At 64.3% G+C, this 115343-nt stretch carries 83 protein-coding genes, 1 riboswitch and 1 other annotated feature (1 of these 85 cut by a window edge); of the genes, 44 read left to right on the top strand and 39 right to left on the bottom strand.

Going from position 1 to position 115343, the window contains the following annotated elements; translation table 11 throughout:
* Together HPY44_00870 and HPY44_00865 are read left to right on the top strand one after the other, a co-directional pair.
* Positions 1-189 carry the final stretch of a hypothetical protein gene (locus HPY44_00870; GenBank protein NSW54537.1) on the top strand. It extends 324 nt beyond the left edge of the window, so 189 of the gene's 513 nt are visible here — the last part of the coding sequence; its start codon lies off the left edge, out of view; the stop codon is at positions 187-189.
* Positions 190-291: 102 nt separating this feature from the next.
* Positions 292-1731 (top strand): alkaline phosphatase, encoded by a 1440-nt coding sequence (locus HPY44_00865; protein ID NSW54536.1) that lies wholly within the window; start codon positions 292-294, stop codon positions 1729-1731.
* A 144-nt stretch (positions 1732-1875) separates the two neighbouring features.
* Here HPY44_00865 and HPY44_00860 read toward each other — a convergent pair whose 3' ends face one another.
* From HPY44_00860 to HPY44_00835, 6 genes are all read right to left on the bottom strand, one after another.
* Complete coding sequence (locus HPY44_00860) at positions 1876-4632, bottom strand: NPCBM/NEW2 domain-containing protein (GenBank protein ID NSW54535.1); 2757 nt, start codon at positions 4630-4632, stop codon at positions 1876-1878.
* 146 nt (positions 4633-4778) lie between these two features.
* The gene (locus tag HPY44_00855; GenBank protein NSW54534.1) at positions 4779-5762 is read right to left on the bottom strand and encodes a class II fructose-bisphosphate aldolase; all 984 of its coding nucleotides are present in this window, start codon (positions 5760-5762) and stop codon (positions 4779-4781) included.
* 159 nt (positions 5763-5921) lie between these two features.
* Positions 5922-6905, bottom strand: coding sequence for a hypothetical protein (locus HPY44_00850; GenBank protein ID NSW54533.1), 984 nt, complete (start codon positions 6903-6905; stop codon positions 5922-5924).
* A gap of 47 nt (positions 6906-6952) precedes the next feature.
* Complete coding sequence (locus tag HPY44_00845) at positions 6953-8806, bottom strand: glycoside hydrolase family 127 protein (protein ID NSW54532.1); 1854 nt, start codon at positions 8804-8806, stop codon at positions 6953-6955.
* Between the two features lie 66 nt (positions 8807-8872).
* Complete coding sequence (locus HPY44_00840) at positions 8873-9820, bottom strand: hypothetical protein (GenBank protein NSW54531.1); 948 nt, start codon at positions 9818-9820, stop codon at positions 8873-8875.
* Between the two features lie 29 nt (positions 9821-9849).
* Positions 9850-10899, bottom strand: coding sequence for a Gfo/Idh/MocA family oxidoreductase (locus tag HPY44_00835; protein NSW54530.1), 1050 nt, complete (start codon positions 10897-10899; stop codon positions 9850-9852).
* Positions 10900-11154: 255 nt separating this feature from the next.
* Between HPY44_00835 and HPY44_00830 the strand changes: the two genes are divergently transcribed.
* Positions 11155-13101 (top strand): SH3 domain-containing protein, encoded by a 1947-nt coding sequence (locus HPY44_00830; GenBank protein ID NSW54529.1) that lies wholly within the window; start codon positions 11155-11157, stop codon positions 13099-13101.
* A 295-nt stretch (positions 13102-13396) separates the two neighbouring features.
* Here HPY44_00830 and HPY44_00825 read toward each other — a convergent pair whose 3' ends face one another.
* Positions 13397-15739 (bottom strand): hypothetical protein, encoded by a 2343-nt coding sequence (locus tag HPY44_00825; GenBank protein NSW54528.1) that lies wholly within the window; start codon positions 15737-15739, stop codon positions 13397-13399.
* A gap of 201 nt (positions 15740-15940) precedes the next feature.
* Here HPY44_00825 and HPY44_00820 point away from each other — a divergent pair, with 201 nt between their 5' ends.
* The 4 genes from HPY44_00820 to HPY44_00805 all read left to right on the top strand — a co-directional run bounded on the left by HPY44_00820 (position 15941) and on the right by HPY44_00805 (position 20582).
* Complete coding sequence (locus HPY44_00820) at positions 15941-16180, top strand: TM0996/MTH895 family glutaredoxin-like protein (GenBank protein NSW54527.1); 240 nt, start codon at positions 15941-15943, stop codon at positions 16178-16180.
* Between the two features lie 83 nt (positions 16181-16263).
* Entirely contained in the window at positions 16264-18924 is a 2661-nt protein-coding gene (locus tag HPY44_00815) for a carbohydrate binding domain-containing protein (GenBank protein ID NSW54526.1), read from the top strand.
* The gene (locus HPY44_00810; protein ID NSW54525.1) at positions 18921-19427 is read left to right on the top strand and encodes a methyltransferase domain-containing protein; all 507 of its coding nucleotides are present in this window, start codon (positions 18921-18923) and stop codon (positions 19425-19427) included. The genes HPY44_00815 and HPY44_00810 overlap by 4 nt, the downstream gene beginning before the upstream one ends.
* A 129-nt stretch (positions 19428-19556) precedes the next feature.
* The gene (locus tag HPY44_00805; GenBank protein ID NSW54524.1) at positions 19557-20582 is read left to right on the top strand and encodes a DUF362 domain-containing protein; all 1026 of its coding nucleotides are present in this window, start codon (positions 19557-19559) and stop codon (positions 20580-20582) included.
* A gap of 271 nt (positions 20583-20853) precedes the next feature.
* Here the strand turns inward: HPY44_00805 and tsaD are convergent, their stop codons facing one another.
* From tsaD to HPY44_00775, 6 genes are all read right to left on the bottom strand, one after another.
* Positions 20854-22017 carry a tRNA (adenosine(37)-N6)-threonylcarbamoyltransferase complex transferase subunit TsaD gene (tsaD, locus tag HPY44_00800; protein NSW54523.1) on the bottom strand — a complete coding sequence of 388 codons (1164 nt, stop codon included), beginning with the start codon at positions 22015-22017 and terminating at the stop codon, positions 20854-20856.
* Positions 21902-22465, bottom strand: a complete 564-nt coding sequence (gene rimI / locus HPY44_00795; GenBank protein ID NSW54522.1) for a ribosomal protein S18-alanine N-acetyltransferase — start codon at positions 22463-22465, stop codon at positions 21902-21904. Before rimI ends, tsaD begins: the two co-directional genes overlap by 116 nt.
* 23 nt (positions 22466-22488) lie before the next feature.
* Positions 22489-23760 carry a hypothetical protein gene (locus HPY44_00790; GenBank protein NSW54521.1) on the bottom strand — a complete coding sequence of 424 codons (1272 nt, stop codon included), beginning with the start codon at positions 23758-23760 and terminating at the stop codon, positions 22489-22491.
* Positions 23757-24449 (bottom strand): histidinol phosphate phosphatase domain-containing protein, encoded by a 693-nt coding sequence (locus tag HPY44_00785; GenBank protein ID NSW54520.1) that lies wholly within the window; start codon positions 24447-24449, stop codon positions 23757-23759. The genes HPY44_00790 and HPY44_00785 overlap by 4 nt, the downstream gene beginning before the upstream one ends.
* A gap of 262 nt (positions 24450-24711) precedes the next feature.
* Positions 24712-26676 carry a M48 family metalloprotease gene (locus HPY44_00780; GenBank protein ID NSW54519.1) on the bottom strand — a complete coding sequence of 655 codons (1965 nt, stop codon included), beginning with the start codon at positions 26674-26676 and terminating at the stop codon, positions 24712-24714.
* 100 nt (positions 26677-26776) lie between these two features.
* Positions 26777-28444 (bottom strand): NAD-dependent malic enzyme, encoded by a 1668-nt coding sequence (locus HPY44_00775; GenBank protein NSW54518.1) that lies wholly within the window; start codon positions 28442-28444, stop codon positions 26777-26779.
* 315 nt (positions 28445-28759) lie between these two features.
* Between HPY44_00775 and HPY44_00770 the strand changes: the two genes are divergently transcribed.
* The 10 genes from HPY44_00770 to HPY44_00725 all read left to right on the top strand — a co-directional run bounded on the left by HPY44_00770 (position 28760) and on the right by HPY44_00725 (position 45429).
* On the top strand, positions 28760-29041 hold the full coding sequence (locus HPY44_00770) for a hypothetical protein (GenBank protein NSW54517.1): 282 nt from the start codon (positions 28760-28762) through the stop codon (positions 29039-29041).
* A 57-nt stretch (positions 29042-29098) separates the two neighbouring features.
* Positions 29099-32098 carry a DUF4091 domain-containing protein gene (locus tag HPY44_00765; GenBank protein NSW54516.1) on the top strand — a complete coding sequence of 1000 codons (3000 nt, stop codon included), beginning with the start codon at positions 29099-29101 and terminating at the stop codon, positions 32096-32098.
* Between the two features lie 106 nt (positions 32099-32204).
* On the top strand, positions 32205-32735 hold the full coding sequence (locus HPY44_00760; GenBank protein NSW54515.1) for a hypothetical protein: 531 nt from the start codon (positions 32205-32207) through the stop codon (positions 32733-32735).
* A gap of 37 nt (positions 32736-32772) precedes the next feature.
* Positions 32773-33759, top strand: coding sequence for an SPFH domain-containing protein (locus tag HPY44_00755; protein ID NSW54514.1), 987 nt, complete (start codon positions 32773-32775; stop codon positions 33757-33759).
* A gap of 115 nt (positions 33760-33874) precedes the next feature.
* A complete protein-coding gene (locus HPY44_00750; GenBank protein NSW54513.1) occupies positions 33875-34243 on the top strand; it encodes a reactive intermediate/imine deaminase in 369 nt (122 codons plus the stop codon).
* A 33-nt stretch (positions 34244-34276) separates the two neighbouring features.
* Positions 34277-34840 (top strand): flavodoxin family protein, encoded by a 564-nt coding sequence (locus tag HPY44_00745; protein NSW54512.1) that lies wholly within the window; start codon positions 34277-34279, stop codon positions 34838-34840.
* Positions 34841-34878: 38 nt separating this feature from the next.
* Positions 34879-35703, top strand: coding sequence for a sugar phosphate isomerase/epimerase (locus HPY44_00740; protein ID NSW54511.1), 825 nt, complete (start codon positions 34879-34881; stop codon positions 35701-35703).
* A 54-nt stretch (positions 35704-35757) separates the two neighbouring features.
* Positions 35758-37158 carry a sugar transferase gene (locus HPY44_00735; protein ID NSW54510.1) on the top strand — a complete coding sequence of 467 codons (1401 nt, stop codon included), beginning with the start codon at positions 35758-35760 and terminating at the stop codon, positions 37156-37158.
* A 131-nt stretch (positions 37159-37289) separates the two neighbouring features.
* Positions 37290-38549, top strand: coding sequence for a hypothetical protein (locus tag HPY44_00730; GenBank protein NSW54509.1), 1260 nt, complete (start codon positions 37290-37292; stop codon positions 38547-38549).
* 211 nt (positions 38550-38760) lie between these two features.
* A complete protein-coding gene (locus tag HPY44_00725) occupies positions 38761-45429 on the top strand; it encodes a hypothetical protein (GenBank protein NSW54508.1) in 6669 nt (2222 codons plus the stop codon).
* Positions 45430-45572: 143 nt separating this feature from the next.
* Here HPY44_00725 and HPY44_00720 read toward each other — a convergent pair whose 3' ends face one another.
* The 4 genes from HPY44_00720 to HPY44_00705 all read right to left on the bottom strand — a co-directional run bounded on the left by HPY44_00720 (position 45573) and on the right by HPY44_00705 (position 49651).
* A complete protein-coding gene (locus HPY44_00720) occupies positions 45573-46595 on the bottom strand; it encodes a hypothetical protein (protein NSW54507.1) in 1023 nt (340 codons plus the stop codon).
* A 77-nt stretch (positions 46596-46672) separates the two neighbouring features.
* On the bottom strand, positions 46673-47707 hold the full coding sequence (locus HPY44_00715; protein NSW54506.1) for a dienelactone hydrolase family protein: 1035 nt from the start codon (positions 47705-47707) through the stop codon (positions 46673-46675).
* Positions 47704-48321 carry a cob(I)yrinic acid a,c-diamide adenosyltransferase gene (gene cobO / locus HPY44_00710; GenBank protein NSW54505.1) on the bottom strand — a complete coding sequence of 206 codons (618 nt, stop codon included), beginning with the start codon at positions 48319-48321 and terminating at the stop codon, positions 47704-47706. Before cobO ends, HPY44_00715 begins: the two co-directional genes overlap by 4 nt.
* Positions 48272-49651 carry an FAD-dependent oxidoreductase gene (locus tag HPY44_00705; protein NSW54504.1) on the bottom strand — a complete coding sequence of 460 codons (1380 nt, stop codon included), beginning with the start codon at positions 49649-49651 and terminating at the stop codon, positions 48272-48274. Before HPY44_00705 ends, cobO begins: the two co-directional genes overlap by 50 nt.
* 140 nt (positions 49652-49791) lie before the next feature.
* Between HPY44_00705 and HPY44_00700 the strand changes: the two genes are divergently transcribed.
* Entirely contained in the window at positions 49792-50685 is an 894-nt protein-coding gene (locus HPY44_00700) for a DUF1848 domain-containing protein (GenBank protein NSW54503.1), read from the top strand.
* 7 nt (positions 50686-50692) lie between these two features.
* Here HPY44_00700 and HPY44_00695 read toward each other — a convergent pair whose 3' ends face one another.
* The 4 genes from HPY44_00695 to HPY44_00680 form a co-directional block, all read right to left on the bottom strand.
* Positions 50693-51823 (bottom strand): hypothetical protein, encoded by a 1131-nt coding sequence (locus HPY44_00695; protein ID NSW54502.1) that lies wholly within the window; start codon positions 51821-51823, stop codon positions 50693-50695.
* 107 nt (positions 51824-51930) lie between these two features.
* Positions 51931-53127, bottom strand: a complete 1197-nt coding sequence (locus HPY44_00690) for a hypothetical protein (protein ID NSW54501.1) — start codon at positions 53125-53127, stop codon at positions 51931-51933.
* Positions 53128-53194: 67 nt separating this feature from the next.
* Positions 53195-54001: a TIGR00159 family protein gene (locus tag HPY44_00685; protein NSW54500.1), complete on the bottom strand. Its 807-nt coding sequence runs from the start codon at positions 53999-54001 to the stop codon at positions 53195-53197.
* Positions 54002-54085: 84 nt separating this feature from the next.
* Positions 54086-54985: a DMT family transporter gene (locus HPY44_00680; protein NSW54499.1), complete on the bottom strand. Its 900-nt coding sequence runs from the start codon at positions 54983-54985 to the stop codon at positions 54086-54088.
* A gap of 195 nt (positions 54986-55180) precedes the next feature.
* On the opposite strand from HPY44_00680, the gene rpe reads away from it, so the two are divergent.
* On the top strand, positions 55181-55840 hold the full coding sequence (gene rpe, locus HPY44_00675; protein ID NSW54498.1) for a ribulose-phosphate 3-epimerase: 660 nt from the start codon (positions 55181-55183) through the stop codon (positions 55838-55840).
* A 254-nt stretch (positions 55841-56094) separates the two neighbouring features.
* Here rpe and HPY44_00670 read toward each other — a convergent pair whose 3' ends face one another.
* Positions 56095-58575, bottom strand: coding sequence for a hypothetical protein (locus HPY44_00670; GenBank protein NSW54497.1), 2481 nt, complete (start codon positions 58573-58575; stop codon positions 56095-56097).
* 492 nt (positions 58576-59067) lie between these two features.
* On the opposite strand from HPY44_00670, the gene HPY44_00665 reads away from it, so the two are divergent.
* From HPY44_00665 to HPY44_00645, 5 genes are all read left to right on the top strand, one after another.
* Complete coding sequence (locus HPY44_00665) at positions 59068-59562, top strand: tetratricopeptide repeat protein (protein NSW54496.1); 495 nt, start codon at positions 59068-59070, stop codon at positions 59560-59562.
* A 96-nt stretch (positions 59563-59658) separates the two neighbouring features.
* Positions 59659-60252, top strand: a complete 594-nt coding sequence (locus HPY44_00660; protein ID NSW54495.1) for a type II secretion system F family protein — start codon at positions 59659-59661, stop codon at positions 60250-60252.
* A 178-nt stretch (positions 60253-60430) separates the two neighbouring features.
* Positions 60431-61276, top strand: coding sequence for a hypothetical protein (locus HPY44_00655; protein NSW54494.1), 846 nt, complete (start codon positions 60431-60433; stop codon positions 61274-61276).
* A 39-nt stretch (positions 61277-61315) separates the two neighbouring features.
* Complete coding sequence (locus HPY44_00650) at positions 61316-62320, top strand: asparaginase (GenBank protein NSW54493.1); 1005 nt, start codon at positions 61316-61318, stop codon at positions 62318-62320.
* A 21-nt stretch (positions 62321-62341) separates the two neighbouring features.
* Positions 62342-63367: a Gfo/Idh/MocA family oxidoreductase gene (locus HPY44_00645; GenBank protein ID NSW54492.1), complete on the top strand. Its 1026-nt coding sequence runs from the start codon at positions 62342-62344 to the stop codon at positions 63365-63367.
* A gap of 11 nt (positions 63368-63378) precedes the next feature.
* On the opposite strand, the gene HPY44_00640 is transcribed toward HPY44_00645, so the two are convergent.
* Positions 63379-63906: a hypothetical protein gene (locus HPY44_00640; protein NSW54491.1), complete on the bottom strand. Its 528-nt coding sequence runs from the start codon at positions 63904-63906 to the stop codon at positions 63379-63381.
* A gap of 101 nt (positions 63907-64007) precedes the next feature.
* On the opposite strand from HPY44_00640, the gene larA reads away from it, so the two are divergent.
* On the top strand, positions 64008-65288 hold the full coding sequence (gene larA, locus HPY44_00635; protein ID NSW54490.1) for a nickel-dependent lactate racemase: 1281 nt from the start codon (positions 64008-64010) through the stop codon (positions 65286-65288).
* A gap of 57 nt (positions 65289-65345) precedes the next feature.
* A riboswitch (cobalamin riboswitch) is annotated at positions 65346-65541 on the top strand.
* Between the two features lie 128 nt (positions 65542-65669).
* A complete protein-coding gene (locus HPY44_00630) occupies positions 65670-66368 on the top strand; it encodes a DUF1559 domain-containing protein (GenBank protein NSW54489.1) in 699 nt (232 codons plus the stop codon).
* A gap of 101 nt (positions 66369-66469) precedes the next feature.
* Here HPY44_00630 and HPY44_00625 read toward each other — a convergent pair whose 3' ends face one another.
* The 10 genes from HPY44_00625 to HPY44_00580 all read right to left on the bottom strand — a co-directional run bounded on the left by HPY44_00625 (position 66470) and on the right by HPY44_00580 (position 78674).
* On the bottom strand, positions 66470-67894 hold the full coding sequence (locus HPY44_00625; protein ID NSW54488.1) for a glycogen synthase: 1425 nt from the start codon (positions 67892-67894) through the stop codon (positions 66470-66472).
* A 54-nt stretch (positions 67895-67948) separates the two neighbouring features.
* Positions 67949-69184 carry a glucose-1-phosphate adenylyltransferase gene (gene glgC, locus HPY44_00620; GenBank protein NSW54487.1) on the bottom strand — a complete coding sequence of 412 codons (1236 nt, stop codon included), beginning with the start codon at positions 69182-69184 and terminating at the stop codon, positions 67949-67951.
* Positions 69185-69189: 5 nt separating this feature from the next.
* The gene (locus HPY44_00615; protein ID NSW54486.1) at positions 69190-69579 is read right to left on the bottom strand and encodes a response regulator; all 390 of its coding nucleotides are present in this window, start codon (positions 69577-69579) and stop codon (positions 69190-69192) included.
* 172 nt (positions 69580-69751) lie between these two features.
* Entirely contained in the window at positions 69752-72385 is a 2634-nt protein-coding gene (locus HPY44_00610; GenBank protein NSW54485.1) for a PAS domain-containing protein, read from the bottom strand.
* 53 nt (positions 72386-72438) lie between these two features.
* Complete coding sequence (gene galT, locus HPY44_00605; protein ID NSW54484.1) at positions 72439-73464, bottom strand: galactose-1-phosphate uridylyltransferase; 1026 nt, start codon at positions 73462-73464, stop codon at positions 72439-72441.
* 166 nt (positions 73465-73630) lie between these two features.
* Entirely contained in the window at positions 73631-74485 is an 855-nt protein-coding gene (locus tag HPY44_00600) for a glycosyltransferase family 2 protein (GenBank protein ID NSW54483.1), read from the bottom strand.
* The gene (locus HPY44_00595; protein NSW54482.1) at positions 74482-75525 is read right to left on the bottom strand and encodes a hydroxyacid dehydrogenase; all 1044 of its coding nucleotides are present in this window, start codon (positions 75523-75525) and stop codon (positions 74482-74484) included. The genes HPY44_00600 and HPY44_00595 overlap by 4 nt, the downstream gene beginning before the upstream one ends.
* 64 nt (positions 75526-75589) lie before the next feature.
* Positions 75590-76642 (bottom strand): hypothetical protein, encoded by a 1053-nt coding sequence (locus HPY44_00590; GenBank protein NSW54481.1) that lies wholly within the window; start codon positions 76640-76642, stop codon positions 75590-75592.
* A 7-nt stretch (positions 76643-76649) separates the two neighbouring features.
* Entirely contained in the window at positions 76650-77573 is a 924-nt protein-coding gene (locus HPY44_00585) for a hypothetical protein (GenBank protein NSW54480.1), read from the bottom strand.
* An 81-nt stretch (positions 77574-77654) separates the two neighbouring features.
* Positions 77655-78674: an exo-alpha-sialidase gene (locus HPY44_00580; GenBank protein ID NSW54479.1), complete on the bottom strand. Its 1020-nt coding sequence runs from the start codon at positions 78672-78674 to the stop codon at positions 77655-77657.
* Positions 78675-78978: 304 nt separating this feature from the next.
* Between HPY44_00580 and HPY44_00575 the strand changes: the two genes are divergently transcribed.
* The 8 genes from HPY44_00575 (at position 78979) to HPY44_00540 (ending at position 92735) form a co-directional block, all read left to right on the top strand.
* Entirely contained in the window at positions 78979-79866 is an 888-nt protein-coding gene (locus HPY44_00575; GenBank protein ID NSW54478.1) for an NAD(P)-dependent oxidoreductase, read from the top strand.
* A 20-nt stretch (positions 79867-79886) separates the two neighbouring features.
* Complete coding sequence (locus HPY44_00570) at positions 79887-81023, top strand: DUF362 domain-containing protein (protein ID NSW54477.1); 1137 nt, start codon at positions 79887-79889, stop codon at positions 81021-81023.
* Between the two features lie 268 nt (positions 81024-81291).
* On the top strand, positions 81292-84780 hold the full coding sequence (locus HPY44_00565; GenBank protein ID NSW54476.1) for a DUF4838 domain-containing protein: 3489 nt from the start codon (positions 81292-81294) through the stop codon (positions 84778-84780).
* Between the two features lie 145 nt (positions 84781-84925).
* A complete protein-coding gene (nth, locus tag HPY44_00560; protein NSW54475.1) occupies positions 84926-85600 on the top strand; it encodes an endonuclease III in 675 nt (224 codons plus the stop codon).
* 35 nt (positions 85601-85635) lie between these two features.
* Positions 85636-88014, top strand: coding sequence for a heparinase II/III family protein (locus HPY44_00555; protein NSW54474.1), 2379 nt, complete (start codon positions 85636-85638; stop codon positions 88012-88014).
* A gap of 1070 nt (positions 88015-89084) precedes the next feature.
* Positions 89085-90101, top strand: a complete 1017-nt coding sequence (locus HPY44_00550; protein ID NSW54473.1) for a hypothetical protein — start codon at positions 89085-89087, stop codon at positions 90099-90101.
* A gap of 33 nt (positions 90102-90134) precedes the next feature.
* On the top strand, positions 90135-90836 hold the full coding sequence (locus HPY44_00545) for an acylneuraminate cytidylyltransferase family protein (protein ID NSW54472.1): 702 nt from the start codon (positions 90135-90137) through the stop codon (positions 90834-90836).
* Between the two features lie 3 nt (positions 90837-90839).
* Positions 90840-92735 carry an N-acetylneuraminate synthase family protein gene (locus HPY44_00540; GenBank protein NSW54471.1) on the top strand — a complete coding sequence of 632 codons (1896 nt, stop codon included), beginning with the start codon at positions 90840-90842 and terminating at the stop codon, positions 92733-92735.
* Between the two features lie 100 nt (positions 92736-92835).
* Here HPY44_00540 and HPY44_00535 read toward each other — a convergent pair whose 3' ends face one another.
* Genes HPY44_00535 through HPY44_00520 form a run of 4 tightly spaced genes read right to left on the bottom strand, consistent with a single transcriptional unit; the run spans position 92836 to position 99006 of the window.
* On the bottom strand, positions 92836-94686 hold the full coding sequence (locus HPY44_00535) for a hypothetical protein (GenBank protein NSW54470.1): 1851 nt from the start codon (positions 94684-94686) through the stop codon (positions 92836-92838).
* A gap of 34 nt (positions 94687-94720) precedes the next feature.
* Positions 94721-95512, bottom strand: coding sequence for a class I SAM-dependent methyltransferase (locus HPY44_00530; GenBank protein NSW54469.1), 792 nt, complete (start codon positions 95510-95512; stop codon positions 94721-94723).
* Positions 95513-95530: 18 nt separating this feature from the next.
* Positions 95531-97714 carry a hypothetical protein gene (locus HPY44_00525; protein NSW54468.1) on the bottom strand — a complete coding sequence of 728 codons (2184 nt, stop codon included), beginning with the start codon at positions 97712-97714 and terminating at the stop codon, positions 95531-95533.
* 8 nt (positions 97715-97722) lie between these two features.
* On the bottom strand, positions 97723-99006 hold the full coding sequence (locus HPY44_00520) for a type II secretion system F family protein (GenBank protein NSW54467.1): 1284 nt from the start codon (positions 99004-99006) through the stop codon (positions 97723-97725).
* Positions 99007-99412: 406 nt separating this feature from the next.
* On the opposite strand from HPY44_00520, the gene HPY44_00515 reads away from it, so the two are divergent.
* The 6 genes from HPY44_00515 (at position 99413) to HPY44_00490 (ending at position 106350) form a co-directional block, all read left to right on the top strand.
* Positions 99413-101047: a hypothetical protein gene (locus HPY44_00515; GenBank protein ID NSW54466.1), complete on the top strand. Its 1635-nt coding sequence runs from the start codon at positions 99413-99415 to the stop codon at positions 101045-101047.
* A 20-nt stretch (positions 101048-101067) separates the two neighbouring features.
* Positions 101068-102033 (top strand): DNA-protecting protein DprA, encoded by a 966-nt coding sequence (locus HPY44_00510; GenBank protein ID NSW54465.1) that lies wholly within the window; start codon positions 101068-101070, stop codon positions 102031-102033.
* A gap of 359 nt (positions 102034-102392) precedes the next feature.
* Complete coding sequence (gene gap, locus HPY44_00505) at positions 102393-103415, top strand: type I glyceraldehyde-3-phosphate dehydrogenase (GenBank protein NSW54464.1); 1023 nt, start codon at positions 102393-102395, stop codon at positions 103413-103415.
* A gap of 115 nt (positions 103416-103530) precedes the next feature.
* Positions 103531-104718: a phosphoglycerate kinase gene (locus tag HPY44_00500; protein ID NSW54463.1), complete on the top strand. Its 1188-nt coding sequence runs from the start codon at positions 103531-103533 to the stop codon at positions 104716-104718.
* Between the two features lie 110 nt (positions 104719-104828).
* The gene (locus HPY44_00495; protein ID NSW54462.1) at positions 104829-105434 is read left to right on the top strand and encodes a DUF1559 domain-containing protein; all 606 of its coding nucleotides are present in this window, start codon (positions 104829-104831) and stop codon (positions 105432-105434) included.
* Between the two features lie 85 nt (positions 105435-105519).
* Positions 105520-106350, top strand: a complete 831-nt coding sequence (locus tag HPY44_00490; GenBank protein NSW54461.1) for a triose-phosphate isomerase — start codon at positions 105520-105522, stop codon at positions 106348-106350.
* Positions 106351-106418: 68 nt separating this feature from the next.
* Here the strand turns inward: HPY44_00490 and HPY44_00485 are convergent, their stop codons facing one another.
* The gene (locus HPY44_00485; GenBank protein NSW54460.1) at positions 106419-106829 is read right to left on the bottom strand and encodes a helix-turn-helix transcriptional regulator; all 411 of its coding nucleotides are present in this window, start codon (positions 106827-106829) and stop codon (positions 106419-106421) included.
* Between the two features lie 235 nt (positions 106830-107064).
* On the opposite strand from HPY44_00485, the gene HPY44_00480 reads away from it, so the two are divergent.
* The gene (locus tag HPY44_00480) at positions 107065-108651 is read left to right on the top strand and encodes an FMN-binding glutamate synthase family protein (protein NSW54459.1); all 1587 of its coding nucleotides are present in this window, start codon (positions 107065-107067) and stop codon (positions 108649-108651) included.
* A gap of 81 nt (positions 108652-108732) precedes the next feature.
* Here the strand turns inward: HPY44_00480 and ftsZ are convergent, their stop codons facing one another.
* On the bottom strand, positions 108733-109920 hold the full coding sequence (gene ftsZ / locus HPY44_00475) for a cell division protein FtsZ (protein ID NSW54458.1): 1188 nt from the start codon (positions 109918-109920) through the stop codon (positions 108733-108735).
* 505 nt (positions 109921-110425) lie between these two features.
* Positions 110426-110660, top strand: a binding site (T-box leader).
* Positions 110661-110743: 83 nt separating this feature from the next.
* Here ftsZ and ilvD point away from each other — a divergent pair.
* The 3 genes from ilvD (at position 110744) to ilvN (ending at position 115207) form a co-directional block, all read left to right on the top strand.
* Positions 110744-112402, top strand: a complete 1659-nt coding sequence (gene ilvD, locus HPY44_00470; protein ID NSW54457.1) for a dihydroxy-acid dehydratase — start codon at positions 110744-110746, stop codon at positions 112400-112402.
* A gap of 546 nt (positions 112403-112948) precedes the next feature.
* Entirely contained in the window at positions 112949-114658 is a 1710-nt protein-coding gene (gene ilvB, locus HPY44_00465; GenBank protein NSW54456.1) for a biosynthetic-type acetolactate synthase large subunit, read from the top strand.
* Between the two features lie 48 nt (positions 114659-114706).
* Positions 114707-115207, top strand: a complete 501-nt coding sequence (gene ilvN / locus HPY44_00460; GenBank protein NSW54455.1) for an acetolactate synthase small subunit — start codon at positions 114707-114709, stop codon at positions 115205-115207.
* Positions 115208-115343: the final 136 nt, after the last annotated feature.

The raw sequence follows: 115343 nt of genomic DNA, 5'->3' as shown, positions 1-115343 counted from the left end.
CTCGTCCTCGCGGTGGGTGATGCCGCGCAGATCTGGGAGCCCCGACGTCTGGCACAACGGCTCGATCTAGCTAAGGAGGAACTTCGCGCTCTTGATGCCCATCTCCTGCGCGAGCAACTGCCGCTGGTGGTGGATACTCGAGACTGGGACCGGCATGGCCGCCCGCATGCTCTCCGCCGCAAGCCCTGAGTTGTCTCCAGGAACGCACGAATATCACGGAGTGTTAACTCCAAGGTAATCTGGCCATGTTATGCTTCTGCTGCTGAATCATTGCAGAATCGGAGGAGAACAGTGAAAAACACTTTGCGACTTCGCCAATGGGTTGTCGGTTGCCTCGCGGCATCCATGGTATTGACCGCGGTCTGGGTCAGTGCCCAGCCGGCGCCCGTAGCAACCGAACCCGCGCCTGGCACCGGGGCGACGACAGCGCCGTCGAGTGTTGTCACAGCACCCAAGAACGTGATCTTCATGGTTGCGGACGGCTGCGGATTCAACCAGTTCCTGGCAGGATCGTACTACGAGCACGGGGTCGACGGTGCCCAGGTCTACCATCGGTTCCCGGTCAACATTGCGATGAGCACCTATTCGATCGCCGGTGAGTACGCTCCGGCCGCCGCAGCCGCTGATCCGAAGTACGTGGCCAAGGGCGCGACCGATTCTGCCGCCGCTGCAACGGCGATGTCCACGGGAAGAAAGGCCGCCAATGGGGCGATAGGAGTGATCCCCGGTGAAGACGGACCCGTTCCCGTGGAGCACATGTCCGAACGGGCTGAAAAGCTGGGCAAGTCCTCGGGCGTCATCACCTCGGTGCCGTTCAGCCACGCCACGCCGGCCGGGTTTCTCGTCCATGAGGGCTCGCGCGGCAGCTATGTGGAGATCGCGCGCCAGATGATTCACGACAGCGCGGCGGACGTTGTCATGGGTGCGGGGCACCCCTGGTTTGACGGTAACGGGCGGTTCGTGGACCTGCCCTTCGACGCGCAGCAGCGCGCCAAGCGCTTCGCATACATCGGCGAAGAGAACTGGCTGGCGCTTGAGGCAGGTAAGGCCGGCGGGGACGCCGATGGGGATGGCGACCCTGACCCGTGGGCGCTCATCCAGACGCGTCAGAGCTTTCAGGACCTGGCGAAAGGCGACACGCCGCCGCGGGTTTTCGGCTTGGCGACTGTTGCATCAACGCTTCAGCAAGGACGTGCGGGGGACAGCAAGGCCGGCCCGTACGAGGTTCCCCTCACCGAGACTGTGCCCACTCTCGCAGAGATGACCCGGGCAGCACTGAACGTGCTGGACAACGATGGGGATGGCTTGTTCCTGATGATCGAGGGTGGGGCAATCGACTGGTGCGGCCATGGCAATCAGTCAGGGCGGCTGTTGGAGGAGGTGGCGGACTTCAATCGCGCGGTTGAAGCCGTTGTCGAGTGGGTGGAAGCGAACAGCAGTTGGGATGAGACGCTGGTCATCGTGACGGCTGACCATGAGACCGGATTCCTGTCCGGGCCGTCGGAGGATGGCACTCCTCGTCCTCTGGCGTCTGCGGGGAAGGGCGTGCAGCCCGCCATGACGTGGCTTTCGACGAGTCACACCAACTCATTGGTGCCCTTTTTTGCGAAGGGCCCGGCCAGCGATCTTCTCCTGATGAAGGCCAATCAGGAGGACCCGGTGCGCGGACGGTACATCGACAATACGGTGCCCGCGCAGGTAATCCTGGAGCTCTGGAAGGCTCGTGAGTAGGGGCGAGCCCAGTCTGAGACACAGCGGGGCACGGCCATCGGGTCGTGCCCCGCTCTTGCTGTCGGTAGAGGCGCCGCGGACCTGCGTGGGACACTGTGCGCGGAAGGGTGCGCACACCCACGGGTACAGCTTGACCGCTCGGTTCTATTGCAGCACTGCCCCCGCGAAAACTGCGTGATCAGCGTGTATGTCGTCCCCCGCGTCGGTTGTGGAGAGCCGCAGCATGGTCGCTCCCGTGATGTCAACCTCCACCGCCTCCTGCTGCCCGCCTTTGAGCACCCCGCTTTCGAAGAGCGTCTCCCACTCTCCTTTGCGGTACACCTCAACTTTGAAGGTCGCCGATCCCCTTGAGCCCATGGCCGCGTCGATGCCGATCATCGCCCGGAAGGTGGTGGCTTTCGCCAGGCCGCCGGTCAGATCGTAGGTAACGTGGCCGCGATTGCCTCCTTCTGCGCTCTCCGGGCAGAGCATGATCGACTTCTCAAACTCTTTGCCCGCGAGGGTGACGGGCCCGTTGCCGGCGTAATTGACGTCGCGCTTCAGGCCGGCGTGGGCCAGGATGTCACGGCCTGGCAGGTCGCTCAAATAGACACCGGCCTGCGGCCCGAGATGCTGCACGGTGAAGGTCTCGCGCACCACTCCGGACCGCCCCTGTTCGGAACCGTTCGCCGGGTAAGCCACGGCGGTGACGGTCGTGGTTTCGGTCAGCCGTATCGGCTCGGTGTAGATGAGCGAACCCGGCCCGGGAAGGCTGCCGTCCAGAGTGTAGCGGATCACCGGGTTCTCGTCCTGACTGAGAATGGTAACCTGGGTCTCGCCCACGAAAGCCTGGCCCTGAGGCTGGATCACCGGCGTGCGCATTGGCAGGACAGTGCGGTACTCATCGAGGTACAGGCCGATCTTGTCGAAGGGGATCGGCTCAAACCCGGGCACTTGTTGGAAAACCTCGGAATCCTGCTTCAGCGCGAAGTTCATCCGGCCTTCGTCCACGAAGCCGGGATCATGATCGACCTGCATGTTGTTTTCGATGGTCCCGTGCTGCCGGGCCTCCGCGGCGATGTTCATCGCCCCGCAGCGCACCATGACATTACGCGTCACCCGGTTGCGCTTGGGCATGCCCGGCTCGTCTTCGAGAATGTTGGCGAGGGTGGGGAACCGGGCCGCCCAGATACCCTCCTTATAAGGGACCGAGTTGAGTCGGTTCATGAGCGTGGCCCCGTTCTCGGATGACGGTCCCGACCAGCTCAGCCCGCGGTTGTCGATGTGCATCGGGATCTTGCAGTCGATGATGAGGTTGTTGTCCGCCACGTTGTCTCGCCCGCCGCCAATGAGGAAAGCGCGGTAAACCCGGTAGATCACGTTCCCATACGAGGTCACACCGCAAGCGGTGTCATCCAGGTAGATTGCCTGGTTCCCTACATGCAGGCTCCCGCCCACGTTGTGCCAGAAGTTGTACCGGATCATGTTGCCGTATGTGGTCCAGTCACGGCCGGTGTAGATGGCTCCCGCATCGTCCGTTTCGGTGCAGACATCGTGGATATCGTTGAACTCCACGAGCTGGTAGTTGCCGCCGAAATCGATGGCATGGTGCGGGGCGTCGTGGATCAGATTGTGCCTGGCCTTGCAACCTACGCCATTGAGCGCCACGGCGTCCTTGTGGGTGCGGAACAGCCGACCGAAGTGGTGGATATGGTTGTTCTCGGCGAAGTTCCCGCAGGGAGTGAGGGTGGCCCGGTCGCCGCCATTGAGGGATAAGCCCGCGCCGCCCAGGTTGTACAGGTCGCAGGACTGAAAGCCGTTGTTGGTGCCGCCGTCGATGCGTCCCGCGTCGGTGGCGAGATTGCGGATGGTGCATCCGGCCACGAGATTGTTCGCGCCGCCGCTGATGGTCACCGCCTGGCCGCAGGTGAACTCGAACACGAACCCGCGAAGCGTCACGTTGGAGACATCGGCCATGGTGACCAGCGGCCTGTCCATGATGGACAGGCCGATCTCCTTGCCCTCCACCGGCGCGGGTGGCCAGAAGTAGAGCAGACCCGCCTTGCGGTCCAGGTAGTATTCACCCGGGCGGTCAAGCTCCTCCAACAGGTTCAGGGCGAAGAAGTCGCCGCCGGATGCGCCTCCGATTCCGTAGACGTGGGGCGCGGCGAAAGTAATGCTCTTGTTCTCAGGGTCGATCTTCGCCACCCGGATCACTTCGTTGTACCACTTGAAGCACCAGTAGCCGTTGAGATAGACCTCGTCCGCCTTCAGCCAGCGCTCGGGTCGGTCGCCCTCATACTGGAAGCTCCCGGGACGATCGGGTTTCTCGTTCCAGCGCGGCCGGGAGCCCTGGTCCAGCACCTTCCCCATTCGCGCGAAGCCCTCGTTGGGCCATCGGGCGATCTCCAGCGGCCGCCCGTCGAAGAACAACTCCGGCCATCCCGCATAGCCGCGGAAAGTGACCGGCCACTCTTTGTCTGCGCCCTTCGCACCGAGTTCGGTGAGACTGACCTGCACCACTTTGCCCCGAGCGCCCTCGTCCATGCGGTCGAGAATCTCCGCGTCGGTCACCTCGCGGATGGCCTCGGGCGGTATGGCCACACCGCCGATGATCCGCACGGTCTCCCCCTCCACCGCGCGATATACGATGGGCGTCTCCGCGCTGCCCGAGTCCTCGGCGGTGAGGGCGAAGGTGGTCTCGCGCGGGTAGACGCCGCCATGCACCCATACGGTGACCGGCTCGGGCAAGACGCCGTCGGCTTTGAGTTCGCGAATTGTATCCCGGGCACGCTCAAGACTTGCGAAGGGCCTTGCCTCGGTGCCGGGGTTGGCGTCATCGCCATCCACCGCCACGTGCAGTTCGGCCGCCAGGACGCTGAGGGTCATCGCGAGCAGCAGGGTTACCATGTAAGGGGCCATTGAGGTCCTCCTCGCATCGAGTTGCATCGCACGGGTGACTGTCTGCGTCCCCTCAAGTTCGCCCCCGCAATTCGTCGGACCTGCACAAGTAAAACGGGCAGGGATCGCTCCCTGCCCGTGGTGTGTCCGGTGGTTCGAGGGGTCGCCTACTCGGGCGACTCCTTGGTGATCTTCGGGGTGCGGTCCGGACCGAGGGTCCAGCCCGAGCCGGCCTTTCCCGCGCAGCCGAACAGGTCGATGTACTCGTACACGACTTCCTTGATCTTCTCCATGCCGCGGTCGAAGACCTTGCGGAAGTCCTTCTGGTTGGGGTCTTCGGCCAGACGCTCAGCGGTCCCCTCGATCAGCGCCATGCTCAGGCGGGTGGCGACGTTGACTTTGCAGACGCCCATCTGGCAGGCCTTCTTCATCTGGTCCAGTGGAATGCCGGATGCCGCGTGCAGGACGAAGGGCAGGCCGACCTTGTCCATGAGGCGCTGGAGCAGGTCGAAGTCGAGGCGGGAGCCGCGGCCGGTCATGCCGTGGATCGCGCCGATGGCGACTGCCATGGAATCGCAGCCGGTGCGCTCCTTGAACTCAAGAGCCATGTCGGGGTCAGTGCTATGCTCGTACAGCTTCTTGACCTCTTCCTCGCTCAGCAGGTCCAAGACGCATTCAACCTCGCCACTGCGGCAGGGGGCCATCTGCTCTTCGGTCAGGTAGTCCTCGATCTTGGGGATCAGGCCAAGCTCGCACTCGACCGGCAGACCGCAGGCATGCGCCATGCGGCAGATCTCTTCGGAGACCCGAATGTTCTCCTCAAAGGGCTCTTTCGAGCCGTCGTACATGAGACTGGTGAAACCGGCGCGCAGGCACTGCACGTTCTGTTCATAGCTGGTGCCGTGGTCGAGGTGAAGAGCCACGGGGATATTGACCTTGGCGGCGGCGGCGCTGACGAGAGCCGTGGCCTCCTCAAGACCGGCGTACTTGATCGCGCCCTGGCTGACCTGCAGGAACACCGGGGCTTCTTTGTCCGCGCAGGCCTCGATGACGGCTTTGACAGACTCCAGATTGTTGGCGTTGAACGCCCCAACGGCATAACCGCCCTCGAGGGCGGGCTCCAGGAGATCGAACCCTGTTGCGAGAGGCATACCCGACACACTCCTTGCTCAGTATCGTTACGTTCGCACCGACGACAAACCGGCGGCGGCCACCGAGGGCCCGCCGCCGACAGTTCCCAGCGGAGTCGTCCCAAACCGCATGTTATTATATCGACTGCTGAGCGTCAATAAGCAATGGCGCGAAAGCCGCTACCCTTCTCGCGGCCAATCCATACGCCAGGGCTTGCGCTGGCGGAAGGGCTTCTCGAACTTGTTCGACAGCTTTCCCTGCTCCTCGAGATGGATCATGCACGCCCGGATGCAGCCCTTCGCACCCTCCAGCGCCCGGCCGTAGTCATAGGTCGGTCCAACTTTGTACTGCTGTGACTGACCGACGGGTTTCTGGAAGCCCTCCCGATCAGCCTCGGTGACCATGAAAGGGTTGTACTCCTCGGATGCCCCGCAGAAGTACCGGCTGCAGACGGTGTAGTCGATGTCCGCCCACTCCACTTCCCTGCCAGCGATAGTCACTTTCACCGACTTCTCCGGGTCCGTTGGGATGCACCCGCCAGTGCACTCCCGCGCACAGGCCATACAGCGGTCACAGAGCGGCGGGCCGTCGTACAGCGGGTCTGGTTCCAATTCGGCGTCGGTGAGGATCACCGCAAGCCTCTGCCGGGGTCCGAACTTCGGCGAAATGAACATCTTCGACCAGCCGATCTCGCCCATGCCGGCCATGAATGCTGCCAGGCGCAGGTGGATGAACACGTCCGGCGCAGGCCGGCCCTGGGCGACGGGCAGGCTGCGGGCGGGGTTGAGCTGCCCGGTCTTTTCGGGATTCTGCCCGCTGCTGTCCGAGTTGGTCCACGGGAAGTTGTTGGCGATCGGCACAGCCTCGAAGCCTTCGTCCTCCAGCATGGCCGTGATGCGCCAGATGACCATGGGCTGCAGGACGTGGTTGATCGCGGCATAGCCCATGGAGGCGTAGGAGACGTAGAAGGTGCCCTCCTCAATGCCCCGCAGGGTGCCGCGCGGGATTCGGAAGCCCAGGACGATCATGCTCTTGGCGTCCGGGGCGATCTGCCGTGCATCACACTGCAGCGGCGCGCCCTCCCAGCGATCCATGGAGGAAATCCCCACCAGGTCGGCCCCGGCATCGAGTGCGAACGCCTTCACCATCTCGGAAGTCAGCACAGATCTCGCCTCTCTTTCATTGGTGCGTCTGTGGAACCGAACTCAGTTCAACAACGCCGCAGCCAGACTCGCATCGGGCCGGGCTCGCGATTGTCCCAGACGCAGTACGGGATGGCGGTGATGGTCAGCGGCTTCGTGGACACCGGGACGGGGGCATAGAGAACGTCCTGCCAGCCGGCGTCTTCATCCAGCAGACCCACCGCGCGCAGCACGACCACCCCACCCAGCAGGTCCTCGACGAACTCCACCTCGAACTGCGCATCATCCGGCAGGCTCAGCCGGTGTACCTCCGCCGGGTTGTCCGCGCGCTCAACGCAGAAGAGAACCGGCCCGCGCTGCAAGGCCACCAGCCCCGCATCGTGGCGCACTGCCGGGTTGGCGCGCAGGCGCAGGACCGGCATGGGCAGCATGAGCGTCACCGTCTCATTGCCCGTCCATTCCCGCTCGATGCAGGCGTAGCCTTTGTTCATGCAGTCGCCGAGAACCACCGGCGCTCCGTCCACATGGAGAGTGGCCGCGCCCTCGCACCAGTCCGGGATGCGCAGATGCAAGGCGAAGAGCGCGGGGCTATCGGGCTTGACGCGGAGGGTGATCTTTCCGTCCCAGGGGTAGTCGCTCTCTTGCTCCACGGTCACAGCGTGGCCGCCGATCTCCATCTGGCCTGAGCCCGCGACATACAGGTGCACCCAAAGCGCATTTCCGGAAATGCTGTACACATAGCCGCCCAGGGAGGCCACCATACGCGCGATGTTCGGCGGACAGCAGGCGCAGCCGAACCAGTCCTGGCGATGATGCCCGCCTGCGCTTTCCAGGGGATTCACGTAGAAGAACTTCGTGCCATCCAACGACAACCCGCTCACAGTTCCGTTGTAAAGGGCGCGCTCCATGACGTCCGCATAGCGGCTGTCTCCGCTGAGCTGGAGCATCCTGTGGGCCCAGAAAACCAGCCCGATTGCCGCGCAGGTTTCCGCGTACGCGGTCTCGTTGGGAAGGTCGTAGTCATCGGTGAACCGTTCGCCGTGAGCGCTGGAGCCCACGCCGCCGGTGACGTACATGCGCCGCGAGGTCACGTTCTGCCAGAGGGTCTCGCAGGCCTTGAGCAGCCCGGCATCCCCGGTTTCCGCTGCCACGTCGGCCATGGCCGAGTACAGATACATTGCGCGCACAGCATGGCCTTCGGCAGTGGTCTGCTCGCGCACGGGCAGATGGTCCTGGTGATAGCCAAGCTCCGGCCGGTACTCCTCGCCGGGCCTCTCCATCTGGAACACCGAAGGCTTCAGACCCCGCTGATTCAGGAAGAACTCGGCCAGCCTCAGGTAGCGCTCCTGCCCGGTCACGTGGTAGAGCTTGACCAGTGCAAGCTCGATCTCCTCATGTCCGGGGGCGCCGTAACGCTTGCCGGGGCCCTCACCAAACACCGAGTCGATATAATCCGCATACCGGATCATCACATCCAGCAGAGTGCGCTTGCCGGTGGCCCGGAAGTGCGCCACGGCCGCTTCCATCAGATGCCCGGCACAGTATAACTCGTGCATGTCCCGCAGATTCTTCCAGCGGTTCTCGGGCTCCACGAGAGTGAAGTAAGTATTGAGGTACCCGTCCGGCTGCTGTGCGCCGGCGATGAGTTCAATGGTCTCGTCCAGGAGCCGCTCGAGTTCCGGGTCGGGGTGGGTGGCCAGGGAATACGAGGCGGCTTCGACCCACTTGGCAACATCCGAATCCCAGAACTGGTGGGGCCGTGGCTCCTTGCCCTCGGTCCAGTCCAGACGGAAGACATCAATGCGCCCGGTGTCTTTCATTTGCCGGTATTCCAGGGCAAGGGTAGTGGTGCGGTTGATCTCCATGCGCGGCGCCCAGAAGGGATCGCGCACGGTGACTTTGTCGAAGGACACGGGCTCCATCAGCCTGCGGGGTGTGGTTTCGGACACGGTCGGTTCTCGCTCTCTGAAGATTGGGCCGGGCTCACATCATAGCTCCGACAACACCGACAACTGATCCAGGAACGCCCCGGGGATCAGTCCGTTCTTCTGGATCGGCACGTCCCAGGACACGACCCCTTCGCGGCCGGTGACGTACTTGGTGTAGCCGTACACGAACTCATCCGGAAACCGCGGGTCGCCTTGGCCCCAGGTTTTCCCCAGATAGCTTAGGATGTGATACTGCGCGCCGTCCAGGAACCTTCCCGGGGTCGTCGGGAAGGCCTCGGCGATCTCGCCGGCGGTGTAGTCCTCATGTTCCGTGTGGCAGATTACCGGCACTTTCACGCCGGGATTGAAGGCCACGAGGCTGTCCGGGTTGCCGGCTTTCAGCGCGCCGGCGAAGCTCTCGAAGTTGGGCGGTTCCGGGTGACGGTACATCTCATCCGCGAAGTAGCAGCCGTCGATCCACCAGCCCGCAACTTTGCTGCCCCAGCGCAGGGACCACTCTCGGATCACGGCTTCCCATTTCTCCTGAAACTCCGCGAGGCGCTTGCCGGTGCGCACCTGCCAGCCTCCCGGCCAGCCGCCTTCGAAACCCCATTCCCAGCCGAATCGCTCCACCGCCACGGGGTCGGCCGCCGGGGCTCCCGCGGGCAGATAGACCAGAAGCTTGATGTCCCGGGGCGCGAGTTCCGCGTAGAGGTCCTCCACGAGGTCCCGCCGCGAGCACTTGCTGGGGCTGATCTGGGCGATGGCGTCATAGGTGGCGTTGGGCGCGCAGTAATGCCCCGAGTTCTGCCCCAGGGTGATGAACAGGTAGGGCGCCCTGATCGCAGCGAGTTGTTCCGCCAGGCCCTGGGCATCAAAGGCGTCCACCTGCGCGTTCCACATTTCGGCAGTGATCTCCGCGCCGCCGGCGCTGCTGGCCGGGGCAGCGAGATAATGACAGAAGACGCCCCATTTTCTGTCTCTGAACCAGTCGGTGTTGGCTCGCACTTGGCTATTCCCCCGACGAAGACTGCGCTTCAGTATGGTTCCACGTCTACCGGCTTGCCGGTTCGGGCAGACTCGAAGGCCGCGTCGATGACCTGCAGAACGCGCACCCCATCGGCACCGGTGACCGGGGGCTCCGTGTTGTTTTCGATGGCGTCGATGAACTGCGCGAACTCATTCATCCAGAAGCGCACGTAGGCGAATCCGCTGACCCTCGCTTCGGCATCGGGCGGCACGGGCGGCATGTAGTCCAGTTGGGTCAGGTGCAGGGTGGTCAGGTGGCGGTACTCCGGACGCACGGTGCTCTGGATTGTGAGATCATGGCGCTCCCATTCCGCTCGCATGCGTCCCGCAGAACCCATGACGTCTACCCAGCCATACCGGCCACCCAGCTTCTGCGAGGTGCAGACCTGCCCCATCACCCCGCCCGGGAAACGCAGGACCATCTGCACTCCCGCCTCCACATCGCTGCCCTCTTTCCAGTCGATCTCGGCATAGACGCGCTCCGGCCCGCAACCCGCAAGCCAAAGCACGGTGTCGATGATATGCGCGCCAATGTAGTACAGCGGCCCTCCGCCGTGGGCCTTCTCGCCCAGCCAGCCGCCCATGCCCCCGATGAGTTGCCCGCCGCCGAGATGGGCGACGGTGCCGATGGCGCCTTCATCCAGCAGGCGCTTCATCAGGACACGGTCGGGCATGAACCGCAGCGTGTAGCCCACCATGAGCTTCACCCGGGCATCCTGCGCGGTATTCACCAGCGTCATCCCGTCCTCCGCGTTGAGCGCCATGGGCTTCTCTACGAACACATGCTTGCCGGACTTTGCCGCGGCCATGGCGCACGGAAACAGCTGGTCATGGGTGGTGGCGACGATCACCGCATCCAGCGGCGCGATCGATAGCATCTCCAGGTAGTCGCTATAAGCTTTCTCATAGCCGCACCGCATGCGAGCATTCTCGGCAGCGTCCGCACGCACATCCGCGCAGGCCATCAACTGCGCCCGGCCAGTCATCCTCAATGCTTCTGACAGATACCGCCCCTGCGATCCACAACCGATCAGACCAAAGCGTAGCACGTCCGGCATCCTTTCAGCCCCCTCGCGAAGTAGTACGCCAGGGCTTACACTTCCACACCTTTCCCGGGAGACCTTCACCGTTTCTTCCCAGTGAACCCGAGGGGATCAGCGAACGTCCACAGGCCCGTTGACCTGCCTGTCGGGGGCGAGTGGAAGATCATTCGTTCGACAGAACAAGAGCGAGGTCTATTGACCCAGCCGGAATCGCCCCTTTATAATCCCCGCGCATGAATACGCGACCAGTGTACGAGAGGTAACTGCAGCGTGCATCGCCGCCTGACTTCACTGACCATTCTTCTGGCGATCACCTGCGCCACGGCCGCCTTCGCAGGCAGGCCGGCGTGGGTGATTCCGGACGTGCTCAACGTGCGCGAGAAGCCCGGCACGGACTCCGCGAAGGTGGGGACGGTCCAGCGTGGCGATCAGGTGATCGTCACTGCATTCCGCGAGGATCGCTGGTGCAGGGCGCTCCTGCCCAACGGCCGCTCTGGCTGGGTCAAGGAAGAGTATCTGATGTTCTCGGCCGACAAGGGCCGGGAGCTGGCGAAGTCCGCGGGCAAGACCCCGATGGCCCTTCCCGCGTGGGTGAAGGAACCCGTCATCAACATGCGAGGCGGCCCGGACATCGGCGCGAAGGTTGTCTGCCAGGCATCCCGCGGCGAAAAGGTCTACATCGTCGAGACGCGTGGTGAGTGGCGCAAGGTGAAACGCTCTTCAGGCCAGTACGGCTGGGTGCGCTCGGACCTGCTGGAGTACAACCTGGATGCGGGCCGTAAACTCGCGGGCAGTTCGCCGGCATCGGCTCCCAAGCCCGCGCCGAAGGCTGGTCCAAAGCCCGCGTGGGTCACCGCAAATGTTGCGAATGTGCGCAAGGGGCCGTCTCTGGGCTACACCCGAACCGGCCAGTTCACGCGAGGAACAAAGGTTTATATCATCGAGCAGCGGGGTGACTGGGCAAACGTCAGCGGCCCCGGCGGCAAGGGCTGGATGCACACCGACCTGCTGGAAACCAATCTCAACAAGGGTCGCTCCCTGGCTTCCGAGACCGGGGGCAAGGACCGGGACAAGGCGTACTGCATCGGCAATAACGTTGCGCTTCGCACTGGCCCGGGCACTGAGTACAAGGAACTGGAGCGCCTCAGCCAGGGCACAACGCTCTGGATCGAGGACGAAGAGGACAACTGGTGCGAGGTCGAGGTGGAAGGCGGCGATTCCGGTTGGATTGCGGGCTGGTACGTGCGGCGACATGGCGCGAAAAGCCCGGTGGCTCCCGAACCGGGCGCGAATACTCCGAAGCCCCCTGCGGACGATTTCCCCTCGCCAAATAGGGAGCCGGAAGAGGGCAAGCTGCAGCCATTCTCCGCCTGGATCGCAGAAGACAACACGAACGTCCGCTCGGGCCCCGGCACCGAGCATCCCATCAAGTTCCAGCTCAACAAGCATCAGCGGGTGCAGGTGTCAGACTGCGAGGGCCAGTGGTGCAAGATCACCACGGAGAGCGGATCAGTGGGCTGGGCCGCCGGTTGGGTGCTGGACTTCCAGCCGCCCGGTCGCCCGGAGGCTGCGAAGGTCGTGGACGGCCGCAGGATCGAGGTCAAGGCCGGCTGGGTCGACGGGGACGTGGTCAACGTACGCGCCGGCAAGGGCACCGATTCCGCCATCGTCGGCACGGCGAAACAGGGCGAAGAGGTCGTGATCGTCGCTCGCGAGGAGGGCTGGCTCAAGGTGCTTCTCAGCAACGGCACGGTGGGCTGGATCGCCGAGGATCTCATCGAGAGCCGCGAGGAGAGGCAGCTTGCCGAGAACGGCGGATCGGATTGGGGGGAGCCCGGCGGGTCTGACATAGGCAACAAGATCGCGCAGGTAGCGATGCGCTATCTCGGGCGTCCTTACGTGCGGGGCGCCGAAGGCCCCGGATCATTTGACTGCTCCGGGTTCACTCAGTACGTACACTCGCAATTCGGGATCCCGCTCAAGCGCACCGCCGGCGGCCAGTACCGTCAAGGCACCCCGGTGGACCGCGACAGCCTGCGCCCCGGCGACGTGGTGGTATTCAGCAATACATACAAGGCCGGCATTTCCCACGTGGGGATCTATATCGGGAACGGGAACTTCATCCACGCTGCCAACAGCCGCACCGGCGTGCGAATCAGCGCCCTGGACTCTTCCTACTACGCATCACGCTACAGTGGCGCCCGCAGAATGTACTGAGCGTGCTTACACGGTCGGCCATCCCAACGGCGTCCCGATGATGGGGCGCCGTTGCGCTTTGCTCCGGTTGTCGAACGGACGTACAGTCCGCGCAGGGCAGGCGTCTCGACGCCGCCTTCGGCCCGGGGGCCCCATCCGGCCCGGCCGTCCTTGCGAACGGACAGCGGCAAACGTCCTGCCGGGCGAGACGCCCGACCCACGCGACAGGACGCCGCCGTCTTCCGTTGAGCCCCGGAGGGGCGATAGCTCTTTGCCACCAGCGTGAGCTGGTGGGAACGGCCCGTCCTCTCCTCCCCTACCTCACCTCGTACACATGCACGTCCAGCGGGCCAATGGTTCCCGACAGCTTCCCGTTTTCCAGGGTCATCCCGCCCGGTCGTTCGGGGAACAGGTTGCGCAGCCGACCTTTCACACCCTCGGGCAGGCTTATACTCACCTTGCGCGATTCCGAGTTCGCCGTGCTGGCAACGCAGATCAGGTGGCGCCCCCCGCGGACCCAGGAGGTGGCGTAGATGTCATCTTCGCCTTCTGCGAGAACTGTCCGTGTGCCCTCCAGCAGGTAAGGCTCCATCGCTTTGATCTCGGGGGGGAGAGTCTTGAAGTTAGCCCACAAGTCCGGGTGCTCGCGCATGTTGAAGCCGTTGTCGCGGTAGGTGTAGTAGATGATCCCTTTGGCCCCGGCCATCAGCGCGAGGTAGGTCATATTCCGCTCTTCGGGCCATGTCGGGACGCGCCACCCAGTTTCTTGTTCGTAACCGAAGGCCTGGATGATCGCCCAGATCGGGTGTCGATACTTCCACGCCTCTTTCTGGGCGCTTGCCACGGTCTGGAAGACCGGAGCGGTGGAGCACGGTCCGCGCCGGATCGGGTACGGATCGGGCGCGATCACATCCGCCGCATGCACATATCGCGAGAACAGCGGAGGCACGCAGAGGGTCATAAAGGTGGGCACCTGGGCGTCCTGATCCTTCATCAGGTTGTGGCGCTCCGACATCTCCGCCGGGTCCACGCCGCCGCCGTCCGGCTCGTCTCCGGGGTTCCAGGCGAGCACCGCCTTGCGATCTCGGTAGCGCGCGATGGCCTGCTCCCTGGGGACGCCGAACTCGGTGATAACTTTCATGTTCAGCCGCTCCGCCTCGGCCAGGAACTCGTCCCACTCGTCCATCTGCTTCAGGCTGGCATGGACGGTGTTGAACCCCGCTTCAGCCACCTCGCGCAAGAACTGCAGGCGATCTTCGGCGGGGAAAGCCCATGACACGTGATACCAGCCGAAGGGGAAGAAGGGCTGCCCTTCCACCATCGCCGTGCCATCCTCGTAGCGCGTGTAGACGCGCGGCATACCATGCTTGGTAAATGCTGCCTGCGCGGTACCCAGCACCTCTTCCCCACACTTGAGGGCAAGCACAACCCGATGCTGCCCGGGCTCCAGATCGGCGCAGGGGGCGTTGACCGTCATTCGTCTGTCAATCGCTGCCAGCTCCACCGCAAGCCGGTCATTCACGAGAATGCTGGCCGAGCAGTCCGCGAGTTTGACCGAGTTCTCCGGCGCGAAAGCCAGGTTGAGGGCCACCTCCTGATGCCACGGATACACGTGCCGGTTCGGGACCTTCACGGAAAGCAACGGTGGGATATCCTGCCTGTTCCGCAGCGACAGCGTCTCGCCGCCCCGGGGCGCAAAGACGATATCGAACACGGCTTCTCCCCGTGCCGGCAGGGTGTACGGCAGGCGCACCACGGCTTCGGCTCCGGCGGGGATGGTCACGGAGGCCTCCTGCGACGACTCACCTCCGGCCGCCTCGCCGCTCAGGTCAAGGCGCACGTCGCATGTAACCGGTGTCGCGGTGGCGTTGGAGACCCCCAGGCTCGCCCGGTGTTTCCCCGGCAGCGCGTCGCCCAGGCTGAGTTCCGTGAGCGCGATCCCCGCCCGCAATCCCTGCACGTGGGTCCACAGGTTGGTCAGAATACCAGCAACCAGGGGTGTGTTCACCTTCCCGCGAAAGGAGAAGTAGCTGGTCACCACCACACAGCCCTTGCCTGTGTCGCGCACCAGGAAGAGGCTCTTGCCATCGGCACAGGTGACCAGATTGCGCCATTCCGGGCCCCAGGAATCCAGGTGCGCCCAGATATTGGTCTTCGCAGCCAGCAGGGGCACGAGATCCACGGGCACCCTGAGGAAGGGGTCGGTGGCGTTGAACTCCCGGCGGTCGGGGTCGGGGATGTCTCGGCGGTGCGAGGCGCAGGTGGTGGTGGTCAGCGCGAAATCCGGCCCGAGCCGGTTCACCCACAGGTCCAGCACCGAACCGTAGCTCGCGTCGGTGATCCAAAGCCCCCCGCCGCCTTCCAGGAACGCAAGCCATTCGTCTGCATATTGCGCCATGTCCACCGGGTTCTCGTAGTTGCCCACGCCGTTGGAGATAACGATATCAAACTCGCCCAAGCGCGGAATCAGCGTGGCTATGGCGGTATTCTCGAAGGCCTCGAACTCCCAGCCCAGATGCTGCAGGTGCTCGTCCATTTCGGACTTGAAGGAGTACCCGCCATTGGGCCAAGCGGAGTAAACCACCGCGACCCTGGGGGCCGCCGAGACAATCGTGGATACCAGCAATGCCGTCACCACCAGCGCCATTCTCGCCATCATGCCAGCATTCACCCTTTCCGGATCATGCCTCACGCGTGGCAATCGCCGCAGCACGCACCATCCCAAGGGCTGGCGCGCTACACCATATTTTGCCGGATGCCCAGGAGGGACCTTCAGTCTGCGGCGGGAATCCTGCCCGTGCGAGGTGCGTTACCCGCAACAAGGTATTTCGCGCGATCAACGTACAGGACGGTGATACGGATGAAAATCCAGGTGCTGGGCCCCGGCTGCGCCAAATGCAATACGCTTGCGGAGAACGCGAAGAAGGCGGTGGCAATGGCGGGTGTGGACGCCGAAGTGATCAAGGTCACCGCGATGGAGGACATCGAGAGCTTCGGGGTGCTTCTTACCCCCGGCCTGGCGATTGATGGTGTGGTGAAATCCGCGGGGAAAGTGGTTGCCCCGGAACAGATCGCGCGGTGGCTCAAGGAGGAAGACTGACCTCACGGGCCGGCAGGAAGCCGCTGCTCTGCGGCGTAATATAACCCCGAAGGGTTCCTACTCGCCGTGCTGTGAGGTGCGCCATGAATGCATTGCTGCTCCTCCTGTGTGCCCTGCCTGTCTCCCTTGTCTTCTCACAGGATGCCCCGGGGCTGGTGAACGGGGCCTTCGTGGGCGATGCGGACGGCAACGGCATCGCCGACGGCTGGAGCTATTCGGCAGGAGCCTCCAATGACAAGCTGGACGTGACTTTCGGCCTCGAGCAACTTCCCGACGGCACTATGGCTCAGCGCATGTCGTGCACCCGCTACGAGGGTGGCCACGCGATGCTCTGCCAGGTGGGGACCGTGAGCGTCAAGGCCGGGCGCTGGTACGAGGTGCGCCTGCGGGCTCGCGGCCAGGACCTGCGGTCGGTGAACATCGGCTTGCACGATACCAATGGCTGGCAGCAGCTCGGCCTGTGGACATCCATCACCCTCACGCGACAGTGGAAGGATTACTCCTTGCGCTTCCAGGCCTCGCGGGACGGGCACGAGACCAGCCGTTTCCAGATCTGGTTCACGCGTCCCGGCACCCTGTGGCTTGCCAATGTCTCTCTCGAACCGTCCGAACCGCCTGTCCCAGGAAACATCATCCCGACCAGCGGCAGCCGCAATCTCCTGCCCAACGGCGGCTTCGAGATCCCCGGTGGGTGGGGCATGCAGAATGCCTGGACGTACAATTGGCAGGTCGCCGAGGGCAAGGGAATCGGCGGGACCAACTGCGCGGCAGTGGCCTGGGAGCCGGATGATCCCGAACTCGGCTACTACTTCGACTACTTCGAGATGGTGCGCAGGCCGCTGACCCGTCCGTGGCTCCAGGCCCTGGGACAACTGAAACTGGAGCCGGGTGAGACCTACAGTCTGTCGGCTTCGATGCGGGTGGACCCGGGCTTCGAGGGCGCCCCCGCGATGCTCGGTTTCGTGGGCCCCGGTGCCCGCGCGGAGAAGACGATCAGCCTGAGCACCGAGTGGCAGCGGGTAACCGTCACCGCGAAAGCTACCGGGCAGACCACTCTCGTGCAGGTCGGTCCGGCATTCGAGGAGACCGACCGGGAGCGCTTCAACCACTGCATCGTGTACATCGACAATGTGCAAGCCGAGAAGGCGACGGAACCCTCCGATTTCGAGCCCCGGGCACTGGACATCTTCCTGCCACATCGCTGTGAAACGGCAGTGACGGACGGTCACCGGAACTGGCCTGTTACCGTACATCTCTTCGCGCAGGAAGCGGGAGAAGCGGAGCTCTCCCTGGCGGCAACGGACTTCAGCGACACGACCGTGGCAACGGAGACGCGCGCCGTCTCCCTGAAGCAGGGCGCGAACACCGTGGACCTGGCCCTGAACCTGCCCGGTCCCGGCTTCTACCGCATCAATGCAAAGGCCAAAGCGGGAACGCAGGACGTTGACACGTCCGCACGCTGGGCGCTGTATCCGGCCTTCGAACCGGCCGACGACACCGCCTTCGGGATCAACCACGCTTATGCATACAATGGCTTCGTCAGACTCGCGCGGGAGATCGGGATCCAGTGGGTGCGCGACTGGTCCCTCAAGTGGGAGCATGTGGAAACCCGGAAGGGAGAGTTCAGCTTCGGCGAGACCGACTTCCAGATCAACCGGCCGCTTGCTCTGGGGATGAAGGTCCTGTGTATGTTCCCCTTCCCCTCGGCGGAATGGTCTTCCACCGCGCCCGAGGAGCTTCGCAAGACGGGTTACCCGGGGAACCGCATCCGACAGGCATTCGCGCCCGCCGACAACGCCGACCTGGAGCGGTACATGGAGGCGTGCGTAGACCGATATAAGGATCGCATTCGTGTCTGGGAAGTGTTCAACGAGTCGATCTTCACCAATTATTCGCTGCCGAAGGACCATGGCTACAAGCCGGAGGACTATGTGCCCCTGCTGAAGTCCGCTTACGCCGCCTGCAAGCGCGCGGACCCCAACTGCCAGGTGATGGGCGGTTACAGCGCTCCGCCGGATCGCGTGGAACTTTACGGCCCCATGTTCGAACAGGGCGGGCTTGAGGCCTGCGACCTGGTGAGCATCCACACCTATCCCGGCGGTCCGCCGGAAAGCATGGAAGGCGACCTGGAGCGCCTCAACCGCATGATGGACGACGCCGGCACCCGCAAGGACATGTGGATGACCGAGTTCGCCTACTACGCCGACGATGACTGCGACGTGACCTCCTCCGCCGCCTGGCCGCGCCGGCTGGAGAGTGAGTGGATTCAGGCCTGCTACAATACTCGGGCTTGCGTGATCATGCTGGGCAACGGGGTGCGCAAGGTCTTCTACCATATCTGGCCCACGCGGATGAACCAGGATATCGGCAGCCGCATCTTCTTCGAATACGCCGGGGCGCCGCGGAAGATCGCCGTGACCCAGGCAGCTATGCTCGCCATGCTGGGGGCCGAACCGCGGTTCCTCGGCAAGCGCACCTGGCCGGACGCCGAGGCCTTCGCGTACACCTTCGCCGCGCCCGAGCGTCTTGGCGGCGGAACAGTGACCGTCTGCTGGACGGGCTACGATTCCGCACCGTTGCAGCGGCTGCCCGGTCTGCGCTATTACGACACCTGCGGCCGGCTCATTTCTGACGGACCGGTAACCCTCAGCGAGGCGCCGGTCTACGCCGTCTCGGCGGATGACAACCAGGACGCAGTCTTCGCCTCCATCGAGCAGGCGCTGAAGGACGAGGGCCTGTTGTGAGCGCGATTCGCCCGGTACCCGGCAGCCTGAGTATCCGAACCTGCGCCCGCGTCGCGACCTATCGGCAGTTGGCCCGGGAGCTTCCCGAACCCGGTGATACGGTGATCGAGATCGGGTCCGCGGAGGGGCACACCACCCACTGCCTGGCCCGCAGAGCCGGCCGGGTGATAGCCGTCGAGAAGAGCGCGGCCTGCCTGGACATCGCAAGAGAGCGCTGCGCCCGTCACGGGAATATCACCTGGGTCCATGCGGACGCCTTCGACCTGGGCGACGTGCAGTCCCACACAGGGCGTGCGGACCTCGTGTTCATCGACATCGGCGGCTCAAGCTGGGCCTGGCTCGCGCTGAAACTGGCGGGCATGTACCGCCAGATGTTCCAGCCGCGTGTCATGGTGATTCGCAATGTAGGGCTGAACGATTTCGTGTGTGCGGTGGACGGTAGCGAGCCCCAGGCCCCGCCGGGTCACTGGAGGATGCCGAGAAGGCCTCGCGAAGGAGAGTAGCCGGGAGCGGGTGTCACTGCTTTCGACGAAGCCGAAGCAGTGCTCACGGCACACCATGCCGGACGTTGTGCGTCGTTCGCCCGACGTGATTAGCCTTGCTGCAGCTTTACGCGCGGGAGCGTGATCGATATGGACCGCCGAATGTTCATCACTTCCGGAACACTCGCCGCCGGGGCAATGGGCGCGGTGGCTGTCGCCGGATGCGGCCGGAGTCAGGGCGCCCGGGCAGGCGCTGCCGTTCCCGCGACCGATCCGCCGACCGAGTCCGCCGTCCATGCCGCGACACCTGACAGGCCCGCCAGGGCAGGCAAGCACCGGGTCCTCGAGGCCCCGCCGGCGGATGTTCACGCCGCCATCGCCACGAAGGGCGAACCCGCCGAACGGGTGAAGGCCGCCGTGGATGCTTTCGGCGGCATTGAGGCCATCATCAACCCCGGTGACCGCGTGGTGATCAAGCCCAATCTCGCCTGGGGTCGGACGCCCGATGTGGGCGCGAACACCACTCCCGCAATCCTGGCGGCTGTGATCAAGCTGGTCATGGATGCAGGCGCGAGGAAAGTCACGGTGGTGGAGCACTCCTGTGACAAGAGCACCATCACCTTTGAGATGAGCGGCGCGCAGCGGGTCTGCGACGAGCTCGGGGTAGCGCTCATCGGCCTGGACAACCCGGCCATGTACGTGGAGTGTGAGGTCGGCGGCGCCAATATCTCGCGGGACCTGCTGGCACGGGAGATCCTGGAGTCCGATGTCTACATCAATCTTCCTTGTCTGAAGCACCACGGGGCGACCATCGTATCTCTGTCCCTGAAGAACCAGATGGGCGCCAATTGGGACCGCCAGAGCTACCACAGCAAGGGCGCCGGGGCAGGCGGCAGCGAGAACCTGCACCGGAACATCGCCGATCTTGCGGGGGTGCTCAGGCCCACGCTGGTGGTCATCGATGCCACCGTGGCCCTCAAGAGTAATGGCCCCAAAGGTCCCGGGGACCTGGAGGAGACCGGAGCAGTGATCGTCAGTCACGACATGGTGGCGGCGGATGCTCTGGGAACGGAAATGCTGGGGTTCAAGCCGGCAGATGTGCCCCATCTTGCCATGGCCCAGGAACTTGGCGTGGGCCGGATGGACATCGAGAGTCTGCCTATCGTCCGTGTCTGAGGGCAGTGAACCAATTGTGTCCAAATTATGAGATATTGGGCATCAGGTCCCGGTGCCGAGGGCATTTGGGGGGCCTCAGTAACACCGTTCTCCCTCATGATAGCTTAATCTTGCCTTAAGCTTCCCCCGCTTTTCCACCGTTTCGATGCCGCAGGAATGGGTTTCCCACCTGGTTTTCCACATTTCCCACACCCCACCATGTTAGCACGCTTCGCGCTGGGAGAACCTGTAGTCGACCTGAAATTTGTGAACACTCTGGGCTGGAAACGCATCAGGAGGCCGTCGATGGCTGGTCCAGCGGCATGGAGGAGTATACGTCGATGTCGAGCCCATCCCAGCCGTTGCGGGACGCCTGGAAGAAGCCGGCGGCGGCCACCATGACAGCATTGTCGGTGCAGAGCCGCAGGGGCGGATAGGCCACAGGGATGCCGGACTCGCCCGACCATGCCGCGATCTTTTCGCGCAAACGAGAGTTCGCAGCCACGCCGCCTGCCAGCAAGACCTGCCGCGCACCCGTCTGCAGCGCCGCCATTGTCACATTGCGCACCAGGGTATCCGCCACGGCCTCCTGAAAGCTCGCCGCGAGATCGGCCACGCGCTTCTCGTGGAGGTCTGCCGCGGGCCCGTTGAGCGCGCCGACTTCTCGCACCATCGCGGTTTTCAGGCCGCTGAAACTGAAGTCCAGGCTGCCGGGGATGTTCGGGCGCGGGAACGGGACTGCGTTGGGATCCCCCTGTTTCGCTGCCCGGTCGATGGCCGGCCCGCCAGGGTAGCCGAGATTCAGCACCCGCGCTGCCTTGTCCAGAGCTTCTCCGGCCGCATCATCCCGGGTGCGCCCGAGGATCGTGTACCGGCCCGGCTCCTGGACGAAGACAATGTCGCTGTGTCCTCCCGAAGCCACCAGGCAGATGGTGGGCATCAGGCTCAAATCTCCCACGGACGGCGCCTCGGGCTCGTGGACGAAGTTGGCAAACAGGTGAGCCTCGATGTGGTTGACGCCCACCAGCGGCAAGCCGGTGGCGAGACAGTAGCCTTTCGCGGCGGACACCCCGACCAGCAGCGAGCCAATGAGGCCCGGGCAGTTGGTGACGGCTATCCCCACGAGGTCGCCCCAGGTGACTCCGGCGCGCTCCAAAGCCTCGGCCACCACTGCGGTGATGATCTCCGAGTGCCGGCGCGAGGCCACTTCCGGGACCACTCCGCCGAACTGCGCGTGAAGTTCATCCTGGGAGGCCACCACGCTGGACAGGATTTCGCGCCCACCACGAAGCACCGCGGCGGCTGTCTCGTCGCAGGAGGTCTCGATCCCGAGAATCAGGTCAGTCGCACTCAACAATGCAGGCACCGTAGCGTTGCTCCCATTTCTCGCGCAGTCCAGCCAGTCGCGCCGCACATTCGCAGCCCTGCAGGTCCTCCAGGATCGCCTCGACCGCATCCTCGCCGGTATCCTGGTAATAGCCCCAGCGGATCCTGTTATGACGAAAACCCAATTGCCCATAGAGATTAGCGGCCGCGAGGTTGCTCACGCGGTACTCCAGCAGAACAAGAGCTGCTTTCTCGCGCCGCGCGATGTCCAGGAGAGCCAGCATCAGCGCCATGCCGATGCCTCTGCGACGCGACCGGGCATCCACGGCGATGGTCCCCACGTGGGCCTCATCCACGTACAGCCACATTCCTGCGTACCCCACGGTTTCCCCATCAATCTGCGCCACGAGGAACACAGAGTCGTCCCGCATCATCTCCTCGCGCAGGCTCCATTCGGGCCAGGGCGAGGTGAAACTCGCGTTTTCGATGCGGACGATGTCGGGCAGATCGGGGAGCAGGGCGTGGCGGATCACCAGCGTTCCCCCGGACAACGCCGGATTGGGTCCCTGACTCGGCATGGATGCATGGCCTGCGCGGGGAATCAGCGCAAGCGCTTCACCTCCACCTGCCAGTCTGTTATATCCACCGCGCGTCGCTGGTCGGGCGTGGCCGGACTGCGCAGCGTGGTGTCATCGGCGCCTTCGGGCATGAACGCCGTCGCATTGCTGTAGACGCGGTACTCGCGGGCATTGAAGGTGATCGCGTCATTGCCCAGGCGCCCGAAACCGTCGAAGCAGTGCAGGTCTGGGTCGGTCACATTCGGATCAAAGATCAGTTCGGTGGTGGAAATGACGTTCAGGCTGATGTCCGTCAGGTTCGTCCCCAGGTCCGCCAAATCGATCTGGGCCCGAAGGGTGTTCCCGCCACTGGGGACCGTGTACGAGAAAGGCGGCCCGATCAGGACGGGTTGCTGAGAGATCTCCACGTCGATCCTCGCAAGATGCCCGGTGGTGAGCTCGCCTGTGCTGATGATCGCTCCGGGTATAGGTGGGTTTGCGGTGGGAATGCTGGAGTTGGCGGTGATCGTCGCGGCGCGCGTGAAGGCCACTCCGGCAGAGGCAGGGACGAACTGTGCCGAGACCGCGGCAACTGTGGGGGCGATCACCAGCGATTGTGTTCCCGCCGCTGCTGCACCAAGGGTCAGCGTGAGCCCGAAAGCCGACAACGATCCGGGCTGCAGCGCGACGCCTCCGGCGTTGAGCGCGTCAATCTGGGACTGCTGGGCAGCGGTGGGCGCTTTCCCACCGTTCGTGGCAGGCGTGAAAGACACGCTGCCGGCCACTGTCTCTCCGGCGGCGTTGGTGGACAGGGCGATAGTCCCCGCATTCTGCCCACTTGCATTGGTGGCGGAGGTCACCATGCCGGTCCCGCTCACGCTCACGGAGCCGATGGTCAGCGCGCCGATGGTCACTTCGTACCGGCCTGCATCGCCGCCGACGGGGGTGCCGGAAACAGCGGTGATGCTCCCCGCGGTCTCGCGCAGAACCGGGGCCAGGTTGGCCCGGTACAGCTCGTAGCGCCCCAGGTGGTATTCGAGAAAGTGGGTGATCGACCCCGTGCCCCAGCCATTGCCCCAGAAGGGGCCGTTTGCGATGGGGACCGGGTAGTCGTCGCCGAAGTCCCCGTCCACATCGAGGGCGATGAAGTAGTACGCGCTGTCATCGACGGGCCCTGCGAACCGCACGGAGACATCAAGCACCGCGTTGGGGATATTCCCTGCGGCGTTCTCCTCGCCACGGGCGCAACCGCCCAAAATCGCGAGACCTGCCGCGAGGAGGATCAATGCGCAGGCCGAAGCGCAGCGGGTGCTCACCATGAGTCACCCCGAGAGTTCGTCCGCGCGCGTTCCAGGAGCTCCAGCGGGCCCTCCACGAGCACCGCTTCCATCAGGCCTTCAGGCACGCCGGCGCAGCGGGCCACGTGCTCGGCCCACGCGGGGGTGAGGATGTTGTCGGGGGTATGCCCGTCGCTGTCCACCACAAGCCGCGCCCCGCTCTCCAGAGCAACGCGCACCACGTGACCGTTTGCCATGTCGTGCCCTTTGCGGGCGCTGATCTCGATAAAGACGCCATTATCCCGGGCCGCCTGCGCCTCTTCAGCCGTGAGCAGGCCGGGATGGGCGAGAATATCCACGTCCGGGCAGCGTGCCGCCGCGAGGTTGGTCCCCGGCTCTACGGGCTCTACCGGCGATTCCCCGTGCACCACAACCAGCGCGGCCCCGAGTTCCTTGGCGCGCCTGGCGAGGGTCGCAATGGATGCGGCAGGAACGTGGGTCAGTTCAACGCCGGCGAAGGCCTCGATATCCCAGAACTCCCGGGCCACGGCACAGTCCGCGCCGTTCTCCCGGATAAACCGGTCCAGTGTGCCCGGACCGCTGTGGTCGGCAATGACCATTCCCGCGCAGCCTTTGACCGAGCACCGACGGATCAGCTCCACCGCGCTCAAGACGCCGTCGCTCAGGATGGTGTGCATGTGGAAGTCATAGTAGACGTCGCGTGCCATTCTCTTCTCCGAATCCGTCTTTCATGGTCGTGGGTGCCGCACCATTGGGTGCTACAACACGCCCCGCGCGGTGTGCTTTGTTGCAAGAGCATTGCTTCGGCTTCGCCGGAAGCGGTGGCACCCGCCTTTGGCAGCAAGCAGCGGCACGCGGGTGGTTGGCCTGCCAACCTGCCGACCGGAATGGTCGGCCTGCGCGAAGGGATGCCTCCTGCCCGTGTCATCCCCAGCCGCGTGGGTCGAGCCTCTCGCTCGACAGCATCAGCTACTCTTCGGTCTCATATTCCAGCACGTTTGCCATGTACTTCATCAGGTACAGTGCGCCGTCGGAGCGCGCGCCGATGTTGTTGACGTGGTCCACGATGCTATTCGCTCGAACCGCGGAGGAGGCAAGGGAAACAGGTTCCCTGGACAGCTTGCGGGATGCCGCGACCAGCAAGGCCACGTCACCGTATCCCAGGCCCTGAACCCGCATCTGCCGCACCGCACGGGGCTCACCCAGCATCAGGTGCGCGACGAGCCCGTCCAGGTTCTCGCGCACATTCGCCGGGGCACCCACTGCCGCGGTGTTGATCCGCGCCACCAGCGCTCGGAGTGCCGCTTGTTCCGATGTGTGCTTTGCCTTGCTGGTGGCAGCCAACGCCGTGAGGGCTTTGCTCTGAGACACCTGCGCAGACGTCTCCACCGCCTGCGTAAGGGCGGTACTGGTGTCGCCCCGCATCACGCGCTCAATCAACCCTGTAGTCTCACGGGCCGATTTCTCCGCTTCAATCACCGCCGGTCTCGCGGCTTCCAACTGGTCCAGCGCCGTAGATATGTCCGCGAGCAACCGGTTGTTCTCGTTCAGCGTGCGCTCCAGCACCGGGATATCCTCCGCCGGAATCCGTCCCGCTTTCGCTAGGTTGAGCTTAGCCACGAGCTGAGCGGAACAGTCACGGGCATCCTGGGCACTCTGCCGCAACTTCTCCCGTTGGCGTTCCAGGGAGTACACCGGCTCGATGGCCTGATTCACCGCGGCATTGGCGTACGTGACCGCCTTCTGAGCGAGATCGGGCAGGTCGGGGGAGGTCTCGGCCAACCCGAACAGGCTGTCGATGATGGAGTGGGTGCCGGTGACTGTTGGCGCGAGACTGGTGGCGATGGTGTCGTCGCGCTGTGCGGTGCGGGTGACCACAATCCCGGCCTGGCTTGATGAGCCGGTCGCCACGGGCACCAGTGCGGCGGCCTGAGCCTGCGCCGATGCGGAAGCCATCGCCAGCGCGGGAGGGCCACCTGCCTGAGCAAGCTGCAGCCCGTGTTGTGCGAACTGGGTTGGTCGCAGGCTGCCGGCGGCGGCGTAAGTCTGTGCGGCCTGATCGTACTTGCCCCGGGCATACTGGACTTCGGCCAGTGCCAGGAGGCTCGTGGGGTCATTCGGGCTCAGCTCGGCGGCCCTGGCGAGGAGGCCCTCGGCCCTGCGCACCTGGTGGCGCCGGGCGTACCCGCGACCGATCAGGAGCAGGGATTCCGCGTTGCTTCCGGACAACTCCGGCATAGCATTCTGCCGGGCGATCCGGCGTTCAGTGGGCGGGTGGGTGCGGAACATGACCTCGATGCTCGAGGGCCGGCGCTTCTCGTACTTGTCCATGAGTTTGGCGAAAAACGCTGTGTTCCCTGCCGGGTCATAACCCGCGCTGAAAGAGAGCTTGCGGCCCATATCGTCGGCTTCATATTCATTCTCACGACTGTAGCGCAGGGAAAGCAGCCCCAGGCCCATCCCGGCGATGTCGGCCAGGGTCTGGTTGGAGTTTCCCAGGATCGCCAGCCCGATGTTATACAGGAAGCTCTTCTTCGCCTGGCTTATGCCGTGCCGATGGACCACGTGGCCGATTTCGTGCCCCACCACGCCCCAGATTTCGTCTTCGGTATCCGCGAAATCCAGCAGGCCCGTGGTCACGTAGATGTACCCGTACGGCGCAGCGAAGGCATTGACCATGTCGGTGTCGATCACCTTGAACCTGTAAGGGATCGACTGGCGCATGGAATGGCCCACCATGGTCTGCCCTGCGGTCTCGAGCCAGTCGGACAGCAGCGGATCGCCCACTACCGCGTACTGTTTCTCCACAGAGGAAGCCGTGAGGCTTCCGATCTGCTTCTCGACCTTGTCGTCACAACCCGAAATCAGCGCCAGGGCAATGCAAAGGCAGGCCCATGGGACCAGGATGGCGCCAACCGCCGACCTTCTCATCATGTGCATCACTCCGGGGCGACGCGATTTCCGGCGACAACACCCTTGTTTCCTATTGTACCCGCGGGAATGCGAACGCGGCAAGGTTTGGCGCACATGCGCCTTACGCCGGTTCGTACTCTGCGTACTCCGGCACGTACATGCCCTCCGAAAGCTTCGACGCATCCAGCGACGAAGCTCCCGGCCGCGCGTGGCCCTCGCGCACCGCCTGGGCCACGACAGCCGCCGCAATCTCGGCGGCGATCATGCGCAGGTCGGTGATGGGCGGCAGCACCAGCCCTTTCTCGTAGTCTTCAGTCTCCACCAGTGCATGAACTCTTCCGGAAGCAGCGGCGAGCATGGCGTCGCTGATCATGCGGGCGCCCGAAGCGTACGCGCCGAGCCCCACGCCGGGGAAAATGTACACGTTATTCGCCTGGCTGAAGTGGTACGTGCGACTTTTGTACTCCACCGGATCGAAGGGGCTGCCTGTCGCCACGATCGCCTGTCCGTCGGTCCAGGCGATGAGATCTGCCGGACGCGCTTCCGCCTTGCTGGTTGGGTTACTCATGGGAAAGATCGCGGGCCGTCTGGTGACCCGCGTCATCATCTCCGCCGCCTTCTGGTCGATGGCCCCCGGCTGACCCGAAAGGCCCACCAAAGCCGTGGGGCGGGCGTTCTCGATGACGTCGTACACGGATCGCCCGGGCCAGTCCCGTACCAGGTTGGCCGAGACAGCAACCGGGCGCTTGTAGTCCGCAAGATCCGCGCGGTCATCCACCAGCAGCCCGCGGCTGTCTACCACGAAGACCCGCTGTCTGGCCTGGTCTTCGGGCACTCCCTCGGCCTGGAGAGCGGCCATGATCCCCTGCGCCACGCCCACCCCCGCTCCGCCGGCGCCGATAATGCAGATGACTTCGTCCTCGAAGTTTCGTTCCGCCAGCTTCGCAGCTCCCATGAGCGCTGCGACTGTCACCTGCGCCGTACCCTGAATGTCATCATTGAAGGAGGGCAGGCGGTCGCGGTACATCGCGAGGTTGTCGAAGGCGTTGGCGCGGCTGAAATCCTCCCACTGCAGCACGGCTCCCGGCATGCACGCGCGCACGCCCTCGACGAATGCGCCGATGAACTCGTGGTACGCGTCTCCCCGCAGGCGGTGTTCCTTCACACCCAGGTACAGTGGGTCGTCGAGCAGCTCCTGGTTCTCAGTGCCCACATCCAGGCACACAGGCAGGCACTGGGATGGCCTGAATCCCGCCGCCGCCACGTACAGGGCGAGTTTCCCGATGGGAATCGCCATTCCACCGGTTCCCTGGTCGCCAATGCCCAGGATGCCCTCGTTATCCGTGCAGACAATCATCGCCACATCATCGTGCGGCGCGTTGCGGATCACCTGCTCCATGCGCCCCAGGTCTTCGGGAGTCACATACAAGCCTCGGGCAGACCGGAAGATATGAGAGAACTCCTCGACCGCTTCCGCCACCGTGGGCGTGTAAACCACGGGCATCATCTCGTTCAGGTGCCTGATCAGCGCGGCGTAGAAGAGGGTCTCGTTGCGGTCCTGCAGGGCGCGCAGGTAGATGTAGCGCTCAAGGGGGGAGGGTTTCGCGCGATAATTGGTGAGCACCCTCTGCACCTGCTCGTCCAGAGTGGCGACATGGTGAGGCAGCAGACCCTCCAGGCCCAGTTCAACGCGCTCCCGTTCGGTGAACGCCGTGCCCTTGTTCAGCGCAGGGTCGTGGAGGAGTTCCTGTCCGCGCTTCGTTACCTTGATCCGGTTCGTTGTGCCCACTTGTCTTCAGCCTCCCGTAATCCACTTGGGTCGCGTAGGGCGGGTGTTCACTCGCTGTTCGTTTCTTGCACGGCCCATCCAAGCGGCAACGCCATCGGCCACCGCGGTACAAGCCCGCGCCTGCGAAACGGCAGGGCCTCCGCGTCCATCAGGACGATTGGCCGAAGTCCCCTGGACCCGGGCTCCAACCCGAGCCACGGACTGTGTACTCGCGGCCATACATCCTGCACAAGCGCTGCGTTCTGTGATAAACTCGCAGCCAAAGGATGTACGCCATACCGCATCGCGCGGCAACAGGAGGTCTCTCGGTCCGGCATGAAGGAACTCAAGAACATGTTGTGGATGATGCTGGGCGTTGTAGTCGGGCTTGCGCTGGCAGCCCTCGCGCTCATCAAGATCTTCGAACTCAAACCCGACATCGCCGACAGCCCAACGCTGTCTCTGGTAGTGGCCGTTCCTCTACTCGCCCTGGGGCTCGGCGGAGGCGGTTGGGTCGCCCAGCGCATCCTGGAGAAGTTTGACAAGGCCAGGCGCCGCAAGGTGCAAGCCCAGAAGGAGCAGGACCCTTTCCGCAAGAGCCGCAAGAAGAAGAAGTAGCCCCGGCATCCCGGGGGCCCGGCTTCGACGGGATCCCCTGCCCACAGGTGGTTTCCCATGGGTTCGCTCTTGGCTCTCGTGTGTATCTGCGCCACCGCCGGGTTCGCCCAGGCGGATATTCCCTTTGCCAACACTGACTTTGAGAGTGACGTCGACGCCGACAACCTGCCGGACAACTGGAACCGTCGCGCCGACGAGACCGGTTCCGTCTCCGTCGACCGCACCGTCGCCCACTCCGGCCAGGCCTCGCTGCGCATTCGCCACGAAAGCTCCACCAGCTACTCGTATGTATACCAGGGCGTGGACAACGCCTGGCCGGGACAGCGTCTCGTGGCTTCCGTCTGGGTGCGTTGCCAGAGTATCACGGCGCGGGGTTTTGGCCCACGCCTTTATTGTGGGTATGAGGGTGGGCTGTCTCACCATGCCGCCGGCCCGGTGCTCGACCAGAGCGGCAATTGTGATTGGCAGAAGATCACCGTGCCCTTCAACACCCGGGACAAGAGCCGGGTGGAGATCTACCTGTATCTGCACGAGAGCACCGGCACTGTATGGTTTGACGACCTCGTGGTGGAGCCGGTTCCCGTCGATTTCGCGGCCGTCTCGGCGGATCCAGCTCCCAGTATCGACGGTCTAGGCGACGAAGCCCTCTGGCGGTCCTCCCCTGCCCACCCCCTGGTGAACGGGGAGACCCAGGCGCCCGTGGAAGACGCGAGCCTCCGCATTGCCCACGACGCCAACTCGCTCTACTTCCTGCTGTCAGCGCCTGTCCCCGCCGATCTGCCCCCCGATTCCCGGCTCTGCGTGGCCCTGGACCCCGAGGGCCTGGGGCAGCGAATCCTGCTCTTCCAGCTGGCTGCCACCGGGGAGCGGTCGGCGCGCACCCGGGACGCCCCGATCGCCCCAAGCGCCTGGTCCGCTGCCGGACAGGTGCGCGGAGGACTGTGGACCGCGGAGTTCGCGATTCCTCTTGCTGCCGTGAGCCCGGGGCTTGAGACGGGCCACAACTGGCGCATCAACGTGTTCGCCGAGGTTCCCGGGCAGCCCACAATCGAGCTTGCCTACACCGCGGGAAAGCCCGAATTGGCCACGGTCGCGGCCAGCGTCAGACTGCCGGAACTGTTGCTCGCCCGGCACCGAGGCGCCGAAGTGCGTGCCAGGCTGGACGCCATTATCGATAGCTACCGCGACTGGGCAAAGCACCTGCCCACCGCCAAGGTGCCTCGTGAATACGGTGATGCCGAGGAGATGGCGCGCGTCCTGCAGGACAGCGGCGCAGCCATCGAGGAACTATCGCGCAGGGCCTCCACTCTCGCCGAGGCGGACGATCCCGGCTGGCGAGAGATGGGCCGCGCTCTGACCGAAGCCCATTCGAATCTGCTTCAAGCCCGTGCGAAGGCCTTGCCTCTGGAACTGTACAGTCTGGGGCGGAAGTTCGCTGGGAAACCCACGTGGTCTGTGGCCATTGCGGACAGCACAGAAAAGGTCTTCCGGGATCCAGCGCTGTTTCGGGGCCGCGTCACGGACACGGTGAAGCTCTCTGCAGCACGGGGTGAGGCGGAATCCTTCCAGATCGTCCTGTGGCCTCTGACGGCGGACATCACCGGTTGTACGGTGCACCTGCCGGCCAACCTGGTAGGCCCAAAGGGCGCGCGCGTGCCCGGGGCGGCATTCGACGTGCGCGCAGTGGGCTACGTGAAGGCCGAGAAGCCCGCCTACGCGCGCACGCCCGATCAGCAGTGGTGGCCCGATCCGCTCTTGCCCTTCGCGCCGGCAGACGTGGCGCAGGGGACTGTGCAGCCACTCTGGATCACAGTGACCGTGCCGCGAGACGCCGTTGCCGGGCTGTACAGGGGCAGATTGACCCTCAAAGCCGAGAAGACCCACGCAATTGCGCTGAACCTGGAGCTGCAGGTGCGGGATTTCACCTTGCCGCAGCGCCCGGCGCTGGCGACCTCCTTCGGCATGTCCGCTTCCTGGATCTCCCGCTACTACCTGGGCCGGCGTGATCCGCAGCCCTTGGTGGACGGCGCGGTCTATCGGCGCTGGTGCGACGAACTCCTGCGCCACCGGGTCTCGCCGTACCTGGGCACCGAATACCGTCCGCAACCTGGTGCGGAGGGCAAGTACCAGCTTCAGCCCTGGCTGGACAATGCGAAGCACTGCGCCGCCAATGGTCTGACCAGCATGATGCTCGCGATCATGCCCGCCATTCCCGGCACGGCCAATGACTACGACGATGCATTCAAGCAGCAATTCCGGGCGGACCTCGCGGCGATGACCGAGGCCCTGCATGCCGAGGGCCTCCTGGGCCTCGCGTACGTCTGCGCGTGGGACGAGCCCCGCGAGGCGAGCTACGAGGGTGTGCGCGCGGGGCACCGGTTGATCCGAGAGATCAGGCCGGACCTGCGTATTCTGCAGACCGTCTGCTATGACGACGAACCGTCTGAACTCGTGGGCAATGTGGACATCTGGTGCCCCATCACCTCGCGCTGGAACCCCGAGTTCTACAGCAGCCGGCAAAAGGCGGGTGAGGAAATCTGGTGGTATGTCTGTTGCGGCCCCGGGCCACCCTACGCCAACTTCTTCATTGACCAGCCAGCCCTGGACCACCGGGTGCTTTTCTGGCAGACCTGGCAGCGCGGAGTCACTGGCCTGCTCTACTGGCAGACGACCTGGTGGGAGGGCAACATCCCCCAAGGCGGCAGCGATGCGGCCGCGAACCCGGACTCGTGGGTTACCGCCAGCCACAAGGTATTCAAAGTGAATGGAGACGGGCATCTCCTGTACCCCGGCGCGGAGAAAGAGCCCGTGCCATCCATTCGGCTCGCGGTCATCAGAGACGGGATCGAGGATTACGACTACCTCGCGCTCTTGCAGGCGAAACTGGGCGAGGCACGGGTCCCTCAGCTCTCGAAGGACCGCTACGAGGCGCTCCTCGAGGTTGGCCCGGAAATATCGCGGAGCCTCACATCATTCGCATCCGATGCGACTGTCATCCGGCAGAGGCGCGACGCGATCGCGCTTGCCCTGGAGGCTCTCGCTGGACCCAAGGACTAGCGCTTGACTTCGGTAGCGGAGCGTGCAGGAATTCATCCCCGGGTCGCGAATGTACCCCCAGAACAACCCTATGGGTTACCGATTTCGCCAAACGGGAGTGGTTCAGATGTCAGATCTGGAGGGGCGGATCAGGCGTGATGAGAACGCACTCCAGCGGCTAATGCAGGATATACCCGGCTTCGACGGGTATCGGGAGCGGGAAATCAGGCGCACGGCGGACAAGCTCCTGCGGGAGCAGCTCGTGGCGGAGATGGATGTGGTCCGGGGCGCCATCAACGCCGTCATGCGACGCGACGCCCGGGAAGGGCGTCTTGAGGGCCTCAACGATCTGGACCGTCTCGCACGCCACATGGGCAAGGTACGCGACAACATCCGCTTCGCGGACTACGGCTATACGGGGTTCTTTGACGCGGTAAAGATCGACGAAGATGACCTGGACCGGATCTACCAGCATGATGCGTCTCTGCGCGACCAGATCGAGCAGTGTGCGCTCTCGGTTGAGGCCTTGTCCAGGGCTCCCCGCGACGAGATGGGGGCGGCGGCGGACAAGACCGAACAGGCCATCGCAAGACTGCAGGAGATGGTGGACACCCGCGAGCGGGTTGCGGCTTCGGCGGTACCCCGCCAGGATTCTTGACCGGCGCGGCATCCCGCGCTGACAACGGAGGGCAACAATGGCGCTACTCGACGTGATCGAATGGCGAGACTTTACCGGCGACGAGATCGTGCATCGCTGGCCTGAATCGGGTCCCGGCACTATCAAGTGGGGAGCCCAGCTCACGGTCCGCGAGAGCCAGGTGGCCGTGTTCTTCCGCGACGGCAAGGCGCTGGATGTCTTCCAACCCGGCCGCCACACGCTGGAGACCAACAATATCCCGCTCCTGGGCGCCCTGATCAACCTGCCCTTCGGCGGGCAGACCCCTTTCCAGGCCGAAGTCTACTTCGTCAACATGAAGACTTTCGCCGACATGAAATGGGGCACGCCGGCGCCCATTATCTTCCGTGACAGTGAACTGCACACCGTGAGCCTGCGCTCCTTCGGCTCATACACGATGCGAGTCCGCGAGCCCCAGTTGTTTGTCAACACCATCGTGGGCACCGAGCATGTCTACGACTCAGACGCCTGCCAGGCGTGGCTGCGCAATTTCATCGCATCCCGTTTCACCGACACCCTTGGGGAGGTCATGGACACCGTCCTGGATCTGCCCAAGCTTTACGATGAGATCGGCGTTGCGGTGAAGGCCCGGGTCGGCGAGGACTTCGAGCGCTACGGCCTGGAACTCATCGACTTCGTCATCGGCGCAATCACTCCGCCCGACGAAGTCATGGAGATGATCAACGAGCGCGCCCGTATGGAAGCGGTAGGCGATATGAACCGCTTCACCCAGTTCCGCACCGCCCAGGCCATCGGCGACCTGCCCAAGGCAGGCGGCGACAGCATGGCCGCGGCAGGCATGGGGATGGGTGCGGGAGTGGGCATGGGCGCGGCAATGGCCGAGGCCCTGCGTGGAGCAATGTCCGGCAACCAAGAGCAGACCCCGCCGCCGCAGGGCGCCGCACCCGTGTCACCCGCAGGCGCGAAGTTCTGCGCCAACTGCGGCAAGCCTTTGGCTGCCGGCGCGAAGTTCTGTTCCGAGTGCGGGGCGAAAGTAGGCGAGTAGTCCGCGGGGCTGCTGTTGATCTCGTTACAAGCACCTGGGTCCGACGCGAGACGGTCGGACCCCTGTGTGTGCGTCGCTGAACACGGAGGTGCCGCAAGTGTCTGGTCGCCAGGTCATGTCATCGCCGCGCATTCCCGCGGCCGTTGGCCCGTATTCCCAGGCCGTACGCTCCGGAAACTTGCTCTTTTGCTCCGGGATCGTGCCCCTTGACCCGGCCACGGGCAAGATGGTCGAAGGAGGCATCCGCGAGCAGGTCACGCGCGTGCTTGAGAACATCAAGCTCTTGCTCGAGGACTGTGGCGCAAGCCTCGGAGACGTTGTGAAGACCACGGTTTTCATGGCGAATCTGGGAGATTTCGCGGAGATGAACGCGGTCTACGCCACGTACTTCCCCCACGATCCGCCGGCGCGCAGTACCTTCCAGGCAGGCGCATTGCCGCTGGGCGCGCAGGTGGAGATCGAAGTCATTGCGGCCTTGGACTGATGTCTCGGAAGAGCCGCTGACTGGAGGTCGGAAATGCGAGTCATCGCGCTCAATGGCAGCCCGCGCAAGGGCGGCAACACGGACATTCTTATCGACGAGTTTCTGCGCGGTGCCGAAGAAGTTGGCGCGCAGTGTGAGAAGCTATACCTTTATGATTACAACATAAACCCGCCCGGGGAGCTGGCCGACCTGCATTCGGAACGCGTGGACATCCATGCAGGAGACGACCACCGCCTCGTTCTGAACCGGGTCATGGACGCCGACGTCCTGGTCCTCGGCAGCCCTGTCTTCTGGCAGGGCGTCACATCCCAGATGAAATGCTTCGTAGATCGGTTCTCGTGCCATTACACGAAGGACTGGTTCAATAAGGGTATGAGCGGCAAGATCTGGGCAGTGATCGTGCCTTTCGCGTCGCCGGACCCCAACGAGTTCCGGTGGGTGACGGAGCCGGTCAAGGTGTGGGTGAGGCACTTCAAAGGGACGTATCTCGGCGAGGTTGCGGTGTCCGTTTTCGCCAAAGGCGCTGTGCGCGACAAACCGTCCGCATTGCAGGCGGCATACGAACTGGGCAAGAAGGCCGCGGAGTTTCGGGGCTGACTCCGACGCGGCACACGCTCTCTAAGGGAGAAACCACCATGAAGCTGTCGCTGCATCCTGTCATTCTCGGCGGATCATTGTCCTTCGAGGACATGCTGGGCCTTGCGGCCAAACTCGGCTATGAGGGCATCGATACCGGGTTCGAACTGGCCCGCGAGATGGGCGCGGAGGAGTTCCTCGGCCTGTGCGACGAGTACAATGTGGAACTCAGCGTCTGGCCGATGGGGGTGGAATGGCGCCAGGACGAAGACACTTTTCAGCGCCACCTCACCGCGCTTCCCGATCAGGCCGCATTCGCCGCCGAGATCAACTGCACCCGCACCTGCACGTGGATCCCGCCTGCCGTCGACGGTGATGCCGACGAGACCCGCAAGACATGGATGCGGCGCTGGGGCGAGATCGCGAAGGTCATCGCCGAGCATGGCCACAGCTTCGGGCTGGAATGGGTTGCGCCGTACCACACCCGCGCCGGGAAGAATGCGGTTGTGTGGCGCATGACCGAACTGCTCGAGATCGAAGATGAGATCGGCGAACCCAATCTGGGCCTGCTGGTGGACAGCTATCACTGGTTCAACGCCGGCCAGACCGCAGCCGAACTGGCGGCTGTGCCTGTGGAGAAAGTGGTGCACGTGCACCTCAATGACGCGCCCGACCGACCTCTGGAAGAGCAGCAAGACATGGAGCGCCTCACGCCTGGCGAGGGGATCATCGACCTGCACGGTTTCCTGGGCGCCCTGAAAAAGATCGGCTACCGAGACTTTCTGGGTGTTGAGATATTCAATGCCGAACTGAAGCAGTTGCCCGCGGAGATTTCCGCGACCCGTGTCAAGAAGGCGTGCGACAAGCTGCTCTCGGAGATCTGATCCGGCAGCGCAATGTCTTCCGACAAGCGGCCGCGCAACCGGGTTGCGTGATGCATGTTGGACTTCCAGCCGTCGCCGCGAATGGCCTTTGATCATCGCTTTCGCCTGCTGCTCCTGGGTAGCGACGTGCTCGTGTGCTGCCTTTCGGTGATACTGGCCTACGAGATCAGGTCTATCGTCCCCACGTCCGTGCTGGCGCCGATCCGGCACGACGTGTGGATGTATGTTTCGGCATTGCCTGTGATCGCCGGCCTGTGGTTCATTGCCTTCAACAGCTTCGGACTGTACGAGGTGCGCCGGTTCGTCTCGCCTTTCAGCGAGGTGACCGCGGTGTTCCGGGCCGTCAGCACCGCCGTTCTGCTGGTGGCGGCGGCCTCATTCCTGAGCCACAAGGACTACTCGCGGGCTACGCTGCTGATCTTCTGGACAGTGGGCCTGACGCTGAACCTGGTGTCACGCGCGCTCCTGCGGGCTTACGCCGAAGCCGTGGGCTCGCGCGAAGAGACGCGCGCACGCGCCATCGTGTTGGGTTGCGGCGACCTTGGCGCCCTGGTGGCAAGACGTATCCGGGAATACCATCTCCTGGGATACGAACTGGTGGGGTTCGTCGCTGTGGCCGATCCACCGCCGGAGGTGGAGGGCTATCCAGTCCTGGGCTGCATTGACGATCTTGCCCGGATCGTGCGCGAGAACGATGTCGATGAGGTGTTGGTTGCGCGGCCGGATATCGATCCGGGCCTGCTGATGAGCGCGGTGCAGAGCTGCGAGGGCCTGCGGGTGGTCTTCCACCTGGTGGCAGGCCCCCTGCATGTGCTCACCCGGCATACCGAGATCTCCGGCCTGGCGGACCTGCCGGTGATCGAGCTGCCGCAGCCAAGCTTCCCGGCCTGGCAGTGCGCCATCAAGCGCGGAATGGATGTGTTCGCGGGGGCCATCCTGCTGGTTGTGCTTTCACCCGTCATGCTGCTGGCGGCTGTCGCTGTGCACTGGGAGACAGGCGGCAGCGTGATTTTCCGCCAGCAGCGCGTGGGCTACCGGGGGCGACCGTTCACGATATACAAGCTGCGCACTATGAAATGCGACGCCGACCCGTACGCGGAGGCGCCTGACAGCGCAGATGACCCCCGTGTCGGCCCGGTGGGACGCTGGCTGCGGCGGTTCAGCATCGATGAACTGCCGCAGTTGTTCAACGTTCTGCGCGGGGAGATGAGCCTGGTCGGCCCCAGGCCCGAAATGCCCCAGATCGTCGCGGAATACGAGCCCTGGCAGCGCCGCCGGCTCGATGTGAAGCCCGGCCTGACTGGATTGTGGCAAATACTCGGCCGCAAGGACGTGCCCTTGCGGGATAATATCGAAGTCGACTTCTACTACATCCGAAACTGGTCGATCTGGCTCGATCTGACCATTCTGCTGAAAACGGTCCCTGCGGTGCTCGGCGGCCGGGGAGCATACTGACTGTATCTGGGAAGGGAAACATGGGTGCCGAGCTCCGCCGCTGCTGGACAGTTGATGCGATTACTGCTATTCTTTCAACATGATTCATTGGCGAACCCAGCCCCTGAGCGGCTGCTTCGGGAGGCCCTGCTATGAGGTCCGTGCTTCTTGTTCTGTTGACCGCCTTCTGCCTCGGCATTGCAGCCGGCCAGGACGCGGAAAAGAAGGAAGAGAACAAGCCTGAACCCCCGAAGGTCGGGGTCCAGTTCTTCCCGGCGGACGCCAACGACCCGTTGGACATCAACCACCCTGGCCTGCAGGATCGGATGATCGACCTCGGGCTGTCCGCATCGCCGGCGGGCGGCAATCTCCTGGACCAAGTCCTGAAGCTGAGCCGTGAGGAAACTGTGGAGGCCCGGGCCTACGTGGTCAAATTGACGAATCGCGAGGATGCCGCGATCCCCGTCAATGCCGAAACAGTGCGCCTCATGCTCTCCACCAACGACAAGAAGGGCCTCGCCGCGTCCCCCATCACCGCATGGGCCGGCAAGCGCTCTCTGTTCGTGCGGGCCAGCGAACTCGCGGCGGGCAAGAGCGTCGTCGGCGTGGTCTACTACGAGATCCCCCAGAAGGACCTTGCAGGTCCTGATGTAAACCCCCAGGTCCACTATGTGCTCAAGGAAGGCGCGGTGCCCGTGCGAGCCTACATCGGGGAAGGCCTGCTGGAAGAGGTCGGTCTCGAGTGGAAGAAACCAGTCACGTCTTCCCGCGTCGCACCCAGTGGCAAGCCGCGCATCTTTCCGACAATGGGCAACACTAATGATGAAACGCCTTTGACCCTCGGCGAGCCCGGCAAGATCGAGGCCGCTCCCGGGAAGGCCGTGGTCGCTCACAAGAACATCGTCGGCGAACAGGTCCAGCAGGCCCAGATGCAGGGCATGGGGATGCCGGGGATGGGAATGCCAGGAATGGGAATGCCGGGGATGATGGGCCCCGAGGCAGGAATGGGCATGCCGGGAATGGGCATGCCGGGGATGGGAATGCCGGGGATGGGAATGCCGGGAATGGGAATGCCGGGGATGATGGGCCCTGAGGCAGGCATGGGAATGCCAGGAATGCCCGGTGGAATGCCCGGTGGAATGCCCGGGATGGGGATGCCGGGAATGATGCCCGGCGGAATGCCCGGTGAGGTGCCGGGGATGCCCGGAATGCCGGGCGCGATGCCCGGTGGAATGCCCGGGATGCCCGGAATGCCGGGCGGCGTGCAGGCGGGACCGCCTGGCGAGATCCCCGGAATGCCGGGAGTAGCACCGGGCGCCGCAGGTCAGACGCCCCCGGCATCAGGTGGGCGACAGCGGCGCACGCCCAGGCGCCCCGGTGCCGGTGCGGCGGAGGGTGGAGGAGCCGGATAGCCGCAGGGGCAACATTCTTGCTGTCCCATCAAGGCAGTCAGTAACGCAGCGTTTCGTACTGAGGGGAGGCCGCAAGATCAGCGGCTATCCCGCCAGTCAGTTCAAGTTGTCGCAGTCGCGCCCGATGCACCCGTGGGGGTACGGTCGGGCCGTTTGACCGTGCCCGACAGCGAAGCGATAGCAGCTATTCGCGCACTGGGAGAGCAGACAGATGGTACGTCACAGCGCTCGGTTGGCAGGCCTCGTACTGATGGTCCTCGTGGCCGCTTCCACCCAGGCCCAAATGATGCCTGGAATGCCCGGCGGTATGGGTATGCCTGGGATGGGCATGCCCGGCGGCATGGGTATGCCCGGAATGGACATGGGCATGGGTATGGGCGGGATGCCCGGCATGGGGGGCATGGGCGTCAGCGCTACCCCGAAGTGGGTGTCCCCGCTGGTGCCTCTGTGCTGGTCCGTGGGACGTTCATCCTACCCGGGCATTGCCTGTCTTTATGCCACTCCCCAGCAGGAAGCCCAATTGCGCGCGTTGATCAACAGCGTCAAGGATGACATCGAGGGGCGCTTCTGGATCAAGTTCGCCGACGTGACGGTGGACACAGCCCCGCCGAGTTTCATCCGCGAGATCCTCGATGAGGACCTCCGCGCCGCCAAAGCAGCGGGGGGAGCGGCCCCCGGCGGCATGATGGGCGGCGAAATGGGCGGCGGGATGATGGGTGGCGGCATGCCCGGCATGGGGATGGGCATGGGCGCCGGAATGCCCGGCGGGATGGACATGGGCGGCGGCATGGGCGCCCAGCAGACCACCGATGTTGAGACATCCCTCGCGGCACAGAAAGCCTGCCCGGCAATCGTCATCTTCGGCAAGGACCTCTTCAGCCAATGGACGCCCGGTGGTGGCGCCCAGGCCGGCGGGGCAGCCGGTGGTGGAATGATGGGCGGGATGCCCGGCGGCATGGATATGGGCATGGGTGGTATGCCCGGCGGAATGGGTATGGATATGGGCATGGGTGGTATGGGCGGCATGGGCGGAATGGGTGGCGCTGCCGCCGCCAGCATGTGGTCCCAGATGGACCACAACTTCATGGTCTATTGGTCCTTCGTGGGGCGCAAGGAGTTGCCCCCCGCGAACGTTCTCAAGCAGGTTCTCGACTCCATCGGTGACCGCGAGAATGGTGTGAACCGTTGGGCCCTGCGTCTCAAGCTCAATAAGGAAAACGCCCAGACCACTTTCGAGCTTGGGAAGGCGTACACCGAGGCCTTGGTCAGGGGCCGCGGACTGCTTGACGGACTCGGGCTGGATCAGGACCCCGAGAGAGCCCGTATCGCCCAGCAGAATCAGCTTCTCGCCGACTATCTCCTGGCCCGCGCCGAGAGCCTCGGATACCCGGCCAATGAAGTGCGCGCGCAGCAGGTCCGCCTCGCGCCCTCCTTCAGGTACCAATTCCCGGTGACCTCCCACGTCCCGCTGCTCGCCGAGCACCTTCCGGGAGCCGTGGGTTACTTCGCCAATAGCGCTGAACGCTCCAAGATCAGCGAACTCCTGGATCAGCCCCGGGTGCGCGCACGCATGGAGGCTCTCGGGTACTGGTTCAAGATGGCCGATGTCACCGACGAAGACGTGGTTGGGCCCGATAACCCGCTTGACAAGATCAAGGATGAGGCCGGCGTGGCCGAGGGGCAGACTCCGGCGCTAGTCTTCGTCGGGCAGGACATGTTTGTTGAGGACGCGATCGTCCTGGCTGCAGGGGCAACCGGTGGTATGGGCGCGGGCATGGGTATGGGAATGGGCGCCGAGATGGGCGGCATGCTTGGCGGAATGATGGGCGCCGGTATGCCCGGCGGTATGGGCATGATGGGTGGAGCTGCCGGGGGAGCAGCACCCGCGGCGGCCGGGAAGACGACGGATTGGCTGCCCAGCGGCGGCTCCGGCGGTGCGGGGGCCGCCGGCGGTGCGATGGGACCGGGCATGGGTATGGCTGGAGACATGGGAATGGCCGGCGGAATGCCCGGAATGGGTGGCGGAATGCCCGGCATGGGCATGGGTGGCGAGATGGGCGGCATGGGCGGTATGGCCGGCGGCGGACTGACTATGGGGGACATCTACTGGTCAGACTACGACTACCGCATGCCCGAACGCCTTGGTCATCTCATGATCCACTGGGCCTTCCTCGGCACTCGTGAACTCCCGTCCGAAGCGGTCCTGCTCTCCGTTGTGGAGAGCGTCGGCGACAGCGCCAACGGCACAAACGCCATGGCCAAGCGCCTCAAGGCCGACAAGGAAAACGCGAACCTTACCCTCGAGACGGCAAAGGCTTTCGTCCGCGCCCTGGAGCGCGGCAGAGCATTGCTGTCCGGGCTGAACCTTAGCGCCGACCCCACACTGGCCCGGGCTTTGCAGCAGAATCAGTACCTGGCCGACTACCTACTTGCCCGCGCCGAGACCCTTCCCGGCGGCGGCGCGCTGGTGCCGCAGATCCGCGAGCAGCAGAGGAGCCTCGCCCAGTCCTTCCGGTACGAGAGCCCCACCGACCTCGTGCCGCTTCTGGCCGCGCATTTCCCGGGCATGTTTGTCTACTACAACAACATGGGGCAGCGGCTGCGGGTGGAACAGCAGCTCAACGTCCAGTCAGTCAAAGATCCGATGGCCGCGGCCGGTTTCTGGGTCAAGATGATGGACCTGAACAACGAGGACGTCATCACCGACAAGGAACTGCTGAAGAAGCTCCAGGAAGAGGTCGGAAGCGCCGCTGCGGATGCTCCGGCAATCGTCCTGTGCGGCCAGGACCTGTTCCAGGAGGACGTCATCGCTCTGGCAAGCCAGGTCAGCGGCGCGGCTGCCGGCATGGGCATGGGTGCTGAGATGGGCGGTATGCCCGGAGGAATGATGGGTGGCGGCATGCCCGGCGGTATGGGCATGGGTGCCGGGATGCCCGGAATGATGGGCCCTGGAGGCGCGATGGGTGGAGCAGCCGCCGGAGCGGCCGGTATGAAAGAGCCCACGGACTGGCTGCCCGGTCTGTCTCTGACTCCCGCCGGAGCAGCCCCGGCAACAACCCAAACCGGCGTCGGCATGGGCATGGCCGGAGGCATGGACATGGGCGGCATGCCCGGAATGACGGGCGGCATGGGTGCTGAAGGCGGCATGGGCATGACCGCAGCCGCGGCTCCCAGCGGCGGAATGGCGATTGCCGGTTACGACTTCCGGATGCCCTCGCGCCTGGCGCGCCTCATGATCCACTGGTCCTTCGTCGGGCCGCAGGAGACCGCGCCCGATGCGGTCATGAGCTTCGCGGTGGCCGCAGTGGGTGACCCGGCAGCGGGTATCGTGCCACGGGCGGCGGCTCTCAAGCGCGACCGGGACAATGCGGGCCTCAACCTGGCGCTGGCGCGATCCTATGTGGATGCGCTGGAGAAGGGACGGACCCTCCTGCCCAGCCTCGGCCTCAACGTGGACCCGCGCCGCGCCCGGATGGTCCAGCAGAACCAGTATATGGCCGATTACCTTCTGGCGCGCGTCGTCGAGCTTCAGGGCAGTTCCGGGCAGGCGGTCCGGACCGAGCGAGAGCGCCTGATCCCGTCCTTCCGCTACGAGAGCGCGTCGGATCTCGTGCCCGTGCTCTGCACCGAGTTCCCCGGTCTCGTGGGCTTCTACCAGGACATGCGCCAGCGCATGCAGCTCGAGCAACTCCTGGACGCCCAGTCGGTTTCCGAAGCCGTGAGCAGCAACCGGTACTGGGTCAAACTTATCCAGGTTGCGGACTCGGAACGGGCTGCCGACATTGAGCCCTTCGCGGCGGTCACCAGCCCCGAACTGGATGCGGAGATCAAGAGCTTCCCGTCCTTCGTGCTCTGCGGCCGGGACCCCTTCGTTGACGAACAGCAGCAGCAGTTCCCCATCGCCCTGGCAGGCACGGTCTCGGGCCAGGCTGCCGGCAGTATGGGCATGGGAATGGGCATGGGCGCTGAAGCCGGAATGGGCGGCATGCCCGGAATGATGCCCGGCGGAATGCCCGGCGCACCCGGCGGCATGATGGGCGCCGGGGGTGGCGCGGCTGCGGGTGCCCAGCAGGGCATGGAGAAGATCACTGACTGGCTGCCCGGCGCGGCCCTCACTCCGCGGGGCGCGAAGCCCACGGCGACAGCTCAGGGCGGCGAAATGGGCGGCATGATGGGCGCGGGAATGCCCGGCGGAATGATGGGTGGAATGCCCGGAATGATGGGCCCTGGGATGCCCGGCGGCGAAGCGGGCGGAATGATGGGCGCTGAAGGCGGCATGGGTGCGCAAGCCCAGGTTGCTGGAGCCATCAATTTCGCGGGTTACGACTACCGCATGCCCGCGCGGGTTGCGCGACTCATGCAGTACTGGAGCTTCCAGGGCGGCCGGCGGCTCAGCCCCCTGCCTTCCGCCGCTCAGCCGGAGATCATGGTGGAGAAACTGAACCGCGCGAAACTCGCGGACGACGCAGTCCGCGCCATCGCGGCCGATCCGAAGCACGACGACATCGAGCTGCTCCTGGACGCGGCCCAGGCCTTCAGCGACCTGCGCAAGCATTACGAGGCCGACTACTTCGCGGCGCGTGCCGAGAAGTTCATCGACGAGTTGCGCAGCCGCATCGATGACGCCGAGAATCGGCTGGCCAATTCCGCATGGGCCGAGCCCGACGAGGTGAGCCGCCGCGAGACCCAGTTCTCCAACATGCGCAGCGGCCTGGAGCGGTACGAGCCGCGCATCCACAAGATTCGCTCCGAGATCCTGCAGAATTTCGCGACCGAAGAAGCCACCAACCAGATCCCGGTGCTTCTCACCGCGTACCCGGGGATCGTGGTCTTCTATGAGGGCGATGAGTCTTTCGACATCGACGCGCCTCCGGGCGACCCCAATGCGCGCCCGAACCCGGATGCACCAAGCCGACAGAAGGCCTTCGTGCAGCGCATTCTCGAGCAATCCCACATCGCCGACTACCTGAAGGGCCGCTACTGGGTGAAGTATGTGCGCGTGGAGCCCGGCCTGGAAGAGATGCAGCAGGGGCTTGACGATGTCCCTGAGCAGTTCCTGAAAGAGCTCCCGGCCATTCTTGTCATGGGTGCCGACGTTTTCGCCGAGCCCCAGGTTGAGGGCGGCAAAGGAAGCGACCCCGAAGCCGGCGCCCCTGCGACTCGGGCTGGCGCGGGCGCTCCGCCTGGCGGCATGCCCGGAGGGATGATCGGTCCCGGCATGCCCGGAGGGATGATCGGTCCCGGCATGCCCGGAGGGATGATGGGTCCCGGCATGCCCGGAATGGCTGGCGGCGACATGGGCGGTGCGGGGATGGGAGCCGCCTCCTCCGCTGGTGGAGATCCGGCCGGATGGTTGCCGGCGGCGCCGCTTGCGGGCGGTGCGGCGGCTGGAGCAGGCATGGGCGGAGGCATGGAAATGCCCGGCGGCATGCCCGGTGGAATGCCCGGCGGCATGCCCGGGATGCCGAGTGGGATGGCCGGTGGCATGGGCGGCGCCGCGCCTGCGGGTGACGAACGGCCGCCGATTCCGAACGGGATCATTCGCGGAGTTGCGCCGCAGGGCCACGTCTTCGCCCAGCTGACCGACTACGGGCACATCAACCAGATGGGCCGCCGAGTGGGCCACGCGATGGTGCACGTGCCCTACGTCGGCCGCGAGGACCTGCCCAAGCGCTGGGCCGACCTGCGCTACACCAGCGGCAAGCAGCCCGAGGACTTCGACCCCTTCCTCATGCAGCTGAAGAAGGTCTACAGCATCGACCAGCTTGCACGGTCTGCGCATGACGAATACCAGCGCTTCATCGACAAGGAATCCGACCCGGACTTCCGGCCGCAGGTGCAGTACGTGCTGGATCTCGCGGTGGTCTACACCGCGCTCCCGGCTCCCGCGATGTCCGAGTACATGCTGGCCCGGGCGGAGAAGATCATGGCGGACGGCTGGAAGCCCAACGCTGAGCGGATCAAGGAAGTCGTCAATGAGATCGCCCGCCAGCAGGCGAAGGGTCCGCAGTACAGCGGCGGCGACCTCATGCCCAACCTGGTCAACTACCTGAAAGAGGACCCGGACGGGGAACTTCCGCTTGGTACCTGGATGAGCTCCCCATCGCCCGAGGTCTGGCTCGCAGCCCTGTCCATCCTGCACCGCGAAGGCTCGCTGCCGGTCATCTACGAGCCCCAGTACCTGAGCACCAACACCATCACCCAGGACGCTCTTGCGGGCGGCGTCGCTCTCGCGAGCACCAACCCCCTGGGGACGAGCAGCGAGTTTGGTCGCGGTGTGCCCACGTACTTCCAGCAGGATCCGAAGCAACTCTCCGTCGAGCAACTGCAGACGGTGCGCCGCAGCATGATCCAGGCCATTGAAGGTGGCGCACAGGGCGTGATGGCCCGCGTGGCCTGGTCCCGCCTGTTCCTGGTGGAAATGGAGCTGCGCGACCGCACCGGGGCGCGCGGGGTGAACACATCCTGGCGCGAGGTCATGTCCCTGTGGCGGCGCCGCGAAACAGTGGGCTCCGGAGGCTACGCCGACACAGCCCTCGCCGCCGCGACCAAGGCCGCCAAGCTCGAGATCCGGGCCCTGCGCGCCGCGAACATCGTGGACATCGACATCCAGCGCGCGCTTCGTGAGAACGAGGACCTGACTTTGCCGGGCAGCGTGGACCAGCTTGCGGAACTGCGTGAGTACGTGAAGAAGCGACCCGCCGGCCGATCCGCGGACCACATCCGGTACCTGCTGGGGATCGTTCTAGCGGCAAGCATGGATGACCCGGCCGGCGACGAGCAGCTCTCGGTCCTCAAGGATCTACAGATCCCACCGGAATGGTGGCGCTGGGGCCTCGAGGGTTGGGAGTCCTTCAAGATGAGGTCGCGGCGCGGATAGTCTGCGAGCTCCAATCGAACGCGCAAAGAAAGAGGGCCGCTCCCGATGTCGGGAACGGCCCTCTGCGATTGTGCCGGGCGTTCTCCAAGCGGCTACCTGCAGTCTCTGGCGAGCCTCGCAGCAGCCGCCGACCGCTCCTACTCCTACCTGTGCCGCAATGCAAAGTCCAGCACGGCCGCACCGCCTGAGGTTACCACCGCGTCCGCGCTGTCGGCGATGTATCGGAACGCGAAGGCCTCGATGCTGTGGGTCCCCACGGGGAGTGTAAGCGCGTAGCTCCGGGTTCCCGGGGCAATCGTTGTCAGCGTGTCGAACTCGAACCAGTCCCCCGCGGGAAGATTAGCGCCGGACTGGTTGCGCACCTCATTGCGCACATCGGCAGGAATCTGCGGCACATACGGTGCGTCGAGAAACGCGGTGATCAGCGGGCTGTCCAGCGGGGTCGCTCCAGAGGAGACTGAACCCGTCACAACCCCCGTCTGCACACTCCCATCCGTCTCCAGCACCAGGTTCGCCGTGCCGTTTACTCCGGAACGGACCGACGTGTAGGCCACGTCCGCCGTGAACCCCGCCTGCGTCGCCAACACCAGCCAGTTGCCGAACTCCGCCGGGCCCAGCCTGTATTCGCCGCTGTCGTTCGTGTAACCGATCATGTACTCAACGTTATTGATGGCGCTGGTCTGAGGCGGGATTGAGATGGGTGCTCTCCCGCCTGCAAGCAGCGCGGCGCCGTCTTTGATCGCAATCACTCGCACGCCAGGCAGAAGCGCTCCGGTGGAAGTATCGCGGCGCACCTTGCCGCTGATCGTCCCGCCCTCGAACAGGTTCTCGTTGCGCAGGTCCACCCGGCCGTTGGACGCGACGGTGACCACTGCCTGAAGGCCGCGGCGCAGCTCCGGTGGACGCGAGACGGTGATCAGGTAGTCGCGTGGCTCCAGGCCGCGCAGGTCCAGAATCCCGCTGGCTGTTGCTGAAGAGACGATGTCATACCCGTCCACGAAGACGCGGTAATCCAATGGGTCTTCGCTCCCATCATCGAACCACTCTTCCCACTTGTCTAATAGCAGCAGTCCCGCGAGACCTCCCGCGCAGCCGCTCAGGCTCAGACAGGCGCACAATGCCACGGATGAGAGGGCGAGAATCAGGGCAGTTCGGTGGAAACGCACGGGCGACATCCTTTCCCACGGCCGGAGTATGCCCGAGCAAGAACACGCGTTCCCCCTCGGGCTGGTTTGTTAGACAGTTACTGCTGCCCTTCGGGTTCCGGGAGCTTCAGCCAGTCGTCGAAGAACCGAGCAATCGCCGCCGGGCAGTCCAGCGTGTCGGCGGCCTCCAACCGGACTTCCAGCTTCACTTGCTCGCCGAGAACCTCGAAACCCGCGGCTACCCGCTCGGCGAACTCCCGCGCTCCGGCCTCCGGGACCCCAACATCAGGCAAAGGCTGCAGCACGATCAGCGCTCGGGGAGCCACAAGGCACGCAACATCGTCCAGGTCGGCCCAGCGCAGCAGCCCGGGGAGAAGGTCCCCCGCTGCGATGAGGCCATCCACGCAATTGCCCGCCACCAACACCTCGCGCAGAGTGGTCAGGCCGCCGCATAGCGCGGTACAATAGAGCCTGTCGTCGAGGGCCGCCGTGAGGAGTCCGTGTCTGGCACCCATCCCGAAGCCGACCAGACCCAGCCGTCTTGTCCGGACGTCGGCGCGTTCCAGGAGGACATCCACCGCGCGGCTCAGGTCCCACGCCTGCCGACCTGCCAGCGGGGTCCCGAGAACCGCTCCAGCCGCTGCAAGGCCTGCTTCATCGCCCAGGCGCTCGCCGAAGCATCGGGCATCGGGCGCCAGGACCACATATCCCGCCTGCGCAAGACTCTCTGCGAGTCCGTGACCCCGGCGGGGATCGGGGAACCCGGTCAGGCCCATGATTTCGTCCCGGCCTGGCCCCCTCTGGTGTGCGCAGATCACGGCCGGAACCGGCTCCTGCAGCCCGTGGGGGACACAGAGCCACGCAACCGCGTCAACCCCAGGCTCCACCGTGTAGACCAGCCGCGACCGCGCGTACCCCTCACATCGGGTCACGTCCAGTTCGCGCACCTGCAGGTCGCAACGCTCTTCAGGCCAGCCGGCCAGGTCACGGAGCTTCGCCCGCAGACCCTGTGCCCACTGCGTCGGGGCCTCGTGTCCGCGGAACAGGAGGGAGAACTCAGGCTCCAGCTCGCGCACGTACTCACGCAACGCCAGATGCGGAGCCAGCGGATGCCAGTCGGGAAAGAGCCTCAAAACTCGATCCCCCGCTGCGCCTTGATGCCCCTGCTGAAAGGGTGCTTCACGCTCACCATCTCGGTAACCAGGTCGGCTTCGAGCATCAGGGCCGCCGGAGCATCGCGCCCGGTGATGACCACCGTCACCTGTTCGGGTCGTTCAGAAAGCGCCGTCTGCAATTCGTCCTGCGTCACGGCGTCGGCATTCAGGGCATACGTGATCTCGTCCAGAATCACCATATCCCACTGGCCCGAAGCGATGGCCTGCCTGGCCACATCCCAGGCCTCGCGAGCGGCCGCAATGTCGGCGGGCTGCCATTCGCCGACCACGAAACCGGTGCCCAGCGTATCGATCTGAAGCTCCGGCGCCAGCCGAGGGGCGACCTTGTGCTCGCCGGCGTCCTGCGCTTTCAGGAACTGAACCATCCGCACCCGCATCCCATGCCCGACGGCGCGCAGGGCCAGCCCCAGGGCGGCGGTAGTCTTGCCCTTGCCGTCTCCGGTGTGAACGATCACCAGGCCCCTGTGCCTGATCGTGTCAGCAACCATGAAATGCTCCTGTTCGATGAACCGTCGCGCTGGATCAGACCAGCGCTCCTGTCCCGGCAAGCGTCGCGCGGAGCGCAGACACATCCACGCTCCTTGGCCTGATCTGCGCCAGGGCGGCCATCGCAGCCGCCGTACCCGCTGCCTGCCCGGTGGCCATGCAGGGCGCCATCACGCGCATGGCGGCCATGGCCTGGTGATCTGCCGAGATGCAGCGACCGGCCACCAGCAAACCGTCGAGATCCTTGGGCACCAGCGTGCGGTATGGGATGTCGAACCACTCGCCGTCCGGCGGGTACAGCTCATCGGGCAGCTGGTCGGCGTACTCGGTGAGCATATAACATTCCTTGCGGCTGCAATTGACCGAGCAAAGGTGAACGCTGCCTCGCTCCACCAGCCCCAGCGGGCAGTGAATGTCGATCCAGTACCCGCACCGCGCGATGGAATCATCATACTTCCGGGCATCCACGACGTCCTGCCCGGTGATCCTGTGTTCGCCCACAAGCTGCCGGGATTCCCGGGTGCCCACGTGGGCCGGGGTAGCCTGGATGTAAAGACCTTCCCCGCCCGGCACCGAATGCCACAGCTCCGCGACCTTCCAGGCCATCTCGCGAGTGGCGAACTCCCCGGCAGTGAGGTCCTCAACTTCAGAGCAGTCACCACCAAAGCGGGTGATATTCAGAGAAGCCTGCCCTTCGTTGAGGTTGGAGCCATGTCCGCCCAGGCTGCAATTGTAGAGGTTCAGTTCGCCCGCCGCCACGGCTTCCCGCATCTTCGCCACGAGAGCCTGGCGGGTCTCGTCTGTGAGCGTTCCCGTACCGCCGATGTGAAACATGCTGCCCATCGACATTGGCCTGCCATCAGCGGGCCTTCCCTTGGTGCACTGCGCTCCGGCACGATAAGCGACGTCGGCATCGCCGGTGGCGTCCACGAACACCCTGGCCTTGATGGCCTGCCTGCCCGACTTGCTCTCGATGATGGCGTGGGTCATGCGGTTGTCGTCCACCACGCTGTCGGCGAAGAAGGCGTGCAGCAGCGCCTTCACCCCGGCTTCACGGATCATGCGGTCCGCGATGATCTTGTAGCCCTCGGCATTGAAGGGCACACCCCACATCGCGAGAGCCTGTTCCCAGGGCACGGCCTGCCCGATGGCAGCCATCCGCTCGCACATCTCCCGCGGGATGCCGCCCACCACGGGTATCTTCGAGCGACTGGCGGTGTGACCGAGGATCGGCCCCACGAAACCCGCCGTGGCCATGCCCCCGAAAAAGCCATGCATCTCAACCAGAGCAACGCTGGCGCCCTGCCTCGCGGCAGCGATGGCCGCCGGCAGGCCCGCCGGCCCGCCCCCAATGACACACACATCGACGTCAGCTACAACCGGGATCTGGCGCGCGGGCTGGACGATACTCGGCATAGTCGTGGGCCTCTTCAGTTCAGGATGACGTGGCTCAATACGGGCAGGTTCGCCGTCCACGTCCACGGACCTGCCGGCGTGGTATTGTTGCGGCCGGTGGTGTAGACTGCATACAAGCGCAGTTCGCGGAGGCACTCTGCATGCCCGGCCAGATTATCTCAGCCAGCAGGCGCACGGACATCCCCGCTCTGTATTCAGAGTGGCTCATGCGGCGAATCTCCGCGGGATTCTGCCGGTACCGACATCCGTTCACGCGCCAGTGGATGACCGTGAGCCTGCGCCCGGAAGACGTGGGCGGGATGGTTCTGTGGACGCGTAACCTCGGGCCCCTGATGCCCCGTCTCGATGAGATTCGAGCGCAGTATCCTTTCTACGTGCAGATGACGATCAACGACTACCCGGCACAACTCGAGCCGCGGGTTCAGGCGGCTTGTGAAGCTGTGGCACAGGCCCGCGAGCTTTCGAGCCGGTTCTCCACCGACGCACTGGTCTGGCGGTTCGACCCCATCGTTCTCACGCCGGAGATCGGGGCTGCCGAGACCCTCGCGCGCTTTTGCCGTCTCGCCCGGCAGCTTGAGGGAGCCACACGGGCCTGTATCTTCAGCTTCATGTCGCCGTACCGCCGGCAGCGGCAGACATTCCGCGCAGCAGGCGTGGAGTACCGTGAGCCAGGTGTGCAGGAACGTCTCGATCTCGCACTCGCAATGGCTCGCATCGCATCGGATCACGGCTTCTCGCTTGCCGCGTGCTGTAACGCGGACTTGCTGTCCGGCCCGGTGGCGAAGGCGCACTGCGTCGATCCCGCCAGGCTCATCCGGCTAGGCGCTCACCTGCCGGAGCGCGTTCCTCCGGCACCCAGCCGCCCGGGCTGCGGGTGTCACCGGTCGGTGGACATTGGCGCCTATGACCTTTGCACTGCGGGGTGCCTGTACTGCTACGCCAACCAGAGTCCGGCAAGAGCGCTGGCCAATTATGCCCGCCATGATCCGGATCACGAGGCACTTGTCAACGCCTGCGAGGTCCTTGGCGACTGACCGCCGCCTACGCCGGGGCACCCGGAGCATCGGCAAAGAGCCCGCCGAGTTCGGGCGTTAGGTCAACCGCAAGGGGCAGCAGGTTCGCCTGCGTGAGCCACTCCGTCACCCACTCGGCGTATTCCTCGCGGATGTAGTAGTGCCCATTGCGGCATCCGACCACGCTGTTCTTGCCCAATTGCTGTTCGCGCTTCGAGAACCCCGATCGCGTCCCGCCGAGAGTCTTGGCTGAGAAGGTCTGCTCGTTGGCAAGACCTGGAACCACCGGCGCGAGTGCCGACATGCGCTCCAGCACCTGCTCGGCCGACATTCCGGAGCCCGGGGCTGAGCACAACGCAAGCAGCATGGCCACCTGGTTGGGCTGGCAGTCGTCGAGGAAATCGAACAACTCCGACCGCCGCCATTCTTCACGCGGCAACTGGCCACAGGCAGCACTGTCCTCCAAGCTGTTCTCGCCGAAGGATGCGATAGCCAGTCCCTGGATGATCTCCAGGATGCTGCCCACGTTCACGCTCTCGAAGGGAAGCAGCAGGTCCTGGATGACCTGGTGTATCCTGCGGGCAGGCATCTGCTGCTCCAGGAGATTGCGCAGCGAAAAGAGCTTCACGAGGTCACAGAACGAAATGACCTTGATCCGATTGCGGTATTCGCCGCCCTTGATCTGGTCGATCACCGGCGAGAAATCGCCGTCACCGATGGCATAGATGCCGAACACCTGGTTGGGTCGCTGATCGGTTGCGGCTGCATAGGCGTCGAGATAGCTCCCCAGTTGATTGCAGGTGCCGATCGGCCAAGGCGAGCTCTTCACCTCGACCAGGATGTCGTGGCCCTGGGCGGTCCGCCAGCGCCCATCAAAGGGCACCTGCGCCCCTGCACCGGTGTAGGAGCCGAACTCGACTTCCATGCCGAACTGGACGCCAATGCTTACGACAAGGTCCTGCAGTGCGAAGTAGAACTCGGGGCGAGCCCTGCTCCCCAGTTCAAGACATTCGTTGATCCATCCGCCGATGTCCTGTGGAGACCACTTGGGCTGTAAGAGGAACTGTCTGTAACGCTGGCGTACTGCATCATTACTGTCATCAAGGCCTGGCCCCCCAAGGAGGGCCAGCACGTCGGAGATCGACGTTCTGGCCACCATAGTCCCCCCTTTGCTTAGACCGGTAGCCTGATCCAGGAGTCAGATGAGAAATGGAGCTGCAGTGAATGGGTCTGCGCACTGCGCAGGCCCGCGTGGTGCGGTCTGTGCTACTGTCCTTTCTGGGGCCGGTCACCTCCTGTCTCGGTCAGATCACCGGGACCGGAGCGAGTGCGGTTCCAAGTGCGTTCCGTCGCTGTCTCATCCTGCGACGGCGTGTCGGGCTTCCGCACACCAGGCCTGTCGATGACGGGAGCGGGCTGATCCTCCTCAGGCTCAGTCGCCTGAGGCGCGCGCGGTTCGCCTGCCTTCAGGTCATCGGGCTTGGTCTGTCCGTCCTCGTCCGACGGCACCTGACGAGTCGTCGGCGCAACAGGTCGGACGGACACTCGCACCAGTACGCTGCGGACGTCATCCAGCGGCCACACACCGCTCGGAATGACCAAAGGCGCCCTATACGCTTTCGTTGTCCGCAGGTCCCGGATGCTCTGCCACTCAGTCGTGATCTCGGTGATTGCCCGCAGGGCCTCCGGCGGGCCCTTCAGGGTCACCGTGTCAGGACTGGTGCGTACATCGGACAAGGTGTAGCCCGCCATGGGAGCACCAATGCGCGCCCGAACGGGCACTTCCTTCGTTGTGACCCGATAGATCGGCAACTCCACCCGAACCTGCGGTGGCGTCACCGTCACCCCTCGCACCGAGGCTTGTCGGGCATCCAGCACCTCCACCCGACGGGTCACCGTCTGTTTGGCCGACATGCCCGTTATGTCCACTCGAACAACCACGGAAGCCACGCTTTCGATCGCCTCGGATGATCCCGATATGCGAACCCGCGCCGGATCCACGATCACATCAGACAGTAGCCCAGAGCCTTCCATCGGTTTGCCGACGATCACCGGCTTCACCTCGAAGCGCTCGGCGACCCGATGATCCAGCCAGATCTGGGCAGTGTCACGCTCCTGTGATTCGATGGTGATGCGGTCCGGGAGACCGGCCACGTACAGCTTCACCTCATTGCGGCCCGGCTTACCGTGGGACAGGTCGGCCATCGCCCGCAGAGAAGACAACTGGGTGCGGTCCAGCGCGCTGAGCCTGCCCTGCACGCGCACCTCGATGGTCTCCGGGCGGATCTTGGTGACCTCCAGGCCGTCCGGCACGTTGAAGGGCCGCACCGCGCAGGACAGTGTTGCTCCGCGGTACGGATTTTCGGTGTTCATCACATGCAGCCACAGGGCGATCGCCGCCAGGAGAGACAGCAGTTTCAGCCCGAGCTCATGCCGGATTGCCCGATACAGCGCACGCCACATTGCTTCTGGTCTCCGTCATGTCTGCGCAGACGCGCTGAGCTCTTGTCTGCCGCGGCTGGTCCCGAGGTCATTTGCGCCAGAAGAAAATGCTGGACTGTCGACGGTCAGACTCAAACAGCGACAGCAGACGCTCCATCATCTGGATGCGCTCCAAACCGGGGCTCAATGTGCCCTCCACCGCAAGCGACATGTACCCGGTCTCTTCGGAGACCACCACGCAGACGGCGTCGGTGCGTTCCGACAGCCCAAGCGCAGCCCGGTGACGCATGCCGGTTGTTGCCGACAGCCCGGGGTTCTCCGAGTGCGGCAGTGCGCAGCCGGCAGCGACAATCCGGTTCTCCTGAATCACGGCCGCGCCGTCGTGCAGGGGGCTGCGTGGCGCGAACAATGTGCTTAGCAGTTCGGAAGACACCAGCCCGTCAATGGTCTTCCCCGTGCGAGTGATCTCCATCAGTTGTGCATCGCGTTGCATCACGATAAGAGCACCGATGCGCCTTGCTGAAAAGTCCTCGCAGGCGTCCAGCACCTCATTGATGACCCGCTCCGTCTGCTGCGAATCCATGAGGCGAAACTGCAAGAGGCGTCCACGTCCGAGACGCTCCAGGGTCGTGCGCAGCTCGGGCTGGAAAATGACGATGAGGGCGATGACGCCGGTGGGGAGTACGCCGCGGATGATCCAATTGAAAGTAGGCAGAATCTGACTGGCCCACAACACCGCCAGTACGAGCGCAATCCCCTTGATCAGCGATACGGCGCGGGTTCCGCGCACCGCAACCGCAATCCGGTAGAGGATATAGGCGATGAGGGTTATGTCTATCACGTCAATGATGTTGACGTGACGGAGTGTATCGATGATCGCCTGCCAGAAATCCATCGGTTGCTGGTTCAGGTCCTCAGTTGAACGCCTATGCGAACGTATATTCGCGCAGGTTGACTATAGCACAGGTCGGAATGGCGGTCAATCAGACGGGTCCCCGAGTGCCGGCCGTCGTGCCAGAATGAGCCCCGGTATGACAATTGCCGCACCCAACAGCTGGAGGGGCAGAAGGCGGTCGCCCAGGAGCGCCCACGCGCCCACAAGCGCAACCACCGGCACGAGATACTGGTACACCGCCGTCCGTGCCGCCGTGGTTCGCGCGATCGTCCGATACCACACCACCATTCCCCACCCGCCGGACAGGAACGCTGAGTACAGCATCGCGCCCCACAGGGCGGCATTGAACTGCGACCAATCCGCGCCCACAAGTTGCCCGTACCCGGCGGGGATCACCATGAACGAGCCGAACACGAACGCCCAGGCCATCACCCGCACCGGCTCATATTGATCCATGACGCGCTTCAGGTAGACCATGCCGCCGCCATACAGGAGCGAAGACAGGAGCATCAGGAGATTCCCGGCGAGCGGGTGGCTCGCCTCCGCACCCGCCTTTTCGCCGCCCATCACCAGCAGGGCCACACCACCTGCCGCGGCGAAGATCCCCAGCCAGTTAGCGCCGCCGATGCGCTCCATCCCCAGCGCAGCACCCGCAAGCGCCGTCCAGATGGGCGCCACACTGATAAGCAGTGCGCCTTCGCTGGCCGTGGTCCAGTCCAGCGCGTAGATGTACATGAGCTGCTGGGCTCCCACCAACGCCCCGACGATCCACATGGTCAGCGGCGGCGTGGATGCACGGAAAGCCTGTCGGCCGTTGATGCGCCAGGCCGCCCAAAGCAGCACAAGCGTGCAGCCCACATAGCGAAAGGCCAGCACCCCCGCGGGCCCCATGGCCTCCAGGACCCATTTATTGGCCACCGGGTTCAGCCCCCACACCACTGCCACCGACAGCAGCATGGGGTCGATGGTTTGCTCGCGCACCACGGGTCTTTCTCTGATAGCTGGTTCGGCCAACGGTCTCATCTCATCAGGCAGGGATTGGCGCAGCTTTGGAGAATAGCCCTTTGCCCGGCTGTACGGCGCCGCCGGCCGTCTCGGGCTGCAATACATTACACCCGCGCTGGAAGGGAGTCAAAGGCCGGATCATCCGGCCACTCACCTGCCGAAGAGGAGCCTGCCTTGATCAAGATCTCTCCATCCACCCTGGCCGCCGACTTCCGCAAGCTCGGCCAGGAAGTCGTGGACTTCGTGAACGCCGGCGCTGACTGGGTCCACTTCGACTGCATGGACGGCCATTTCGTTGAAAATCTCACCTACGGTCCGATCGTGATCAAGTCCCTGCGCGAGGTGACTGATGCGCCTTTCGATGTCCACCTGATGATCGCCAACCCGGACGCGCAGATCGAGGCCTACGCCCGTGCCGGCGCGGACAGCATCATGTTCCAGGCCGAAGTCGACCCGCGTCCGGTACGCCTTCTCGAGCGCATCCGCGGCCTGGGTGTGAAATCGGGGATCGTGTACAATCCCGCCACGCCGCTGGCCGAGCTGGAGACTATCCTGCCTGCCGCGGACATGGTGATGGTCATGAGCGTTGAGCCCGGGGCGGGAGGCCAGGAGTTCATACCCGGCTCATTGCGCAAGATCGAACTCCTGCGCCAGACCATCGACCGGATGGGTCTGGATACTTTGATCTCAGTCGATGGCGGGATCAATTCGCGCACCGCGCCACTGGTGATCAACGCCGGGGTGGATGTGATCGTCACGGGCTCGTGGTTTGTGAAGCATCCCGAAGGCTACCGCGGGGCCGTAGAGGAACTGCGCCGGCTGGCAGGGGAGTAGGCGGATCGCCGTTCCCAGCGCCGTGTCATGTGTCCCCACCCGCGCGAACACACTGCCGTTCGGGGACACAACACCGCGGAGCGGTTCCGGCGGGACCCTATCCGGCCCCGTTGTAGGTCGTTTGCATCTGGAGGGACGGCCGGGGGCGAGACGCCCGCCCCACGCGACCAAAACGCCTTTGCCGTCGCCTTCCCCCTCATTCTGAGCTGCCTCACCGCGAAGAAGAGGGCGCAAAGGGGGCAGGCCGCCCTCCCCTACTCCCCCACCGCCTCGAAAGCGCCGGTACCCTCTCCACTGAAAGTGACGAAATCCGGGCCGGAATCCTCGGTCTCGACTACCAGTCCTCCGTCACACAGCACCAGAGGACGCGCTTTGAATGGCCTCGTGAACCGCACAGTCTCTCCGGCCGTCGCGATGCCCCGCACGCGGCGCTCATTGGACAGGTTCGGCCTGGAATCATACGCGAACAGCCCCAGCAGCGGAACCGTTCCGGCGGTCACTTCCACCCGCACCCGGTGCAGACCGTAGGGCAGATTCAGTATGCCGCGGCGGTTTTCGAGATAATGGGCGACACCGGTCGTGTCCATATACGGCTGGTTCGCCTCGATGACTGCCTTCTCCGCTCCATCCACAAGCACCCGCATCGTGCCGCCATCCGGCGCATCCACCCAGGCCACAGACAGGTCCGTAGCCACCACATCGATCTCCACCGCCTGCCCTTCGGAGAGCACAGCCTGTCGGTCTCCGCATGGCGCTCCCCACTGGGATGCGAAGGGCTCAATCTGGCGGCCCTGCAAGTCCCATAGCGGGTGGTCCACGGGGAAGAACCGGCGTCCCGGGCAGACCTTTGCATCCACGTATGTCAGTCTTGCTTCGGGACCGACGAGTTCCAGGATATGCCGGTCGCCCAGCCTTGCGCGGCCGTAGCGGAATAGGGAGTTGCGCACATCGCGGTTGGGCGAACTGCGCCGCGAGGCTTGTTTCTCGCCGTCGACGTAAGGCACCGGGTCACCATTGACACTGCCCCAGCAGTTGATGGCGGTGTCTTCGAACACGAACATGTTTCCCCGGAGGCGCGGGCTCTCCGGCCCGAAAGTGATCATGTCCCCTTCCCACCCGTACGTGTTCGGGTGCACGCGCGCGGGAAGTTGCAGTTGAGCCTGCCCGGCTTCGATCGGGTCCCAGCACTCGAAGGCCTTTTCCAGTTGCTTGAACCACAGATAATGCGCCGCCGCCTGGGGATGCCCGTCCTTCGGAACCAGTGCGTAACGGTTGCACCAGCGCACCAGGTCGTCAGACACCTTGCCGTAGTCAAGGAACGGAATCTGGTAGCGCATGCTCAGAGCCATCAGGTCTGCGGTGTTCGGCGTGTAGGTCCCATAGTTCTGGAACATGCAGAAGAGGAACTCGGTGTCCGGATAATGCCGCTGGATCCACCGGATCGCGCCCTCGAACACCGCCACCTCATCCGGGGTGTCGGTCTTCTCGTTGGCGCCGCTGCCGAAGATCACCAGGTCCGGCCGGGGGCCCTCGGGCCGTGCAAACAGGTCAGGGTAGAGCTCCTGCCACGTCTTGCCCCTCTTGTGTCCGTTCATGTTCTCGTCGGGCGGGATCGATAGAGAGCAATAGTCCGCAAGCCCTGAGTGCGCCTCGCCCACGCACGATCCGTCGCAGGCCATGATGTTGAGGAGAAGCTTGTTCACAGGCAGATCGAACTTACGCATCAGTTCGAGGCGCAGCCGCCCGGCGTAGCTGAAGTAGTGCTGCCACCAGCCGATGTAGCCGTCCAACTCCGGTCGGCCCACGAGCTCCGCGTTGAAAGCACCCTCGGCTTTCGGCTGCTTGAAGGTGGGCGAGTTTGGGTCTTCGTCATACAAGTACATGGGCGGGTTGGCGCTGCCCCGGTCGATGCTGGATCCCATCAGGATGATGTGCAAGGGCTCGCCCTTCCACAGCTTCTGGATCGTCCGCGGAATGCCCCGGTAGTAAGGCCTCATCTCACGCCCGGGCAGCAGTCGCGCCTGTGCAGTCTGCCCCACGCAAAGCGTCGGGAACCAGACCCACACCGGCTTATCCGCCGAGGTGTTCTCGAACAGCACCTCAATCCCCACCGTGTTGATGTCATCCGAGTGGGAGTCCGGCCCGATCGTGACCTTGCCCTCGATCATTGCGTTCTCGATGCGCAGCTCCACCGGCCCCACCCGGTCCGAGGTGGCATCGTGGCTGCGCGCCACCACCAGTTCACCCCGAGAGTGCTTGGGGAAAGTCTCATCGCGGGGCATCCCAAAATCCTTCGGGTTCCACGTGCCGTCCTCGCTGTCCAGTTTCATCAGCCGCACGCTCGCCTTGAGTGCCCCCGGCGCGGGCTGATTGCCGTAGGCCAGCAGACTCAGGGACTCCCCGTGTGCGAGACCGGCTTCGGGCAAGGTGAAGAACTGCCAGAATCGCTTGCCTGGTTGGATCGACACGAGATTACCGGCGGAGAAACCGGGGCGAATTTCCTCCGGCGCGTGGGATTCGCGGATGACCGTGATGTCGCCCCAGGCTTCGGTATTCCAGAATGCGACATTGCGCGACGTGTAGCCATCAGCGCGCCCGGTGCGGTGCGGGCCGAATGCGTGGAACTCAAAGGTGGGATTAGCCAGGAGATTCCGGGGCATTGCCGGGCCTTCTGTGTCAGCACTGGCGGCAAGCGCGGCAGTCAGCGCGAGGGTGACGGCGGCGAGACGGATCATGGACGCCCCTCCGAGGGCAAGCTGTGGCAACGTGGGCTGTTTCGGCGGGAGACGGAGCTGTACCTGCCCGCCGGGCACGTTCCAGCCGATTCCACAGGTTCCGTTCCGCTTCGCTCCACTCCGCGGGCTGTGAGGCGAAAGGCCGGCCGCCGGGGGAGGCCCCGCGCTGAAGCACGGGGCTGTGGGCCTTGGGCCGTCCGTCCTCCGGACGAGGACCAAGTAGACTGCCACGCGAGGCGCGGGGCTGTGGGCCTTGGGCTGTCCTCACGTATGCGCATCGGGTCTGAGAGATGTGTGTGCGCTGGGGGGCATTCGCCTTCCGCGTGGCCTTCACCCTCAGCCCTTGCCCCAAAGGCCGCGGAGCGACATGGGAGGCCGACACGCATCCCTCAGGACCGATGCTGGTCCCCTGCTCCCCCTGCTCCCCCGTTGTTTGACCCCGCAATTCGCGCTCTGCTATACTTCGGCAAACCGCCACGGAAGGGGTCTGCCATGCGGCTTTTCAGGAAGCGCGAACCCCGTTCGACTCCCGCAAAGTACCGTGCCGGCATGCGAGCAATGCGGCGCGGCAATCACGAGGAAGCCGCGCGCCTGCTGCGCGAAGTCATTGAGGCAGACCCGACCCACATACCCGCCCTGCACAATCTCGGCCTCGTGTACCACATGGCGGGACGGCATACCAAAGCTATCGAACAGTTTCAGCGCGTCATTGAACTGAAGCCTTCCGAGGCGCGCGCGTACTTGAACCTCGCGGCTGCCGAAAACGCCCTGGGGCATCTCGACAAGGCCGAGAGCGCTCTCCTGAAGGCGCTCGACATCAACCCAACACAGGCCGGCGCGCATTATAATCTCGCTGTCATTTACCTCAAGCGCAATGAGCTCCCCAATGCCATGGCCGAGATGGAGCTGGAACTCGCGGTGAACCCCGGTCACCGCGAGACCCAGGCGGCGCTCAATGCCCTGCGCGAGCGGCTCCTGCCCGGATGACGGCTCCGGCCCTGAAGGAAGCAGCCACATCCCCGACGAACTGTCCGTCGCTGCAACTTTTCGGCGATCTTCTTCCCGCCTCAGGGGGTGTCCGCAGTGCCCACAGCCGATAGCCAGGTGAGCAACGCCGACATGGCCGCGTTCTGCCGCCAGTTCGCCAGCCTCATGCACGCCCAGGTGAACATCCTGGATATCTTCGAGGCCCTTCGCGAGCAGACAGGTTCCGCGCTTATGCGCGAGATCCTGGATAAGGTTCGCAGCGACGTGGAGATGGGCCGCACCCTGGCCACCGCTTTCAGCCGCTACCCCCAGGTCTTCTCACCTTTCTTCATCAGCATGGTCAGGCAAGGCGAACTCGAGGGTGAACTCGATCGGATCATGTCCGATCTCGCCGAGCATTTCGAGACCCGGCTTGAGGACGGGGTAGACGCCAGGAAGATGCGGGACAGCGGCGGCTTCGATCTCGAGGCCGTGGCGTCGGCGTTTCAGTGGATCTACATCTGGAGCGCCGCCCTGTTGGGCTTCTGCGCCCTGGGTTCGGGGCTGGTTTACTATGCCACAGGCCCGAAAGCTCTGCCCGGCGAGCCCTTCGCCAATATCGCCATTTTCATCGGACTGGTCATGTTCCTGGGTGTCCTGGTCTTCTCATTCGGGCGGCGGCGACGCCGCCTGAGCCGCACCGGATCATAACCGATTGCCGTGGGGAACCGGTCCAGGGCGCGCTGTTATTCGGCGCTGGGGAACCAGGTGGGGGCGTCTCACGGTTCCTTGCAAGAGCAGACCAAGCCTGGATGAATCCGGGGCTCGACCTGCACATCGTCGGTGGAGATTCGCCGCTGACCTGAGCGGCATTGGGAGTGTGAACACGATGAAAGCCACACGGCTTCTGGTTGCCGCCGGAGTCCTGCTTGCTTTGGCCTCGGCCAGTCACGCGCAGGCAGTCTTTGGCGATCGCCCGCGCCTTGATGACCGCCCGACCCTGAGAGACCGCAAGAAGGATGGCCTCGGAAGTGGCCGGCTGCGCAACGACCCGGTCTACTGGGATGGCCGCTCCCGTCTGGATGACCGGGCGACGCTGCGAGACCGAAAGAACGAGGGCCTTGGCAGCGACCGGGTGCGCAATGAGAGGTCTTACTGGTGGGGACGGCCGCGCCTGGATGACAGGCCGCTCAGTTCCGACGTCCAGACGCTCGGCGAGGGCCGCTATTGGGATGACTGGTGGCAGGAGGAGCCGGTGGAAGAGCCGGTGTTCGTCATCCCCTTCCGGCCACAGGGATTCTTGCCCTCAGCCGAAGTCTGTCTCGAGTGCGGCGAATTGCCCATCGAATTGACGGTCCAGCCGCTGGTGCTCAATGGGGTTCTCTATATCGCCGCCAGGGACTATTTCCCGGCTCTCGGCGCCTCACTCAACTATAACGCTACCTACCGCAGCGCAATAGCGGTCATGCCTGACGGACGCTGGCTCGTGATCCCCCTGGGGCACAGCTACTTTTATATCAACCAGCAACTCACGCTTCTCGCGCAGCCAACCGCCATCGCCAACAACATTCTGATGATCCCGGTGCGCGCGATGTCTGAAAAGCTGGGCTTCGGGGTCCGCTGGGATCCAGTGAACAACACCGCGGTTCTCGTGCCTCCTATCACGGCGGACGAGGAGACCGGAGAGCCCGCGACCGCTCCCGACGAGGGTGCGCCGGCTCCGCAGACTGAGTAGCACTTGAGCCACCGCGGGCCGACCTATGAGAGGCGAGACATGGAACCGCTGATTCACGTGACCCGTAGCGGGTTGATCGAGTGCATCCACTACGGGGACATCGCGGTGTGCGATGCATCCGGAACACTTATGGGAAGGGTCGGCGACCCTTCCCGCACTGTCTTCTGGAGGTCCTCCGCCAAGCCCATCCAGGCTCTTGCCGTGGTGCAGACGGGCGCCGCCGACCGCTTCGCCTTCACCGCGAAAGAGCTGGCAATCTGCTGTGCATCCCACCATGGCTCGGCCGAACACCTGGCCACGGTGCGCGGAATGCTGGCGAAGATGGGGCTGGGCGAGTCAGCCCTTCAGTGCGGCACTCATATGCCCGGCGATCCGGCCGAGAGCGCTCGCCTGGTGCGCGAGGGCCAGGACCCCTCGCCCGCCCACAACAACTGTTCCGGCAAGCACACCGGAATGCTCGCATCCACGCTGGCGCTTGGCGCCGACATCGCGACGTACCTCGAGCCGGACAGCCCCGTCCAACAGCTGATCCTGAAGAACATGAGCCTGCTGTCCGGCATTCTCCCCCGCGATATTATCCTGGGCGTGGACGGCTGCTCGGCTCCCATTCACGGCATGAGCCTTCAGTCGATGGCTACCGCTTTCGCGCGTCTGGCCACTCCCGCAGCGCTGCCCGGGGATCTGCAGCCCGCGGCCGCCAGGATCATTGCCGCCATGGCCGCCGAGCCTGTGATGATCAGCGGCAGCGGCGCCTTCAACAGCGCGCTCCTCGAGGCTTACCAGGGGCGCATTGTCGCCAAGGGCGGCGCGGAGGGGTTGTTCGTGTTGGGGCTCACGGACCTGGGCATCGGCGCGGCCATGCGCACCGTGGACGGCAGCGCACGAGGACAGGCCTGCGCAGTATTACGGATACTGGAACTCCTGGGCGCCTGCGACGACAACACCCGCGCGGCCCTGGAGTGTTTCGTGACGACGCCGCTGCGGAACTGCCGGAACCAGGTCATCGGCGAGGTCAGGGCGGCGGAATTCAGCCTGGAGCATTAGTGCTCCCGGGAGGCGGTATCGTTGGGCGTCAAAGTCGGGCTTATCGGCGCGGGTGGGATCACCCGCCCTCACCTTGCTGCCTTCGTGCGGCACACCGGCGTGGACAGAGTCGCCGTCGCCGACCCATCGGAACAGGCCCGGGCCGGACTCATGGCTGAGTTCGGAATCATCCGCGAGCAGTACGACGACTACCGTGCGCTCCTCGAAGACGATTCCATCCGCATCATCGACATCTGCACGCCCCATTATCTCCACGTTACCCAGGCTGTGGATGCCTTGCGCGCAGGCAAAGATGTGATCATCGAAAAGCCCCTGGCCATGTCGGTGCAGGAGTGCGACGCGATGATCGCGGCCGCAGAGGAGTCCGGCCGCAGGCTCCTATGCGCCCTGTGCATGCGCCGTTTTCCGGCACATGTAAAGGCGAAGCAGCTGCTGGATGATGGGGCTATCGGCAAGCCGCTGATGGGGATGGTTACCGTCATCGGCAACGAGTTCGCCCGCATGAATGATCCGGAGAACTGGAAAGGTGACTGGGAGAAGGCCGGCGGAGGCGCGATGTTCGACACCGGCTACCACGCGGTCTACATGCTCCAGCACTTCTTCGGCCCCGCGAAGGCCGTGACCATGACCGGCACGCGTTTGCTCGTAGAGCCCGAGAACAAGGCGGATGACACCAGCATAGTCGCCCTGGAGATGGAGAGCGGGGTGCTGTGTTCCGTCGTCGTGACATACGTGGCTATCGGCGACCGCTGGAGTGAGGAGCGCCGACTGCTGGGAACGGAGGGCTCCTTGCTCATCCGCGATGACCCGGAGGATGAACTGCCTTTGCTTCTACTGCAGGGCGGAGACTACCGGCCCATCCGCGTCCGCAATGCGCCGGGAGTGGCCCGGTTCGCCATCCGCGAACTGGTCAGCGAATTCGTGGACTGCATCCTGACCGGCGCCGAGACTGACGTCACCCTCGCCGAATCCCGCGCCGCCGTAGCCACCTGCTGCGCGGCGTACGAGTCCTGGAAGACCGGCTGCCGAGTGGAGATCGGCGGTTGATTACACCATTCCTACTGCGGCCGCTGTTTCGTTACCTGGCCGCGGAGTTTGCCGAACCCGCGCGACTTCATGGCATACTCGATCTGCTTCGTCAGTCGCTCGGCGCGCTCGGGGTCCTTCGCGGCCTCTTCGGCATACGCGCTGTACTCCTCCTCGGTGACGTTGGCTTCCTTTAGTACCTCACGCAGCACCAGCCGCATGTTCTCCTCGCTGCGCGCGTCCTCGTCAAGGGATTCCACGGCCGCCGCATACTTGGCAGACATGACAACGAACTTCTCGTCATCCAGCGGGCCCTCAGGAATCGCCCATCGTGCCCGCGGGGCTTCGGCCCGGGCAGTTCTGGGCGCGCTCGGCTTTACGGGCTGCTCTGCCCGGGCCTCTTCCGGGGCCGACGTCTCCGGCATCGGCGCCGCGACATCCTGCGGGTGCCGGCCCGCTGGAGGCGGGGATGTTTCTACGGTCGGCTCCCGTTTCGGGCAGCCGGCAATGAGGACAAGTGCGCACAAGAGCAGCGATATGCGACGCATCGTCAGTCTCATCAGCCTCTCTCTAGGTCTCTCGGCGTCTCCGATCCCGGCGGCTTGTGGTACCATAGCCCCATCGTCCCTGAACCGCAAGGGCAAAGGAGAGCGCTCACGCCATGAAGATCAACCTGCGTTTCGGCAAGGCCGGGCTGGAGGTGGACCTGCCCGACGCCAATGTGCGCCACATTCTCCGCATGAATGACCTGCCGCCGCTTTCCGCCCCGCTAGAAGCGTGCGCGCATGCCCTGGCAGAGCCGATCCAGTCTCCGCCGCTGGCTGAGATCGCAAGCGGGAAGCAGTCGGCCTGCATCGTGGTGTCCGACATCACCCGCCCGGTGCCCAACGATATTCTCCTGCCGCCCATCCTGGACTGCCTCGACGCTTCCGGCCTGCAGCCCAACCAGATCACCGTCCTGGTCGCCACGGGGCTGCACCGTGGCAACACGCTCGATGAGTTCCAGGCTATGGGCCTGGGCGAGGCCCTGCTTAGAGGCATTGCCGTGGTGAACCACGAGGCGCGCGATGCCGCCTCTCACGTGTCTGTCGGAACAACATCGCTGGGTATCCCGGCGCTGGTGGATCAGCGTTATGTGGACGCCGAACTGAAGATTCTCACCGGCCTGGTGGAGCCCCATCTCATGGCGGGCTTCTCCGGTGGGCGCAAGGCCATTTGCCCCGGCATCTGCGCCGCTGAAACAATCATGGCCTGGCACAGCCCCCGCATGCTGGAACCCGATGAGGCGCGGCAGGGAAACCTCACGGGCAATCGCGTCCACGAGCAGGCGCTGGAGGTGGCGGACCTTGCGGGCGGCGCGGATTTCATCGTCAACTGTGTACTGGATGAGCAGCGCCGAATCACGGGTCTGTTTGCGGGAGACATGCGCGCCGCACATCTCGCCGCCGTGGAGCGCGCCATCCAGCAGACGCGGGTGACCATCCCCGCGCCGGTGGACATCGTGGTCACCAGTGCTGCCGGATACCCGCTGGACCTCACCTTCTACCAGGGCGCCAAGGGCATGGTGGGCGCGGCGCCCATTGTGCGCGAGGGCGGCTGCATCGTGATTGCGCAAGAGAACAGGGAAGGGATCGGCGGTCCGGAGTTCACCGCCCTCATGCTCAACCTCGACGACCTGCATGCACACATGCGCCGGGTCCTTGAGACCAACGAGAGCACCATTGACCAGTGGCAGGCCCACGTTCTCGAGAAGACACTCCGCCGCTGCAGTGTGCTCAACTTCTGCACCTGCATCGACCGAGCTACCCAGGCGCGCTTGTTTGTGGAGCCCGTTTCGTCAGTGGAGGAGGGCGTTCGCCTCGCACTGGAGCGTCTCGGTCCGGAGGCAACCATCGCCGTGATCCCGGAGGGACCTTACGTTTTGTGTGATGTGGGGGGCTGAAAAAGGGGGTTGCCCCGCCTGCTGCTGATGTGGTATGGTGCCGCCACAATCAAATACATCTTGCTTGCGTGGTACAGGCCTGTGGTTTTTGAGTCACAGGCGCTCGGAAGACGGTGAAAGACCGTCGCTGCCCCGCAACTGTAACCGGATGCGAAACCCGCACGATGCCACTGCCCTCTTCAGAAGGGTGGGAAGGCGCGGGGAGTAGGCTAAGCCGGAAGCCAGGAGACGGCCCGCAAGCAATTTGCTGCATCCTCTCGAGGGGAGAGGGTGGGCGTTTTTCGTATCCGAAGAACGATTCTCGCCGCGACTCCTCCGAGTCGCGGTTTTTTGTTGGGCCATCACCCGGGCTGCCATGCCCGGCACAGGGAGACAGAAGCCATGCAGCGCCGCCAGGGTTTCACGCTCATCGAACTTCTGGTCGTCATCGCAATTATCGCGATCCTCGCCGCGATCCTCTTCCCGGTGTTCGCCCGGGCGCGGGAGAAAGCGCGACAGGCAAGTTGTCTGTCAAACTGCAAGCAACTTGCCCTCGCTTTCCTCATGTATGCCCAGGACTACGACGAGACCATGCCCATGGCCGTCTATCCTGACTGGCAGACCTACTGGGACACCAAGGTTGACTGGTCGGGCAACATCATCGGCCCGGGCCTCATCACGCCCTATACGAAGAACGATCAGATCGCTCAATGCCCGTCGATCAAGGGTATCTCCTCCGACCGTCCGTATTCGGGCTATGCGTACAATGTCAGCTACGTGGGCTGCAGCCCAGCAATCGGCGGAACACCAGCATCACTGGCCGCCATCAACCAGCCCAGCAAGACGGTACTTGTCTGCGACAGCGCTATCTGGTCCACCTGGACCAACGAGCTTTATGGCAACAACCTGCTCCACTCGCCGGCTCATCCTTACATGGCCTGGGACCCGGGCCCGACAGTGCACTTCCGCCACAACGGCGCGGCCAATGTTGCCTACTGTGACGGCCATGCGAAGGCCGCCACCCAGAAGTTCCTGCCCTCCAGCCACGATCCGAACCTGGGCTATCTGTCTCAGGACGAGTCCGCCTACAACCTGAATTGAGCTGTCGGTCCCTTGCCAGGGCCGCCATTGACGAGAAGACCGCCCCCACTGCCAAGGCCGGGGGCGGTCTGTTGTTCATCACTGCTCCTCACCGTGGCTCGCTACAGATTCATCGCCGCCTCGTACATCTCCAGGTACTTCCTCGCCGAACGCTCCCATGAGAAGTCGCAGGCCATCGCCCTTCTCACAAGCTGCTCCCACGCAGCAGGATCCCGGTAGCGCTCGACGGCGCGGCTTAGCGCCCACCTGAGGTCTTCCACGGAATACCGCTGAAATGTGAAACCGTTCTGGTTCTCCGGGTCCTCACTGACTGTATCCGCGAGTCCGCCCGTGGCATGCACGATGGGGATGGTCCCGTATTTCAGCGCGATCATCTGGCTGGTCCCGCAGGGCTCGCGGCGCGAGGGCATCAGCAACATATCCGCGCCCGCGTAGATATGCCGTGCGAGTAGGTCGTCGAACTGGATGAATGCCGCAACATCTTCGCGCGTGGCCGCGGCGTGGCCGATCGCGCCTGCGTAACGGTGGTCGCCGGTGCCCAGGAAGACGAACTGCGCCTCGCGCCAGTCGTGCAGCACCGGGATCACGATATCGAACCCCTTGAGGGCATCCAGCCGGCTGACCATCCCCACCAGAGGCATTGTCGGGTCCTGGGGCAGTCCGGCGATGCGCTGCAGATAGGCCTTGCACTCCGCCTTGCCTGACAGGTCATGGGGGCCAAATTGCTTTGCGATGGTCCCATCGACGACCGGGTCCCAGACCGCGTAGTCTACACCGTTGAGAATGCCCCGGAACCGGTCGCCCATCTCCTCGATCAGGTCCCGCACACCCTCCTCAGCCCACGGCTGAGCGATCTCCCACGCGTATCGCTCGCTCACAGTATTGGCCATGTCCGCAAGCGCCAGTCCGGCGCGGGCCAGGTCAATCTGCCCGTCCTGCACGAACTTGCGGACTTCCGGTCTCCCGAGGTCAATCCCCGCAAGGGTCTGCAGTGTGGTCGGGAACAGCCCGTGGTATGTGATCCCCAACTGGTGCGCCGTGTACACCGTACGTAGATTGAGTGACCACATGCGCTGGTACAGAGCCAGCAACGAGGTGTGCCAGTCGTTGAGGTGGACGACATCGGGGGTCCATCGCAGGCCGGGGAAGCCGGCCAGGATCGCCCGACAGAAGAAGACGAAACGCTCCAGGTTGTCGCCGAAGCTGTCTCCCCCCGGGGGGCCGAAGACGCCCTCGCGGTCGAAATACTGGTGATGCTCCACCATGTAGACCGGCACGTCGGAATGGGGCAGGCGGGTCTCGTCGATGGCGCAGCCTGTCACCCACCAGGGCATGTGCACCGGACAGTAGTCCACCGCGCGGTGTACCTCAGTCCCGCGCTCAGCGGCGCCCCGGTGCTTCGGCATGATAACCCGGACTTCAACGCCAAGCTTCTCAAGTGCGCGGGCAAGTCCCGCCGTTACATCACCCAGCCCCCCTGTCCAGGCGAAGGGGGCCAGTTCCACCGACGCGATCATAACTTTCATCGAGACCCGACACCCTCTCGGAACACGGTGGCACTCTGGCTCGGCCGGCCGGACTCAGCCCAGAATCACGCCTTGCGGAACGACGGTGATTCCGCCCTCGGACACCACGAAACGCTTTTCGTCAACTTCCCGGTCATATCCAATGACAAAGCCCTCCGGGATCCGGCAATCTTCATCCACGATTGTGCGGAACAGACGTGCTCCACGTCCAATATCGGCGCCGTCCATGACCACGCACTCAACCACCTGCGCGCCTTTGTGGACGTAGCAGTTGGGCGAAATCACGCTGCGGTGTACAGTGGCGCCCGAGATAATTGTCCCGGCGCAGACCATCGAATCAGTGACCGCGCACAGATCAGCATGCACCATCTTCGCCGGCGGCGCCTGGACCTGGTCGGTGTAGATGGGCCAGCCCTGGTCGTACAGGTTCAGCTCGGGCACCACGTCCACCAATTCCATGTTTGCCAGCCAGTATGCGTCCAGCGTCCCGATGTCCCGCCAGTAAGCCTTCGCCCCGCCGGGAGCGGTGTCGAAATGGTACGCGTAGACAGCCGCGCCCTCTCGCACCATGGCGGGGATGATGTCCTTGCCGAAGTCGTGACTGGTCCTGCGGGTGGCATCATCCGCCACGCGCCGCACCAGAGCTTCGGTCTCCCACACATAGACACCCATGGAAACCAGCGAATGAGCCGGATCGTCCGGCAGCGGTTTCGGGTTATCCGGTTTTTCCTCGAAACCCACGATGCGCCAGTTCTCGTCCACTTCGAGCACGCCCAGTTGCGTGCAGGCCTCCCGGGGCAGGCTGAGGCTGGCGATGGTCAGCACAGCGCCCGCATCCAGATGCTGGCGAACCATACGCCGGTAGTCCATCTTGTAGGCATGGTCGCCGGAGAGAATAACCACCAGTTCGGGGCGTTCTTGCTGAAGGAGGAAGATGTTCTGGTAGATCGCGTCTGCCGTTCCCGCGTACCACCGGTCGCCGTGCATCCTCTGGGCCGGGGCGACCTCCACGTACTCATTGAGTTCATCGCTGAGCATGGAGGCCCAGCCGCGGCGGATGTGGCGGTTCAGCGACCATCCGGCAAACTGGGTCATCACAAAAATGCGCCGCATTCCCGAGTTCACACAGTTACTCAGCGTGAAGTCGATCATGCGGTAGTTCCCGCCGAACCTCACGGCCGGTTTCGCCCTGCGTCGCGTAAGCGGGTACAGTCGCTGCCCCTGGCCGCCGGCGAGGATCATCACCAGCAGATCTGCGGGGATGTCGCGCTCGGTCACACCGTAGTCCATGGATCTCATTTGTCCTCAGGCGGCTCAGGGGGCTCGATTCCCCGTTTCTTGAGCGCCTCGGCGACAGCATCCACAAGCTCGCGGATATCGCTGCTCTTGGTCACGTACGCTTCAGCCGCCCAGGTCATGAAGTCATCTTTGTAGCTGGCGTAGCCCGTATTGAGGATCACCGGAAGCTCATTGTTCACTGCGAGTATCTTGGCGAGGGCTTCAATGCCGTCCATACCCGGCATGGCGATATCGAGCACCACCACATCCACGTCGTGCTGTTCCAGCGCCGCAATGGCTTCCTGCCCGCTCTGGGCGGTAACCACGTCATAGCCGTAGTAGTCGAACTCCTGCTCGTAGAGGTCGCGCAGGTGGGCCTCGTCGTCCACAATGAGCACTCTAGGCACACTGTCACACTCCTTCGGCCGGCCTCTTCCGGTGCGTCCGAAAGGCGGCACAGTTGACGCCGGTTACACCGCAATGGAGACAAGTCAGCAAGCGCCTCTTGCGCGTTCTCCCCGCCACTGTTCCGACCGTGCTGTGGCCGTCAGGATACCACACTTGCCCCTGATAGGGGCCTCATATCTCGTCTTCGGGCCCCAGGATGCGTTCCATCTCGGTCGGGGGCGGGAATGAGACCGTAAACCGCGCCCCACGTCCCTCTTCGCTCTCCACCAACAACTCTCCCCCGTGCTGAGCCACAAGCTTCTTGCATAGCGCCAGACCCAGGCCCGTCCCCGTGGGTTTGCTCGTGTAGAAGGTGTCGAAGATCTGCTCCAGACGCTCGGCGGGTATGCCCTCTCCGGTGTCCTGGACATACATCTCCACCGCGCCGTTGCGCTCCACCAACCCGAGGGTGAGGGTTCCGGACTGCCGCATTGCCTCCAGTGCGTTATTCACCAGATTCTGGAGAATCTGTCGCACCTGCTTGGGGTCCGCCAGCACGTCGGGGGCATTCTCTGGCAGGTCCAGCCGAACCTCCACGTCCTCGGCCCGCGAGTCGTACCGGAGGCTTTCGGCAACGCTCTCCAGGATCGGCCCAAGCTGGATCATGCTCAACTCGGGTTCCGAGGGCTTGCTGAAGTCAAGCAGGTCCCCGAGGATCCGCTCGAGTCGCTCCACCTCTTCCACGATGATCTGGGCATTGCGTGCATTGCGGTCCACGCGGTCCGGTTGCCGGGCGATGCTCCTCGCGAAGCCTCCGATGGTGGACAACGGGCTGCGGATCTCGTGGGCGACAATTGCCGTGACCTCTCCGATGGCCGCCAGCTTCGCGCTCTGCAGACGCTGCGCCTGGGCTGCTTTGAGCTCAGTAAGCGCCTCATCCAGCCGCTGGGCATCCTCGCGCGCCCTCTGGTACGTTCGGGCGCTGTCAATGGCCAGTGCAGCCTGATCCGCAAGCGCCGTCAATAGCTGCACCGACGCCTGACTGATGGGCTGGTCCGTGAACTTGTTGTCGGCGATGGCGGCGCCGATCACTTTATCCCGCGCCACCAGAGGCGCCACGACGAACTCACTGGTCCCGAGGAGGTCCCGCATTTTCTGGGGCACCCGTTCGTCCACCTCGGCGGCCAGCACGTGTACGGCCTGGTGCGCGACGATGGCGGCCATCGGCAATTTATCCAGTTCATCCAGCGGGAAGCGAAGCTGGCTCACCAGTTCTCGCAGGGGCTCCTCACCGGGCGATGGTGCGCGATCGTATTCCGCGAGAAAATCCTGGAGAGTGTGGTGGTCGTCCGAGATCTCGTTCCAGATCTGAATCGCCTGCTCCAGGTTCTCCGGCCCGACTCCCATCTGCCCCTGCAGCACCCCTTCCTCCTCGTCCACCAGCAGCAGGAATGCCCGGTTGAACCCCAGGCCCACCGCCCCCCCCGCAGTCATACCTGTGAGGATCGCGTGCAGTAGTCTGGGTAACTCGAGCTGCCCCAGCAAGGCGTGGGATATCTGCTGGAGAATCGCCCGTTCATACAGCTGCCGCTGACGCTCGGTGATGTCCTCCAGTGTCAGGAGGATGGTGCGGTCGCCGTCGGGGCCCTGGCACGGGTCCACGCGGATGTTGACGACCCGGTCCCGATGCGTGCTGGCCGACCGGTGCCCCGACCAGCGAACGGGATGTCCTGTTTCCAGCACCGACAGGAGCGCTGCTTGCAGCCCGGCCTTCTGCAGCGTATGCTCGGACATGACCTCGTCGATGCGCTTGCCGACAACCTGCTCCTTGCTCAGGCCCCGCTCGGCATAGTAGGCCCGGTTCGCGTGGATTATCCGGAGTTCCGAATCAAGCACCAGAATCCGGATGGGCAGAGCCGAGATGACGTTCTCGAAGAACGCGCGGAGCCGGTCGATCTGGGCCAGGCGTACATCGACTTCGGCTCTCAGATCCCGGGTCAGGTTGCGCAGGGCCGCCCGACCGGCCTCGGCGCTCTCCGGATTGTCCAGCAATGCCATGGCCAGAGGGCGCGAGCCGGACCGCATGAGGGTCAGGTCCAGGTTCACGCGCAGTTTGGCACCGTCGCCCCCATGCATTTCCAGGTCTCGACGGGATGCATGTCCATTGTCTGTGGCCTCCGCCATCACCGCACGCAGGGACTCGTCGCGCAGTTCGGGGAAAAGATCGCTGAGCGTCAGCCCCCTCAAGCGCGCCTCGGAATAGCCCGTGAGCTCGGCTGCCGTCTCGTTTGCGGCCCGGATCAGCCCGTCGCCGGGCTCCACGAGGAAGACCGGTTCCGGAACCCGCTCCAGAAGGGCGTCGAGGTGCATCTGGAGTTCCGCGCGCTGTGCATGGAGCACGGCACTTTCCAGATTGCTGATTTCAACCCGGAGGGCGACCAGTTCCTGGAACAGAATGCCGGCTGCGTCCCCCTCGCTGTCGGCCAGCCCCAGGTCGGTGAGCACTTCGTGCAGCGCGTCACGCAACCAGTCGAAATATGGGTCCGCCGCCGCCCCCACGATGCCGTTCGCGTGCCACCGGGAAAGCAGAGTGTTCAAGTACTGCACGCGCTCCGAACGGCTTGCTCGCAGCCGGTAGATCAACGCCCTGAGCACCGCGCAGAAAGGCCGCACACCGGGATCGGACGCCTCTTCGAGCCCCGGCGTGATCGGCAGCCCCACTGCACCATGTTCCTCCCAGCGCGCTGTGATGGCCTCGCCGTGGGTCTCTAGAAGCTGCGCCAGGCGCTCCTGCTGCTCGCGCTGTGTGCTCTGCGTTGCTGCCATCTGCTCTGCCTCGATGCCAAAGCCGCCCCGGAAGGACGTTCTCAGTCTCCGTACTAGCCAACGGCCTGCTGGAGTTCCTTCGCCGCACTCTCGGGCGCCACAGGGTTGATGTAAAGCCCGGTTCCGCGCTCAAACCCCGCTACCTGGCCGACCCGCGGGATGATCTCAACATGCCAGTGATATCGGGTCTCCAGGTTCTCGCAATCCGGCTCCAATCCACAAACGAGCGAGTTAGGCGCGGTGTGGTAGATCAGATTGTAGGGGGCGTCAAACAGCGCTGCGCGGTACGCCAGGAGCACGCGGCGCAGCACGTCCGCCAGGTCTGCACGCTCCTGGGCGGACATGCCCGGGAACTGGTGCCCGTGGGACCGCGGGTAGATCACCGTGGTATATGGGTGCATTGAAGCGTAGGGCACGAAGGCCACGAACCCGTCGCTCTCGAGGACTATCCGCTCTCCTGCCGACAGTTCCTGCGCGAGTACATCGCAGAACAGGCACGTCCCGTTCCGCTCTTCATGGCGGGCCGCCGATGCAAGCTGGTCCTGGATGCACCTTGGGATGATCGGCACCGCCATGACCTGCGAGTGGGGGTGTCCGAGGGTTGCCCCCGCCGCCTTGCGGTGATTTCGGAAGACGATCACCTGGCGAAAGCGTGCATCCCGCTGCAGATCCTCCACACGCTGGCACTGGGCGGTGATGACCCGGATAATCTGCTCCTGGGGCATGAAGGCAAGGTCCTGGGTGTGGTCCGGGGTTTCGATCACAATCTCGTGAGCGCCGACCCCGTCCATGCGCTCGAAGAGCCCGTCTCGCCGGGGCTCCAGATTGCCCTCCACCCGCAGCGCGGGGAACTTGTTGGGGACCACGCGCACGTACCAGCCCGGCTTGTCAGGCTCTCCACGGTCGCGCACGGCGAATATCTCATTGGGGGTCATGCGCTCGTTGCCCTCGCACATCGGGCAGGCGCTGGGACGCTCGGCATCCTGGGGATCAGGGTCGAACCCCTGGGGCCGCATGCCTCGCGCGGGAGCGACGATGACCCACCGGTTGAGGATCGGGTCCAGACGAAGCTCTGACATGGCAAGTCCTTCCTCGCTGCTGTATGCGACGGCAGCCCACGCAGCGCCATGGTCACGCCAGGGCGCGGCATTCCACCAGGCACTACTTCGTTACCGGCGCGGAACGTCCCTGCCGCGTTCGCCGTTCCCTGCAAGGACCATACCACGCCTGTTGAAAGCGCTGCAGTCAGGGTTCTCTCGACGTTGGCTGCGCTACGCGGTGACTGGAGGTTGTTTCAAGAGGCAGTCGGCTTACACGCCAACGCGCACGCAGCATATCCACCAGCATTCGTGGGCCGTCGGTAAGCATGCGAACCTTGGTGTTGGGATCATTCCGCCACTCCACCGGGACCTGCGCGATCCTGTAGCCCAGGCGGCGCGCCACCAGAAGAAGTTCCACGTCGAAAGCCCACCCGTCCAGAGTGAGCAGGGGAGCAATGCGCCGCGCCGCTTCGGCCCGGAAGCATTTGAAACCGCACTGGCTGTCCTGAATCCCCGGCAGCACCAGCAGGCGCACCATCAGTCCGAACAGTTTCCCCGCCTTTTCCCGCCACCAAGGCTGGTGTACCGAAATGTGCGACCCTTTCATGGACCGCGACCCGATCGCTACGTCCGCACCTTCCCGGATCGCCGCCAGCAAGTGATCGGCCTCCTCGATGGGTGTGGACAGATCGGCGTCGCTGAACAGGACGCAGTCGCCGCCGGCCTCCATCAATCCTCGCCGCACCGAGAACCCCTTGCCCCGGTTGGGGTTGTTCGTGACAACCTTCACAGGCATGCGGCCGGCTACAGTCTCGTGCACCACATCGGCCGTCCCGTCAGTGCTGCCGTCGTCCACAACCAGCAGGTCCACCGACAGTTCGCTTCCTGAAGCGTACTGGACGATCCTATCCAGCGACGGTCCGATGCGCCTGGCTTCGTTGTAGGCGGGAATGATGATTGTCAGGCTTCGGATGCTCGAGCTTTCGTCCACTCGCATGCTCCCGGGTAGTCTGGTGCGGGCGGGAGGCACCACCGTCACTCCCGCCCGTCGCGTTTTCAAGCAAGAATCTCGTACCTGTCATAATCCACTGCGCCCACGACAGGTTCCCCGGCAGAATACGCGCGCAGAGCATCCAGCGTTTGCTCACCTATCTTGAAGTACCCGTAGAACCCCGCCCCTGAAACGTGGGGAGCGATATATACGTTGTCCAGCAGCCGGAACTCGCTGTACCTGGGCAGCGGCTCGGGTGTGGTCACGTCCAGGCACACGAATATGCCCTGATTGTCCGGGTCGGCCAGGCCCGCCTTGCACTTCTCAATGAGCGCGTCGTGATCGATGCACGACCCGCGCGACGTGTTCACAAGCGTGGCTCCCGGCTTCATCAGGTCGAACTGCTCCTTGCCGATCATGTTGTTCGTGGACTCGATGCTGGGCAGGTGGATGGTCACATGGTCGGAACGCTCGAACAGCTCATTCAGCCCGACCTTCTCCACACCCATTTCCGCTGCTTCTTCGTCGGAGAGGTATGGGTCGTGGACGATCATTTTCAGCGGCCAGACGCTAAGGAGCTTGATCACCTCGCGACCCACTTTGCTCGCGGCCACGATGCCCACGGTGCTGCCTTTCAGGAACCGGGCATTCCAGCGCACTGAAGGATCCTTCCACATACCGGTCCGCTTGAAGTATGCGTTGAAATCGGGCCAGCGGTGGCAGGTCATGAGCAGCATGCCCACGGTGGACTCAGCCACATTGTAGGCGATGGCTACGTTTGCACTGAAGAGCACGATGCCCCGGGGGACCAGGTACTTATCAATGACTTCCCGCGACACCAGTGCTTTGATGGATCCGGCGGAATGGGCTATGAGCTTGAGCCGGTCGGCATTTTCGAACACTGGGTCGGTCAAGGGCGGCGCACCCCAGCCGGTGACAATCGCATCATACCCGGCGATGCCCGCCGCGATTTCGTCGGTGGTAAGATTCCTGCCGGTGGTGTTCACCGTGACGTCGAACTCGTCCAGCATTGCCTGGTAATGCTCGGGCTGGAAGACCCGCTCGGTGTGGGCCTCAGTCTGGATATACCAAACCTTCAGCTTTGACATTTGGCTCGCTCCTGTGGCCGCGGTGGGCCGTGTTTTTCCATCGCCTGCCGAACTCGACCCTGGGCTACTCTTCTTCGAGACCCTTCGCCTCACCCTGCCAGCTGATCTCCCACTTCGGGCGGCGGCGGAACTCATTCTCGAACTGCTGCTCAATGCGCCCGGTTTTCTCCAGGTGCATCATGCACGCGCGAATGCAGCCTCGCGCGCCGCACACCGCAAAATACCCGGTGGTCTCCAGCATTGTCTTATAGTAGTCCACAACCCGTCCTGTGGGGAACTCCTCGGTGGGCCGCCAGTTCGCGCCCGCAATCGTGTACGTGAACTTGTAGGCCTCTTCCTCCGTCATCTCCTGCTCCGCCACGTTGAGCCGCAATCCGGGCGCGTCTTTGCTCAGGAAGGGAGAAGCCTCCTTGTTCAGCCCGTGGTGGGTGAGAGTACACTTGCCCATGTCCACGTTGGCCCACTCGAACTTCACGCCCTCGATTTCGATGCTGACGGTGTCATTGTCGCGAATATGCGGGATGCAGTGCCCCGGACAGTCGGGCACGCAGGACATGCACCGGTCGCAGACCCGCTGGTCCTCGGGAATCAGCGGGTCGGGCTCGAGCTCGGCGTCGGTGAGGATCATCCCCAGGCGCTGGCGGGGCCCGAACTTCCTGGTGAGAAACACCTTCGACCAGCCCATCTCCCCCACTCCCGCTGCGCAGCCGGCGATACGGATTGCCATCTGCACGTCGGGCGCAACGGCTCCCGGTCTCAAAGGCTCCCGCTGGGGCTGGGCTTCGGGGACACCAGGATAGCACGGGACGGCTTCCCACCCGAAGTCCTCAATGTAGCAGGCCGTCTCGTAAGTCCCTTTGGGTCGAAACCAGGTGTTCAGCCGGTTGTACGCGTAGAACGTATAGTTCGACCAGTGCGTGCCCTCTTCAATGCCGCGGTAGGTCCCGCGCGGAATGCGCCGCCCGGTGATAATCACCGACCGGCATTCGGGGAAGATCTCCGCCGGGTGCATGCGCTCCGGCGCACCCTCGAAGCGCTCGATGTTCGCGATGCCCACCAGATCCAGCCCGGTGCTGAGCGCGTACTCCTTCACCATTGCAGCGGTCAGTTCAGCCATAGTCGCCTCACGCCTCCCCGTCCCGCTTGCGGAAACCCTCGGGGTCCGCACAGCCGCCGCCGAAGGGCAGCGATTCGGGGCTCACATTGCCGCCAACCTCGTCCTTCGCCCACGCCTCGCGCTGACGGAAGGGCAGGCGGAAGGTGTCGTCGATCTTCTCCCCGCGCTCCAGCATATCCACGCAGGTGCGTACACACAGGGCCGCGATGCGGTCAGGCTTGCCGCTGGGGTGGTAGATGTTGGCCCGCGCCCCATTCTGGCAGCGCTTGCACTTCTCGTAGTCTACCGCCGCCACCGTCATCTTCTTTCCGGCGACGTTGATCTCTCGGGTATTGTCCCCATCAATCGCGCCCAATGGGCAGGCATGAACGCAGAGCGTGCACATGCCGCAGACCTGGCGCTCGCACAGTGGGTCCGGGTCCAGCGGCGCATCCGTGATGATCGCCTGGAAGCGCTGCCTCGGGCCGAACCGAGGGCTCAAGAAGACCCCGTGGAAACCGATCTCACCCAGCCCGGCGGCCACCGCGGCGTAGTCCATGTCGATGTTCACATTGGGGCCCGGCTGGCCCTTGCGCACCGGAATGCCCTGGGGCGGCATCTCCGGCGGGTAGCACATGATCGGTGTTGCCTCCCAGCCTTTGTCCTCCAGCCACTCGGTGCACTCGAAAGTCGTGAGGGCCGCGAACTGCTTGTCCAGCCAACTGTAGCCGAACATCTCGTAGATGTCCCGGTTCGTGCCCTCCTCCCAGCCCCGCAGAGTGCCCCGGGTGATGCGCCGGCCGATGACCACGACCGCGTTGGCGTCCGGGAAGATGTTGCGCGGGTCATTCTGCGGCGCGACGCCCTCGAACCGATCCATGGGCGCGATGCCCACGAGGTCCGCGCCACGACTGCGGGCGTACTGCTTGAACTGCTCGGTGAAGCTCGGCAACGCTCTCGTCTCCCGTCTGTTGTGCTGCTGTTTTGGTGGGTCAACTCGCCCGGTCTCGCATTACGCGTTTCCCGGCCGTCGTCAGTTTCGGAACCACTCCAGCGGGATGCTCTTGAACTTCAGCGACAAGGTTGGCCCCGCGGCCACGTAGTACGTCAACAGCGCCCGGCCCTCATGGAAGGTGACGCTGGTGTAGGCGTACGTCGCCGACCGGTTACTCTCGATCTCCTTCGGCTCAGACCACGTCCTGCCCTCATCGCTGGAGATCGCCGCCACCAGTGGCGTCCGTGGCCCCGAGTGCCCCGCTTTGAGGTCCACCTCGGGGTTGTAGATGAGAAGGAAATCCCCATTGTCGGGCATGCGCACGAGAGTGCTCGGGGCTTCGGGCGCAGCGACGGTCCAGGGTTCCGCAGCCGTCCAGGTATTCCCGCCATCGCCCGATGTACAATACCAGATCATCCCCATCTGGGTCCGAATGATCTGCAAGACCCTGCCGTCATTGAGTTCGACGAGCCCGGGTTCCATGGCGCCGCGCTTCGGACACTCCACGATCCCCTGACCCCGCTGCCAGGTATGCCCGTCATCGTCCGAGAAGTACACGACGGTGCGGAAGGGCTGGCTGGTCCAGACCTCTTCCGTGAAGGACGTCGGGCACAGGATTCGCCCCGTGCTCAGCTGGATCACCCGGGCATTGTTCATCACATAGTAGCCCGGGGCGGCGTTCACCAGAACCGCGTCACTCCACGTCTCCCCTTCATCACTGGACCGCCGCACATATATGTCCAGATCGCTGGCGGAGTTCTTCTGCAGGAAGAAGAACAGGATGTCTCCCGACTTGCTGCGCAGGAAGCTCACGGACATTACATTCTGCTTGCCTACGTTCTCCTGCAGCGTGAACCGCTCGCTCCAGGTCTTCCCGCCGTCGATGGACTTGACCGCCGAGATCCTCGCCCCCGCGTCATCCCCGGCGCCGCCATAGAAGTCGGACCACGCACACAGCAGGGTCCCGTCCTTGAGCACGATGATGTCGCCCTCTGTGTTTCGCTTATTCTGCGCGGTGCCGGGCGCAATGATGCTCTCGATGATTCCTTCATCAGTCATGGCGCACCCTGCACAGATGAGTATCAGACAAGTGACGAGGCAATCACGCATCGGCAAACCCCCAATTCAATGCCCCCGGTTGCATCAGGCTGCGGGGCAGAGCCATGAGGTCATCGCCGCATGCCGTCCCCTATGACAAACGCCCGGGCCGGCGGGTACGTTTCCCCGCGGGCGAAGGAATCCCCTCCGTCGCGTGGAAGACAAAACAGACGCAGTCGAGCAAATCTGTTTCCGGCGCGTAGGCCGACCGTCCCGGTCGGCGAATGTACAATTCCGCAACCATTGACCGGAGAAAACCCAACCCATGCGCATCCTCATCACCGGCGCCGCAGGGGAGTTTGGCCGCGACCTCACCCCCTGGCTTGCTCAGCGTTTCAATGTCCGCGCAACCGACATCGTCCCCGCCCATTACCCGTGCGAGTTCATTCAGGCCGACCTGCGCGAACCCGAGCAGGTGCGGGGTCTCGTGGAAGGCATCGACGCGGTCATCCACCTCGCTGTGCTCCTGCCGAAAGCCTTCGCAACCGGCGATTTCGTGGACGTGAACGTGAAGGCCGTCACCCTCCTGTGGGAAGCCGCGGCAAACGCCGGGGTCTCGCGCATGGTCTATATCAGCACCGTCTGGGCCACCGGTCACGGGCAGGAGGAGGGCTACCTGCCGGTAGATGAGAACGCTCCCTGCACTCCCCTGGAAATGTATGGGCTCACCAAGCTCCAGGGCGAACTGTCCGCCGAGTATTTCGCCCGCGTTCACGGCCTGAGCACCGTCGTCCTGCGCATGTGCGGCTACGCGCGCTGCCCCGAATTCGCTCCCGATGGGTCTGTGGACCTCGCGCAGGCAGATCTCGGCACCATCGGACTTTCCATGATTTCTCCCGGTGGAAAGCTCTACAACCCCAACGACCTGGGCGACCTGATGGTCTCCGCCGTGACCACCCCCGGCATCACCTTCGAGCGGGTCATCGCCGGGAACATTGTGCCCTGGCAGCCCGCGGATGCCGCCGCCCTCGCGACTGATCCGTGCCCAGTGATTGACCGATACTTCCCGGGTGCGGCGGACCTTTTCGCCGACTACGGCATCGCGCCGCCGCCCATTCCCTTCTGGTACTCCACCAGGGCCGCCCAGCGCCTTCTGGGACTGCACAATGAGTACACCCTCAACGACCTGATCGCCGCCCACCGCAGCCGGTGACGCGCGGGAAAGAGTGCATCGTGCCCAAAGTCTCCATTGTCAATGCGCGTGAAGACCCCCAGCAGGCATTCGGCAGAGCGCTGGAACTCATCGGTCTGGGTGACCTCATCCAGCCCGGTCAAACCGTGCTGCTCAAACCTAACCGCCATGGCGGGCATGGGTACACTTCGCCCGATGTCCTGGAAGCCGGCGCGAAATGGGCCTTCAGCAAGGGCGCCGGCGAGGTCTGGATTGGCGACGGCCCAGTCTGGAGCATGGTCGGCGACACCCTCACCGAGTACTTCCGGGAGAGCGGCCTTTTCGGCGCCTGCGAGCGCTCCGGCGCGACACCTTTGGACTTCCACGCGGGCGAGTACCGGCTGTTCAGGCCGAAACACCCGGACCTGCCAGAGACCATCGCCTTTTCCGAGTACCTGTACCAGGCGGACATTGTCATCAACATGCCTGTGATGAAGACCCACTTCAATACCCTGGTGACTCTCGGTATCAAGAACCTCAAAGGCTGCATGCGCCCTATCGACAAGAAAGTCTTCCACGAGATCGAACTGAACCACGCTATCGCCGAGATGTGCCGTATGCTCGCGCCCACCATCACCGTGCATCTCATGGACGCCACCGTGGCCTACGAGGGCATGGGGCCCGGCTCGGGCACGCCGGTGGACATGGGCCTGCTTCTGGCATCGAAAGACGTGGTCGCTCTGGATTCCGTGGCCTGCGACCTCATGGGCATCGACCCGAAGCAGGCTCGCCTCATCCGTTTCTGCGCAGACCGCGGCGTGGGCGTCATGGACCTGGAGCGCATCGAGCGCGTGGGCGAAGACCCCGACAAGCACCGCCGGCGCTTCCAGCTGCCCTACGAAGCACTCGCCGATGAGTTCCCGAACCTGCGCATCATCAGCGAGAACGCCTGCAGCGGCTGCGCCATGAATCTCTTCCGCGCTCTGGACATTGCTCGAGGCTGCGGGCAGTCGGTAACCTGCCAGACCGTGGTGATCGGCCCCTCGGTGGAGACGGAGGAGCAGACGCTTCTCGTGGGACGCTGCACGAAGTCAGGCTGGGACGGCGCACCTCACGTGAAAGGCTGCCCACCCAGCGTAGATTCCATCCGCGAGGGCCTCACCGGCATTCCGCACGGTCCTGGCATGCCGAAGACGTGAGACGCACGCGCCTTCCGACAACGCCACACAATTCGCTCAGCGACCAACCACCGGCAACACCCGGCAGGCTTGCTGGAGCGCCGTGACCCGCGACGTCTTCCGCTCTTGCGGCCGACCTCAACAATGCCTACGGGCAACCCCGATCCAACAATTCCGCCGAAGGTATGCCAATCCCCCAATCCTCGTATTCGCAAAGGGCAATCCCTTTGCCCCGGCGAACAGATTCCCAGCCAATTGCATCCCATGCTGTTTGATCGGAGGCCTGATCATGCGCCTGCTCATCTGCACCCTCCTGGCATTGTGGGCCATCTCATCCTTCGCCGCCCTCAACATCTACCCCGACCCCAGTTTCGAAGCTACCGGCACCCCGGGGGTCGCACGCACCGGTGAGCGCGCCGCGTACCTGAAGGTTGACGCCATGAACCACTGGGGGGCTTTCGGCGGGCAAATCCCGGTCGAGCCCTTTGCCCGCTACCGCGTGAGCGAGTGGGTCAAGGGCACCGTCGGCAAGGGCAACTTCTTCGCCCCATACGTCTACGAGTGGGACAGCTACGTCTGGGCCTTCAGCGCCCAGAATGCCATGAAGTCCTCGGACGACTGGACCCATGTGGAACTCACTTTCATCTCGCCCCACCCGTATATGCAAGTCCATCCACTGGCGTACATTGATGCCGCGAACTGCGAGGCATGGGCGGATGACATCGTGGTCCAGAAGATCACCGAACCCGAGGACGTCATCGCCGAAATCAAGGCGAAAGCCGGCCCTTCCGCCGATGAGCAGCGCATCCTGGCCCGCTGGTACGTCAGTCAGGGCGACCTCGCCGCCGCCACCGAAGTCATGCGAAAGACATCAGGCATCGTCCACGCGGACATCGCCCGGGTCATCGCCGCCGAGATCAAAGACCCCGCAGAGCGCAAGCCCTATGTGCTCGCAATGATCGCCCACGGGGGCCCCACCTACAACTGGGGTATTCGCCGCCTGAACGAGATCACCGCGGACATGACGGCCTCCGAGAAGCTGGGCCTCTTCGAGGAAGCGATCGTGTCCAATCCCGGATCGGAGGCGTCAGTGGCCGCATACCGCACCGCCCTTCAAAGTAGTCTTGCGGCCGATCCCATCGCCCTGGTGGCCGAGCAGGAAGCGGCCCTGGAAGCCACCCGAGAGGCCGTCGACCGCATTCTGGGCAAGTTACCGGACAACTCTGCCGCCCGACAGAAAATGCAGGAGGTGGCCGCATTGGTTGACGACATGCAGCGGGCAATTGCGGAACGGAAGGCAGGCCTCGGGACGTGCGAGGTCTCCATTTCCGGGAAGGTCATCACTCCCGAGACCCACGCCATCGTCATCCCCGACGAGCCAACGCCCCAGGAGCAGCATGCCGCGCGAGACCTGCGCCATCACCTGGAACTGATCACGGGCCAGGCCCTGCCGCTAGTGCACGACAGCGAACGGGGAGACGCCACACCCATCTTTGTGGGCAAGTGTGCGGGCATCAAAGAACGCATCGGGGGAATGGATTTCGAGAGCCTGGGCATCGAGGGCATCCACATCAAGACCGCCGGCCCTGCCCTGGTGCTCGCGGGAAACAGGCGCGGCGTCCTGTATGCCACCTATACCTTCCTGGAGGACTATCTCGGTTGCCGCTGGTTTGCTCCGGACTGCAGCACGTGGCCCCGCGAGGGCGAGATCAAGATCGGCAGCATTGACAAGCGCTACATCCCGCCGCTGGAATACCGATCCACCGACTACCCAAGCTCGCGCCCCGGGGACTTCTCCGTGCGCAACAAGTACAACGGAACCCAGCATCAGCTTGACGAGGCCCGGGGAGGGAACATCAGCTACCGCGGCTTCGTGCATACTTTCAACGCTCTGGTGCCGCCCGAACGCTACTTCGCAGAGCATCCCGAGTACTACTCGGAGATCAACGGGGCTCGTGTCGGCCCGGACCACTCACAGCTGTGTCTGACCAATCCCGACGTCCTGCGCATCGCCATACAGACCGTGCGCCAGTGGATCAAGGAGTCCCCGAATGCCAGTATCATTTCAGTCTCCCAGAATGACTGGCACAACTACTGCCAGTGCGAGAAATGCAGCGCTCTGGCCGAAGAAGAGGGCAGCCAGGCCGGGCCCCTGCTGCATTTCGTCAACGCCATCGCCGAGGACATCGAGAAGGACTACCCGCATATCATCATCGATACCCTCGCCTATCAATACACCCGCAAGCCGCCGCTGCATGTGAAGCCCCGGCCCAACGTAGCCATTCGTCTCTGCAGCATTGAGTGCTGCTTCATTCACCCGTTGGAGACCGACCCCTTCAACAAGACCTTCGTGGACGACATCCGCGGTTGGAACAAGATCTGCGACCGCCTGCACATCTGGGACTACGTGATCAACTACGCCCACAGCATCATGCCATTCCCGAATCTCTATGTGCTCGGGCCGAACATCAACTTCTTCATCAACAACGGGGTCACGGGGATCTATGAGGAGGCCTGCTACTACACCAAAGGGTCCGAACTTCAGGAGCTCCGCTCTTACGTGATGGCCAAGCTCCTGTGGGACCCGTCCTACGACACGGACAAGGCCATCGACGAGTTCTGCGCGGCGTACTACGGCGCGGCAGCGCCCTTCGTGCGTGAGTACATCAATATCATCCACGAGTCGGCCCAGAGCATCCCCAACATGCACGTGCGCATCTACTCGCCACCAACCGCGGGTTACCTGACGCCCGAAGTGATAGAGAAGTCGGTGGCCCTTTTCGACCAGGCCGAGGCCGCAGTTCAGGATGACGCGAAGCTCCTGCACCGGGTCCAGGTGGCCCGGCTGCCCATCATGTACACCCAGATCGCCCTGGGCACCGAGGCCAGCTTCGCCGAGAAAGACGGCGCGCTCGTTCAGCAGGCCGGGACCGACGCCGGGGACCTCGTCGCCCGGTTCGAGAAGATCGCGCGAGCCGAGGGCATCACGCGCGTTCGCGAAGGCGGCCCCCAGGCCAGTCTGGACGCGTGGCTCGAAGCCCGGCCCAAACAGGGTCGCAAGCTTGACCTGGAGACCCTCCACAGCGGTGACCTGAGGCTGTACATCATCCCCTCCCTCGGAGGGCGCATCTGGTCGGCAACGTACAAGGGCCACGAGCTTCTCCGCAAGGCGGGCAGGCCCGACGCCTGGGTGCCTGATGAGGGCGGTTACGAGGAATACACCGAGAGTGGTTACCGCTCTCCGGGGTGGTTCGAGCCATATCGGGTGACCGCAAAGTCCGACCGCAGTCTGACCCTCGAGGCGAACCTGAAGAACGGGCTGCGCGTCAGCCGAACCATCGAACTCGACGCGGACAAGCCCCTTGTGCGCATCCGCACCACCGCGACCAACCCGGAAGGCGCGGCGCGATCCGCCGCTTTGCGCGTGCACCCGGAATATGCGGTCACCTCCACCGCGAACTGCGAAGTCCGGCTCTTCGGGGCGGATGGTGGGTGGACGGCAGTCGATTGCGCCGATCCCGCCGACCCCCTGGCCGAGCGAGAGCGTTGGCTGACCACCGACGATGTGCGCGGAGCCTGGGCAGTGGTGGACAAGGGGGCGGACATCGCCCTGGTGAACCGATTCGATACCGATCAGGTCGAGCGCCTGTTGCTGAACTACAGCGGTTCAAAATCCCGGGTGAATCTGGAATTGTTCGGCAAGCAGAGGAGTCTGAACGCAGGCGAAAGCGTCACCCTGGAGCACACGCTGGAAGTCGTCCCGGCAGGGGCATTGTAGACGGGGAGTTTGCGGTGTTGGTCGCGGTCGTCGCCCTTCGCCGTTGTAGGGCGTAGACCCATGCCCCGCCCTGCGAACGGATATGGCAACTGCCCGCACCATAGCACCATCCAACGACCAGCCTTCAACGTGGGAGGAGTTCATCATGCCCCGCGAGTCCAAAGCCGCTCGCAAGGAACGCGCCGCTGAGATCTGCGCCCGCCTTGCCAAGGCTCATCCCGATGCCACCATTGCCCTCAAGTTCGGCAACACCTGGGAGCTTCTCGTCGCCACAATCCTCTCCGCCCAGGCGACCGACGTGAAGGTCAATGAAGTCACCGCCGACCTGTTCCAGAAGTACCGCACCGTGGAGGACTACGCTAACGCGGACCTTGCTGAGTTCGAGCAGGACATCCATGCGCTGGGGTTCTTCCGCAATAAGGCGAAGAGCATCACGAGCGCAGCGCGGGAAGTGCTGGAGCGCTTCGGCGGCGAAGTCCCCGGCAGCATGGAAGAACTCCTCACTCTCCCCGGCGTCGCCCGGAAGACCGCGAATGTTGTCCTCGGCAACGGTTTCGGTATTGCGGAAGGCTTCGTGGTGGACACCCACGTGGCGCGCCTGGCGGTGCGCATGGGTCTCACACCCGCGCAGAAAACAAAGACCACCAACACCGACAAGATCGAGCAGGACCTGATGGAGCTGATCCCCCGGGACAAGTGGATCGACTGCGGTCATGCTCTCATCTTCCATGGTCGCCGCATCTGCGACGCGAAGAAGCCCCTCTGCGGGGAGTGCCCCATCGCCGATATCTGCCCGAAAGTCGGAGTGAAGTCGAAGTGACGAAAGCAGTTCATCACGTGAAGCGAGGCCCCAATATGACGCTTGTCATCTGTCTCATCGCCGGACTGTGCACCATCTTCCTGCTCGGGCTCTTCCCGGGCGACGCCGCCGCCGAGCCTCTGGACGAAGCCCGGGTGGCCGAAATCGCCGCCATGCTCACTGATGCTCCGAAGGGTCTCGGAGCACCCATCGACGACCGCGCATCGTGGGATGAGCGCGCCGCTTTGGAACCCTGGCGGAACATCATCGCAAGCGCCGAGAAACTCCTGTCCGAGCCCATCCCCGAGCAGCCCGATGACCTGTATCTCGACTTCTCCCGCACGGGCAACCGTACCCGTTGGCAGAATGTCTCCGGCCGGCGCAGGGGCAGGCTCGGGACCCTTGTTATTGCCGAATGCCTGGAGAACAAAGGACGCTTCATCCCGGCAATCGAGGAACTCATCGCCGCACTTTGCGCCGAACGCACCTGGGTGATGCCCGCACACGACTCCGGCCTGCGCAACTTCGAGGGCAAGCAGATCGACATCGACCTGGCCTCCTCGGCCCTGGCCTGGGAGTTCGCCAGCACCCACTGGCTCCTGGGCGACAGGCTCAGCCCCGAAGCCCGCAAGACCCTCCGCGACAGCGTCCACAAGTTCGTCCTTGACCCCTATCGGGACATGTACACCGGCAGGCGCGGCGTCAATTGGTGGATGAACACCACTAACAACTGGAACGCCGTCTGCCTCGCGGGGGTGACCGGCGCGGCTCTTGCGCTCATCCCGGAAAAGAGCCTGCGCGCCGAATATGTGGCCGCCGCGGAGCTGTATTCCCGCAACTTCCTCAAGGGCTTCACTGCCGACGGCTACTGCAGCGAGGGCCTGGGATACTGGAACTACGGCTTTGGCAACTACGTGGACCTGGCCGAGACCCTCTATCAGGCAACCAGCGGCCAACTGGACCTCATGTCTCTGCCCGAAGTCAAAGCCCCCGCCCAGTTCGGAGCTCGCATCCAGATCATCGGCGACGTGTATCCGGCGTTCGCAGACTGCTCCGTCGCCGCCCGGCCGGATTCGCGTATCATGTGGTTCGTGAACCGCAAGTACGGGCTCGGGCTGTCCCAGTATGACAACCTCGGGGACGGCGGTGCTTCCTCTTCGCTGAAGTCGGCCCTGATCTACGGCTTTCCCAACTCGGTCTCCGGCATACAACCGGTAACCAAGGGCGCTCAGCTTGGTCTGCGTTCGTGGTTCGAGGATGCCGGCATTCTCATTTCCCGTCCGGCACCTGATTCCGGGGCGCTCCTGGGCGTGGCGCTCAAAGGTGGCCACAACGCCGAGCACCACAACCACAATGATGTCGGCTCGTACGTGGTCGTGGTCCAGGACCGCCCGGTACTTCTCGATCCCGGCGCAGAAACATATACCGCCCGCACGTTCAGCAATCGGCGCTACGAGAGCAACCTGCTCAATTCTTTCGGGCACCCGGTGCCGAAAGTCGCAGGACAGCTGCAACAGACCGGGCGCAAAGCGGAAGCGAAGGTCATCAATGCGGACTTCAGCGACAGCGCCGACACTCTCGAACTGGACCTCAAGGCCGCTTACGCCGTTCCTGAGCTTGAGGCGCTCACCCGCAAGTTCGTCTACTCCCGCGAGGGCAAGGGCAGCCTGACCGTGGAGGATTCCGTGCTCTTCAGCGAGCCCCGGGAGTTCGAGACGGCGCTTATCACCGATGGAGCCTGGCTGCAACTGGAGGACGGGTCTCTCTTCATCTCCGAGTATGACCGGGCGGTCCGGGCCCGCATAGAGGTGGAAGGCGGTGAGTTCGCCATCGAGGCCGCTGAGATCCACGAGGAAAGCCGGGTTCAGCCCACCCGCATCGCGATCCGTTTCACAAAGCCCGTGGGTTCTGCCCGGGTGACGGTCACCATTACCCCCGCCGACGGGAATGACGATGAGACCGGCGGCCTGCTGACCAACGGCAGCTTCGAGCTTGCATCCTGGGGCTGGCAGTTGAACGACGGGCCGATCAGTTCCATATCCGAGGACCAGGCCGCAACCGGCAAGCGTTCGCTTCTGATCAACGATGACCAGAAGGGCACGGGCTCCAATGTGACTTCCCTGCGCGTGCCCGTTGAGGGGAGGAAGCGACTGGTGCTCAGCGGCCAGGTTTTCCACAAGACCGGAAACGGCGTGGGCATGTACATGCGCTACCTGAACGCGGAGGGCAAGGTCGCCAACCTCAGCGACGATAAGGGCAACATGGCCCCGCTTGGGACCCTCGAAGGACCTCAGGGCCAATGGGCGCCCTTCCGGTATGAGTTCGAGACCACCGACGAGACCGTCGCGGTGCAGATCTGGATCCACAGCTACAACGCATCACAGGTCACCGCGTACATCGACGACCTGCGGCTGGAGATGGTGGTAGACCAGTAGACGAACCGGGACGGGACGACAACACCGCACATCGTCGAGCGAGAGGCTCGACCTGGGGCGGAATGGGTAACCCCGCGCAGGCCGACCGTCCCGGTCGGCGGTCGTTTCGACGGTCGTTATTGGAGACGAAGCAATCTCCTCGGCCTTTGCGTCCGGCAGGACGCCCGGCCGCAGGCCCATAGCCCCGGGTTTCAGCGCGGGGCGTCTGCCGCCCCCTTCGGGGGCTCTTGTAATCTGGAGGGGGGCCCTGATTCCACCAGCTTACGCTGGTGGCAAAGGGCTGACGCCCCTTCGGGGCTGGACGGCAAACGGCCTGTCGAGATGCTCGACCGCCGCAACCTGGTCGGCAATCTCCTCGGCCTTTGCGTCCGGCAGGACGCCCGGCCGAAGGCCCACAGCCCCGTGCTTCAGCGCGGGGCGCCAGCGCGGGACGGGAAAGCCCGTCCTCAGGACGCCCGGCCGCAGGCCCATAGCCCCGTGCTTCAGCGCGGGGCGTCGATCTGGGGCGTCGACGCCCCCGCAGGCGGAGGTCGGATTTCTGCCGCCCCCTTCGGGGGCTCTTATAATCTGGAGGGGGGCCCTGATTCCACCAGCTGACGCTGGTGGCAAGAGACTGCCGCCCCTTCGGGGCTGGACGGCAAACGGCCTGTCGAGATGCTCGACCGCCGCAACCTGGTCGGCAATCTCCTCGGCCTTTGCGTCCGGCAGGACGCCCGGCCGCAGGCCCCTAGCCCCGTGCTTCAGCGCGGGGCTTCAGCGCGGGGCTTCAGCGCGGGACGGGAAAGCCCGTCCTCAGGACGCCCGGCCGCAGGCCCATAGCCCCGTGCTTCAGCGCGGGGCGTCGATCTGGGGCGTCAACCTACGCGTCCCTCAGGACGCCCGGCCGCAGGCCTGTAGCCCCGGGTTTCAACCCGGGGCATCAACCCGGGGCGTCAACCCGGGTATCAACCCGGGGCATCAACCCGGGTATCAACCCGGGGCATCACTCACGCTCTTCTTGACTCCCGCCGCGTGGAGGCCCACAATCGCATAATCGCGCTATTCACTTTTCCACCTGGCGGTCTCTGCCCATGGTTCGCGTCACTGCTCCCGGTCGCGGGGGCATCATCGGCAATCCATCCGACATATACGGCGGCACGGTGGTTTCCTGTACCATCGGCGAGCGCGCTGACGCAACCGTTGCTTCCAGCCCGGTGCTGATCTTCGACATCTACGGCCAGTACCAGGTCATCGACACCCCGGATAAGCTCGCCTATGACCCGGACCTCCACTTCCTGGATGTGGCGAAAGCGGTCTGGCGCTATCTGCGCACCAGCGAGTACGCGGAGAAAGGCCTCATCGACCCCAATGCAACCTTCCATGTGCGCGCTCAGAGCAATATTCCTCTCATGAGTGGCTGCGCCGGTTCGACGGCCATGCTCCTGGTGATCCTCGCCGGAACCCTGGCCCATTTCGACATTGAGATCCCGCGTCACGAACTTGCCGAACTTGCGCGCCGCGTGGAGCGCCAGGAACTGGGAGTCCACTGCGGCTTCCAGGACCAATACATGGTGGTCTTCGGTGGCCTCAACTGCGTGGACCTGCGGGGCAAGGAGAACCACACTTTCGACCCCCGGGCACCCTATGCCACCGTGGAACCCCTGGCTCAGGACGTTCCGAACCTGCCCTTCATCCTGGCCAACAGCGGCGTCCAGCGTCATTCGGGACAGTACCATGCCGAACCCCGCCGCAAGTGGGAGAACGGCGACCCGGCCCAGATCGCGGGCTTCGCGCGCATCGGCGAACTGGGCAGACTCGGCAAGCGCGCACTCATCAACGCCGACTGGGAGTGGTTGGGCGAACTCATGCGCGAGAGCCACGCTCTGGTCCAGGACCTCGTGGGCGTGGGCGAACCGAACGAACGCCTCATCAACGCGGCGTTGAAGGCCGGAGCGCTTGGCGCGAAGCTATCCGGCGCCGGGCGCGGGGGTACCATCATCGCCCTGCACGAATCCCCCGACTGGATGGGGGCACAGCTTCTGGCGGCGGGGGCAGAAAGGCTCATCAGACTGGTGCCATCGCCCGGGCTCACGATCGAGCGCTACTGATCCGCCGTCATTGCGTTGTGCGGAGAGACCATCATGGACACCAATCGTCGTGTACTGGCCATCATCCCCGCTCGCGGGGGCTCCAAGGGGATCCCCCGCAAGAATGTGCGGGAACTGGCGGGCAAGCCGCTGATCGTGTGGACCATCGAGGCTGCCCTGAGGTCCACCCTCATCGACCGCCTGGTGGTCTCTACGGATGATGATGAGATCGCCGAAGTCGCTTCTGCCGCAGGGGCCGAAGTCATCCGCCGGCCCGCGGAGCTCGCCGGGGACACAACCCCCACCGAGCCCGCTCTGCTCCACGCCCTCCAGGTCCTTGAGGACAGGGAGGGGTACATTCCCGACGCTGTGACCCTTCTGCAGTGCACCTCGCCTTTGCGCGGGACCGACACCATCGACGAGTGCATCAACCTGCTCTTTGATTCCGGCTGCGACGCAGTAATGACTGTCCTGCACGTGCAGCACTGGTATCTCATGGGCACTCGTGACGAGACCGGACGGTACCATGCCGAGTATGACTACCAGAAGCGCCCGCGCTCCCAGGACATGCCCCAGAAGTACCGGGAAAATGGGGCGGTCTACGTGACCCGCCGTGATGTCCTGCTCGCGTACCAGAACCGTCTTGGCGGCCACGTAAGGGTGGTGGAGATGGACCCGATCCGCTCCATCGACATTGACCATGAGGAGGATTTCGTGCTCGCCGGAGAAGCCATCCGGGGCATCGAGATACGCTGAAGCATGACGCGAATCATCACACACCTGGCAATCGGCGACCGCCTCATCGGCCCCGGCGAGCCGGCATACATCATCGCAGAGGCGGGTATCAACCACAACGGCAACCCCGAGCTTGCCCGCAAGCTCATCGACGTAGCTGTGGCATCCGGGGTCGATGCGGTGAAGTTCCAGAAGCGCACGCTGGAAACCCTTTACTCCGCTCGCACCCTCGACGACCCCACACGCGAGGAAAAGGAGATCGGCTTTCTCCTGCCCTACCTGCAGCAGGCTGAGCTCTCTGAGGAGGTCATGCGCGACCTGTCGGGATACTGCGCCGAACGCGGCGTGGAGTTCATCTGCAGTCCGTGGGACATCGAGAGCGTGGACTTCCTGGAGAGCATCGGCATCCGCTGCTACAAGGTGGCATCCGCGGACCTCACAAACCTGCCCCTGCTGGAGCACCTGGCCGCCACCGGCAAGCCGCTGATCCTGTCCACCGGCATGTCCAGCCTGGACGAGATCGCAACCACCGTGGAAATGCTGCACCAGCGCGGGGTCCAGTTTGCGCTTCTGCATTGCCAGTCTACGTACCCGGCGCCATTCAAGGACATCAACCTGCGCTTCATGGAGCGCCTGCGGGAGTTCGGGGTGCCCGTTGGTTACTCTGGGCATGAGCGTGGGATCGCGGTGTCCACCGCCGCCGTGGCCATGGGGGCCTGCATCATCGAGCGCCACATCACTCTCGACCGCACCATGCCCGGCCCCGATCACGCCGCCAGTCTGGAACCTGTAGGCCTGGAGAAGCAGGTGCGGGACATCCGCAATGTGGAGCAGGCCATGGGCAAGCCGAAAAGGGTCCGCTCACGTGGGGAGCTGCTCAATCGCCTGGCCCTGGGCAAGAGCCTGGTTGCGGCGCGCCCGATCCGAGCCGGAGAAGTCATCGCCGCGGATATGATCAAGGTCATGGGGCCCGGCCACGGGATCCTTCCCCAGCGCATGGGCGAGCTCATTGGACGCACCGCCCGCAGAGATATCGCGCAGGATGAACAGTTCCGCGAGACCGACCTGTCCGATGCGTCTCTCGAGGAACTGGCGGGCGGGTTCCCCCTGCGCTGGGGTCCTGTGGTGCGCTACCGCGACCTGGACCGTATGACCCGCTTCCACCCGGACCTGTTCGAATTCCACCTCACCGATACCGACCTGGATGCCGAGATACCGGACCTGCCCTCCTTCTCCCAGGAATTGGTCATCCACGCGCCCGAGTACTACCACGGCCGCCTGCTCAACTTCTGCAGCCCGGACCGCGCCACGGTGCAGACCAGCATGGATGTCCTGCGACGGGTCATGGACATCGCCCGCGAACTGCGCCCGCATTTTTCCGGAACGCCCGAACGCGTGCGCGTTGTCTCACACCCCGGCGCAATGAGCTATGAGCCGGAGCCCGACACCCGCGCCGACCTGGTAGCCCGACTGTGCGACAACTTGCCCCAACTCCTTGCGGAGCCCGGTGTGGAAGTGCTCATGGAAAATATGCCACCGTATCCGTGGTACTTCGGCGGCCAGTGGTATCATGACGCATTCATGGCTGTGGAGGACTGGCTCCAGCTCGTCGAGGCGACGGGCGCCCGGCTGTGCTTCGACGTCTCCCACGCCGCCCTCGCCTGCGCGGCGGGACATGGTGACTTGCTGGAGTTCACTCGCCTCATCGCCCCCCACACCGCCCACGTCCACATCGCAGACGCCTCGGGCACCGATGGCGAAGGGCTGCAAATCGGCGAGGGAGAGGTGCCTTTCGAGGACATCATGCCTGTCCTGCAAGGCCTTGACGTCGGGTTCATCCCCGAGATCTGGATGGGCCACCGCAACGATGGCGAGGGCTTCGTGATCGCCCTGAATCGCCTGGCGAAGTTCGTTCGGTAAGACCGCGCAGCGGGGGCACCGGCACCCTCTTCCGAGGGCACACGCATCCCTGCACTATGCTGGAAGGGGCTTCCCTGCGAACGCCGTTCCCGTCTTGCCCTCAGCGGGATAGGCAATCCTGCCCGTTCGCCCTCCGACCACTGCTCTTGCCCGCGTGCCTCGCCACAATCGCCGCCACCCTCCGGGCGCTATGGCCATCCGCGATCCCCAGGTGCCGCCGCAGGAAGGCCTCCCGTGTACTCGCAAGTTCAGCCCCTCCGGTTTCCACAACCCGCCGCAAAGAGGGCAGAATATCCTCGAAGCGGTACACCCCCACCGCCCCTCCGTCCGCGACGAAGGGAAACCGATCGTCGTTCCCCGAGAGGTTCACCACCATTGCCGGTGTCCCCAGCAGCGCCGCTTCCAGCACCACTGTGGAGTCCACCGTCACAAGGCAGCATGACTGACGGATCATGTCATGCAAATTGCGCTCGCCGTGCTGGATGACATGCACCGTGCCGGGCATCTGGTTCTCAAGCCGCCGGTAGCCATCGGCGAAAAGCTCCCTCGGGTGCAGTTTTACGGCCAGAGACAGCCCAAGCTCCCGGCATGCAAGGGCAACTCCCCGTGCCCACCAGTTCGCACGCTCCATATCCACCCTCTCGCAGCCGTGGGGCTGGGTCGCAAGCAGCACCTGCCGCAACTCGCCGGGATCGGGCGACTTCTCGCCCGACCCCGCGAGGTCGTCGTACACGCAATGACCGACCACCGTCACCGGCGTTTTACCCGCGCGGTCGGCCAGCGCTTCGGCGGCGGAGTCCCCGAATACCAGCATTTCGTCATACGGCAGCGGGAGGGTGCAGTCGTCCTTCGTCAGATAGATTCCGTGCTGCAGATACACCACCGGTATGCCTCGAGCATGGGCTGCGAGCACAAGCGGCGCGGTGCGATACCACGACAGATGCAGCGACACGAGGACTTTCGGCGTGTACTTGTCCAGAGCGCGTTCTGCCGCCTCGATATCCGCCAGCGTCTGCTGACTGTCTCGCGCGAGGGCTACCATGAGCAGCGCGGTCACCGCGGGCAGAAGGCGCCCGAACTCCGTCCGGTTCACCTGCCGCAGTGTGTGCAGATACCACCACGGCCAGGCAAGCGCCACCCTGCCGAAAGTGCCCAGTGCTTCCCACATTCCACCATGCACTTGGTCGATGTACGAGTAAGGGGTGTCGGTCTTCGACGCTCGCTCCATGCCCATGTCGTCCAGATCGAACATGAGAGCCGCGCTTGTCAGCCCGTGAAAGGACTGCAGAGCGGACGCGACCCGGTCGATGATGGGCACGCTGGTGGCGCCGATTGCCAGGAAGAGCACATCGGCCGGCTCTGGCGCGGCGAGGGAGCGCATCCAGGCCCCCCGCTTACCCGCCCTTGCGCCGCCGAAGCGCCGGAACAGGCCGTCTGCGGGCGAGGCCAGTGCCAGCGCCGCTCGGCGAACCGCGCGCAACCAAAGCGGTGGGTGTACCTCGGGTTCCAGTCCTGTCCCGAGAAGCCCCGCGCGGACCGGTTCATACACCTGCTGCCTACATGTCCACCACCCGGGCCGGGAGGCATCTTCCAGCACCATCGCCCGCTTCGGCTCATGTTCGGCAACCGCAGCCCGTGCGATTGCCGCATTCGCCAGCATGGGCGCCAGGAACCACGATCGGAAGGACTCCCCGCGGCAATCCCAGAAGCTCACGGTGCTCCGCCGCGTTGCCCCGAGACCCGGCGGCATCGCCCGCCCCAGTTCTCGCGTGAGCTCCGCCGACCGCTCTGCCACCTCCTGCCAGTCCTCCCGGCTGATCCCGGACATCTTGAGCCGCCGGAGCTCATCCTCACGCACAACGAGGCGAATGACGACTGTATCTTCCTCCGACCGCGCGAGATCATCGGCGGCAGCCTGGGAGTTTTCGTCGGGGAACAGCACTGTGGACATGGGTTCACCGCATTCCAGGGTGGGACCGTTCTTATTAGTGCACTCGCGCCACCACAAGCAGTGTCAGTGCGAGCTTCGGTCCCAGCACCGGCGTGGCGTTCAAGGGCTCTGCTAGGCGCCGGACAGCCTCCGGGGAGAGCCCCTTCCGCAGCGCGCGAAGCCGGTTGCTGTGCAGCGCCGACCCCAGCCGGCGCGTGGAGATCACTTCCAGCCCGGCATCCCGCACGACCCCTGATAGTTCCCCAAGTGTGAACTCGAAGAGGTGGTCTTCACCGCCGGGACCGAACTGCCGCCCCTCGTCTTCCTCCGCGCAAGCCGATGCAAAGGTCCGATCGCGGTTGCCGATACGCTCGCCGTTTGGCGTCGTCAGGATCAGACACCCGCCGGGCTTGACACACTGTGCAATCCCGCCAAGCACCTGCGCAGGCCGCGCACAGTGCTCCAGCAGCTCCCCCACCAGCGCCGCATCAAAAACCCCCTGTGCAAAAGGCAGCTTCGTCGCATCCCCGCAGATCGCATGGAACTCCCCGCGCTCGTGCTTCATCCGGGCGTAGCCCAACGAATCCGGCAGCAGGTCCAGACCCACGCATCGGTACCCTTCTTCGGCCAGGAGCAGGCCTGCATTGGCCTGCGCGCAACCGACTTCCAGCACCAGTCCGCCAAAGGGGGCGTATTTGCGCACCGCAGCCGCCACTGCCTCCAGCCGCGCCATGTACTTCAGCGCCATGTGGTCGCCCGGGTCCTGCGCATTGATCTCGCGCAGGTCAAAGTCTCGCAGGCGGGCTTGCTCGGGGTTGAGGGGGACGATCTCCCGCGCGTCCTTCATGGTGCGCTCCCAGGCGGTCTACAGATCGCGCCAGCCGTGCTCTTCGATGGCCTTGAGGCTGTCCGGGGCAGGCTTCTCATCTTTCGGAGGCTGTGGCCCCACCTCGCGCAACCACGTGTTGTCCGGATTGCGGAGCTTCAGTGAGACGACCACCGTCTGGAGGGGCTCCACATCCACGAACACCGCGGGCAGGCCCCACCTGCGGGCCAGCGCATCCCATGTGAAGCTCCCGTCGAACTCCCGCTGGCACAGCTCGCCTGGATACGAAATGCGCAGCAGCCGTACCTGCACCGGCCTCGCGCGCACATCCACCGCCACCGACTGCCGTTCCCGGGTATTGTTCCACAGCACCACGATCCCCTCGTCGCCGCGGATGAAGGACCGCAGCACCACCGGGCGTCCGGGCTCATACGCCGCAACTGCACTGCTCATGGGGGGGCTCAGGGGGATGGCCCCGGCAAGCTCCCGCGCAAGCTCGTCGACTACGGTCACGACCGCTTCATTCAGCGTGCCGTCCGGCTTCATCAGCCCGATCTCCCCCGTGCTGCGGGCCATCCCCGGCAACGCAATCCCATTGGCTCCCACCGCCGCGATCTGGGTGATGATCCGGCTGAGCAACACGGCGTCCAGCCCATCCGCACCAGTGCTATGGCCGGACACCAGTGCGAACAGCGGCAGCGTAGCCCCGGCCCGGATCAACTCGTTCCGCAGGCCCGCCAGGTCCCAGGAGCGGTCGAAATGCTCCAGGCATGGCAGCGACGCGCCCTCTCCGGTTGTCTCGCCGGTTTCGCGAACCGCAACACTCCCCGCAAACTCGGGGAGCCGCACACTGAGCACGTCTGCCCAGCGCCCCGAGCCTTCGACCAGCGCACTTCGCAGATCCTCGCCGGCCTCGAGCCCCGTCGCCGATGCCCTCAGCGCGAATGGCCTGCCCGTGATCACCGCGCTCTCATTGACCGCCCGGGCCGCCGCATAGTAATCCTTCGCCGTATCAAGGATGAGCGCCGGATCAGTTAGCCCGATGGTTGCCAGCGTCTCAGCCAGCGCCTCAGGGAGCACCCTCAGCGCCGCCAGGGCCTGCGCGGCTGTCCCATCAAGCGTCAGGCCCGCGTCCCCCGGCAGCGACCCCAGGCGCAGGAGGCCCGCCTGGGCGAGGTCCGGCGGCGCGATCAGGTGGTTGAACTGGACCGGCAGGGCGTCTGCCTTGGCGTGAATGCTGTCCGGGTCCGTCCAGAAGGCGCCCAGCACCGGATATTGCCGCAGAGTATGTACCGTGACCGGCATCGACCGAGCGCTGTCTCCAGCGCCGAAGACAACCTTGACCCGGCAATCCCCCGCAGTCATGGACTGCAGCGGCAGGTTCAGCGAGACCGTCTGCAGCCCAGGCACTTCCGTCTCCCAGGTCTCCATGCGCCAGCCCCGCGGCCCCTGGACTTCCACCCGGAGAGTTCCCGCCTTGGGCGCGCGGTTGAACACGTCCAGATACATGCCGGTCCGCTCTCCGCGCCTTATCGTCACTTCCTGCAGGGGATTCAGCTCCAGCATCCCCGCCTGGATGTAGGTGCTCTCCTCTCCCATGAAGGTGCGGACTTGCAGGTCCAGTTTGCCCTGAGGCTGCCAGTCCGGCGGCAGTTGCGCCCCGTAATCAGGGAGACGGTCTTTCGGGATCTTGCGCGTAACGGGGGCCAGCCTGGCTTTTCCGAGACGCACATCATCCACCGCAAGGCTTCCGCTGCCCGCTTCCACACCGATCGCAAGTCGCGCTCCCGCAATCCCGCACACTACTGTGAACGAGCGACGGCTCCAGCGAGGCGCACTGGACGCCTTTCCTCGCCAAAGATACGGGCCTTCGGGCGCCCCCGCGTCCTTCACCAGCGCCAGAGCGACGATGGGCTCGCCGGATGTTGGTCTCAGGGCCAGTGATAATTCGAAGGGTTCACCGACAACGACGCCCAGTTCTTCGGAGACCACCCACGTCGCCTCCGTGCCACCATCGAGGACCAGGCAGTTCGTGCCCCGCGCGGGTCGATCGGCGCTCCACCGCGCCGCGCCCTGTGCTACCGACCACCCCGCCCCCGGCTGCTCGAAATCAAGTTCCTGGCACTCAGCAAGAGACGAGGCGACCAGCAGTGCCGTAGTGGCAATGGCCAATGAGACTGCGCGTGTCAGTGGAGTGTGATGGTCACGTCCGGATCTCAGCACTTCGCAATTCACTCCAGAATATCCCCCACCCCGGCGCGTTCGAAGATGCTCTTGTACAGCAACAGATACCCCGCGATCAGCGCGCCCAATGCGATGAGCACCGTGGTTGCGTAGATCAGGACCAGCGCGGCCAACCGCAGCCCGCCCATCATCTGGTCCCGGGCCGTCTTCATCTGCTCCGTCAGGCGCGGCAGTGTCTGGTCGAAGGTCCCGCCCTGCGCCGCCGAACTCAGGCTTCCCAGCAGTTCCTTCGAAATGAACGGGCAGAGCATGAGCGCCTGGTCCAGCGGCGTCCCCCTCCGGGCCGCTTCCCCCGCCGCCCTGATCTGCCGCACCATGAACCGGTTGCCCGCCGCATCCGCCGCGCTCTCCAGGGCCGTCGGGAAATCCACCCCGGCCCGCACCGATAGCTCCAGCGCCCGGAAGAACCGACACAGCCCGTAGCGCACCGTGAGCCCTCGCCAGACCGGCAGGTAGTACGCCGGTATATCACGGACCCGCAACACGCCCGGGAGGTTCCACACAACCCGCAACATCAAGTACGCCGCGACCGCCACCAACATCCAGGGCAGCACCTTCGCGACGACGTGGGCCACCCAGAGCCGCAGGCCGGACATGATATCCGGCGCTTGCACGACCATCGGGAAACTCGGGATCAGTGCCGCCAGAACCAGGACTATCAGGAAGTAGATCTTCGGGATCAGGAGCAGCCACCAGATACGCTGCTCACCATGGTAATCCGCCGCGAGGTCCAGCGCTACCTCATCCAGGTTCCCCGTCATCTCGCCCACGCGGACCATCCCCACAACGCCGGGCGGGAAAACTTGTGGGAAGGTTTCAAGACCGTCGGCCAACGTCCCCCCGTGCTGCACGATGGGCCGCGTCTCCCGCAGCACCCGCGCCAGTTTCCCGCTGGAGACTCGCGCGGTCATCCCGTCCACTGCTTCGCCAAGGCTCACCCCGGCCCGATACAGGCCGGCGAGTTGGTCGAAAAAGTGCCCCATGCTCCCCGGCCTCACCGGCGCGAGACCGTAGGCGAACCACCAGCGCCTGGGGGTCGCCGCCTTGCGTCGCGCAGCCCCGGATTCCTCGAGGGCCTCGATCCAGATGCCCTTCTGCCGCAGGCGGACAGATGCCGCGGCCTTGGACGGCGCCTCGATCTTGCCCTTGACCTCGGTTCCCTGTTCGGTTCGACCGGTGTACTCGAAGTCCGGGATACGCCTCACCTGCCGCCCATCGCTTACGCGCCGGAAGTCACGGGGAGAGTAGCCCCTTTCGCGACCCACGGTCAAGGCCGGCAGGTATCCCGCTGCTATAGGCAGAAAACACTCCGCGACTGCGAGATCGCGCCGTGCGTCAATCTCTGTGCGGGGCCCTGTGCCTAGGACAACAGGCACATTCCGCACCTGACTATCGGGCTCGGCCTTTCGGCTTCATCGCAGATTCTGCCGCCCCTTCGGGGCTCCAACTATTCCGAATGGCGGCCCTGATTCCACCAGCTCACGCTGGTGGCAAAGGGCTTACGCCCCTGCGGGGCTCAACGACAACGACCAACAACCGCCGGCCGTCCGCCTTCCGGCGCGTGGGGCGGGCGTCTCGACGCCGCCGTCCGTCGTTGCCGTCAGCCCCTTGCACCCAGTGCACATGGCAACGCACCCATACCACAGTATGCCCTCTCGCGAAAAGGAGCCTATCCGCGTGAACGTCCGCCTCATCGCCATCCTTCTGGCCGCATCCGGCATCGCGGGTCATGCGCAGACCCGGGAGTTCAACCACGACGGGATCCTCACCCTCCGTCTCGAAGTCGGTCGAGCGCGCCAGGAGGGGCCCGCTGCCTGGGACGTTCGTCTGTCCGCTCACCTGCCCAAGGACGTTGTGGACCGCTGGGCGCGCACTGGCCGGCAGGGGCTTGGTGAAAGCGACTCTGCCAATCCCGAGTACGGGAATCCCCGCGGCTACCGGATCTGGTTCGCAGCACGCCGGGACGGGGTCGCACTCCCGCCGGTCCGCACCGTGCCCGGCACCGGTCCGCTCGCCGACCGTGTCGGCGTCTACCCTTCCAGGCTCGGCAACATGACCGTCTTGACCACCGCGTCCTCCGCGTCCGCAACCTTCCGCCACCAGGTCTCAACGGGCCCGGCCGAGTACGAGTTCACCTGGTATGTGGACTGCATGGTCGCGCGCACCGAGAAGCTTACCCTTCCGCCCGAGAAACCCTCTGAAGAATCTGCCGGCAATGACGCACCGGTGAGCACCAATGGCCGCGGCCTGATCGCCCCCGGCGCCGAACTCGGGGATACCTATCCCTTCACGGTCTCCGCCAGCCAATTGGGGCCCGCCTTTGACGGAGAGGGCGTCATCGTCGCGCGTCTTGCCCCCGAACAGGCGCAGGAGCGCCTTGCACTCCCTGAAGCTCCCGCGCAACCGGTCCTCCTGGGCTGGCAGGCCGATCTGCGCGCCGGCTTCAGCATTCTCATGTCCGCTGAAGACCAGGCCCTACTGCCCCAGGTGGGCATCCCAGTGCCTCAGAACCTGCTCCCGGCCAACTGCGCGCAGACCACGGACAGGCCCGCACTCCTCGTCACCCGGCAGGCCGCGGACAGCCCCGTTCGAGCATCCCTCGGACTGGCACCTGGGTCGCTTCTCACCGCCCTGCCCGATGGTGACTTGTTCCTCGCCTCCGGGACGCTGCGCATCAGCTCGCTGGAATCCACGGTCGCAGTCATCACGCCTTCTGGCCGGGTCCACGCATCGGGCCTGACCATGGTCAGCGTCGGGACCGTGCCGGGCACGCGTCCTGCCCCGGTCACCCTGTGGGTCGCCCGGGGCACCGCGGAATTCCGGGGCACGGAGATCAAACAGGGGCAGGTAGCTCGGCTCAGTGACACCAACCTGTCCATCAGCGCCCCCGAACCGTCTGAACTCGCCGATGCCTTTGTCCAGACCTGCTACGCCACCCGTCCCGAGGCTGCGCCTGCCGTTCCTGCTGTCTCTGAAGCGGCCTCGGACATCATCCGCGATGTCGTCCTCTGCCGGGGACTGGACTCCCGCAACCAGCCCGTGGATCCCGGAACGGTCTTCTCCGCCGGGACGCCGGAGCTGTCCCTGCTCGTGTCCCATCATCTCCCGGTACGGGAACAAGCGACTTTGGTGGTCACCCTCTTCCGCCAGGGGAACATCACGCTGCGCCACGAGGTCGACATAATGGGCGAGGGACGGTTCGTGATTACCTTCCGCCCTTCAGCCGCAACCGGTTTCGCCGCCGGGCCGTGGAAGGTGACCATTGCCCGCGCCGGACAGATCCTGCGGACCGTCGATTTCGTCATCGAGTAACCCAGCTCAGGGGAGCACCGATGCCCACCCCCGAAATGCGCAAGGCGCGTTATGTGGCACTGGCCTGGGGAGCCGGTCTTGGTCCCGCGGGGTTTCGCCGCGTTGTGGCTCACTTTGGCTCACCCGCCGCCGTAATCGCCGCCTCGGAGCAAGACCTGGCCCTCCCGTCTCTGCGCCTGGATCCAGGCCAGATCCAGCTCATCAGCTCCTTGAGAAGCCGCCTCGACACTTTCCGCGCTGAACTCGCCCAACTGAAGCAGGAGTGCATCAGCGTCTACTGCGACTGGGAGGAGGGCTTCCCCGCCCTGCTCAAGGGCATCCGCAACCCTCCCGTGGTGGTGTGTATCGCCGGGCGCCTTCTGCCCGAGGATGATCCCGCCATTGCAATCATCGGCACCCGCACCCCCAGCCCGGACGGGGCGCGCATGGCCCGTGATCTGGGGGCTGCCTTCGCCCGCACCGGAACCACGGTGGTCGCAGGCCTCGCGCGGGGTTGCGACACCGAAGCCCATTACGGCGCTCTCGAAGCCGGAGGCCGCACCATCGCCGTACTCGGCTCAGGCATCCGCGTCATTACACCCCGCGAGAACCTCAGCCTCGCCCGGCTCATCTTCGAGCGCGGAGCGGTTCTTTCCGAGCAGCCACCCTCCGCCCAGCCCACCACCGCCACCCTCATGGCCCGCAACCGCCTGCAAAGCGCCCTGAGTCGCGGGGTCATCGTGGTCGAAGCCCGGGCCACCGGCGGCTCCATCAATACCGCCGAGAGCGCCTTGGACCAGGGCCGCCTGCTCCTGGCTGTGCGCTGGCCGGATGACCGCGAGACCGCCGCCGGAAACAACGCGCTCATCCAACGCGGTGCATTGCCCGTCCGGGGACCCGGCGACGCTCCGGACATCCGCCTGCAGATTGCGGACCACATAGGGCGGATGAAGTCTGCCGCGAAGGTCACTGCGATCCAGCCGTCTCTCTTCCCGGACGGGGATTGAGGGCTGGTGGGTCCCTTGCCCCACTGCGAGGCGTGCGGGGAAGCAACGGCTCAGAGCGATGGACACGCTGACCGCGCAATCGGCCTCAGCTTGCACGCATCCCACGAAACCGATGCACCCGGCCCCCCGCCGCGTTTTTCGTTGACGCGCTGCAGTGGCCTTTGATAGACTAACGCACCGTGCCGGCAGCTGGGCAAGGGCGGGTTGAATCTGCCGGTTCAGGTTGACCGCGCGAAGTCGATTCATTATAATGAATATAATGAATTGGTCTCAACGGTGTCTCGGTGCCTGCAGGCTGGTTTCCTCGGCCGCACTTTAGACCCGAACTATAGCGCAGCACATAACCAGGAGGGATCGTCGTGGCTATCAAGGTCGGTATCAATGGGTTTGGCCGCATCGGTCGTCAAGTCTTCAAGGCTCTGTGGGAGAATTTCCGCGACGACGTGGAGATCGTGGCCGTCAATGACCTGACGGATGACACAACTCTGGCGCACCTGCTGAAGTACGACAGCATCTACGGCAAGATGGATGCGGACATTACCGTGGGCGAGGGCGCGCTGGTCGTCGATGGTGTCGAGATCAAGAGCCTGGAGGAACGGGACCCGGCTGCGCTGCCGTGGGGAGACCTTGGCGTGCAGGTAGTCCTCGAGTCCACCGGGCGTTTCACCGACGAGGAAAAGGCTGCCCTGCACCTGCAAGCCGGCGCGAAGAAGGTCGTCATCTCGGCCCCGGCCAAGGGCGACGGCGTGAAGACCATCGTTCTGGGCGTCAATGATGCCGAGTACGATCCGGCCCAGCACAACCTGGTGTCCAACGCAAGCTGCACCACCAACTGTCTGGCTCCGATGTGCAAGGTCCTCGTGGACAATTTCGGCGTTGAAATGGGCCTCATGACCACGATCCACAGTTACACCAATGACCAGGTCATCCTGGACTTCCCGCACAAGGACCTGCGGCGTGCCCGTGCTGCCGCGATCAACATGATCCCGACCACCACCGGCGCCGCCAAGGCCATTGGTCTGGTCGTTCCGGAGCTGAAGGGCAAGATGCACGGCTATGCCATGCGCGTGCCGACCCCGACCGGCTCCGTCACCGACCTCACCGCGCTGCTGAGCAAGAAGACCACGGTTGAGGAGATTAACGCTGCGTTCAAGGCCGCCGCGGAATCCGGCCCGCTGGCGAACGTGCTGGACTACACCGACGAGCCCATCGTCCTTGCGGACATCGTGGGTTCCAAGGCGTCCTGCACTTTCGATGCCGATTGCACCACTCTGCTCGAGGGCAATTTCGTGAAGATCCTCGGCTGGTACGACAACGAGTGGGGTTACAGCAACCGCACCGCGGAACTGATAAAGAAGATCGGCGACATGGGCGGGTTCTAGTCACCGCGAGCACCCGTCGCAAGATGCTCTCCGGGGCGAGGCCCGCAACTGGCCTCGCCCCGTTTGTTACGCGCTGCACAAACAGACCCTCAGACATCAGGGGAGAGTGAGACCATTGGCGAAGAAGACAATCAGAGACGTGAATCTGGAGGGCAAGAAGGTTTTCGTCCGCGTGGATTTCAACGTCCCGCTGGATGGCACCACCATCACGGACGATACGCGGATCCGCGCGGCGCTGCCCACCCTCGAGGCGCTGTCGGGTTCCGGGCTCGTGCTGGCGTCCCACCTTGGCCGGCCCAAGGGTAAGCGCGTACCCGAGGAGAGCCTGGCGCCCTGCGCAGCGCGGCTGAGCGAACTCCTGGGCAAGCCCGTGGCTTTCGTGGATGACTGCATTGGCGAGGCAAGGGACGAGGCCGTGACCAATCTCAAGCCCGGCGAAGTCGTGCTCCTGGAGAATACCCGCTTCTACAAGGGCGAGGAGTCCAAGGACAAGGACGAAATGATGGCCTTCGCGCAGCAGCTTGCGGCCGGCGTGGATGCCTACGTCAATGATGCTTTCGGAAGCAGCCACCGCAAGCACGCGTCGGTCTACGGGGTGCCCTCCATCGTGAAGCCCGCTGTGATGGGGCTTCTTGTGCAGGCCGAAGTCGAGGCGCTGGGTGCGGTGTATAATGCTCAGCCCGAGGGCTTCGTGGTCATTCTCGGCGGCGCGAAAGTGGACGAAAAGATCAACGTGATCCTCAGCCTTCTGCCGCGATGCGGAAAGATGCTCATCGGCGGCGCGATGGCCTGGGCGTTCTTCAAAGCCAAGGGCATGGAGATCGGAATGTCCTATTGCCCGGAAGGCAGCCCCGAAGCGGCGGAGAAGGTCCTGAACGAGATGGGCGATCATCTGGACAAGCTGGTGCTGCCGGTGGATGTCCACATGAAAAACGAGCAGGGCGACCATTCGCTGCTGTACGCCCCGGCAGACGGCATCAAACCGGGCTGGGATGCGCTGGATATAGGCCCGGAGACACGCGCACTGTTCAGCGACCTCATCAAGGGCGCGAAGGTAATCTTCTGGAACGGACCCATGGGCAAGTTCGAGGACAAGCCCTTCGACGAGGGCACGCTGGCCGTGGCCCAGGCCGTCGCGGACTGCCCGGGTTACTGCGTGGTGGGCGGCGGCGATTCTGTGGCCGCGGTGACCCAGATGGGTCTCGCGGACAAGATGGAGCACGTTTCCACCGGCGGCGGCGCATCTCTGGAGTTCATGGAGAACGGCAGCCTGCCTGGTATTGACGCTCTCGACGACCTGTGAAGGGAACTGGAGCACGCCCCGGGGTGAACTGATTGCCCCGGGGCGCACTCTGCCGCAATGTCCGGAGCGCGCGGTAGCACCACACTCAACCCGAGGAGGAACTGTTTGCCATGCGTCGAGGATTCACGCTCATCGAACTACTGGTCGTGATCGCTATCATCGCCATTCTGGCGGCGATCCTTTTTCCCGTGTTCGCGCGAGCCCGGGAGAAGGCAAGACAGACCTCGTGTCTGAGCAACCTGAAGCAGCTTGGCCTGGGGATGCTCATGTACGCGCAGGATTACGATGAGTGCACACCTGTCGCGTACAGCGGGATCAACTGGTGGAACGGTACGTGGCGCGAGCGGCTGCTGCCGTATGTGAAGAACTACCAGATTTACGACTGTCCCTCGCGACGCCTGGGAGTCCCGCCATCGGGCAACGGTTGCTACGGAATCAATGCGTATATAGGCGAGGCCCAGGCTTTCGTGACGCTGGCGCAGATTGAGGAGCCTGCGCAGACTTTCGGGATCGGCGAGAACAATGAGGGCGACTGGGTCATCGAGCCCTCAGACCAGTTCGTAAACCCGCCGCCCTTCGACCTGGGCGCGGGACGAGTCGCCGCGCACCACAATGAAGGCGCGAACTTCGTCTACATGGACGGTCATGCGAAGTGGATGAAGCTGTCCACGGCCCATGAGAACAACCTTTACTACTGGCTTGTGAACAAGCCGTAGCAGGGCGCTTCGCCCCCCTGAATGAGAGCGGGACGAAAGCGGCCTTGTCTGCGAAAACCGAGGAAATACAGAGAGGAGCAGCAGCATGCGAACGCCCATCATGGCGGGGAACTGGAAGATGAACATGAACAATGAGGAGGCCTGTGCGCTGGCCTGCGCGGTCAAGGAACAGGCGGGCAACATTTCCGGGGTGGAAGTCATCCTGTGCCCGCCGGCAACCGCATTGACCACCGTGGTCGACTGCGTGAAGGGTTCGGCCATCGAAGTTGGCGCCCAGAACATGTTCTGGATGGACAGCGGCGCGTACACCGGCGAGATCTCCGCAGATATGATCAAGTCCACCGGCGCGAAGTGGGTCATCATCGGGCATTCTGAGCGCCGTGGCCGCTTCGGTGTGGCTGAAGAGGGTTTCACCGAGGAGCTCCAGAAGGTCTTCGGGGACACCGATGCAAGCGTGAACCGGAAGATCGCCAAGGCCCTTGAGGCCGGCATCAGGCCCATCGCCTGCTGCGGCGAGCTTCTGTCCGAGCGCGAGGCCGGCAAGACGGACGAGATCGTGTCCGCACAAGTCCGGGCGATGTTCGAGGGCATGTGCGGCTGCAATGCCCGCAACGTGGTGATCGCCTACGAACCGGTCTGGGCCATTGGGACCGGCGAGGTCTGCGACGCCGATGAAGCAGACCGCGTCTGCGGGGTAATCCGCTCTGTGGTGGCCGAGATCGGTGGTGCGGAAGTAGCCGAGGCCGTGCGCATTCTCTACGGCGGCAGCGTGAAGCCGGACAACGTCGAGGGCCTCATGGCCAAGCCAAACATCGACGGAGGCCTCGTTGGCGGCGCGTCGCTCAAGGCCGACAGTTTCGTAGCGCTCATCGAGGCCTGCAAGCCCAAGGGCGGTTGCTGCTGCTGCGGTCAGTAGCCCCAAACGGCCAGAATGCTCCCCTGGGGCCGCTTCAATCAGGAGGCGGCCCCTTTCTGTGTCCCCTGTCAGATGTCCCGCCGCTTGCGATAGCGCGCCACCCCTTCCCGGTACCTGACCATGTAGCGACTCAGCGCCTCCTGCCTGCGGCGGAGCACATCGGCCCAGAGGCTGAGGGCTTTCACTCCTAGCTCGGTGATGTAGTACCTGCGACGCGGATGGCCGTCGCCAGTGGTGTCCCAGGTAGACCGCACCTGCTCGTGACTTTCGAGCCAGCGCAGGGATCGATAGACGGCGGAGGCATCGATTTGAGCTTCCGTGAGTCCCACCTGGGCGATCTGCTCGGGCATTTCGTAGCCGTAGACGCCGTCGGTCTCCAGGAGGAGAAGAAGTATCGCCGGCTCCAGGAGCCGCGATTGCTTGCGTGCGGCGGGGGGCATGAGCGGTTCGGCGGCAGCGTGACGTGGGGATTTTTGCATGATGATCACCTTTGAGGGCTATCGACATTCATAGTATAACGACATCGTCGGAATCCGGCAATAGAGCCCTATAGAACCCCCGCAGGCCACAATAACAGGGGATTCCGGGTGCAGCGGACGCCCGGACTCGTTGACGCGCAAGTTTGAAATCTTTACGTTGCAAGATAGCGGGAGTTTGGAGCGAGCACCCCCGACATCTCGGGGACTCGACATATCGACCATGGAGGGATTCACCATGCCGTTGTCCGTACCCAATGCCAGTGGCGCTACAGAAACTCACCTCCGCACGCGCAACTCGTACTCGCGCCTCAGCGGGATGTGCGCCACCTGCCTCGACGGCTGCCCGGGATATTGCGAGGTTGGCCGATCCGCATACCGTGGCGCGGAGGCCATCTACCCACAGCCCTTTGGCGATGTGACCGCCGGAGCCGAAAAGGAGTACCCGATCAGCTACGCGGATTTCAACATCAGCGGGACCGCCGTGGGTGCCGTGGGTGTGGAAGCCGACAGTGACAAGGCAATCTTCCCGGCCGTCGACCTCACCATCTCCCTTGGCCACGACGGAGGCATCAAGCTGGACCTGCCCTTCGTCATCCCCGGACTTGGCAGCACCGACATCGCCGGCAAGAACTGGAGCGGCCTGGCGGCCGGCGCAGCGCTCACCGGCACACTCTTGACCATCGGCGAGAATGTCTGTGGGATGGACGACGAGGCTGAGTTCTCTCGAGATCCAATTCCCCAGGTGCTGCAGTCCCCGGACATGCGCCACCGCGTGCGCACCTTCCGGGACTGGCAGGAGAACGGCCGTGGCGGCATCGTGCTGCAGGAGAACGTCGAGGACAGCCGCCTGGGCATCATGAAGTACGGAATCCAGGAGCTTGGCGTCACCATTGCCGAGCTGAAGTGGGGCCAGGGCGCAAAAGACATCGGTGGCGAGGTCAAGATCGACAAGCTGGCCAAGGCGCAGCGCCTCAAGGGCCGCGGGTACATCGTCCTGCCGGACCCGGACGACCCCCATGTGCAGGAAGCATACGAACGCGGTGCGATCAAGGAGTTCGAGCGCCACTCGCGCATCGGCATGGTCACCGAAGAGGGGTTCATGCAGCGGGTTCAGGAACTGCGGGACCTGGGCGCGAAGTACGTGTTCCTGAAGACCGGCGCGTACCGGCCGGCGGACCTTGCGCGTGCCGTCAAGTACGCATCTCTGGCGAAGATCGACGTTCTCACCGTAGATGCCGCGGGTGGCGGCACAGGCATGAGCCCGTGGCGCATGATGAACGAATGGGGCGTTCCGCCCATCGAGATGCTGACTCTGACCCGGGAGTACATGGACAGGCTGGCGTCACGGGGCGAGTACGTGCCCGACCTGGTGATTGCCGGCGGCATCGCCTTCGAGGACCAGATCTTCAAGGCATTCGCCCTGGGCGCACCGTATGTGAAGGCGGTTGGCATGGCACGCGCGCCCATCTGCGCCGCGCACGTGGCCAAGAACATCGCCAGTCGCGTCAAGAGCGGAGACCTGGACAAGATCCATTCGGCATACGGCGACAAGCTCAACAGCATCTTCGTGTGGTTCCATGAACTGAAGAGCAGACTTGGTCCGCGGATGGAAGAGCTGCCGGCCGGCGGCATTGGCGTGTACCACTACTACATGCGCCTGGCCCAGGGCCTGCGCCAGCTCATGTGCGGCGCCCGGAAGTTCGGGCTTGAGCACCTCACCCGGGACGATGTGTTCGCGCTGACCCGCGAAGCCGCGGAGCTTACCGGGGTGAAGTATGTCATGGATGTGGACCGCGACGAGGTCGACAAGATCCTGGGCTAAGCCTACCTGGCAGCATCGGAGCACCGAAACGGGCCGCCGGAAGCATCCGGCGGCCCGTGGGTGTTCTGCGGGGTGGGGCAATCAGTTGGACTTGCGGCGAAGGAAGGCTGGAATGTCCAGGTCGTCCTCATCATAGGTCGGCATGTCATCGGAGAAAGCGGCCCGGCGACGGTCGCGGCTCTCCTCGCGCTTCCTGGCCTCTTCCTCTTCCACAGGCCTGCGTGCGGAGGGCTGGCGCTGCTCGCGAGCCGGTTCAGCGGGCTCTTCCTCGCGTTCGGCTCCGCGGGGCTTCTCCGTGGACTGCGCCGGCCGTGATTCGTCGAACCCGGTGGCGACCACGGTGATGCGGATCTCGTTCTGCAGGCCGTCGTCGATGACGGCTCCCAGGGTGAGGTCCACGTCACCCATTTCTCCACCCGCGGCTTCCTGCACGATCTTGGCGGCTTCCTGAACTTCGCTGAGGGAAAGGTCAGGCCCGCCAGTAACGTTGAGGAGCACCGAACGGGCGCCCTTGATGCTCGTCTCCAGGAGGGGGCTGTCAATGGCGGCCTGCGCGGCGTCAACAGCGCGCTTCTCGCCCTGGGACTGCCCAATGCCCATCATGGCGGTACCCGCATTGAGCATGACGGCGCGGACATCGTTGAAGTCGAGGTTGATGAGACCGGGGACCACGATGACCTCTGAAATCCCCCGCACGCCCTGCTGGAGCACCTGGTCGGCCATCTGGAAGGCCTCCCGCAAGGACAGTTCGCGGCTGCTCATCTCCAGGAGGCGATCATTGGGGATGATGATGAGCGTGTCCACGTGCTTCTTGAGGTTCGCAATGCCCTCGGCCGCAAGCTGGGCGCGACGCTTACCCTCGACGGCGAAAGGCTTGGTCACGACCCCCACAGTGAGGGCGCCCATCTCCCGGGATATCTCGGCGACGACCGGGCTAGCGCCGGTGCCGGTTCCGCCACCCATGCCGCAGGTGATGAAGACCATGTCGGCCCCGTCCAGGGCCATCATGATGTCCTGGCGGCTTTCCTCGCCCGCCTGCCTGCCGAGGTCGGGGTTGCCCCCAGTGCCCAGCCCGCGGGTCAGGTTCTCGCCGATCTGCAGCTTCTTGTCTGCCGCAGACATGTCGAGAACTTGCTTGTCGGTGTTCATGGCGATGTACTCGACGCCCATGAGCCCCGCTTCGATCATCCGGTCGACTGCATTGGAGCCGCCACCGCCGACACCGACAACGCGGATCTTCGCGTACTCCTCGACATTTGCGCTGAGCATGTAAAAAGGCCCCTCCCTGGGAGCAGAGCAGGGTTGGAACACGTATTTCAGGATAGTATGGAATTATAGCCCGCGTTTTCGCAGAGTGTCAAGCAAACCAAGTTTCCGAAAGGTGGGCGGCGGCAGCATCAGTTCTGTGGGATGCATACCGGCTGAGGTTGAACTCACGTTCAGCGAGCTCTTCGCCCCAAGTCCTCGCCTCACAGCAGAGTCCACGGGTTTCATTCTGATTCGCTCCACTCCACCCGTGGCTATAGGCTGTCGCCCGCTTCGCGGGCTGTGAGACAAAGGACCCACAAGCGAGACTCCAACACGCTTCAGGACACCGGAGCTCACACCAGACACAAAGAGCACGTGATCTCGGTGGGACTGGAGACGCACGAGACAGCGATGAGACCAAGCGCAGATTCCCGCAAGACTGAAAGGTAGCCGGTCTCAAATGTTAGAAGACCGCATCTTGACCGACGTCCTGCCCCGCTATATACTGTCATGCACGTGACGACTATATAAGGTGATGACGGGGAAGAGTACGCGGATCCGTGCGACCTTGAGAGAGCCGGCGACCAGGTGAAAGTGTCGGCGGTTGCACCTGCGGAAAGTCACCCCTGAGCCGAAAGCTGAAACGCATCACGCGGAGTAGGCCGAACCGGGTACGCCCGTTACAGCGTCAGAGCGTCATCCTTTGAGCGGGATGGAACTCGGGTGGTAACGCGGGAAGCTTCACGCCTCTCGTCCCGTTGGTGGACGAGAGGCGTTTTGTCTTTGGGCTACCGGGTCATCAAAGGCCGGGCCCTAACTCAACACCGAAGGCTGGGGAGAAACCATGCGCAGTGATCGAGCAGTCAAAGGCCTTACCCAGGCGCCGAGTCGGGCACTTCTTTACGCCTGCGGGTTCACCCCCGATCAGGTAATGGGCGGCATGCACATCGGCATCGCGGACAGCACATCCGATATCGTCCCCGGCCACGTGGGTATGGGAATGCTGGTGCAGAGGGTGGCCCTCGGTATCGCTGCGGGCGGCGGAACGCCCATGGCCTTCGGTATCCCGGCCATCTGCGACGGAATCGCCATGGGCCACAAGGGCATGTTCTATTCGCTGCCCTCCCGCGAGCTAATCGCCGATTCCGTGGAGAGCATGGCCGAAGCCCACGCCTTCGACGGTCTCGTCCTTGTGACCAACTGCGACAAGATCACCCCCGGGATGCTCATGGCCGCCGGACGGCTGGACATCCCGTGTATCGTGGTCACGGCGGGACCCATGTTTTCGGGGCGCTACAAGCAGCGCCGGACCTCCCTCGTACGCGACACTTTCGAGGCCGTCGGTCGCGCTCGCGCAGGGAAAATGACCGAGGAGGAATTGGCGGAGGTGGAGATCCAGGCGTGTCCCGGGTGCGGCTCCTGCCAGGGTCTGTACACCGCCAATACCATGGCGTGCGTCACCGAGGCCATGGGAATGAGCCTTCCAGGCTGCGGCACCGCCCTGGCCGGGCAGGCCGAGAAGATGCGCATCGCCTACGAGAGCGGGCGGCGCGTGTGTGACCTGGTTAGGGAAAACATCACCGCCCGACAGATCATCAATGACAAGTCGGTGCGCAATGCCATCCGCATCGATATGGCCCTGGGGGGCTCCACCAATACCTGTCTACACATCCCGGCTATCGCTCACGAAGCAGGTCTCGACATGCCGTTGGAGACCTTCGATGAGATCAGCAAGGTCACGCCGCAGATTTCCCTGTTGCGCCCCGCCGGTGAGTACATGATGGAGGACTTCCATTGGGCGGGTGGCGTGCAGGGCGCGATGAAGGTGCTCATCGACTGGGTTGAGGACAATCCCACCGTGAGTGGCAAGTCTTCGAAGGAGATCGCCGCCGCCGCTTCCATCTCCAACGACGATGTGATTCGCCCCCTGGACAACGTATATCGGCCCGAAGGCGGTATCGCCGTCTTGCGAGGCAATCTCTGCCCTGACGGCGCGGTTGTGAAGCAGTCCGCGGTTGCGCCGAACATGCGCCAATTCAGGGGGAAAGCGGTTTGTTTCGACAGCGAAGAGGCGGCGATGGAGGCCATTCTCGCCAACTCGATACCGGATGGTTCTGTCTGCATTGTGCGGTATGAGGGCCCTAAAGGGGGCCCGGGCATGCGCGAGATGCTCAATCCCACCGCGGCCTTGACCGGCATGGGCAAGGAGGGTTCCGTGGCCCTCATTACCGATGGCCGGTTCAGCGGCGGCACCCGCGGGCCATGCATCGGCCACGTCTCGCCGGAAGCTGCCGAGGGCGGCCCCATCGCCCTCGTGCAGGAGGGCGATGAAATCGAGATCGATCTCGATGCCCGGAGCCTGAACTTGCTGATTGATGATGCGGAAATGGCCAAGCGCCGCGCGAACTGGACGGCTCCCGCGCCGAAGGTCGCCAAGGGCTGGCTGGCCCGGTATGCAAAGCAGGTCAGGAGCGCCGCCACCGGAGCGGTAATGTCGGACTAAAGGACGGCGAAGGGCGGCCTCACCCCCCTGGCGGATCCAGGCTGGTGGTTCGCTGTCCAAGCCGATGACGGACACGGGCCCGATTGCCCCGTCCCCGCGGCTCCCTTGCAGGATCGAGTTCGCCCGCGAGACTGTCGCGACATCGCGGAAGCTGTACAAGTGCGGGCGATCTTGCTCTTGCAAGCCCAGATATGGCCCGTGCAGTACCTTTCGCCTTCCCGTCGCAATCGCGCCGTACCCAACCGACCAACTCGAGGTGATTCAGGTGTCACAGGTATCCCGGCCAGAACCAGTGTGAGTTCGAGCACCGTACACTGCTGACCGGGAGTGATACCCATGCCTGACAAAGACTTCATCGGCGCGGACGCCGTGCTAAAGGTGTTCGAGGAGCAGTCAGTTGACGTGATCTTCGGTTACCCCGGCGCCGCGCTGATGCCGATCTACGACCGCTTGTACTCCAAGGCCCGGAAGGCGGGCATCCGCTGCATCCCCGGCGAGTCCGCCGACCCCGCGAGCCCCACACAGAACGGACGCGAGGTGCAAGACATGACACAGACAACATTCACCGGCGCTGACGGCCTCCTCAGAGTCTTCGAACAGGAGGACGTCAACGTGGTGTTCGGGTTCCCGGGTGGCGCCGTGATCCCGATTTATGACAAGCTCTACCACAAGATTCAGGACGGCTCGATCCTCCACGTGCTTCCCAGGCATGAGCAAGGCGGCGCGCATGCTGCGGATGGTTACGCGCGTTCCACCGGCAAGGTGGGAGTGGTCATGGCCACCAGCGGACCGGGAGCCATGAATCTGGTGACCGGACTGGCCACCGCGTACATGGATTCCGTGCCGATGGTGGCGATCACCGGCCAGGTGAAGACCCACGCTATCGGCAAGGACGCCTTCCAGGAAGCCGACACGATCGGTGTGACCATGCCGATCACTAAGCACAACTACCTGCTGAAAAACGCCTGCGACCTGCCCGACGTGGTGCGGGAGGCCTTCTACATCGCGCGCAGCGGTAGGCCCGGCCCGGTTCTCATTGACGTGCCTTTCGACGTGAGTGCCGCCCCCTGCACCTGGCACGACCGGGGGTTCAGTCCCATTCCGGGATACGATCCGCCGGGGCCTGGCGACCCCGAACTCGTGCGCAAGGCCGCCGAGATGATCAATGCCGCGGAGAAGCCGATCCTGTACATCGGCGGCGGCGTCATTTCCTCGGGCGCATCCGACTTGCTACGCGAGCTTGCCCATAAGGCCAACATCTGCGTGGTGCACACCACCATGGGCAAAGGCGCCTTCCCGGAGACCGACCCGCTGTCTATGGGCATGCCAGGGATGCACGGGATGGCGTACGCCAGCCACGCGCTGCAGCATGCCGGGCTCATCATCTGCATCGGCGCGCGTTTTGACGACCGCGTCACCGGCGACCCGAGCAAGTTCGCGCCGGAAGCGAAGGTTATCCACATTGACGTGGACCGCGCAGAAATCAACAAGGTGCGCCGCGCCGACGTGGGCATCCACGGCGACGCGAAAAAGGTCCTGGAACAACTCGTGCCCCAGGTCAACCCGCGGCAGCCGGGACAGTGGGAAGCGCACCTCGACGAGTGGCGCCGCACCCACCCACTGAGCTACAACACAGATCCGGAAGACGGCATCGCCCCGCAATACATCGTGGAGACACTGGGCGAAGTCACGGGCAATGAGGCCATCGTGACTACCGAGGTGGGCCAGAACCAGATGTGGGCGTGCCAGTACTACAAGTGCATTCGCCCGCGCCAGTTCCTTACATCCAGCGGGCTGGGGACCATGGGTTACGGCTTCCCCGCGGCAATTGGCGCGCAACTGGGCAATCCGGACAAGGTGGTTGTGGACATCGCCGGCGACGGTTCGATCCAGATGTGCATCCAGGAGCTTGCCACGGCGGTGGTCCACAAGTTGCCGGTGAAGATCGTAATCCTGAACAACTCCTGCCTGGGCATGGTGCGCCAGTGGCAGGACCTGTTTTATGAGAAGCGCTACAGCGCAACGCTCCTGACCGGCAACCCGGACTTCGTGAAACTCGCTGAAGCTTACGGCGCTGTCGGGTTCAGGGTGGAGCGCAAGGAAGACGTGCGCGCGACGCTTGAGAAGTCGCTGGAGATCACGGATCGCCCGACCATCATGGACTTCCGAGTACCCGGTGAGGAGAACGTGTACCCAATGATCCCGGCCGGCAAGACCTTCGATGACATGATGGAAACCGCACCCGTGGGCGTGTGATAGAGCGCTGCCGTGCCCAAATCCTGAAAGCAACGGGAGTCATCACCCATGAAACACACCATCTCCGCGATGGTTGAGAACAAGCCGGGCGTGCTTGCGCGCATGTCGGGGCTCTTTGCGCGCCGCGGCTTCAATATCGACAGCCTGGCCGTGAGCACCACCGAAGACCCGCGCATCTCGCGCACCACCATCACCGTGAACGGCGATGAGTACACGCTGGAGCAGATCTGCAACCAGCTTGCGAAACTCATCGACGTGATCCAGGTCATCGACCATACAACGCACTCGTATGTGGAGCGCGAACTGTGCCTGTGCAAGGTGGCATCCACACGAGAGAACCGCAATGACGTACTGCAACTGTGCCAGATCTTCCGCGCAGATATCATCAGCGTTGCGCCCACGAATCTGATCATCCAGGTCACGGGAGACGAGGGCAAGATCGACGCCTTCGTGCGTGCGATTGGGGATTTCGACATCCTGGAGATGGTGCGCACGGGGAAGATACTGCTGGACCGCGACACTAACGGCACTCAGGGCGAGAAAGCCTGAGTGTGCCCGCTTGTGAGGGCAGGCCTGTACTGCACCGGTCCTCCGCTGTTTCCTGGGGGCGGGCATCCGAGTGCAAGCCGCTGCCCAACTCGGTGCCCGTACCCGGCGAGATGTTGCTGTCAGCCTGTCTCGAACC

This window comes from Armatimonadota bacterium (assembly GCA_013314775.1).
Taxonomy (GTDB): Bacteria; Armatimonadota; Zipacnadia; order Zipacnadales; family JABUFB01; genus JABUFB01.
This window is presented reverse-complemented; position numbering and strand designations above follow the sequence as displayed.

Coding starts and splice junctions, on each gene's coding strand:
- HPY44_00860 (NSW54535.1), bottom strand. CDS start 4,632: ATGGCCCCTTACATGGTAACCCTGCTGCTCGCGATGACCCTCAGCGTC.
- HPY44_00855 (NSW54534.1), bottom strand. CDS start 5,762: ATGCCTCTCGCAACAGGGTTCGATCTCCTGGAGCCCGCCCTCGAGGGC.
- HPY44_00845 (NSW54532.1), bottom strand. CDS start 8,806: ATGGAGCCCGTGTCCTTCGACAAAGTCACCGTGCGCGATCCCTTCTGG.
- HPY44_00835 (NSW54530.1), bottom strand. CDS start 10,899: ATGCCGGACGTGCTACGCTTTGGTCTGATCGGTTGTGGATCGCAGGGG.
- HPY44_00825 (NSW54528.1), bottom strand. CDS start 15,739: ATGATGGCGAGAATGGCGCTGGTGGTGACGGCATTGCTGGTATCCACG.
- HPY44_00820 (NSW54527.1), top strand. CDS start 15,941: ATGAAAATCCAGGTGCTGGGCCCCGGCTGCGCCAAATGCAATACGCTT.
- HPY44_00815 (NSW54526.1), top strand. CDS start 16,264: ATGAATGCATTGCTGCTCCTCCTGTGTGCCCTGCCTGTCTCCCTTGTC.
- HPY44_00805 (NSW54524.1), top strand. CDS start 19,557: ATGGACCGCCGAATGTTCATCACTTCCGGAACACTCGCCGCCGGGGCA.
- tsaD (NSW54523.1), bottom strand. CDS start 22,017: ATGCGGTCGAGGCGATCCTGGAGGACCTGCAGGGCTGCGAATGTGCGG.
- rimI (NSW54522.1), bottom strand. CDS start 22,465: ATGCCGAGTCAGGGACCCAATCCGGCGTTGTCCGGGGGAACGCTGGTG.
- HPY44_00785 (NSW54520.1), bottom strand. CDS start 24,449: ATGGCACGCGACGTCTACTATGACTTCCACATGCACACCATCCTGAGC.
- HPY44_00780 (NSW54519.1), bottom strand. CDS start 26,676: ATGATGAGAAGGTCGGCGGTTGGCGCCATCCTGGTCCCATGGGCCTGC.
- HPY44_00770 (NSW54517.1), top strand. CDS start 28,760: ATGAAGGAACTCAAGAACATGTTGTGGATGATGCTGGGCGTTGTAGTC.
- HPY44_00765 (NSW54516.1), top strand. CDS start 29,099: ATGGGTTCGCTCTTGGCTCTCGTGTGTATCTGCGCCACCGCCGGGTTC.
- HPY44_00760 (NSW54515.1), top strand. CDS start 32,205: ATGTCAGATCTGGAGGGGCGGATCAGGCGTGATGAGAACGCACTCCAG.
- HPY44_00755 (NSW54514.1), top strand. CDS start 32,773: ATGGCGCTACTCGACGTGATCGAATGGCGAGACTTTACCGGCGACGAG.
- HPY44_00750 (NSW54513.1), top strand. CDS start 33,875: ATGTCATCGCCGCGCATTCCCGCGGCCGTTGGCCCGTATTCCCAGGCC.
- HPY44_00745 (NSW54512.1), top strand. CDS start 34,277: ATGCGAGTCATCGCGCTCAATGGCAGCCCGCGCAAGGGCGGCAACACG.
- HPY44_00740 (NSW54511.1), top strand. CDS start 34,879: ATGAAGCTGTCGCTGCATCCTGTCATTCTCGGCGGATCATTGTCCTTC.
- HPY44_00735 (NSW54510.1), top strand. CDS start 35,758: ATGTTGGACTTCCAGCCGTCGCCGCGAATGGCCTTTGATCATCGCTTT.
- HPY44_00730 (NSW54509.1), top strand. CDS start 37,290: ATGAGGTCCGTGCTTCTTGTTCTGTTGACCGCCTTCTGCCTCGGCATT.
- HPY44_00725 (NSW54508.1), top strand. CDS start 38,761: ATGGTACGTCACAGCGCTCGGTTGGCAGGCCTCGTACTGATGGTCCTC.
- cobO (NSW54505.1), bottom strand. CDS start 48,321: ATGTGTCTGCGCTCCGCGCGACGCTTGCCGGGACAGGAGCGCTGGTCT.
- HPY44_00705 (NSW54504.1), bottom strand. CDS start 49,651: ATGCCGAGTATCGTCCAGCCCGCGCGCCAGATCCCGGTTGTAGCTGAC.
- HPY44_00700 (NSW54503.1), top strand. CDS start 49,792: ATGCCCGGCCAGATTATCTCAGCCAGCAGGCGCACGGACATCCCCGCT.
- HPY44_00695 (NSW54502.1), bottom strand. CDS start 51,823: ATGGTGGCCAGAACGTCGATCTCCGACGTGCTGGCCCTCCTTGGGGGG.
- HPY44_00690 (NSW54501.1), bottom strand. CDS start 53,127: ATGTGGCGTGCGCTGTATCGGGCAATCCGGCATGAGCTCGGGCTGAAA.
- HPY44_00685 (NSW54500.1), bottom strand. CDS start 54,001: ATGGATTTCTGGCAGGCGATCATCGATACACTCCGTCACGTCAACATC.
- HPY44_00670 (NSW54497.1), bottom strand. CDS start 58,575: ATGATCCGTCTCGCCGCCGTCACCCTCGCGCTGACTGCCGCGCTTGCC.
- HPY44_00665 (NSW54496.1), top strand. CDS start 59,068: ATGCGGCTTTTCAGGAAGCGCGAACCCCGTTCGACTCCCGCAAAGTAC.
- HPY44_00655 (NSW54494.1), top strand. CDS start 60,431: ATGAAAGCCACACGGCTTCTGGTTGCCGCCGGAGTCCTGCTTGCTTTG.
- HPY44_00650 (NSW54493.1), top strand. CDS start 61,316: ATGGAACCGCTGATTCACGTGACCCGTAGCGGGTTGATCGAGTGCATC.
- HPY44_00640 (NSW54491.1), bottom strand. CDS start 63,906: ATGAGACTGACGATGCGTCGCATATCGCTGCTCTTGTGCGCACTTGTC.
- larA (NSW54490.1), top strand. CDS start 64,008: ATGAAGATCAACCTGCGTTTCGGCAAGGCCGGGCTGGAGGTGGACCTG.
- HPY44_00630 (NSW54489.1), top strand. CDS start 65,670: ATGCAGCGCCGCCAGGGTTTCACGCTCATCGAACTTCTGGTCGTCATC.
- HPY44_00625 (NSW54488.1), bottom strand. CDS start 67,894: ATGAAAGTTATGATCGCGTCGGTGGAACTGGCCCCCTTCGCCTGGACA.
- glgC (NSW54487.1), bottom strand. CDS start 69,184: ATGGACTACGGTGTGACCGAGCGCGACATCCCCGCAGATCTGCTGGTG.
- HPY44_00610 (NSW54485.1), bottom strand. CDS start 72,385: ATGGCAGCAACGCAGAGCACACAGCGCGAGCAGCAGGAGCGCCTGGCG.
- galT (NSW54484.1), bottom strand. CDS start 73,464: ATGTCAGAGCTTCGTCTGGACCCGATCCTCAACCGGTGGGTCATCGTC.
- HPY44_00595 (NSW54482.1), bottom strand. CDS start 75,525: ATGTCAAAGCTGAAGGTTTGGTATATCCAGACTGAGGCCCACACCGAG.
- HPY44_00590 (NSW54481.1), bottom strand. CDS start 76,642: ATGGCTGAACTGACCGCTGCAATGGTGAAGGAGTACGCGCTCAGCACC.
- HPY44_00580 (NSW54479.1), bottom strand. CDS start 78,674: ATGACTGATGAAGGAATCATCGAGAGCATCATTGCGCCCGGCACCGCG.
- HPY44_00575 (NSW54478.1), top strand. CDS start 78,979: ATGCGCATCCTCATCACCGGCGCCGCAGGGGAGTTTGGCCGCGACCTC.
- HPY44_00565 (NSW54476.1), top strand. CDS start 81,292: ATGCGCCTGCTCATCTGCACCCTCCTGGCATTGTGGGCCATCTCATCC.
- nth (NSW54475.1), top strand. CDS start 84,926: ATGCCCCGCGAGTCCAAAGCCGCTCGCAAGGAACGCGCCGCTGAGATC.
- HPY44_00555 (NSW54474.1), top strand. CDS start 85,636: ATGACGCTTGTCATCTGTCTCATCGCCGGACTGTGCACCATCTTCCTG.
- HPY44_00550 (NSW54473.1), top strand. CDS start 89,085: ATGGTTCGCGTCACTGCTCCCGGTCGCGGGGGCATCATCGGCAATCCA.
- HPY44_00545 (NSW54472.1), top strand. CDS start 90,135: ATGGACACCAATCGTCGTGTACTGGCCATCATCCCCGCTCGCGGGGGC.
- HPY44_00540 (NSW54471.1), top strand. CDS start 90,840: ATGACGCGAATCATCACACACCTGGCAATCGGCGACCGCCTCATCGGC.
- HPY44_00535 (NSW54470.1), bottom strand. CDS start 94,686: ATGTCCACAGTGCTGTTCCCCGACGAAAACTCCCAGGCTGCCGCCGAT.
- HPY44_00530 (NSW54469.1), bottom strand. CDS start 95,512: ATGAAGGACGCGCGGGAGATCGTCCCCCTCAACCCCGAGCAAGCCCGC.
- HPY44_00510 (NSW54465.1), top strand. CDS start 101,068: ATGCCCACCCCCGAAATGCGCAAGGCGCGTTATGTGGCACTGGCCTGG.
- HPY44_00495 (NSW54462.1), top strand. CDS start 104,829: ATGCGTCGAGGATTCACGCTCATCGAACTACTGGTCGTGATCGCTATC.
- HPY44_00490 (NSW54461.1), top strand. CDS start 105,520: ATGCGAACGCCCATCATGGCGGGGAACTGGAAGATGAACATGAACAAT.
- HPY44_00485 (NSW54460.1), bottom strand. CDS start 106,829: ATGCAAAAATCCCCACGTCACGCTGCCGCCGAACCGCTCATGCCCCCC.
- HPY44_00480 (NSW54459.1), top strand. CDS start 107,065: ATGCCGTTGTCCGTACCCAATGCCAGTGGCGCTACAGAAACTCACCTC.
- ftsZ (NSW54458.1), bottom strand. CDS start 109,920: ATGCTCAGCGCAAATGTCGAGGAGTACGCGAAGATCCGCGTTGTCGGT.
- ilvD (NSW54457.1), top strand. CDS start 110,744: ATGCGCAGTGATCGAGCAGTCAAAGGCCTTACCCAGGCGCCGAGTCGG.
- ilvB (NSW54456.1), top strand. CDS start 112,949: ATGACACAGACAACATTCACCGGCGCTGACGGCCTCCTCAGAGTCTTC.
- ilvN (NSW54455.1), top strand. CDS start 114,707: ATGAAACACACCATCTCCGCGATGGTTGAGAACAAGCCGGGCGTGCTT.